General features: G+C 69.3%; 99 protein-coding genes and 2 tRNA genes. 69 read left to right on the forward strand and 32 right to left on the reverse strand.

Going from position 1 to position 105,918, the window contains the following annotated elements; all coding sequences use genetic code 11:
• Positions 1 to 98 precede the first annotated feature (98 nt).
• Genes ACFWQC_RS18915 through ACFWQC_RS18925 form a run of 3 tightly spaced genes read left to right on the forward strand, consistent with a single transcriptional unit; the run spans position 99 to position 1,086 of the window.
• Positions 99 to 416, forward strand: a complete 318-nt coding sequence (locus ACFWQC_RS18915) for an ArsR/SmtB family transcription factor (protein WP_378681200.1) — start codon at positions 99 to 101, stop codon at positions 414 to 416.
• On the forward strand, positions 413 to 892 hold the full coding sequence (locus ACFWQC_RS18920; RefSeq protein ID WP_378681203.1) for an SRPBCC family protein: 480 nt from the start codon (positions 413 to 415) through the stop codon (positions 890 to 892). The genes ACFWQC_RS18915 and ACFWQC_RS18920 overlap by 4 nt, the downstream gene beginning before the upstream one ends.
• Positions 893 to 897: 5 nt before the next feature.
• Positions 898 to 1,086: a maleylpyruvate isomerase family mycothiol-dependent enzyme gene (locus ACFWQC_RS18925; RefSeq protein WP_378681206.1), complete on the forward strand. Its 189-nt coding sequence runs from the start codon at positions 898 to 900 to the stop codon at positions 1,084 to 1,086.
• Here ACFWQC_RS18925 and ACFWQC_RS18930 read toward each other — a convergent pair.
• The gene (locus tag ACFWQC_RS18930) at positions 1,083 to 2,471 is read right to left on the reverse strand and encodes a GntP family permease (protein ID WP_378681209.1); all 1,389 of its coding nucleotides are present in this window, start codon (positions 2,469 to 2,471) and stop codon (positions 1,083 to 1,085) included. The two genes, ACFWQC_RS18925 and ACFWQC_RS18930, sit on opposite strands and share 4 nt — an antisense overlap.
• 67 nt (positions 2,472 to 2,538) lie before the next feature.
• On the opposite strand from ACFWQC_RS18930, the gene ACFWQC_RS18935 reads away from it, so the two are divergent.
• Both ACFWQC_RS18935 and ACFWQC_RS18940 read left to right on the forward strand, forming a co-directional pair.
• Entirely contained in the window at positions 2,539 to 3,471 is a 933-nt protein-coding gene (locus ACFWQC_RS18935) for a 2-hydroxyacid dehydrogenase (RefSeq protein ID WP_378681212.1), read from the forward strand.
• Positions 3,471 to 4,277 (forward strand): carbon-nitrogen hydrolase family protein, encoded by an 807-nt coding sequence (locus ACFWQC_RS18940; RefSeq protein WP_378681215.1) that lies wholly within the window; start codon positions 3,471 to 3,473, stop codon positions 4,275 to 4,277. The genes ACFWQC_RS18935 and ACFWQC_RS18940 overlap by 1 nt, the downstream gene beginning before the upstream one ends.
• A gap of 3 nt (positions 4,278 to 4,280) precedes the next feature.
• Here ACFWQC_RS18940 and ACFWQC_RS18945 read toward each other — a convergent pair whose 3' ends face one another.
• Positions 4,281 to 4,967, reverse strand: coding sequence for a class E sortase (locus tag ACFWQC_RS18945; RefSeq protein ID WP_378681218.1), 687 nt, complete (start codon positions 4,965 to 4,967; stop codon positions 4,281 to 4,283).
• Positions 4,968 to 5,015: 48 nt separating this feature from the next.
• On the opposite strand from ACFWQC_RS18945, the gene dnaG reads away from it, so the two are divergent.
• The 4 genes from dnaG (at position 5,016) to ACFWQC_RS18965 (ending at position 10,774) form a co-directional block, all read left to right on the forward strand.
• Positions 5,016 to 6,899: a DNA primase gene (gene dnaG, locus ACFWQC_RS18950; protein WP_378681221.1), complete on the forward strand. Its 1,884-nt coding sequence runs from the start codon at positions 5,016 to 5,018 to the stop codon at positions 6,897 to 6,899.
• A gap of 66 nt (positions 6,900 to 6,965) precedes the next feature.
• Positions 6,966 to 7,041: transfer RNA gene (locus tag ACFWQC_RS18955), tRNA-Asn, on the forward strand.
• 296 nt (positions 7,042 to 7,337) lie between these two features.
• On the forward strand, positions 7,338 to 8,240 hold the full coding sequence (gene purU / locus ACFWQC_RS18960) for a formyltetrahydrofolate deformylase (protein ID WP_378681223.1): 903 nt from the start codon (positions 7,338 to 7,340) through the stop codon (positions 8,238 to 8,240).
• Positions 8,241 to 8,269: 29 nt separating this feature from the next.
• Entirely contained in the window at positions 8,270 to 10,774 is a 2,505-nt protein-coding gene (locus ACFWQC_RS18965) for an FAD-dependent oxidoreductase (protein ID WP_378681226.1), read from the forward strand.
• 69 nt (positions 10,775 to 10,843) lie between these two features.
• On the opposite strand, the gene ACFWQC_RS18970 is transcribed toward ACFWQC_RS18965, so the two are convergent.
• Positions 10,844 to 11,518, reverse strand: coding sequence for a GntR family transcriptional regulator (locus ACFWQC_RS18970; RefSeq protein WP_378681229.1), 675 nt, complete (start codon positions 11,516 to 11,518; stop codon positions 10,844 to 10,846).
• Positions 11,519 to 11,627: 109 nt separating this feature from the next.
• Between ACFWQC_RS18970 and glyA the strand changes: the two genes are divergently transcribed.
• From glyA to ACFWQC_RS19020, 10 genes are all read left to right on the forward strand, one after another.
• Positions 11,628 to 12,923, forward strand: a complete 1,296-nt coding sequence (gene glyA, locus ACFWQC_RS18975; protein WP_378681232.1) for a serine hydroxymethyltransferase — start codon at positions 11,628 to 11,630, stop codon at positions 12,921 to 12,923.
• Positions 12,923 to 14,140, forward strand: a complete 1,218-nt coding sequence (locus ACFWQC_RS18980) for a sarcosine oxidase subunit beta family protein (protein ID WP_378681235.1) — start codon at positions 12,923 to 12,925, stop codon at positions 14,138 to 14,140. Before glyA ends, ACFWQC_RS18980 begins: the two co-directional genes overlap by 1 nt.
• A 12-nt stretch (positions 14,141 to 14,152) precedes the next feature.
• Positions 14,153 to 14,443 carry a sarcosine oxidase subunit delta gene (locus ACFWQC_RS18985; protein WP_378681238.1) on the forward strand — a complete coding sequence of 97 codons (291 nt, stop codon included), beginning with the start codon at positions 14,153 to 14,155 and terminating at the stop codon, positions 14,441 to 14,443.
• Positions 14,440 to 17,349 carry a 2Fe-2S iron-sulfur cluster-binding protein gene (locus ACFWQC_RS18990; RefSeq protein WP_378681241.1) on the forward strand — a complete coding sequence of 970 codons (2,910 nt, stop codon included), beginning with the start codon at positions 14,440 to 14,442 and terminating at the stop codon, positions 17,347 to 17,349. The genes ACFWQC_RS18985 and ACFWQC_RS18990 overlap by 4 nt, the downstream gene beginning before the upstream one ends.
• On the forward strand, positions 17,342 to 17,995 hold the full coding sequence (locus tag ACFWQC_RS18995) for a sarcosine oxidase subunit gamma (protein WP_378681244.1): 654 nt from the start codon (positions 17,342 to 17,344) through the stop codon (positions 17,993 to 17,995). The genes ACFWQC_RS18990 and ACFWQC_RS18995 overlap by 8 nt, the downstream gene beginning before the upstream one ends.
• Entirely contained in the window at positions 17,995 to 19,368 is a 1,374-nt protein-coding gene (locus tag ACFWQC_RS19000; protein ID WP_378681247.1) for an L-serine ammonia-lyase, read from the forward strand. The genes ACFWQC_RS18995 and ACFWQC_RS19000 overlap by 1 nt, the downstream gene beginning before the upstream one ends.
• A 24-nt stretch (positions 19,369 to 19,392) precedes the next feature.
• Complete coding sequence (locus tag ACFWQC_RS19005) at positions 19,393 to 20,277, forward strand: bifunctional methylenetetrahydrofolate dehydrogenase/methenyltetrahydrofolate cyclohydrolase (RefSeq protein ID WP_378681250.1); 885 nt, start codon at positions 19,393 to 19,395, stop codon at positions 20,275 to 20,277.
• A 76-nt stretch (positions 20,278 to 20,353) separates the two neighbouring features.
• Positions 20,354 to 21,238, forward strand: a complete 885-nt coding sequence (folP, locus tag ACFWQC_RS19010; RefSeq protein ID WP_378681253.1) for a dihydropteroate synthase — start codon at positions 20,354 to 20,356, stop codon at positions 21,236 to 21,238.
• Positions 21,235 to 22,089, forward strand: a complete 855-nt coding sequence (locus ACFWQC_RS19015) for a methylenetetrahydrofolate reductase (protein ID WP_378681256.1) — start codon at positions 21,235 to 21,237, stop codon at positions 22,087 to 22,089. The genes folP and ACFWQC_RS19015 overlap by 4 nt, the downstream gene beginning before the upstream one ends.
• Positions 22,086 to 23,417: a bifunctional folylpolyglutamate synthase/dihydrofolate synthase gene (locus ACFWQC_RS19020; protein ID WP_378681259.1), complete on the forward strand. Its 1,332-nt coding sequence runs from the start codon at positions 22,086 to 22,088 to the stop codon at positions 23,415 to 23,417. Before ACFWQC_RS19015 ends, ACFWQC_RS19020 begins: the two co-directional genes overlap by 4 nt.
• A 59-nt stretch (positions 23,418 to 23,476) precedes the next feature.
• Here the strand turns inward: ACFWQC_RS19020 and fdhA are convergent, their stop codons facing one another.
• A complete protein-coding gene (gene fdhA, locus ACFWQC_RS19025) occupies positions 23,477 to 24,688 on the reverse strand; it encodes a formaldehyde dehydrogenase, glutathione-independent (protein ID WP_378681262.1) in 1,212 nt (403 codons plus the stop codon).
• Between the two features lie 237 nt (positions 24,689 to 24,925).
• Between fdhA and ACFWQC_RS19030 the strand changes: the two genes are divergently transcribed.
• The 3 genes from ACFWQC_RS19030 to ACFWQC_RS19040 all read left to right on the forward strand — a co-directional run bounded on the left by ACFWQC_RS19030 (position 24,926) and on the right by ACFWQC_RS19040 (position 28,412).
• Positions 24,926 to 25,708, forward strand: a complete 783-nt coding sequence (locus tag ACFWQC_RS19030) for an IclR family transcriptional regulator (RefSeq protein ID WP_378681265.1) — start codon at positions 24,926 to 24,928, stop codon at positions 25,706 to 25,708.
• 267 nt (positions 25,709 to 25,975) lie between these two features.
• On the forward strand, positions 25,976 to 27,226 hold the full coding sequence (locus ACFWQC_RS19035; protein WP_378681268.1) for an SRPBCC family protein: 1,251 nt from the start codon (positions 25,976 to 25,978) through the stop codon (positions 27,224 to 27,226).
• A 19-nt stretch (positions 27,227 to 27,245) separates the two neighbouring features.
• Positions 27,246 to 28,412 carry an FAD-binding oxidoreductase gene (locus ACFWQC_RS19040; RefSeq protein WP_378681271.1) on the forward strand — a complete coding sequence of 389 codons (1,167 nt, stop codon included), beginning with the start codon at positions 27,246 to 27,248 and terminating at the stop codon, positions 28,410 to 28,412.
• Positions 28,413 to 28,419: 7 nt separating this feature from the next.
• Here ACFWQC_RS19040 and ACFWQC_RS19045 read toward each other — a convergent pair whose 3' ends face one another.
• Positions 28,420 to 29,094 (reverse strand): GntR family transcriptional regulator, encoded by a 675-nt coding sequence (locus ACFWQC_RS19045; RefSeq protein WP_378681274.1) that lies wholly within the window; start codon positions 29,092 to 29,094, stop codon positions 28,420 to 28,422.
• Positions 29,095 to 29,355: 261 nt separating this feature from the next.
• Here ACFWQC_RS19045 and ACFWQC_RS19050 point away from each other — a divergent pair, with 261 nt between their 5' ends.
• Both ACFWQC_RS19050 and ACFWQC_RS19055 read left to right on the forward strand, forming a co-directional pair.
• A complete protein-coding gene (locus ACFWQC_RS19050) occupies positions 29,356 to 31,146 on the forward strand; it encodes a BCCT family transporter (protein WP_378681277.1) in 1,791 nt (596 codons plus the stop codon).
• A 68-nt stretch (positions 31,147 to 31,214) separates the two neighbouring features.
• Positions 31,215 to 33,497: an FdhF/YdeP family oxidoreductase gene (locus tag ACFWQC_RS19055; RefSeq protein WP_378681280.1), complete on the forward strand. Its 2,283-nt coding sequence runs from the start codon at positions 31,215 to 31,217 to the stop codon at positions 33,495 to 33,497.
• A 17-nt stretch (positions 33,498 to 33,514) separates the two neighbouring features.
• Here ACFWQC_RS19055 and ACFWQC_RS19060 read toward each other — a convergent pair whose 3' ends face one another.
• Together ACFWQC_RS19060 and ACFWQC_RS19065 are read right to left on the reverse strand one after the other, a co-directional pair.
• Positions 33,515 to 35,014 carry an MFS transporter gene (locus ACFWQC_RS19060; RefSeq protein ID WP_378681283.1) on the reverse strand — a complete coding sequence of 500 codons (1,500 nt, stop codon included), beginning with the start codon at positions 35,012 to 35,014 and terminating at the stop codon, positions 33,515 to 33,517.
• A 145-nt stretch (positions 35,015 to 35,159) separates the two neighbouring features.
• Complete coding sequence (locus tag ACFWQC_RS19065) at positions 35,160 to 36,440, reverse strand: cation:proton antiporter (RefSeq protein WP_378681286.1); 1,281 nt, start codon at positions 36,438 to 36,440, stop codon at positions 35,160 to 35,162.
• Positions 36,441 to 36,563: 123 nt separating this feature from the next.
• Between ACFWQC_RS19065 and ACFWQC_RS19070 the strand changes: the two genes are divergently transcribed.
• Together ACFWQC_RS19070 and ACFWQC_RS19075 are read left to right on the forward strand one after the other, a co-directional pair.
• Positions 36,564 to 36,962, forward strand: coding sequence for a DUF5709 domain-containing protein (locus ACFWQC_RS19070; protein WP_378681289.1), 399 nt, complete (start codon positions 36,564 to 36,566; stop codon positions 36,960 to 36,962).
• Positions 36,963 to 37,030: 68 nt separating this feature from the next.
• On the forward strand, positions 37,031 to 37,585 hold the full coding sequence (locus ACFWQC_RS19075; RefSeq protein ID WP_378681292.1) for a hemerythrin domain-containing protein: 555 nt from the start codon (positions 37,031 to 37,033) through the stop codon (positions 37,583 to 37,585).
• A gap of 19 nt (positions 37,586 to 37,604) precedes the next feature.
• Here ACFWQC_RS19075 and ACFWQC_RS19080 read toward each other — a convergent pair whose 3' ends face one another.
• The 4 genes from ACFWQC_RS19080 to ACFWQC_RS19095 all read right to left on the reverse strand — a co-directional run bounded on the left by ACFWQC_RS19080 (position 37,605) and on the right by ACFWQC_RS19095 (position 40,894).
• On the reverse strand, positions 37,605 to 38,138 hold the full coding sequence (locus ACFWQC_RS19080; RefSeq protein WP_378681295.1) for a PaaI family thioesterase: 534 nt from the start codon (positions 38,136 to 38,138) through the stop codon (positions 37,605 to 37,607).
• A gap of 6 nt (positions 38,139 to 38,144) precedes the next feature.
• Positions 38,145 to 39,311, reverse strand: coding sequence for an acetyl-CoA C-acyltransferase (locus ACFWQC_RS19085; RefSeq protein WP_378681298.1), 1,167 nt, complete (start codon positions 39,309 to 39,311; stop codon positions 38,145 to 38,147).
• Positions 39,312 to 39,383: 72 nt separating this feature from the next.
• Positions 39,384 to 40,178, reverse strand: a complete 795-nt coding sequence (locus ACFWQC_RS19090; RefSeq protein WP_378681301.1) for a thioesterase family protein — start codon at positions 40,176 to 40,178, stop codon at positions 39,384 to 39,386.
• A 20-nt stretch (positions 40,179 to 40,198) separates the two neighbouring features.
• The gene (locus ACFWQC_RS19095) at positions 40,199 to 40,894 is read right to left on the reverse strand and encodes an SDR family oxidoreductase (RefSeq protein ID WP_378681304.1); all 696 of its coding nucleotides are present in this window, start codon (positions 40,892 to 40,894) and stop codon (positions 40,199 to 40,201) included.
• 101 nt (positions 40,895 to 40,995) lie between these two features.
• Between ACFWQC_RS19095 and ACFWQC_RS19100 the strand changes: the two genes are divergently transcribed.
• On the forward strand, positions 40,996 to 41,430 hold the full coding sequence (locus ACFWQC_RS19100) for a winged helix-turn-helix transcriptional regulator (protein WP_378681307.1): 435 nt from the start codon (positions 40,996 to 40,998) through the stop codon (positions 41,428 to 41,430).
• Between the two features lie 25 nt (positions 41,431 to 41,455).
• On the opposite strand, the gene ACFWQC_RS19105 is transcribed toward ACFWQC_RS19100, so the two are convergent.
• A complete protein-coding gene (locus ACFWQC_RS19105) occupies positions 41,456 to 41,917 on the reverse strand; it encodes a DUF3817 domain-containing protein (RefSeq protein WP_378681310.1) in 462 nt (153 codons plus the stop codon).
• Positions 41,918 to 41,982: 65 nt separating this feature from the next.
• On the opposite strand from ACFWQC_RS19105, the gene ACFWQC_RS19110 reads away from it, so the two are divergent.
• From ACFWQC_RS19110 to ACFWQC_RS19120, 3 genes are all read left to right on the forward strand, one after another.
• A complete protein-coding gene (locus ACFWQC_RS19110) occupies positions 41,983 to 42,537 on the forward strand; it encodes a Dps family protein (RefSeq protein ID WP_378681313.1) in 555 nt (184 codons plus the stop codon).
• A 10-nt stretch (positions 42,538 to 42,547) separates the two neighbouring features.
• Positions 42,548 to 42,943, forward strand: a complete 396-nt coding sequence (locus ACFWQC_RS19115) for a hypothetical protein (protein ID WP_378681316.1) — start codon at positions 42,548 to 42,550, stop codon at positions 42,941 to 42,943.
• 94 nt (positions 42,944 to 43,037) lie between these two features.
• On the forward strand, positions 43,038 to 43,712 hold the full coding sequence (locus ACFWQC_RS19120) for a DUF6766 family protein (protein ID WP_378681319.1): 675 nt from the start codon (positions 43,038 to 43,040) through the stop codon (positions 43,710 to 43,712).
• Between the two features lie 26 nt (positions 43,713 to 43,738).
• Here ACFWQC_RS19120 and ACFWQC_RS19125 read toward each other — a convergent pair whose 3' ends face one another.
• Genes ACFWQC_RS19125 through ACFWQC_RS19145 form a run of 5 tightly spaced genes read right to left on the reverse strand, consistent with a single transcriptional unit; the run spans position 43,739 to position 47,766 of the window.
• A complete protein-coding gene (locus ACFWQC_RS19125) occupies positions 43,739 to 44,758 on the reverse strand; it encodes a DNA topoisomerase IB (RefSeq protein WP_378681322.1) in 1,020 nt (339 codons plus the stop codon).
• Between the two features lie 12 nt (positions 44,759 to 44,770).
• The gene (locus tag ACFWQC_RS19130; protein ID WP_378681325.1) at positions 44,771 to 44,992 is read right to left on the reverse strand and encodes a CDGSH iron-sulfur domain-containing protein; all 222 of its coding nucleotides are present in this window, start codon (positions 44,990 to 44,992) and stop codon (positions 44,771 to 44,773) included.
• Positions 44,989 to 45,924 carry an iron-containing redox enzyme family protein gene (locus ACFWQC_RS19135; RefSeq protein ID WP_378681328.1) on the reverse strand — a complete coding sequence of 312 codons (936 nt, stop codon included), beginning with the start codon at positions 45,922 to 45,924 and terminating at the stop codon, positions 44,989 to 44,991. The genes ACFWQC_RS19130 and ACFWQC_RS19135 overlap by 4 nt, the downstream gene beginning before the upstream one ends.
• Before the next feature lie 17 nt (positions 45,925 to 45,941).
• Complete coding sequence (locus ACFWQC_RS19140; RefSeq protein ID WP_378681331.1) at positions 45,942 to 46,592, reverse strand: methyltransferase; 651 nt, start codon at positions 46,590 to 46,592, stop codon at positions 45,942 to 45,944.
• A 34-nt stretch (positions 46,593 to 46,626) separates the two neighbouring features.
• Positions 46,627 to 47,766: a glutamate--cysteine ligase gene (locus ACFWQC_RS19145; protein ID WP_378681333.1), complete on the reverse strand. Its 1,140-nt coding sequence runs from the start codon at positions 47,764 to 47,766 to the stop codon at positions 46,627 to 46,629.
• Between the two features lie 35 nt (positions 47,767 to 47,801).
• Between ACFWQC_RS19145 and ACFWQC_RS19150 the strand changes: the two genes are divergently transcribed.
• Together ACFWQC_RS19150 and ACFWQC_RS19155 are read left to right on the forward strand one after the other, a co-directional pair.
• Positions 47,802 to 48,626, forward strand: coding sequence for a class II glutamine amidotransferase (locus ACFWQC_RS19150; protein WP_378681336.1), 825 nt, complete (start codon positions 47,802 to 47,804; stop codon positions 48,624 to 48,626).
• Between the two features lie 177 nt (positions 48,627 to 48,803).
• Entirely contained in the window at positions 48,804 to 49,934 is a 1,131-nt protein-coding gene (locus tag ACFWQC_RS19155; protein ID WP_378681338.1) for a S1C family serine protease, read from the forward strand.
• 6 nt (positions 49,935 to 49,940) lie between these two features.
• Here ACFWQC_RS19155 and ACFWQC_RS19160 read toward each other — a convergent pair whose 3' ends face one another.
• Both ACFWQC_RS19160 and ACFWQC_RS19165 read right to left on the reverse strand, forming a co-directional pair.
• Positions 49,941 to 51,446: an amino acid permease gene (locus tag ACFWQC_RS19160; RefSeq protein ID WP_378681341.1), complete on the reverse strand. Its 1,506-nt coding sequence runs from the start codon at positions 51,444 to 51,446 to the stop codon at positions 49,941 to 49,943.
• Positions 51,443 to 51,667, reverse strand: a complete 225-nt coding sequence (locus ACFWQC_RS19165) for a hypothetical protein (protein WP_378681344.1) — start codon at positions 51,665 to 51,667, stop codon at positions 51,443 to 51,445. Before ACFWQC_RS19165 ends, ACFWQC_RS19160 begins: the two co-directional genes overlap by 4 nt.
• Before the next feature lie 160 nt (positions 51,668 to 51,827).
• Between ACFWQC_RS19165 and ACFWQC_RS19170 the strand changes: the two genes are divergently transcribed.
• Positions 51,828 to 52,697, forward strand: coding sequence for a family 16 glycosylhydrolase (locus tag ACFWQC_RS19170; protein WP_378681347.1), 870 nt, complete (start codon positions 51,828 to 51,830; stop codon positions 52,695 to 52,697).
• Between the two features lie 15 nt (positions 52,698 to 52,712).
• On the opposite strand, the gene ACFWQC_RS19175 is transcribed toward ACFWQC_RS19170, so the two are convergent.
• Together ACFWQC_RS19175 and ACFWQC_RS19180 are read right to left on the reverse strand one after the other, a co-directional pair.
• Positions 52,713 to 53,171 carry a hypothetical protein gene (locus ACFWQC_RS19175; RefSeq protein ID WP_378681350.1) on the reverse strand — a complete coding sequence of 153 codons (459 nt, stop codon included), beginning with the start codon at positions 53,169 to 53,171 and terminating at the stop codon, positions 52,713 to 52,715.
• Positions 53,172 to 53,478: 307 nt separating this feature from the next.
• Positions 53,479 to 54,177 (reverse strand): NAD(P)H-dependent oxidoreductase, encoded by a 699-nt coding sequence (locus ACFWQC_RS19180; protein ID WP_378681353.1) that lies wholly within the window; start codon positions 54,175 to 54,177, stop codon positions 53,479 to 53,481.
• Positions 54,178 to 54,355: 178 nt separating this feature from the next.
• Between ACFWQC_RS19180 and ACFWQC_RS19185 the strand changes: the two genes are divergently transcribed.
• Genes ACFWQC_RS19185 through rhaS form a run of 4 tightly spaced genes read left to right on the forward strand, consistent with a single transcriptional unit; the run spans position 54,356 to position 59,031 of the window.
• Entirely contained in the window at positions 54,356 to 55,882 is a 1,527-nt protein-coding gene (locus ACFWQC_RS19185; protein WP_378681356.1) for a sugar ABC transporter ATP-binding protein, read from the forward strand.
• Positions 55,879 to 56,922, forward strand: coding sequence for an ABC transporter permease (locus ACFWQC_RS19190; protein ID WP_378681359.1), 1,044 nt, complete (start codon positions 55,879 to 55,881; stop codon positions 56,920 to 56,922). Before ACFWQC_RS19185 ends, ACFWQC_RS19190 begins: the two co-directional genes overlap by 4 nt.
• A complete protein-coding gene (locus ACFWQC_RS19195; protein WP_378681362.1) occupies positions 56,919 to 57,980 on the forward strand; it encodes an ABC transporter permease in 1,062 nt (353 codons plus the stop codon). Before ACFWQC_RS19190 ends, ACFWQC_RS19195 begins: the two co-directional genes overlap by 4 nt.
• Before the next feature lie 19 nt (positions 57,981 to 57,999).
• Positions 58,000 to 59,031, forward strand: a complete 1,032-nt coding sequence (gene rhaS / locus ACFWQC_RS19200) for a rhamnose ABC transporter substrate-binding protein (protein WP_378681365.1) — start codon at positions 58,000 to 58,002, stop codon at positions 59,029 to 59,031.
• 194 nt (positions 59,032 to 59,225) lie between these two features.
• Here the strand turns inward: rhaS and ACFWQC_RS19205 are convergent, their stop codons facing one another.
• The 6 genes from ACFWQC_RS19205 to ACFWQC_RS19230 form a co-directional block, all read right to left on the reverse strand.
• Positions 59,226 to 60,347 (reverse strand): glycerate kinase, encoded by a 1,122-nt coding sequence (locus ACFWQC_RS19205; RefSeq protein WP_378681368.1) that lies wholly within the window; start codon positions 60,345 to 60,347, stop codon positions 59,226 to 59,228.
• Positions 60,347 to 61,198, reverse strand: a complete 852-nt coding sequence (locus ACFWQC_RS19210) for a sugar phosphate isomerase/epimerase family protein (RefSeq protein ID WP_378681371.1) — start codon at positions 61,196 to 61,198, stop codon at positions 60,347 to 60,349. Before ACFWQC_RS19210 ends, ACFWQC_RS19205 begins: the two co-directional genes overlap by 1 nt.
• Positions 61,195 to 62,379 carry a dihydrodipicolinate synthase family protein gene (locus ACFWQC_RS19215; protein ID WP_378681374.1) on the reverse strand — a complete coding sequence of 395 codons (1,185 nt, stop codon included), beginning with the start codon at positions 62,377 to 62,379 and terminating at the stop codon, positions 61,195 to 61,197. Before ACFWQC_RS19215 ends, ACFWQC_RS19210 begins: the two co-directional genes overlap by 4 nt.
• A complete protein-coding gene (locus ACFWQC_RS19220; RefSeq protein ID WP_378681377.1) occupies positions 62,376 to 63,527 on the reverse strand; it encodes a Gfo/Idh/MocA family protein in 1,152 nt (383 codons plus the stop codon). The genes ACFWQC_RS19215 and ACFWQC_RS19220 overlap by 4 nt, the downstream gene beginning before the upstream one ends.
• 111 nt (positions 63,528 to 63,638) lie before the next feature.
• Positions 63,639 to 64,673, reverse strand: coding sequence for a LacI family DNA-binding transcriptional regulator (locus tag ACFWQC_RS19225; RefSeq protein ID WP_378681380.1), 1,035 nt, complete (start codon positions 64,671 to 64,673; stop codon positions 63,639 to 63,641).
• Between the two features lie 84 nt (positions 64,674 to 64,757).
• Complete coding sequence (locus ACFWQC_RS19230; protein ID WP_378681383.1) at positions 64,758 to 65,801, reverse strand: LacI family DNA-binding transcriptional regulator; 1,044 nt, start codon at positions 65,799 to 65,801, stop codon at positions 64,758 to 64,760.
• A 137-nt stretch (positions 65,802 to 65,938) separates the two neighbouring features.
• On the opposite strand from ACFWQC_RS19230, the gene ACFWQC_RS19235 reads away from it, so the two are divergent.
• The 12 genes from ACFWQC_RS19235 (at position 65,939) to ACFWQC_RS19290 (ending at position 84,374) form a co-directional block, all read left to right on the forward strand.
• A complete protein-coding gene (locus ACFWQC_RS19235; protein WP_378681386.1) occupies positions 65,939 to 66,274 on the forward strand; it encodes an L-rhamnose mutarotase in 336 nt (111 codons plus the stop codon).
• Between the two features lie 239 nt (positions 66,275 to 66,513).
• Entirely contained in the window at positions 66,514 to 67,683 is a 1,170-nt protein-coding gene (gene rhaI, locus ACFWQC_RS19240) for an L-rhamnose isomerase (protein ID WP_378681389.1), read from the forward strand.
• 20 nt (positions 67,684 to 67,703) lie between these two features.
• The gene (locus tag ACFWQC_RS19245; RefSeq protein WP_378681392.1) at positions 67,704 to 69,734 is read left to right on the forward strand and encodes a bifunctional aldolase/short-chain dehydrogenase; all 2,031 of its coding nucleotides are present in this window, start codon (positions 67,704 to 67,706) and stop codon (positions 69,732 to 69,734) included.
• Positions 69,731 to 71,206, forward strand: a complete 1,476-nt coding sequence (locus tag ACFWQC_RS19250; RefSeq protein ID WP_378681395.1) for a rhamnulokinase family protein — start codon at positions 69,731 to 69,733, stop codon at positions 71,204 to 71,206. Before ACFWQC_RS19245 ends, ACFWQC_RS19250 begins: the two co-directional genes overlap by 4 nt.
• A 23-nt stretch (positions 71,207 to 71,229) precedes the next feature.
• Positions 71,230 to 74,307: a glycosyl hydrolase gene (locus tag ACFWQC_RS19255; protein ID WP_378681398.1), complete on the forward strand. Its 3,078-nt coding sequence runs from the start codon at positions 71,230 to 71,232 to the stop codon at positions 74,305 to 74,307.
• A 62-nt stretch (positions 74,308 to 74,369) separates the two neighbouring features.
• Positions 74,370 to 74,597: a helix-turn-helix domain-containing protein gene (locus tag ACFWQC_RS19260; RefSeq protein ID WP_355020528.1), complete on the forward strand. Its 228-nt coding sequence runs from the start codon at positions 74,370 to 74,372 to the stop codon at positions 74,595 to 74,597.
• Between the two features lie 41 nt (positions 74,598 to 74,638).
• Positions 74,639 to 75,379, forward strand: a complete 741-nt coding sequence (locus ACFWQC_RS19265) for a (Fe-S)-binding protein (protein WP_378681402.1) — start codon at positions 74,639 to 74,641, stop codon at positions 75,377 to 75,379.
• On the forward strand, positions 75,376 to 76,812 hold the full coding sequence (locus ACFWQC_RS19270; protein WP_378681405.1) for a lactate utilization protein B: 1,437 nt from the start codon (positions 75,376 to 75,378) through the stop codon (positions 76,810 to 76,812). Before ACFWQC_RS19265 ends, ACFWQC_RS19270 begins: the two co-directional genes overlap by 4 nt.
• Positions 76,809 to 77,417, forward strand: coding sequence for a lactate utilization protein C (locus ACFWQC_RS19275; RefSeq protein ID WP_378681408.1), 609 nt, complete (start codon positions 76,809 to 76,811; stop codon positions 77,415 to 77,417). Before ACFWQC_RS19270 ends, ACFWQC_RS19275 begins: the two co-directional genes overlap by 4 nt.
• A gap of 87 nt (positions 77,418 to 77,504) precedes the next feature.
• Positions 77,505 to 80,669, forward strand: a complete 3,165-nt coding sequence (locus ACFWQC_RS19280; RefSeq protein WP_378681411.1) for a family 78 glycoside hydrolase catalytic domain — start codon at positions 77,505 to 77,507, stop codon at positions 80,667 to 80,669.
• Between the two features lie 59 nt (positions 80,670 to 80,728).
• The gene (locus tag ACFWQC_RS19285; protein ID WP_378681414.1) at positions 80,729 to 83,500 is read left to right on the forward strand and encodes a family 78 glycoside hydrolase catalytic domain; all 2,772 of its coding nucleotides are present in this window, start codon (positions 80,729 to 80,731) and stop codon (positions 83,498 to 83,500) included.
• A gap of 31 nt (positions 83,501 to 83,531) precedes the next feature.
• The gene (locus ACFWQC_RS19290) at positions 83,532 to 84,374 is read left to right on the forward strand and encodes a hypothetical protein (protein WP_378681417.1); all 843 of its coding nucleotides are present in this window, start codon (positions 83,532 to 83,534) and stop codon (positions 84,372 to 84,374) included.
• A gap of 3 nt (positions 84,375 to 84,377) precedes the next feature.
• Here the strand turns inward: ACFWQC_RS19290 and ACFWQC_RS19295 are convergent, their stop codons facing one another.
• Complete coding sequence (locus ACFWQC_RS19295) at positions 84,378 to 85,130, reverse strand: GAP family protein (protein WP_378681420.1); 753 nt, start codon at positions 85,128 to 85,130, stop codon at positions 84,378 to 84,380.
• A gap of 118 nt (positions 85,131 to 85,248) precedes the next feature.
• Here ACFWQC_RS19295 and ACFWQC_RS19300 point away from each other — a divergent pair, with 118 nt between their 5' ends.
• From ACFWQC_RS19300 to ACFWQC_RS19320, 5 genes are all read left to right on the forward strand, one after another.
• The gene (locus ACFWQC_RS19300; RefSeq protein WP_378681423.1) at positions 85,249 to 86,532 is read left to right on the forward strand and encodes a sensor histidine kinase; all 1,284 of its coding nucleotides are present in this window, start codon (positions 85,249 to 85,251) and stop codon (positions 86,530 to 86,532) included.
• Complete coding sequence (locus ACFWQC_RS19305; protein ID WP_378681426.1) at positions 86,529 to 87,182, forward strand: response regulator; 654 nt, start codon at positions 86,529 to 86,531, stop codon at positions 87,180 to 87,182. Before ACFWQC_RS19300 ends, ACFWQC_RS19305 begins: the two co-directional genes overlap by 4 nt.
• Positions 87,183 to 87,292: 110 nt before the next feature.
• On the forward strand, positions 87,293 to 87,718 hold the full coding sequence (locus tag ACFWQC_RS19310) for a ribonuclease domain-containing protein (protein ID WP_160028510.1): 426 nt from the start codon (positions 87,293 to 87,295) through the stop codon (positions 87,716 to 87,718).
• Positions 87,719 to 87,914: 196 nt separating this feature from the next.
• The gene (locus tag ACFWQC_RS19315; protein ID WP_378681430.1) at positions 87,915 to 90,188 is read left to right on the forward strand and encodes a transglycosylase domain-containing protein; all 2,274 of its coding nucleotides are present in this window, start codon (positions 87,915 to 87,917) and stop codon (positions 90,186 to 90,188) included.
• 164 nt (positions 90,189 to 90,352) lie between these two features.
• A complete protein-coding gene (locus ACFWQC_RS19320) occupies positions 90,353 to 91,240 on the forward strand; it encodes a GNAT family N-acetyltransferase (RefSeq protein ID WP_378681433.1) in 888 nt (295 codons plus the stop codon).
• On the opposite strand, the gene ACFWQC_RS19325 is transcribed toward ACFWQC_RS19320, so the two are convergent.
• Positions 91,235 to 91,311: transfer RNA gene (locus tag ACFWQC_RS19325), tRNA-Ile, on the reverse strand. The two genes, ACFWQC_RS19320 and ACFWQC_RS19325, sit on opposite strands and share 6 nt — an antisense overlap.
• A 158-nt stretch (positions 91,312 to 91,469) precedes the next feature.
• Between ACFWQC_RS19325 and ACFWQC_RS19330 the strand changes: the two genes are divergently transcribed.
• Both ACFWQC_RS19330 and ACFWQC_RS19335 read left to right on the forward strand, forming a co-directional pair.
• Complete coding sequence (locus ACFWQC_RS19330) at positions 91,470 to 92,321, forward strand: esterase/lipase family protein (protein WP_378681436.1); 852 nt, start codon at positions 91,470 to 91,472, stop codon at positions 92,319 to 92,321.
• 33 nt (positions 92,322 to 92,354) lie between these two features.
• Positions 92,355 to 93,014 carry a TetR/AcrR family transcriptional regulator gene (locus ACFWQC_RS19335; RefSeq protein WP_378681439.1) on the forward strand — a complete coding sequence of 220 codons (660 nt, stop codon included), beginning with the start codon at positions 92,355 to 92,357 and terminating at the stop codon, positions 93,012 to 93,014.
• 21 nt (positions 93,015 to 93,035) lie between these two features.
• Here the strand turns inward: ACFWQC_RS19335 and ACFWQC_RS19340 are convergent, their stop codons facing one another.
• Together ACFWQC_RS19340 and ACFWQC_RS19345 are read right to left on the reverse strand one after the other, a co-directional pair.
• Complete coding sequence (locus tag ACFWQC_RS19340) at positions 93,036 to 95,039, reverse strand: fatty acid desaturase (protein ID WP_378681442.1); 2,004 nt, start codon at positions 95,037 to 95,039, stop codon at positions 93,036 to 93,038.
• Positions 95,040 to 95,127: 88 nt separating this feature from the next.
• A complete protein-coding gene (locus ACFWQC_RS19345; RefSeq protein ID WP_378681445.1) occupies positions 95,128 to 96,396 on the reverse strand; it encodes a helix-turn-helix domain-containing protein in 1,269 nt (422 codons plus the stop codon).
• 152 nt (positions 96,397 to 96,548) lie between these two features.
• Between ACFWQC_RS19345 and ACFWQC_RS19350 the strand changes: the two genes are divergently transcribed.
• The 12 genes from ACFWQC_RS19350 to ACFWQC_RS19405 are packed head-to-tail and all read left to right on the forward strand — an operon-like array spanning position 96,549 to position 102,630.
• Positions 96,549 to 97,163 carry a hypothetical protein gene (locus ACFWQC_RS19350; RefSeq protein WP_378681448.1) on the forward strand — a complete coding sequence of 205 codons (615 nt, stop codon included), beginning with the start codon at positions 96,549 to 96,551 and terminating at the stop codon, positions 97,161 to 97,163.
• A gap of 3 nt (positions 97,164 to 97,166) precedes the next feature.
• Positions 97,167 to 98,357 (forward strand): SRPBCC family protein, encoded by a 1,191-nt coding sequence (locus tag ACFWQC_RS19355; RefSeq protein ID WP_378681451.1) that lies wholly within the window; start codon positions 97,167 to 97,169, stop codon positions 98,355 to 98,357.
• Positions 98,358 to 98,359: 2 nt separating this feature from the next.
• Positions 98,360 to 98,614, forward strand: a complete 255-nt coding sequence (locus tag ACFWQC_RS19360) for a hypothetical protein (protein ID WP_378681454.1) — start codon at positions 98,360 to 98,362, stop codon at positions 98,612 to 98,614.
• A gap of 3 nt (positions 98,615 to 98,617) precedes the next feature.
• A complete protein-coding gene (gvpJ, locus tag ACFWQC_RS19365; protein WP_378681457.1) occupies positions 98,618 to 99,082 on the forward strand; it encodes a gas vesicle protein GvpJ in 465 nt (154 codons plus the stop codon).
• A gap of 2 nt (positions 99,083 to 99,084) precedes the next feature.
• Entirely contained in the window at positions 99,085 to 99,834 is a 750-nt protein-coding gene (locus tag ACFWQC_RS19370; RefSeq protein WP_378681460.1) for a GvpL/GvpF family gas vesicle protein, read from the forward strand.
• Positions 99,825 to 100,061, forward strand: coding sequence for a gas vesicle protein GvpG (locus tag ACFWQC_RS19375; protein WP_378681463.1), 237 nt, complete (start codon positions 99,825 to 99,827; stop codon positions 100,059 to 100,061). Before ACFWQC_RS19370 ends, ACFWQC_RS19375 begins: the two co-directional genes overlap by 10 nt.
• Positions 100,054 to 100,326 carry a gas vesicle protein gene (locus ACFWQC_RS19380; RefSeq protein WP_378681466.1) on the forward strand — a complete coding sequence of 91 codons (273 nt, stop codon included), beginning with the start codon at positions 100,054 to 100,056 and terminating at the stop codon, positions 100,324 to 100,326. Before ACFWQC_RS19375 ends, ACFWQC_RS19380 begins: the two co-directional genes overlap by 8 nt.
• A complete protein-coding gene (locus ACFWQC_RS19385) occupies positions 100,323 to 100,685 on the forward strand; it encodes a gas vesicle protein (protein WP_378681469.1) in 363 nt (120 codons plus the stop codon). Before ACFWQC_RS19380 ends, ACFWQC_RS19385 begins: the two co-directional genes overlap by 4 nt.
• Positions 100,672 to 101,475: a GvpL/GvpF family gas vesicle protein gene (locus tag ACFWQC_RS19390; RefSeq protein WP_378681472.1), complete on the forward strand. Its 804-nt coding sequence runs from the start codon at positions 100,672 to 100,674 to the stop codon at positions 101,473 to 101,475. Before ACFWQC_RS19385 ends, ACFWQC_RS19390 begins: the two co-directional genes overlap by 14 nt.
• Entirely contained in the window at positions 101,472 to 101,669 is a 198-nt protein-coding gene (gvpJ, locus tag ACFWQC_RS19395) for a gas vesicle protein GvpJ (protein WP_378681475.1), read from the forward strand. The genes ACFWQC_RS19390 and gvpJ (ACFWQC_RS19395) overlap by 4 nt, the downstream gene beginning before the upstream one ends.
• Positions 101,666 to 102,298, forward strand: a complete 633-nt coding sequence (locus tag ACFWQC_RS19400) for a GvpL/GvpF family gas vesicle protein (protein WP_378681478.1) — start codon at positions 101,666 to 101,668, stop codon at positions 102,296 to 102,298. Before gvpJ (ACFWQC_RS19395) ends, ACFWQC_RS19400 begins: the two co-directional genes overlap by 4 nt.
• A complete protein-coding gene (locus ACFWQC_RS19405) occupies positions 102,295 to 102,630 on the forward strand; it encodes a gas vesicle protein K (protein WP_378681481.1) in 336 nt (111 codons plus the stop codon). Before ACFWQC_RS19400 ends, ACFWQC_RS19405 begins: the two co-directional genes overlap by 4 nt.
• Positions 102,631 to 102,642: 12 nt before the next feature.
• Here the strand turns inward: ACFWQC_RS19405 and ACFWQC_RS19410 are convergent, their stop codons facing one another.
• Positions 102,643 to 104,103 carry a serine/threonine-protein kinase gene (locus tag ACFWQC_RS19410; RefSeq protein ID WP_378681484.1) on the reverse strand — a complete coding sequence of 487 codons (1,461 nt, stop codon included), beginning with the start codon at positions 104,101 to 104,103 and terminating at the stop codon, positions 102,643 to 102,645.
• A 134-nt stretch (positions 104,104 to 104,237) separates the two neighbouring features.
• On the opposite strand from ACFWQC_RS19410, the gene tyrS reads away from it, so the two are divergent.
• Entirely contained in the window at positions 104,238 to 105,509 is a 1,272-nt protein-coding gene (gene tyrS / locus ACFWQC_RS19415; protein ID WP_378681487.1) for a tyrosine--tRNA ligase, read from the forward strand.
• The last annotated feature ends 409 nt before the right edge of the window (positions 105,510 to 105,918 follow it).

The raw sequence follows: 105,918 nt of genomic DNA on the forward strand, positions 1-105,918 counted from the left end.
CCTCCGTGACCACTCGACCGACGTAGCTGACGCTTCGGCCGACGACGCTGACTTCTCGGCCATTGCGGGCACGATATTTAAGCGGTACCTTAAATGACGTGACCGATGTCTGGTACGCCGTCTCCGACTCCACCCGCCGCCAGATCCTGGCCCGGGTGGCCGCCGGGCCGTGCTCGGTGGGGGAGATCACCGATGCCCTGCCGGTGAGCATGGCCGCGGTGTCCCAGCACCTCAAGGTCCTGCGCGAGGCCGGGTTGGTGTCGATGACGCCGGCCGGTCGTCGCCGGATCTACCAGGCCCGGCTCGAGGGCCTGGCCGAGCTGCGCGCCGAGCTGGATACGTACTGGACCGAGGCGTTGCATTCGTTCAAGCAGGTGGCTGAGGACAGCTACCGGGCAGGGAAGGAGCAGCAATGAGCACCACCCGTGAGAAGACCTCCGTGGACCTGGAGATCACCGTCGACGTCCCGGTTGAGCACGCCTTCAAGGTGTTCACCGAGGACTTCGACCGCATCAAGCCGCGCGAGCACAACATGCTTCCCGTCGAGATCGCCGAGACGGTGCTGGAGCCTCGCGTCGGCGGTCGCGTCTACGACCGCGGCGTCGACGGCAGCACCTGTCAGTGGGCGCGCGTCCTTGCCGTCGAGCCGCCCCACCGGCTGGTGATCTCCTGGGACATCACCCCCGACTTCCAGCTCGAGCCGGATCCTTCGCGGTGCAGCGAGGTCGAGTTCACCTTCACCGCCGTGGGTGCGGAGCAGACCCACGTACGCCTCGAGCACCGTCATCTCGACCGGCACGGCGCCGGGTGGCAGGGCTGGCGTGACCGGGCCGCCGGGCCGGACGCCTGGGGGATCTACCTGGAACGCTTCCGGGCTCTCGCGCAGGCGTGATCGGGGTGGACCGCACCGCGCTCGCGACGGCCGAGCGGAAGGATCTCGCCGACTTCCTCGAGACGCTGGAGCCGGAGCACTGGGAGCGGCCCTCGCTGTGCAGCGGGTGGACGGTGCGGGACGTCGTCGCCCACCTGATCAGCTATGAGGAGATCGGGCTGGGCGAGTTCGCCGAGCCCTTCCTGCGAAGCTAGGGGACGATGATCCAGAGCGCCGACGCGATCACGAAGACCGAGAGGCCGAGGGTGGTCTCCAGGACCGTCCAGGTCTTCAGGGTGGTGATGACGTCCATCCCGAAGAAGCGGCTGACCAGCCAGAACCCGGAGTCGTTGACGTGGGAGAGGACGGTCGCGCCGGCCGCGATGGCGAAGACGAGCAGGGCGATGTCGAAGTTGCCCAGCCCCGCGGCGGCGACCTGCGCGGAGATCAGGCCGGCGGTGGTGGTCAGCGCGACGGTCGCGGAGCCCTGGGCGACCCGGAGCAGGGTCGCGATCAGGAACGCCTGCACGATGAGCGACATCCCGAGGCCGGAGAGCGAGGTGGACAGCGCCTCGCCGATCCCGCTGATGCGCAGGACGCCGCCGAACATTCCGCCGGCGCCGGTGATCAGGATGATCGCGCAGATCGGGCCGAGCGCCTTGTCGACGATGTCGCTCGCCCGACCGATGGGGAACCGGCCAGGCGCGAGCACGAAGATCGCGACGAGCACGGTGATGAGCAGCGCGATCGGGGTCTGGCCGATGAGGATCAGGGCGCTGGCCCAGGTGGCGTCTTCGCTGACCGTCCCGGCGGCGACCAGCGTGCTGGCGACCGTGTTGAGGCCGATCAGGACGAGGGGTAGAGCCAGGAGGAGCACGACGGTGGCGAAGGGCGGGGGAGTCGCGCCGCTCTCCAACACGTCGTCCGTCTCACCGGTCGCGAAGACGTTGGGTGGCTCCGGGTTGTATCGGGCGCCGAGCCTGGTGCCGACGAGGTAGGCGCCGGGGATCCAGGCGAGGACGGCGACCGGCACGCCGATCAGGAGGGTGAGGCCGATGTCGCCGCCGAGCTCCGTGGCGGCGGCGACCGGACCCGGGTGGGGTGGCACGACGGCGTGCATCGCCGCGAAGGCACCGGCGGTGGGCAGGGCGTAGATGAGGATCGAGCCGCCGAAGCGCCGCGCGACCGCGAAGATGATCGGCAGGAAGACGACCAGGCCCGCGTCGAAGAAGATCGGGAACCCGAAGATCAGTGCGGCGACGCCGAGCGCGAGCGGGGCACGTTTCTCGCCGAACGCGCCGATGAGCGTGTCTGCGAGCACCTGCGCGCCGCCGGTCACCTCCAGCAGTCGCCCTAGCATCACGCCGAACGCCACCAGCAGTGCAACCGAGCCGAGCGTGGTGCTGAAGCCGGCCAGCATCGCCGCGGGCACGTCGGCGACCGGGATGCCGGCCACGACCGCGGTGACCGCGCTGACCAGCACCAGCGAGATGAAGGCGTGCAGCTTCACCTTGGCGATCAGGACGAGGAGTACGGCGACGGCGACGGCGGCGATCAGGAGCATCACCCAGGTCGGGTGAGCGGGGGCCAGCGGATCCATGGCGGACACCCTAGCGACGAGCTGTGATTCAGGTCACCCCTACCGGGGTATGGGAGAGTCTCCCGGTGTGAGCGATCCCCTCGTCTGGCTGCCCTTCGACCCGTCCGAGCTGGGCGAGGTGCCCGCGGGCCTCCGCTTCGAGCTCTTCGACCACACCCGCTTCACCGGTGGCGAGGTGGAGGTGCCGGACTCGGTCGGTGAGGTGGCCTTCTACCTGCCGCCCTACATGCTCGGCTCGCGCATCTTCGACGTCGTCAGCCAGATGACCTCGCTCCAGGTGGTGCAGCTGCTCACCGCGGGGGTCGACGCCGCCCGCGGCCACATCCCGGAGGGCGTGACCCTCTGCAACGGCCGGGGCATCCACGACACCTCGACCGCCGAGCTCGCCGTCACGCTGGTCCTGTCGTCGCTGCGGGGCATCCCCGGCCACGTACGCCACCAGGACGAGCACGCCTGGCGGCCCGGCTGGTTTCCGTCGCTGGCGGACAAGAGGGTCCTGATCGTCGGGTACGGAGCGATCGGCCGGGCCATCGAGGCACGGCTGCTTCCGTTCGAGACCGAGGTGGTCGGGGTCGCGCGGACCGCGCGGGAGGGTGTGCGCGGCTTCGACGAGCTCGACACGCTCGTACCCGAGGCCGACGTGATCGTGCTCGCGACGCCGCTCACCGACGAGACCCGCGGCCTCGTCGACCGGAAGTTCCTGGGGCAGATGAAGGACGGCGCGCTGCTGGTCAATGTCGCCCGTGGCGGTGTCGTGGTCACCGCCGACCTGGTCGCCGAGCTCGCCACGAAGCGGATCCACGCGGCGCTCGACGTCGCCGAGACCGAGCCGCTCCCGGCGGAGAGTCCGCTGTGGAGCTCGCCCAACCTGCTCATCACCCCGCACGTCGGTGGCGCGTCGAGCGCGATGTGGCCCCGGGCCTATCGCGTCGTACGCGAGCAGCTCGAGCGGTTCGCCGCCGGCGAGCCGCTGGCCAACGTGATGTCGGGCGCCTACTGATGCTGCGGATCGCGGTCGTCCAGGAGACGGCGGTGCCGGGCGATGTGGCGGCCAACGTCGCGACGGCCGCGGACCGGGTCCGCGAGGCGGCGGCGAAGGGCGCCCGGTTGGTCGCGCTGCCGGAGACGTTCACGACCTCCTGGGACCTCGACGCCTTCGACGGCCCGCTGCCCTCGCTCGATGACACCGCCTGGCTCGCCCCGGCGCAGGCCGCCGTGGACGAGACCGGGGCGGTGCTCGTGCTCAACTCACCCCTCGCCCAGGCCGGACGGCGGGCGATCACCAGCCTGGTCATCGCGCCGGAGGAGGAGCCGGTCGCGGCGTACGACAAACAGCACCTCTACCCGCCCGAGGTCGAAGGTCTGAACGGAGTGGCCTTCCAGCCCGGCGAGCACGGCACGGCGATCGAGATCGACGGCGTCCGGGTGGCGCTGTCCGTCTGTTACGACGCCAACTTCCCCGAGCACGCCGCTGCCGCGGCCGCCGACGGCGCGATCCTCTACCTCAACACCGGCGCCTACTTCCCCGGCGGCGGTCACCGGCGCGACCTGCACTACGCCGCCCGGGCGCTGGACAACTCGATGTACGTCGCCTTCGCCGGTCTCGTCGGCGGGCCGCTGGGCCTCATCGGCGGGTCCGCGGTCTACGACCCGCTCGGCCGGCCGGTCGAGCGGCTCGACGACGCCACCCCTGGGATGGTCGTCGCCACGATTGACCCGGCCGAGGTCACGCGCGTCCGGGACGAGCAGCGGATGTGGGCCGACCACCGAGCCGACCTCGGCCCGCGGCGTACGCTCCGCCTCTAGCCGTCAGCCGGCCGGCTCCTCGGCGACGAGCCTGCCGAAGGCGATCATCCGGTTGTCGGTGTGGAAGAGCTCGGAGCAGGTGGTGAGGGTGATCAGGCGCTGGCCCTCGACCTGCTCGGGCTCCACCCCGCCACGGTCGGGGTTGTCGGGAAGCGGGTCGGTGACCCAGAGGGAGGTGAACGGCACGATCAGGTCGTCGCCGCCGCTGGTGAGGGCATAGACGTACGTCTTCTCCCTGGTCAGCACGCGGATCTCGTCGCCTTCACGGAGCTCAGGGAGGTCGCGCAGCGGCTCACCGTGGGTGATCCGGTGGCCGGCGAGCGCGAAGTTGCCGACCTCTCCGGGCCCGGCGGAGCCGGAGAAGTGGCCGAAACCGGCGCCCAGAGCCCGGTCCGAGGTGCCTTCGAGGACCGGGATCCGGTAGTCCTCGCCGAAGCGGGGGATCTCGATGAGCGCCTCGGCCGAACCGAACTCGGTCGTGGCCTCGGCCCGGCCCGAGTCCCACGCCTTCTCGATCGTCGAGGTCGCTTCCTGCTGGCGTTGCTTGCTGACGATCGTGGTGCCGTAGAGCTCCCAGGCGGCGTAACCGAGGAGCCCGAGACCGGCCAGGACCATCACGAGGCCGAGCCAGAAAGTCGCCCGGCGGGCCCGTGATCGGGCCGGCGGTCGGGCCCGTGTGGTGGTGGACATCAGGTCAAGCATCTCAGGCCGATCCGCAGCCCCGTAGGATCAGGCGTTGTGGCGGGCCGCATCAAGGAGACGAGCATCCAAGAGGTGCGCGAGAAGGCGCGCCTGGACGACATCGTCTCCCAGTACGTCACGCTGCGCCGCGCGGGCCCGGGGACCTACAAGGGCCTGTGCCCGTTCCACGACGAGAAGTCGCCGTCGTTCAACGTGAACCCGTCGCGGGGCTTCTTCAAGTGCTTCGGTTGCCAAGAGGGCGGCGACGTCATCGACTTCGTGATGAAGCTCGAGGGACTGAGCTTCTTCGAGGCGGTCGAGCGGCTCGGCGACAAGGTCGGGGTGCACGTCCAGCGCGAGGAGGGCGACGAGGCGCCGGTCCGGCGCGGACCCGGTCGCGGCAAGCTGGTCGAGGCCCACAAGGTCGCCGCCGAGTTCTACGCCGAGCAGCTGCTGACCCCGGACGCCGTCGTCGCTCGGCAGTTCCTCGCCGAGAAGGGCTTCGACCGCGACGCGGCGCTGCACTTCGGCGTCGGCTTCTCGCCGCGCGGGGGAGAGGACCTCTACCGCCACCTGCGTGCGCGCGGGTTCTCGGACGAGGAGGTCGTCACCGCAGGCCTGGTCGCGCACGGACGATCGCACTACGACCGGTTCCGCGGTCGGCTGATGTGGCCGATCCGCGAGTCGGGTGGTGACGTCATCGGCTTCGGCGCGCGACGGCTCTTCGACGATGACCGCATCGAGGCGAAGTACCTCAACACCTCCGAGACTCCTCTCTACAAGAAGTCGCACGTCCTCTACGGAATCGACCTGGCCCGCAAGGAGATGGCCCGCACCCGCGAGGCGGTCATCGTCGAGGGCTATACCGACGTGATGGCCTGCCATCTCGCCGGGATCACCACCGCCGTGGCGACCTGCGGCACCGCGTTCGGTGACGACCACGCGAAGGTGCTGCGCCGGTTCATCTCCGACGACCAGCAGCTGCGCGGCGCGGTCGTGTTCACCTTCGACGGCGACGCCGCCGGTCAGGCTGCGGCGCTGAAGGCGTTCAAGGGTGACGGCAACTTCACCTCGCAGACCTACGTCGCCGTCGAGCCCGACGGCCTCGACCCCAACGACCTGCGGATCAAGAAGGGCGACGAGGCGGTCCGCGAGCTGCTCGCCAACCGCGTCCCGCTCTACGAGTTCGTGCTGCGCAACGTCGCTTCGAAGTACGACCTGGACCGCGCCGACGGGCGGGTCGATGCCCTCCGTGAGGCGGCGCCGCTGGTCGCCTCCGTGCGGGACGAGTCCAAGAAGATGGGCTTCACCCGCGACCTGGCTCGCTTCCTCGGCGTCGACCCCGACGAGGCGGCCCGAGAGGTACGCCGCGCCGCGGGCCGTCCCGCTCCTTCGGCTGCCCCGTCGCGGCGCGAGGCCGTCGCCGCTCCCGAGGCTCCCGCCGCGCCGCAGCGCCCGCCGATGCCGCATCCGCGTGAGCCGCGCTTCACGGTCGAGCGCGAGACCCTGAAGCTCTTCGTGCAGCACCCCGTCGCCCTGGGGCGCACCACGGGCGAGATCACCCCCGAGGCTTTCACCCACCCCCTCTACCGGGCGCTGTGGGAGATCATCGCCGGCCTCGGCGGCCCCGGCGCCGGCACCGGCGACGCCGGCTGGGCCCAGAAGCTCGGTGCCGCCGCCTCGGACCCGCTCGTCAGCCGCATCCTCGCCGAGCTCGCCGTGGAGCCGATCCCGTCGGCGAAGGAGCCGGACTCGGCGTACGTCCTGCAATATGTCGTACGCCTCCTCGAGCTCCTCGACCAGCGCCGCATCGCCGAGGTGAAGAGCCGCCTGCAGCGCTCCGACGCGGCCGCCGACCCCGAGTCCTACAACCGTCTTTTCGCCCAGCTCGCCGCCCTCGAGCAGCACCGTCGCGGCCTCCGCAACCTCGTCGCCGAGTGACGGCCTGCCGATTTCCGCTCGCCGCTTCCGGGTTGCTAAGGTTTCACCCGCGCCGCAAGGTGCAATTCCCCTGTAGCTCAATTGGCAGAGCATTCGGCTGTTAACCGGAGGGTTGTTGGTTCGAGTCCAACCGGGGGAGCCACCAAAGAGCCTCTGACCAGGCAAAACGAACTGGTCAGAGGCTTTCTTCATTTCGACGGTGAGTCGTATCTCCCGCCTTTCACCCGGCATTGGTGTTCGCTGCGGATGCGTGAAGCCGGATCTCGGCCAGTCGCGGAGGGTTCCCACGACCCTGGCTGATGCCTGGCTCCGTGGCTCTCGCCCAACCGTTCAGGCCGATGCTCCAGGGCGCGAGGCCCTTGACGGCGATCTGAGAGCCGTTCTACGATCATTCTGATATATGAGTTGTGTATCATTACCGGCAACCAGGAGCACCGCATGACCATCAGCCCGCCAAGCTCGACCGCCGTTGCGTCCGTGGCGACCGCCTCCACTGCGACGGCCAACGTGCTGACGCTGTCCTGCCAGGAGCGCCCCGGGATCATGCAGGCGGTCACGAGCTTCCTCTACGACCGCGGGTTCGACATCCTCGAGCACCAGCAGCACGACGACCGGGTGGGGGAGCTGTTCTTCCTTCGGACCGCGTTCGCGTCCGTTGACGGGGCCGACGTCGACGAGCTCACCGCTGCGTTCGGGCCGATCGCGGACCGGTTCGGCATGTCGTACGCGTTCCACGACGAGCGTAAGCCGCGGCTGCTGGTGATGGTCTCCAAGTTCGGCCACTGTCTCAACGACCTCATCTTCCGGTGGCGCGGTGGGACGCTGGGGGCCGAGATCGCTGTCGTCGCGTCCAACCACGAGGATCTTCGGCCCATGGCGGAGGCGGCCGGGCTGGAGTTCATCCACATCCCGGTCACGCCCGAGACCAAGCCGCACGCCGAGCAGCGCATGCTCGACCTGGTCGAGGAGTACGACGTCGACCTGGTCGTGCTCGCCCGCTACATGCAGATCCTCACCGATGGCCTCTGCCGCCAGCTCGAGGGTCGCGCGATCAACATCCATCACTCGTTCCTGCCCGGCTTCAAGGGGGCCAAGCCCTATCACCAGGCGCACGAACGTGGGGTGAAGCTCGTCGGTGCCACCGCTCACTACGTCACCGCCGACCTCGATGAGGGGCCCATCATCGAGCAGGAGGTCAACCGGGTCGACCACACCTACACACCGCAGGCTCTGGCGACCGTCGGCCAGGACGCCGAGTGCCTCGCGCTCTCGCGTGCCGTCCGCTGGCACTGCGAGCACCGCGTCTTCATGCACGGCTCCAGCACCGTCGTCTTCCGCTGACCACCAACCCAGAACCTCAGGAGTTGCTCATGCCATCCTCCCGCAGCACCGTCTCGCCCCGCACAGTCATCATCGGCGCCGGCATCGTCGGCACGAACCTCGCGGACGAACTCGTGTCGCGCGGGTGGTCCGACATCACGGTCATCGAACAGGGTCCGCTCAGCCTGCCTGGTGGCTCGACCTCCCATGCCCCCGGTCTCGTCTTCCAGATCAACCCGTCGAAGACGATGACCCTGTTCGCCAAGTACACCGTGGAGAAGTTCCTGTCCCTGGAGAAGGACGGGGTGAGCTGCTTCAACCAGGTCGGTGGCCTTGAGGTCGCGACGACCGAGGCCCGCGTCGCTGAGCTCTACCGCAAGCTCGGCTACGCGAAGTCCTGGGGGATCGACGCCCGGGTGATCGGCCCCGCCGAGTGCCAGGACCTCTACCCGCACCTCGACGAGTCGCAGGTCCTCGCGGCGCTGCACATCCCCACCGACGGCCTGGCCCGGGCGGCGCGCGCCGTCGACCTGCTCATCGAGCGTACGCAGGCGGCCGGTGTCACCTACCTCGAGCACACCGCTGTGACCGGAGTCCTCCAGGAGGGCGGCCGCGTCACCGGTGTCGAGACCACCTGCGGCGTCGTCGAGGCAGACATCGTCGTCTCGTGTGCCGGGTTCTGGGGCGTCGAGGTCGGCGCGATGGCGGGCACCAAGGTGCCGCTCCTCCCGCTCGCCCACCAGTTCATCAAGACAACTCCCGTCCCGGTGCTGAGCGGTAAGCACGAGGCGCCCGACGGCGCGACCCTGCCGATCCTGCGACACCAGGACCAGGACCTCTACTTCCGCGAGTGGGGCGATGCCTACGGGATCGGCTCGTACGCCCACAAGCCGATGCCGTACGTCGCCTCCGATCTCGGCCCGACCCCGGAGCACGTCGACCACGACAACATGCCGTCGCGGCTCGACTTCACGCCCGAGGACTTCGAGGGCCCGTGGGACGAGTGCCGCAAGCTGCTCCCGTGCCTGCAGGAGGCGGAGATCGCGGAGTCGTCGTTCAACGGCATCTTCTCGTTCACCCCCGACGGCGGCTCGCTCGTCGGCGAGTCCCGCGACCTCGACGGCTTCTGGGTGGCCGAGGCGGTCTGGGTCACCCACTCCGCCGGCGTCGCCCGGGCGGTGGCCGAGGTGCTGACCACCGGACGCTCCCAGCACGACCTCGCCGACCTCGAGCTCAACCGCTTCGAGGAGACCCAGCTGGCTCCGGCGTACGTCAGCGAGACCTCGCAGCAGAACTTCGTCGAGATCTACGACATCCTGCACCCGCTGCAGCCCAAGGACTCGCCCCGCGACATCCGGGTCAGCCCGTTCCACGCCCGCCAGGTCGAGCTCGGTGCCTTCTTCCTCGAGGCCGGGACATGGGAGCGGCCGCACTGGTACGAGGCCAACGCGGCCCTGCTGGACGAGCTGCCTGAGGAGTGGAAGTCGCCGACGCGCGACGACTGGTCGGCCCGCTACCACTCTCCGATCGCGGCCGTCGAGGCGTGGAAGACCCGCACCGCGGTCGCCATGTACGACATGACGCCGCTGCGCCGCCTCGAGGTCTCCGGACCCGGCGCCGAGACCTTGCTGCAGCGGCTCACCACCGGAGACGTCACCAAGAAGCCGGGCGCGGTGACGTACACCCTGTTCCTCGACGAGCAGGGCGGGATCAAGAGCGACATCACCGTTGCCCGACTCGAGGACGAGCTCTACCAGGTCGGCGCCAACGGCACGGTCGACCTGGCGTACCTCCGCCGGGAGGCCCGCAAGCTGCGGGCCGAGGATCCCGCCCTGTCCGCTCACGTCCGAGACATCACCGGCGGCACCTGCTGCATCGGCCTGTGGGGGCCGCTGGCCAGGGACCTGATCGCCAAGGTCAGCGCGGACGACTTCACAAACGACGGTCTGAAGTACTTCCGCGGTAAGCGGGCGACCATCGGCGGGATCCCCGTCACCGCCCTGCGGCTTTCCTACGTCGGCGAGCTCGGCTGGGAGATCTACGCCTCCGCCGAGAACGGCCAGAAGCTGTGGGACGTGCTGTGGGAGGCCGGTCAGGAGCACGGCGTCATCGCTGCCGGCCGGGTCGCGTTCGGCGCGCTCCGCCTGGAGAAGGGATACCGGTCCTGGGGCGCCGACATGACCACCGAGCACGACCCGTACGAGGCGGGCGTCGGGTTCGCGGTGAAGTCCGCCAAGGAGGACTTCGTCGGCAAGGCGGCCCTCGAGGGTCGCTCGGTGGAGAACTCGGCCCGTCGCCTTCGCTGCCTCACCATCGACGACGGCAAGTCCATGGTGCTCGGCAAGGAGCCCGTGCTCTCGGGCGAGACCGCGGTCGGATACGTCACCAGCGCGGCGTACGGGTTCACGATCGGCAAGCCGATCGCCTACGCCTACCTCCCGGCGGAGATCGGCGAGGGCGACCAGGTCGAGATCGAGTACTTCGGCCAGCGAATCCCCGCGACGGTCACCCCTGAGCCGCTCTTCGACCCGGAGATGAGTCGCTTGCGCGGCTGACCCACTGGTCGAGATCGGGCGCCGGCGGGGTGGGCCGGCGCCCGATCTCACGTCTCGAGAAGAACGCAGTCAGAGAACGCGTCGGATCTCCGTCGCGAAGCTGTCGATGTGCTCGCGGGTCAGCCGCTCGGCGCGTTCGGCGTCGCCGTCGGCGATCGCCTCCAGGAGCGGGGCGTGCTCGGAGATGTGGGACGCCAGGTCCGGGAGCCTGTCCACGACCAGGCACCAGATCCGGGTCGCCAGGTTGTCGTAGCGGACCAGGACGTCCTCGAGGTGTCTGTTGCCCGTGGCGCGGTAGATCATCCGGTGCACCGACATGTCGAGCCGCATCAGGGTGGGCCGGTCGTCGCCCGACGGATCGAGACCGCGAACCTTCTCGGCCATGGCGTGCAGCTCGGCCCGCATCTGGTCGGTCGCGGCGGTCGACGCTCGGTGGGCGGCGAACGGCTCGAGCTGCTGGCGCAGGTCGGAGATGGCGCCCAGCTCGGTGACGTCGACAGGCGTCGCGAACGTGCCGCGGCGCGGGTAGGAGACGACCAGATGGTCGGTCTCAAGGCGTTTGAGGGCCTCTCGCACCGGAGTGCGGCCGAATCCGAGGGAGTCCGCGAGCCTGCCGTCGTTGATCGGCTCGCCCGGTCTGATGTCCAGCATGATCAGCCGATCCCGGATGCGCTCGTAGGCCGCGTGCGCCAGCGAGATCGTTGCGCCGATGGCCGGCGGGACGACTGCCTGAACGTCGGTCATACCAAGTCACCGCTTTCTGATCTGGGCCGTTGACAGGTCTTCGCTACCCAGCATACTGTTGATCCCGAACTGATATATCAATCGTACTTCAAGAGTTTGGGAGTTCATCGTGGTTGACGTCTTGACCGCCTCGCTCGCAGACCTCGATCCCGAGGTCAGCGAGCAGATCGACGCCGAGCTGAGCCGCCAGCAGACGACGCTGGAGATGATCGCCTCGGAGAACTTCGCTCCCGCCGCTGTGATGGAGGCTCAGGGTTCGGTCCTCACCAACAAGTACGCCGAGGGCTACCCCGGCCGCCGTTACTACGGCGGTTGTGAGCATGTCGACGTCATCGAGCAGCTCGCCATCGACCGCCTCAAGGCGCTGTTCTCCGCGGAGTACGCCAACGTGCAGCCGCACTCGGGCGCCCAAGCAAACGCCGCCGCGATGTTCGCCCTCCTCGAGCCCGGCGACACCATCCTCGGCCTCTCGCTCGCCCACGGTGGCCACCTCACCCACGGCATGAAGCTCAACTTCTCCGGGCGCCTCTACCAGGTCGTCCCGTACGAGGTCAGCCGCGAGGACTTCCTGATCGACATGGCCGAGGTCGAGCGCCTCGCCCTCGAGCACCGGCCCAAACTGATCGTCGCGGGCTGGTCGGCCTACCCGCGCCAGCTCGACTTCGCCGAGTTCCGCCGGATCGCGGACCTGGTCGGCGCGCGCCTCATGGTCGACATGGCCCACTTCGCAGGCCTGGTCGCGACCGGCCTGCACCCGAACCCGGTGCCGTTCGCCGACGTCGTCACCTCGACGACGCACAAGACCCTGGGCGGTCCGCGCGGGGGCGTCATCCTGACCAACGACCCGGCCATCGCCAAGAAGATCAATTCCTCGGTCTTCCCCGGCCAGCAGGGTGGGCCGCTCGAGCACGTCATCGCCGGCAAGGCGGTCGCCTTCAAGGTCGCCGCGGAGCCCGAGTTCCGCGAGCGCCAGGAGCGTACGCTGCGCGGTGCCCGCATCATCGCCGAGCGGCTGCTCGCCGACGACGTCGCGGCTGCGGGAGTCTCGGTGGTCAGCGGCGGCACCGACGTGCACCTCGTGCTCGTCGACCTGCGCGACTCCGAGCTCAACGGTCAGGACGGCGAGGACCGGCTCCACCGCATCGGCATCACGGTCAACCGCAACGCCGTCCCGTTCGACCCGCGCCCGCCGATGGTCTCCTCCGGCCTGCGGATCGGCACGCCCGCGCTGGCCACGCGCGGGTTCGGCGACTCCGACTTCAGCGAGGTGGCCGACATCGTCGCGGCCGCGTTGAAGGACGACTTCAGCGACGAGACGGCAGATGCGCTGCGCAGCCGGGTCACCGTCCTCGCCGAGAAGTACCCGCTCTACCCCCACCTCCTCGAGTCGAACGGAGCCGAGTGATGGCAGACCTGCTGCCCGAGCACCCCGACTTCCTCTGGCGCAACCCGGAGCCCAGGTCCTCCTACGACGTGGTCATCATCGGCGGCGGCGGACACGGCCTGGCGACGGCCTACTACCTGGCGAAGAACCACGGCATCACGAACGTCGCAGTCCTCGAGCGCGGCTGGCTCGCGGGCGGCAACATGGCGCGGAACACGACGATCATCCGGTCCAACTACCTGTGGGACGAGTCGGCGGCGATCTACGAGCACTCCCTCAAGCAGTGGGAGGTGCTCCCCGAGGAGCTCGACTACGACTTCCTCTTCAGCCAGCGCGGTGTGCTCAACCTCGCCCACACGCTGCAGGACGTACGCGACTCGGTGCGGCGCTGCGAGGCGAACCGCCTCAACGGGATCGACGCGGAGTGGCTCGACGCCGACCAGGTGAAGGAGGTCTGCCCGATCATCAACACCAGCGACAACATCCGCTACCCGGTGCTCGGCGCGACCTACCAGCCTCGTGCGGGCATCGCCAAGCACGACCACGTCGCCTGGGCGTTCGCGCGCAAGGCAGACGAGCTCGGCGTCGACCTCATCCAGGACTGCGAGGTGATCGGGTTCGTCAAGGACGGCAACCGGGTGGTCGGCGTGGAGACGAGCCGCGGCACGATCGCGGCCGGCAAGGTCGCGCTGTGCGCGGCCGGGCACTCCAGCGTCCTCGCCGAGATGGCCGGCTTCGACCTGCCGATCCAGTCCCACCCGCTCCAGGCGCTCGTCTCCGAGCTCCATCAGCCGGTCCACCCCACCGTGGTGATGTCGAACCACGTCCACGTCTACGTCTCCCAGGCCCACAAGGGCGAGCTGGTCATGGGTGCCGGCGTCGATACGTACAACGGCTACGGCCAGCGCGGCGGGTTCCACGTGATCGAGGAGCAGATGGCGGCCGCCGTCGAGCTGTTCCCGATCTTCGCCCGCGCACATCTGCTCAGGACCTGGGGTGGCATCGTCGACGTCACGCCGGACGCCTCGCCGGTCGTGAGCAAGACGCCGATCGACCAGCTCTACGTGAACTGTGGCTGGGGCACCGGCGGTTTCAAGGGCACGCCGGGTGCCGGCTGGACGATGGCGCACACGATCGCCCACGACGAGCCGCATGAGTACAACGCACCGTTCGCACTGGAGCGATTCAGCACCGGTGCCCTCATCGACGAGCACGGCGCAGCCGCCGTGGCCCACTGAAAGGAGCCGACGATGATTCTCATCAGCTGCCCCAACTGCGGGTCCCGCGACGAGACCGAGTTCCACTACGGCGGCCAGGCCCACGTCCCTTACCCGGAGGACCCGAACACTCTCAGTGACGAGGAATGGGGTCGCTACCTGTTCTACCGCGAGAACACCAAGGGCATCTTCGCCGAGCGCTGGGTCCACAGCTCCGGCTGCCGCAAGTGGTTCAACGTCCTTCGCGACACCGTCACCTACCGCATCGCCGCCGTCTACCGGGCCGGCGAACCGCGCCCCACTCTGGATGGAGACCCGCAGTGAGCACGACGTCGCACCGCCTCACGGACGGCGGCCGCATCGACCGATCGACCCGTCTCACCTTCAGCCTCGACGGCCAGGAGTACGCCGGCCACGCCGGTGACACCCTCGCCTCGGCACTGATCGCAAACGGCGTGCTCGAGTGCGGGCAGTCGCTGTACCGGCAGCGCCCGCGTGGAGTCATCGCCGCAGGGCTCGAGGAGTCGAACGCGCTGGTGAAGCTGAGGCGCCCGGGCGACTCGGTCACCGAGTCGATGATTCCCGCCACGACCGTCGAGCTCGTCGACGGTCTCGAGGCCGACTATCTCAGCGGTCTCGGCGAGCTCGACCCGGCCGACGACACCGCGATCTATGACAAGAAGTACGTCCATACCGACGTGCTCGTCATCGGCGCCGGTCCGACCGGGCTCACCGCGGCGCACACAGCGGCGGCATCCGGTGCCCGCGTGATCCTCGTAGACGACCAGCCCGAGCTCGGCGGGTCGCTGCTCTCCGCCCGCGACCTGAGCGTCGACGGCGTGGACACCGACACCTGGCTGCGCGGCGTCACCGAGGAGCTCGCCGCCGCTCCGGAGGTCACCGCCCTGACCCGGACCAACGCCTTCGGCAGCTACGACGCCAACTACGTGATCGCGCTCGAGAGCCGGCTGGACCACCTGGACGCCTCCGCCAAGGAGGCACTCACCGGTCTGTCGCGACAGCGCCTCTGGCACATCCGGGCACAGCAGGTCATCCTCGCCACCGGCGCGCACGAACGTCCCCTCGTGTTCGGCAACAACGACCGCCCCGGTGTGATGCTCGCCTCCGCGGTCCGCACCTACCTGAACCGGTACGGCGTGGCCGCAGGCGCGCGGGTCCTGCTCGCCACCACGAACGACAGCGCCTACGAGGTCGCTGCCGACCTGGCCGGCGCCGGAGTCGCCGTGGCGGCTGTCGTCGACGCTCGCACCGAGCAGTCGGAGGCAGCACGCCGCGCCGAAGCCGCCGGCATCCAGGTCGTCCTCGGCTCCGCCGTCCTCGACACCGACGGCGACCCGAGGGTCACGGCGGCCACGGTGTCGGCCGTCGACGCCGACGGCGTCGCGGTCGGAGAACGGCGCGACATCGCCTGCGACGTCGTTGCCGTCGCCGGCGGGTGGAGCCCTGTGGTGCACCTGCACAGCCAGCGGCAGGGCAAGGTCCGCTGGGACGAGAACCTGGCCGGCTTCGTCCCCGACGGCGAGGTCGCCGGCCAGCAGATCGTGGGATCGGCCCGAGGCAGCTACACCCTCGATGCGTGTCTCGCCGAGGGGCGGCATGCCGCGGCGACGGCACTCCTCGCCGCCGGTTTCATCGGCGAGGCCGAGGCCCCGACCGGGCCGCTTCCTGCGGCGACGGGTGACGGTACGACCCGGGCCCTGTGGCTCGCCGCCGAGGCGGGAGCTCCGCTCGACGATCTGGTCGACCACTTCGTCGACTTCCAGCGCGACCAGACCGTGCACGACGTACTGCGTGCGACCGGAGCCGGCATGCGCAGCGTCGAGCACATCAAGCGCTACACCTCCATCAGCACCGCCAACGACCAGGGCAAGACCTCCGGCGTCAACGCCATCGGAGTCATCGCGGCCGCGCTCAACGACGGTCGCAGCCCCGGTGAGATCGGCACGACCACGTACCGGGCTCCGTACGCTCCGGTCCCGTTCGTCGCGCTCGCGGGCCGCGAGCGGGGAGACCTGTTCGACCCGGCCCGGCTGACGTCGATCCACCCCTGGCACCTCGCGCACGGCGCCGAGATGGAGATCGTGGGGCAGTGGCTGCGGCCCTGGTACTACCCGCAGGACGACGAATCGATGGACGAGGCCGTGCTCCGCGAGTGTGCCGCGGTCCGCGAGTCCGTGGGCATGATGGACGCGACCACCCTGGGCAAGATCGAGGTGTGGGGGAGTGACGCCGGTGAGTTCCTCAACCGGATCTACACCAACGCCTTCAAGAAGCTCGCCCCCGGATCCGCGCGCTACGGCGTCATGTGCACGCCCGACGGGATGATCTTCGACGACGGCGTCACGCTCCGCATCGACGAGGGCCGCTACTTCATGACGACGACCACCGGAGGTGCCGCGAAGGTTTTCGACTGGCTCGAGGAGTGGCACCAGACCGAGTGGCCGACCCTGGATGTCAGCTTCACCTCGGTGACCGAGGAATGGGCCACCGTCGCCGTCGTCGGATCGAAGTCACGCGAGGTGATCGCCAAGATCGCTCCGGAGCTCGATGTCAGCAACGAGGCGTTCCCGTTCATGACGTTCCGCGAGACGACGCTCGCCTCGGGCATCCCGGCGCGGGTGTGCCGGATCTCGTTCTCCGGAGAGCTCGCCTTCGAGGTCAACGTCGAGACCTGGTTCGGACAGCAGGTGTGGGAGGAGATCCACGCCGCCGGCCAGGAGTGGACGATCACCCCGTACGGCACGGAGACCATGCACGTGCTCCGCGCGGAGAAGGGCTACCCGATCGTCGGCCAGGACACCGACGGCACGGTGACTCCCCAGGACGCGGGCATGGAGTGGATCGTCTCCAAGGCGAAGGACTTCGTCGGCAAGCGGTCCTACAACCGGGCCGACACCGCACGCACGGACCGCAAGCACCTCGTCTCGGTGCTGCCCGTCGACAAGTCCTTCAGGCTGCCCGAGGGCACCCAGCTGGTCGCATCCGGTACGCCGATCACCCCTGCCGATGGACCGGTGCCGATGCTCGGGCACGTGACCTCGAGCTACCACAGTGCCGCGCTCGGGCGCTCGTTCGCCCTGGCGCTCATCAAGGATGGCCGCAACCGCATAGGCCAGACCCTCGTCGCACCTGTCGGGGACCGACTGGTCGACGTCGTCGTCGCTGAAACCGTCCTCTATGACCCGGAAGGAAGCCGCCGCGATGGTTGAGACCACGATCGAGCCGCTCGACAAGTTGATATCCGCTCTGCGCGTCAGCCCGGCGCAGCACCTCCACGGCGACTTCGTCGACGCCGGCGTGTCGGGTGCCTTCGGGGTGCGGGTGCGTGAGGAGCAGTTCCTCACCATGGTGGGTCTGCGGGTGCCGATCGGCTCACCCGACCGGACGCTCCTGGCCCAGATCCTCGGCACCGAGCTCCCCGGACGATGCGGCGAGGTCGCCACCGGCCACGACGTCGTCGTCCTGTGGCTCTCGCCTGACGAGTACCTGGTGATCTCGCAGGGCGTCGCCGGCTCCACCCTGGTCTCCTACCTGCGCGCGGGCGTCTCCGAGGGCGCTGCGGTCGTCGACCTGTCGGCCAACCGCACCACCCTGCGGCTCGAAGGTCCCTCGGCGCGGGCGGTCCTCGAGAAGGGCTGTCCGCTCGACCTCTACCCGAGGGCGTTCACGACAGGCACGGCGGTCGCCAGCACCATCGGACGTGTACCGGTGATCCTCTGGAAGGTCGACACGGACTCCTACCGAATCCTGCCGCGTGCCTCGTACGCCGACCACCTGGGCCGCTGGCTGATCGACGCCATGGCCGAGTTCAAGGTCATCTCGACAAGCTCGATCCGGCGTCCGGGATCCGGCTGATGGCGCTGAGCGTGTTCGACATGTTCTCGGTCGGCATCGGACCGTCGTCCTCCCATACGGTCGGTCCGATGCGAGCGGCGGTGCAGTTCACCGATGCCCTGAAGGCGGGATCGTTGCTGGACGCCGTCGCCCGGGTAGAGGTGGAGCTGTTCGGTTCCCTTGGCGCCACCGGCCACGGCCACGGCTCCGACAAGGCGGTCATCCTCGGTCTCGAGGGAAACCGGCCCGAGAGCGTCGACACGGACAACGCCGACGCCCGTGTGGCCGAGGTCCGTGCCGCTCGACGCCTGCGGCTCTCCGGTGCCCGGGACATCGAGTTCGACGCCGACGACGTCGTCATGCACCGGACCCGCACCCTCCCCGCGCACCCGAACGGTATGAAGTTCCGGGCGTTCGACGCCACCACGGAGCTGCTGCTGGAGAGCACCTACTACTCGGTCGGCGGCGGCTTCGTCGTGGACGAGCAGGCGGCCGGCGCCGACCGGATCGTCGAGGACGCGACCCCGATCCCGTACCCGTTCACCACCGGAGCGGAGCTGCTCGCGGTGTGTGCCGAGTCGGGCAAGCGGATCAGCGACGTCATGCTGGCCAACGAGCTGGCGTGGCGTACGGAGGAGGAGGTGCGCGGTGAGCTGTTGCACATCTGGTCGGTCATGCAGGAGTGCGTGCACAACGGCTGCACCCGGGTCGAGCCCACCCTGCCCGGCGGGCTGAAGGTCCCGCGACGTGCTCCCGGCCTGTACGCCCACCTGCACTCCGTCACGGACGAGACCGACCCGCTCCGGGCGATGGACTGGGTCAATCTCTTCGCCCTGGCCGTCAACGAGGAGAACGCCTCGGGCGGACGGATCGTGACCGCGCCGACCAACGGGGCGGCGGGCATCGTCCCGGCCGTACTCCACTACTACGAGAAGTTCGCCCCCAGTGCCGACGAGGACGGGATCGTGCGGTTCCTCCTCGCCGCCGCCGCGATCGGGATCCTGTTCAAGATCAACGCGTCGATCTCCGGCGCCGAGGTCGGCTGTCAGGGCGAGGTCGGCTCGGCCTGCGCGATGGCGGCGGGTGCCCTGTGCGAAGTCCTCGGGGGCACCCCGGAGCAGGTCGAGAACGCGGCCGAGATCGGCATCGAGCACAACCTCGGGCTCACCTGCGACCCCGTCGGGGGCCTGGTGCAGATCCCGTGCATCGAGCGCAACGCCATCGCCAGCAACAAGGCCATCAATGCCGCCCGCATCGCCGCTCGCGGCGACGGCAGCCACCGGGTCTCCCTCGACGCCGCGATCAAGACCATGCGCGAGACCGGGGCCGACATGAAGATCAAGTACAAGGAGACCTCCCGCGGAGGCCTCGCCGTCAACGTCATCGAGTGCTGACGGGCCTCGCGAGAAGGAGAAGCCATGACCACCGCAGCAAAGATCGACGGCAAGCGCGTCGCTGCTGACCTGAAGTCCGGGCTCGCCGTGCGGGTGAAGGCACTGCACGAGGCCGGGATCGACCCGGGCCTCGGCACCATCCTCGTCGGTGACGACCCCGGCTCCCGTTCGTACGTCGCGGGCAAGCACCGCGACTGCGCGGAGGTGGGCATCGCCTCGATCCGGATCGAGCTCCCCGCCAGCGCATCGCAGGCCGAGATCGAGGCAGCGGTGCAACAGCTCAACGACGATCCGACGTGCACCGGTTTCATCGTCCAGCTGCCCCTGCCGCCCCACGTCGACACCCATCGGGTCCTGCAGCTCATCGACCCGGACAAGGATGCTGACGGGCTCCACCCCACGAACCTCGGCAAGCTGGTGCTCGGCACTCCTGCTCCGCTGCCGTGCACGCCGCGCGGGATCATCGAGCTCCTGAGGCAGCACGACGTACCGATCACCGGACAGCGGTTCTGCGTCATCGGCTGCGGCCTGACCGTCGGCCGGCCGCTCGGGCTCATGCTCACCCGCCCCACCGAGCACGCCACCGTCACGCTGTGCAACATCGAGACCCGTGACGTCGCCGCCCATGCCCGGGCCTCGGACGTCATCGTCGCGGCGGCGGGTGTGGCTCACCTGGTGAAGCCCGACTGGGTCAGCCCCGGCGCCACGGTCCTGTCCGTCGGGATCACCCGCACGATCGAAGGCATCCTGGGCGACGTCGATCCGAACGTGGACGTCGTCGCGGGCAAGCTGAGCGGTGCCACCGGCGGGGTCGGACCCATGACCCGTGCCATGCTGCTGACCAACATCGTCGAGATCGCCGAACAGCATCTGGCTGCCAGGGAGGCGATCGCCGGGGCGCTGACATGAGCGAGCGTCAGCGAGCGACCACAAGGCTCAGGCCGCCGCGCCCGTATGATGGCGCTTGCGCTACGGGCGTGGCGGCATGAGTGCCACGCAGCTGCTCACCGACGCAGATCGGCGTTGTCAGGTGATGGGCATCATCAACGTCACCCCCGACTCGTTCTCCGACGGCGGCCGGTTCCTCGACGTCGACGCCGCCGTACGCGGGGGCCTCGAGCTCATCCGCGACGGCGCCGATCTCCTCGATGTCGGCGGCGAGTCCACCCGGCCCGGTGCCCAGCGGGTCAGCGCGGCCGAGGAGATCGCCCGCGTGATCCCGGTGGTCGAGGCCCTGGCCCGGGAGGGGTTGCCGGTCTCGGTCGACACCATGCGCGCCTCGGTCGCCCAGCGAGCCGTGGAGGCCGGTGCCGTCATCGTGAACGACGTCTCCGGCGGGCTCGCCGATCCGAGGATGCTGCCGTTCCTGGCCGAGGCGGAGGTCACCTGCGTCCTGATGCACTGGCGCGCGCACTCCATGCGGATGGACGACTTCTGCTTCTACGACTCGGTCGTCGGCGACGTGTGCGCCGAGCTCCGCGGCCGGGTCGATGCCGCACTCGACGCCGGCGTACGTCCCGAGCGCATCATCCTCGATCCTGGTCTGGGGTTCGCGAAGAACAGCGCCCAGTCCTGGGAGCTGCTCTCGTCCCTCAGCACGCTGCGAGACCTCGGCTTCCCTCTCCTCGTCGGAGCCTCCCGCAAGCGGTTCCTCACCGAGGTGGCGACGTACGGCCGGCGTGACCCGGATGTCCCGGCCGACCGGGACGAGGCGTCGGACGCCGTGGCTGCCGTCGCTGCCGCGGGAGGCGCCTGGGGAGTGCGCGTGCACTCGGTGCCCGGTGCCGCTGCCGCCTCCAGGGTGGCCGCACGGCTGCATGGGTCCGCGGTCGCAGTCGACGTGGTCGGTGCCCGGGCAGGGCGGCGATGAGTCGTCGCTCGGCGGCCGTGACCGTACGGAGGCTGCTGCTCGGCGCCCGCTACGAGGTCCTGCCCACCGCGACGATCGAAGATGTCGTCACCAGGTCCCTCCCCGCCGGCCGAACCGTCACGGTGACCGCCTCCCCGGCCAAGGGGCTCGAGCGAACCGTGGATCTCTCCATCCGCCTTGCCGGACACGGCTACGAGGTCGTACCCCATCTCGCCGCACGCATGGTCTCGGGCCGGGGCGAGCTCGCCGACATCGTCGGCCGCCTGAAGGCGGCCGGCATCGGCAAGGTCTTCGTGCCCGCCGGCGACGCCGAGCGGCCCGGAGCGTTCCCCAGCGCGCTGGAGCTCCTCGAGGCGCTCGTCGATCTCGGCGACCCGTTCAGTCATGTCGGTGTCGCCGGCTATCCCGAGGACCATCCGACGATCATCCACGACCGGCTGGTCCAGGCAATGTGGGACAAGCGCCACCACGCCACCGAGATCGTCAGCAACCTCACCTTCGACCACAGGGCCCTGACCGACTGGGTACGCCGCGTCCGCGCCCGAGGGGTCACGACGCCGATCATCGTCGGGCTGCCCGGCCCGGTCGAGCGCGCCAAGCTCCTCACCATGGCGACCAAGATCGGGGTGGGGGAGTCGACGCGGTTCCTCGCCAAGAACAAGGGCATGCTCGCGCGCATCGCCGCGCCCGGCGGCTACTCGCCGGAGCGGTTCCTCACCCGTGCGGCGCCGGAGCTGGACGGGCCGGAGGCCGCTATCGCCGGCCTGCATCTGTTCACGTTCAACCAGGTCGCCGAGACCGAGGCCTGGCGACGCGACCTGCTGGCGCGCCTGGGCGGAGGACCGCAGTGACCGGCACCGGCCTCGACCTCGGCATCGAGGAGGTGGAGCGGCGGCTCCTCGCCCGCTGGCCCGAGGCCAGGATCGCCCCGTCCCTCGAGCGCATCCGGGCGGTGACGGACGCGCTCGGCCGGCCACAGCGTGACTACCGGTCGATCCACATCACCGGAACCAACGGCAAGACGAGCACCGCGCGGATGGTGGAGGCGATCCTGCTCGAGCTGGGATCGAGGGTCGGCCGGTTCACCAGCCCCCATCTCGCCGACATCCGGGAACGGATCAGCATCGGCGGCCGGCCGATCGCGCAGGACGGCTTCGTCCGGGCCTACCGCGACGTCCTTCCCGCGGCCGAGGCCGTGGACCGTGAGAGTCCCACTCCGCTGTCGTTCTTCGAGATGACGGTCGCCATGGCCTACCAGGCGTTCTCAACCGCGGCCATCGACGTCGCCGCGGTGGAGGTCGGGATGGGCGGCATGTGGGATGCGACCAACGTCATCGACGCTCCGGTCGCCGCGATCCTCCCCATCGGCCTCGACCATGTCGATCACCTGGGGCCGACGACGCTTGACATCGCGGCCGAGAAGGCCGGGATCATCAAGCCGGGTTCGCTGGCCGTCACGGCCCGGCAGACCCCGAATGTCGAGCAGCTCCTCCGGGCCCATGCCGACGCGCATCTCGCGAGGCTCATGGTCGAAGGCCGCCACTTCCGCCTGAGCGGCAGACGAGCGTTCGGTGATGGCCAGATCATCTCGGTCGACGGCCTCGCCGGTCACTATCCCGAGGTCCCGCTGTCACTTCACGGCCGCCACCAGGCGCACAACGCGGTGCTCGCCATCGCGAGCGTCGAAGCCCTCCTGGAAGACGTGATCCCGTTGGACGCACTGCGACGGGCGCTGGGCTCGGCCCGGTCGCCCGGGCGGCTGGAGGTGCTGCCCGGCACGCCCGCGGTGATCCTCGACGCGGCCCACAACCCCGACGGCGCCCGGGCCCTGGCCAGCGGTCTGTCCGACCTGGGCCGCCGGCCGACGGTCGCCGTGGTCGCCGCGATGGGCGACAAGGACTTCGACGGCATGCTTGCCGAGCTCGAGCCCGTGGTGTCGACGATGATCTGCACCCGGAACACCAGCCCGAGGTCGCTGTCGTCCCGCGACACGGCCGCCGCGGCCCGCGGGATTCTCGGGGCGGATCGGGTCGTCGAGATCGACGACCTCGCCGACGCCCTCCTCGAGGCCGCCAGAACGGCCTCGGCTCTCTCCGAGGAGGGTGGAGACCCGGCTCAGGTGCTGGTCACGGGCTCTGTCGTCACCGTGGGGGAAGCGCGCCGCCTGTTGGGCATGTGAGGCGGTCCTGCCCCTGGCCGATGTGGCCAGGGGCAGGACCGTCCGGCCGCCCGGTGGCGTCAGTGCACCATGCCGTGCGGGTCGATGACGTACTTGGTGGCCGCGCCCTGATCGAACGCGGCGTAGCTCTCCGGCGCCTCGTCGAGGCTGATGGCCTTCGCATTGACGGCGTCGGCGATGTGAGCCTTGTCGGCGAGGATCAGGTTCATCAGCTGGCGGTTGTACTGCTTGACGGGGCACTGGCCGGTCACGAAGGTGTGCGACTTGGCCCAGCCCAGTCCGAGCCGGACGCCGATCTGCCCCTGCTTGGCCGCATCGTCGACGGCGCCGGGGTCGCCGGTGACGTACAGACCGGGGATGCCGAGGGAGGCGCCGGCGCGCGCCACGTCCATGATGTCGTTGAGGACGGTGGCGGGCTGCTCGGCGGCATCTCGGCCGTGGCCGCGGGCCTCGAACCCGACCGCGTCGATCGCCGCATCCACCTCCGGCTCGCCGAGGATGTCCGCGATGATGTCCGCCAGCGCGTCGCCGGAGGACAGGTCCGCGGTCGCGCAGCCGAAGCTGGCGGCCTGCTCGAGCCGGTCCGCGTTCATGTCGCCGACGATGACAGTGGCGGCACCGAGCAGCTGCGCCGAGTACGCCGCGGCGAGCCCGACCGGGCCTGCGCCGGCCACGTACACCGTCGACCCGGTGGTGACGCCTGCGGTGTAGGCACCGTGGTAGCCGGTCGGGAAGATGTCGGAGAGCATCGTCAGGTCGAGGATCTTCTCCAGGGCCTGGTCCCGGTCGGGGAACTTCAGCAGGTTGAAGTCGGCGAACGGGACCATGACGTACTCCGCCTGGCCACCGATCCAGCCACCCATGTCCACATAGCCGTACGCCGCGCCGGCCCGCGCCGGGTTCACGTTGAGGCAGATGCCGGTCTTGCCCTCGTTGCACATACGACAACGACCGCACGCGATGTTGAACGGGACCGAGCAGATGTCGCCCACCTCGTGGAAGAGGACGTCGTCGCCGATCTCGACGATCTCGCCGGTGATCTCGTGGCCGAGCGTCTGACCCACGGCGGCGGTCGTCCGGCCGCGCACCATGTGCTGGTCGCTGCCGCAGATGTTGCTGGTCACGAGCTTGAGGATCACCGCGTGCGGCGCGGCGCGCTTGATGCCCAGGCCGCTGACGACGTCCTCGGGGAGCTCCAGCTTCGGGTACTCGATGGACTCGACGGCCACCTCGCCCGGCCCCTTGTAGACGACGACTCTGTTGTCTGCCATGGCGTCTCTTCTTCCTGCCCCGGATGGGGGCGTCCGGCATGCTCGGTTGCGGGGATGTTTCTCATAGCGAAACAAGAGCGCTATATGAAACAAACTAGACCGTTGACGGTGTCGGCATCAAGACCCTGTTTCGACCGATTTCGGGGCTCGTGCGGAGGCGTCTGATCGCTCGCCCCGCGGCTACCCGGCAGTAGGGGGCAAGGAGGCGGACCTGACGAGGAGGCATACTGTTTCAGCATGAGCAACACGAGCGAAACACGGAGTACGACCGTTCACTCGGTTGACCGAGCGATCTCCATCCTCCAGGTGCTCGCCCGTCGGGGGGCTGTCGGAGTCACGCCGATCTCCGAGGAACTGGGGGTGCACAAGTCCACGGTCTTCCGTTTGCTGGCCACCCTCGAGGCGCGCGGGCTCGTGGAGCAGAACGCGAGTCGGGGGCACTATCAGCTCGGCTATGGCGTCATCCAGCTGGCCGCCGGCGCGACCCGCAAGCACGACATCTCGGTCACGAGTCGCCCTATCTGCATGGCGCTGGCCGACGCGGTCGGCGAGACCGTCAACATCGTCATCAACGACGGAGAGGAGGCCATCACGATCGACCAGGTGATCGGGACTGCCGAGATCACGTCGGTGAACTGGGTCGGCCAGCGCAGCCCCCTGCACACCACTGCTTCCGGCAAGGTCTTCCTGGCGACCATGTCGCCGGAGGACCGTCGGGAGATTCTCGAAGGTGGGCTGGAGCGCTACACCGAGGAGACCGTGATCGAACCGGCCGAGCTCGAGGAGCAGCTCGCCGAGGTCAGGAAGCTGGGCTACGCCTACTCCGTCGACGAGCACGAGATCGGCCTCGCCGGGGTGGCTGCGCCGATCCGTTCCCTGGGTGGTGGGGTGATCGCCGCGGTGGTGGCCTCGGGCCCGTCGTTCCGCATCACGTCCGAGAAGGTGCCCGAGCTGGCCGAGCATGTGCTTGCCGCCGCCGCGGCCATCTCTGAGCGGAACGGCTTCCCCAAGGCCGAGTGATCCGCGCCTGCCGAGGCGACGTATCGGCACCCTCGAAGTGGCCCGCATGCCTCGTGCATGCGGGCCACTTCGCGTACGTCGTGAAGCCCGTGTAAATCCTGCGGGCGAATCCAGATCGACCCGTTGACAGCGTCTTCTTTGGCGCGGCAGAATCGTTTCACGCTACGCAGTAGTTGTGCAGAGTGAAACAACCGTCGTCTGACGGACCGCCGTATCTGAACCCGGAATCTGCCCGGTTTGAGCGTGGGAGACATCAACGTGACGCGTATGAGCATCGAAACGACGCCGCTGGAGCTGGCGTCCCTGGCGGACAGGCGAGCAACCGGCTACGGCCTGGAGGCGCCGTTCTACACCAGCTCGGAGATCTACGAGCAGGATCTCGACGTCATCTTCGGTCGGCACTGGATCTTCGCCGTCGCCGAGGCGGAGATCCCGGACCCGGGTGACTACGTCACCATCGATGTGGGCGCCCACTCGGTGATCGTCGTTCGTGACGACGACGAGAACGTTCGCGCCTTCAGGAACGTGTGCCGGCATCGTGGCTCACGACTGCTCGAGTCCGCGTGCGGCTCGATCGGCAACATCGTGTGTCCCTACCACCAGTGGACCTACCGGGTCGACGGCAGCCTCATCTTCGCCGAGTCGCAGGCAGGCACCTTCGAGTACGACAAGTTCGGGCTCAAGCCGGTGAACGTCCGTGCGGTCGGCGGCCTGGTCTTCCTCTGCCTGTCGGACGAGCCGCCGACCGACTTCGACGAGGTCAGCGAGTTCATCGAGCCCTACCTGAAGCCATACTCGCTCGCCTCGGCGAAGGTCGCCCACCAGACCGACATCGTCGAGGAGGGCAACTGGAAGCTGGTGATGGAGAACAACCGGGAGTGCCACCACTGCGACGCCTCCCACCCGGAGCTGGTGACGGCGTACTTCCCGATCAGCCGCTACGAAGCCGCAGACGTGCCACCGCGCATGCAGTCGGTCTTCGAGCGCTATCAGGAGGCGCAGACGGAGCTGGAGAAGGCCCGCGACGCGATCGGCTTCCCGTACGAGGAACGCTGCGAGCTCGAAGGTCGTGCGACGGCGTTCCAGCTCTCGCACCTGCCGCTCGACGGCGCCGGGGCCTCGTTCGGTCCTGACGGGCAGCAGCTCTGCGCGAAGCTGATGGGCTCCATCGAGGACCCCAGGTTCGGAGACCTGTCGCTGCACATGCAGCCCAACTCGTGGTTCCACTTCCTCGGTGACCACGCCGTCGTCTTCTCGGTGATCCCGCTGGCGGTCGACCGGACGCTGGTCCGGACGACCTGGTTGGTGAACCCGGAGGCTGTCGAAGGAGTCGACTACTCGGTCGAGTCGCTCACCTCCGTCTGGCGTGCCACCAACGACCAGGACCGCGCCCTGGTCGAGGGCACGCAGCGAGGAGTGGCGGACCCGGGCTACGTACCTGGTCCGTACTCCGAGGTCGAGGGTGAAGTCGACGCCTTCGTCACCTGGTACGTCCAACGCATCCAAGCCAGTGCCTAGCCGGAGCTCGGGAGGAAATATGACCATCATGGAGACCGACATCCCCAAGGTGTCGGAGCCCAACTCGTTCGGTCTGCAGAACGGCCGCCCGGCGCCCGTGCGCAGTCGGCGGATGCTGGAGCCCTGCTGGGCCGAGAGCGACGTGATGGACCTGGTGTGCAGCCAGGTTCTGGCGGTCACCCATGACGTGAAGACCTTCGTCTTCACGACCCCCGAGCGACGCCCCTTCGACTTCGAGGCGGGCCAGTTCATCACCATCCGGGTCGAGATCGACGGCGAGCTGCTGACCCGTTGCTACACGATCGCCTCGCCGCCGACCAGGCCCGACCGGCTGGCCATCACGGTCAAGCGGGTCCCCGACGGTGTGGTCTCGAACTGGCTCCACGACAACCTCGAGCCCGGGGCCTGGATCTCGATGCACGCCCCGGCGGGTGCGTTCGTCCTGCCGGAGGAGGACGCGCCGAAGTACCTCTTCCTCTCGGCCGGCAGCGGCATCACCCCCGTGCTGTCGATGACGAGGACGCTGTACGACCTCGGCTCCGAGGCGGACATCCTCTTCGTGCACAGTGCGCGTACGCCGGCAGACATCATCTACCGCGGCGAGCTCGAGGCGATGGCACGCCTGATGCCCAACCTGCGAGTGGTGGAGATCTGCGAGGGCGATGCCCCCGCCGAGCGCTGGATGGGGCTGCAGGGACGCATCTCCAAGCCTGTCCTCGAGATCCTGGCCCCGGACCTCAACGAGCGTGAGACGTTCATCTGCGGTCCGGCGGGCTACATGGCGGCGGCGAAGTCGCTGCTCGAAGAGCTCGACTACGACATGGAGAAGTACCACGAGGAGAGCTTCGACTTCGGTGCTCCCGCGGTCCCTGCTCCGGCGACGGCACCGCCCGTCGAGCAGGATTCCGAGGCGGAGGCCGGAGCCGGGTTCTCGGTCGAGTTCGCGCGCAGCGGCCGGATGATCACCTGTGGCCCGGACGAGACGATCCTGGAGGCCGCGACGGCGGCCGGCATGCGGCCGATGGCGGCCTGCGGTCAGGGTATGTGCGGGACCTGCAAGGTGTCGATGCTCTCCGGGGAGGTCGACATGCAGCACAACGGCGGCATCCGGCCCAAGGAGATCGCCAACCAGAAGGTGCTGATCTGCTGCTCGAAGCCTCTGGGTGACATCCAGCTGGACTGTTGAGGAGGCGTCAGAGAACCTGGCGGATCTCGCGCTCGAAGCTGCCGATGTGCTCGAGGGTGAGCTTCTCGGCGCGGTCGGCATCACCGTCTGCGACCGCGTTGAGGAGCTGTGCCTGCTCGAGGACGTGGTGGGCCAGGTCGGGCAGACGATCGATCACCATCCACCAGATCCTGAGGGCGAGGTTGTCGTACCTGATCAGGATGTCCTCGAGGTGGGCGTTGCCGCTCGACTGGTAGATCAGGCCGTGCGCCGCCTTGTCGACGCGCATCAGGGAGGTGCGATCTCCGTCGCCCAGCTTGCCCTCGCCGATCTGGGCCGCGAGGTCGCGCATCTGCTCGCGTTGCTGTGTCGTCGCGCGTTCCGCGGCCGCGCGGGCGGCGTACGGGGCGAGCTGGCGGCGGATCTCGGTGATCGCGCTGAGCTCGGTCGCGTCGATGGTCGTGGCGAAGGTGCCGCGGCGCGGAAAGGAGTGGACCAGATGGTCGGCCTCGAGCCGTTTGATCGCTTCCCGGACAGGAGTACGCCCCATGCCGATCGCTTCTGCGATCTGGCCGTCGTTGATCGGCGCCCCCGGGCGGATGTCGAGCATCACCAGGCGCTCGCGGATGTAGCGGTAGGCCTGGTCGGCGAGCGAGGTGGCGGGGGGATTCGCCGTTGCCGCCAGAATCTCGTCAACTGTCATTGAGTTCTTTCCCCACTTGTCGGCTCTGGCTCGGTGGCGTCAGATCGTCTGCCGCTTTTACCATCTTAGTCTGATACATCAGTTACATCGCAACGGCGTGCCGCGGTGATCATCGACCCTTGCTAGTGTGATGCATCACAGATAGGCTAACTAGTATATCAGCGTCTGGCCGCGTAGCGCCCCACTGTCGTGCCGCCACCCGGAGCCTCTCTGGCACCGACAGATGCTGCTCATCCCAAGAGCTCTTGATCGGAGTGCGTCATGAGATCCTCTGCACGTCGCGGAGACCTTTCCCCGGTAGCGCCGCGCCACAGATCCGTCGGCCAGAACGGAAGCCCGACCCATCCGGCCCTCGACTGTCCTCCCGAGGAGCCCGCCAAGGATGCCGGTGGCCTCGATCGCGTCGTCTTCGGGGTGACCGCGGTCATCGCGATCGGCTTCCTGGTGTGGGGATTCGTCAGCACGGAGTCGCTGGCTTCGGTCTCAGGGAAGTCGTTGTCCTGGGTGATGGCCAACCTGGGCTGGCTCTTCGTCACCGCGGCATCGACTTTCGTCGGCTTCGTACTGTGGCTTGCCTTCGGCAAGTTCGGGAACATCCCGCTCGGCAGGGACGGCGAGGAACCCGAGTTCCGTACGGTCTCGTGGATCACGATGATGTTCAGCGCCGGAATGGGGATCGGCCTGATCTTCTACGGCGTCAGCGAGCCGGTCAGCCACTTCGTCGCACCTCCGCCGGGCGCTGTCGGCGATGGTCAGTCCGAGAGGATCCAGACGGCCATGGCCACCACCCTCTTCCACTGGGGAATCCACCCCTGGGCGATCTACGCCCTGGTGGGGCTGGCGATCGCCTACAGCGTCTTCCGCAAGGGCCGCGGCCTGCTCATCAGCTCGGTGTTCGAGCCCATTCTCGGGCGTCACGCCCATGGCGCCGGCGGCAAGGTCATCGACATGCTCGCGATCTTCGCGACGCTCTTCGGGTCGGCCGCGTCGCTGGGCCTGGGGGCGCTCCAGATCCGCAGCGGCCTGGAGATCGTCGGCGGCCTCGGCCCGACGGGCAACGGGATCCTGGTCGCGATCATCGCCGTCCTCACGGTCGGGTTCGTCTTCTCCGCGGTCTCCGGCGTCGCCAAGGGCATCCAGTGGCTCTCGAACATCAACATGGTGCTCGCCGTCGGGCTGGCCCTGTTCGTCTTCGTCGCCGGTCCGACCGTGTTCATCCTCAGCCTGGTCCCGACAACTGTCGGAAGCTACTTCCAAGAGGTTGCGATGATGTCGGCGCGAACCTCGGCCGAAGGGTCTGAGACCGCCACCTGGTTGTCGGGCTGGACGGTCTTCTACTGGGCCTGGTGGCTCTCGTGGACGCCGTTCGTCGGGATGTTCATCGCGCGGATCTCGCGGGGCCGCACCATTCGTCAGTTCGTGACGGGCGTGCTCCTCGTCCCGTCCCTGGTCAGCCTGGCCTGGTTCGCGATCTTCGGAGGGGCGGCTCTCGACCTGCAGCTGGGTGGCGTGGACATCGCGGGCGCGGGCGGCGTCGAGACCCAGCTGTTCACGACCCTGGAGTCGTTCCCGCTCGCGACGGTGGCAAGCGTCGTGGTCATGATCCTGGTCGCGCTCTTCTTCATCTCGGGAGCGGACGCCGCATCGATCGTCATGGCCACGCTCTCCGAGCGCGGATCCATCGAACCGAGCAGGCCGACGGTGATCTTCTGGGGTGTCGCCACCGGCGCGGTCGCTGCCGTGATGCTGCTGGTCGGCGGTTCCGACGCGTTGAGCGGACTGCAGACCATCACCATCGTCGCGGCGGTCCCGTTCGTCGTCGTCATGGTCGGGCTGTGCGTATCGCTGGTGAAGGACCTTCGAGAGGACCCACTCGTGGTGCGTGCCCAGTACGCCTCCAAAGCCGTCGAGCAGGCCGTTGTCTACGGGGTCTCGGAGCACGGTGACGACTTCGTCATCCGGGTCTCCCGTGATCCCGAGGCGCCTGCCGACGAATCGGCTGACGAATCGGCCGATGACGAGGAGGCCGAGCTGCCCAGGTCGGCCAGCTAGCTCGAGTCGGGAAGGGAACGGGTGTGGTGAAGCGAGACGCGGACGGCGCGTACTCCGTGGAAGGGCCGGTGGAGGCACTCAGTGTCACCGAGCCGAAGACCTGGGCAGCCGGCATACCGGCGGTGCGGAAGGCGATCGAGTATTCGCTGACTCAGACATCGGTGCGGCGTACGGCGTTGACACTGTTGAACCTCAACCAGGCCGACGGGATGGACTGCCCGGGGTGTGCGTGGCCCGAGCCGGGTCACCGGCACCGGAACGAGTACTGCGAGAACGGTGCGAAGCACATCGCCGACGAGGCGACCTCGCGCCGGGTGACGCGCGAGTTCTTCGCGCGTCACCCGGTCTCGGAGCTGGACGGGAAGTCGGACTACTGGCTCAACCAGCAGGGCCGGCTGACGGAGCCGATGGTCAAGCGGCCAGGTGCGACGCACTATGAGCCGATCACCTGGGAGGATGCGTTCCACACCATCGCTCAGGAGCTCACCGGTCTGGACTCTCCCGACGAGGCGATGTTCTACGTCTCGGGCAGGCTCAACAACGAGGCCGCGTTCCTGCTCCAGCTCTTCGCCCGCGCGTTCGGCACGAACAACCTGCCCGACTGCTCGAACATGTGTCATGAGTCGAGCGGCTCGGCGCTCAGCGAGACGCTGGGGATCGGCAAGGGCAGCGTCCAGCTCGAGGACATCTACAACGCGGACCTGGTGTTCGTGGTCGGCCAGAACCCGGGCACGAACCATCCGCGGATGCTCTCCGCGCTGGAGGAGACGAAACAGCGGGGCGGCAAGGTGATCGCGGTCAACACCCTTCCCGAGGCGGGACTGATGCGGTTCAAGAACCCGCAGAAGGCCCGCGGAGTGGTGGGCCGGGGCACCCAGATCGCGGATCGGTTCCTGCAGATCCGCCCCGGCGGCGACCTCGCGCTGTTCCAGATGCTCAACCGTCGCCTGCTCGAGACCGACCGGGCCGAGGGTGGCGGAGTGCTGGACTGGGAGTACATCGCGGAGTACACGACCGGGTTCTATGCCTTCGCCGAGCACGCCCGCACGATCACCTGGGAGGCGGCGCTCGAGGCGACCGGCCTGACCCGCGAGGAGATCGAGGCGGTCCACGAGCAGGTGCTGGCCAGTCGCTCGGTCATCGTCTGCTGGGCGATGGGGCTGACCCAGCACAAGCACGGCGTGCCGACGATCCGCGAGGTGGTCAACTTCCTCATGCTGCGGGGCAACATCGGTAAGCCCGGGGCCGGGGTCTGCCCGGTCCGCGGTCACTCCAATGTGCAGGGCGACCGGACGATGGGGATCTGGGAGAAGATGCCCGACTCCTTCCTGGACGCACTGGGTGCCGAGTTCAGGTTCGACCCACCGCGCAGGCACGGGTACGACTCGGTGGACGGCGTCCGGGCGATGCGGGACGGGAAGGCGAAGGTCTTCGTCGGTGTCGCCGGCAACTTCGTCCGGGCGATCTCGGACAGCGACGTCGCCGAGGCCGCGTTGAGGAACTGCCGCTTGACGGTCCAGGTCTCCACCAAGCTGAACCGCTCGCACACGGTGGTCGGGGAGACCGCGCTGATCCTGCCCACGCTGGGCCGCAGCGACATCGACGTCCAGTCGAGTGGTGAGCAGTTCGTCACCGTCGAGGACTCGATGAGCTCCGTGCACGCCACCCGCGGCAAGCTCCAGCCCGCCTCGGAGCATCTCTTCAGCGAGGTCGCGATCATCTCGCGCCTGGCCCACGCCACGATCGGCAGCCGGTACGGCATCCGCTGGGCGGGCTTCGAGGCCGACTACGGCCGGATCCGCGATCGGATCGCACGAGTGGTGCCCGGGTTCGAGGACTTCAACGAGCGGATCAAGGATCCGACCGGGTTCGTTCTCCCGAACCCGGTCAACTCCGGTGTCTATCGCACGCCGAGCGGCAAGGCCGTCTTCACGCGCAACGATCTGACGTGGTTGCAGGCCCCGCCGGGCCATCTGATCCTGCAGACGCTGCGCTCGCACGATCAGTGGAACACCGTCCCGTACGCCATGGACGACCGTTACCGCGGCATCCACAACGCCCGCCGCATCGTGATGGTCCACCCGGCCGACATCGCCGAGCTCGGTCTGGCCGACCGTGACCGCGTCGACATCGTCGGCGTCTGGGAGGACGGTGTCGAGCGCCGAGCCCCGGGGTTCACCCTGGTCGCCTATCCGGCGAGCCGGGGTTCGGCGGCTGCGTACTATCCGGAGACCAACGTGCTCGTACCGCTCGACAGCGTCGCCGAGGGCAGCAACACCCCGACCTCCAAGGGCGTCGTGGTGCGCTTGGAGATCGCCGCATCGGCAGAGGGGGAGAACCACCTGCGGTAGGAGGTGCCGTCGCGGAGTCACGGTGTCCTCTCGGCTGACGTGGGAGTGGCCGAAGTCGGCAGGGTGTGCGTGTGTGCCGCGGCCGCAGCGCCCGCGTCGGCCAGGGTGCCCCGGGCGACCCGGTGGCGCCCCATGATCACGGCCATCGCGACGCCGGCGAGACTGAACACCGCCATCACCCAGGACGCGGCGGCAAGGCCGGAGGACAGGGCATCGACGTTGGACCGGCCCTCTGCGGTCTGGCTGGCGATGACGTTGCCATAGATCGTCGCAGCCAGGGCCGTGGCCACGGCCGCGCCGACATAGCGTGCCATGTTGGAGACACCCGAGGCCGCCCCGACCTGGGCTGCCGAGACGCACGCAGTCGAGGCCGACGTCGCGGGCCCGTTGGACAGGCCCATCCCGACCGCCGCCGCGACGAGCGGCAGCACGAACGCGCCGTACCCCCACGAGCCCTCGACGAAGCCGATCCAACCGAAGCCGATCGCCGTGATCGCAAAGCCGGCTCCGACCACTGGGCGACCGCCGAACCGTGCCGCAACACGTGGCACCAGGGGAGCGACCGCGACGAGGCCGACGGTGGCCGGAAGGGTCGCCAGGCCTGCTTGCAGCGAGCTGAGCCCGAGCGTGCTCGGGTCTTGGAAGTAGAGGCTCACCAGGTACATCAGCGCGTTGATGGTGCCGGCGCCGATGAGGATGGCGATCGTGGATGCGACCAGGACCCTGTTGCGAAGCAGGGCCAGATCGAGCATGGGGACGGCGACCCGCTTCTCCACCGCGACGAAGGCGAATCCCGATACCACGGCCACTGCCAGGCACCCGAGCGTGGCCAACGACGTCCACCCCCAGTCACTGCCCTCACTGAGCGCCAGGATGATCGGGGTGAGGGTGGCAGCGACCAGCACGCTGCCGGCGACGTCGATCGAACGCGGCCGGTCCTCGTCGCGGGACTCGGTCACCATGCGTGCGATCATCGCCATGCACACCGCCGCGACGCCGGCGTCGAGCCAGAACAGTCCCTGCCAGCTCGTCAGCTCGACCAGGACACCGCCGAGCAGCGGCCCGGCCGCAGCACCCACGCCTGCCGCCGCGCCCCAGAGCGAGACCGCCCGTAGCTTGCCGTCTTCAGGTGTGCCGACCGTCAGCAGGCTGAGGCCACAGGCCAGGATCGTCGCGCCGGATGCTCCCTGGATGCACCGCCCGGCGATGACGGCTGCACCCGAGTCGGAGATGGCGATCAGCACGCACGAGGCGATGAACAGCAGCAGACCGAGCTGGAAGATGCGCTTCCTGCCGAACACGTCGCCCAGCGAGCCGGAGGTCACGATGGTCGCGGCACCCACCAGCGAGTAGCCCGTGACGGCCCACTGCAGCGTGGTGACATCCATGCCGGTATCTGCGCTGATGGCGGGGAGCAGGATGCTCACCGCCGACGTATTGGCGTTGACCACCAGAGTCGACAGACAGGTGACGACGAGGACACCACCTGCTCGGTTTGCCACCTCGGTGCTGCTCATCGGAACCCCTCACCTTCGTCAGGACGACTGCGGGACGCCATGCGTCAACCACAGGAACCACGGTGGCCGCCTCTGTGGGCCGAGTCCTCCCCCAGTAGGGATGATCCCGACCCGGCCGGCCCTGCCTGACGTACGAAGCTCGTCGTCATCCCCGAGCGGGATCGACGCGTGCCATGACCGGGGTGGCGAGGACTCCGTGGATCAGCACCGAGGCGACGATGGTGAAGGCGACCGTCGACCACAGCCAGTCCTGCGCCAGCGCATCGTCCTGCCCGGCGGCGTAGGCGAGGTAGTAGACGGAACCGACCCCGCGGACGCCGAAGAACGCCGTGGCCCAGCGTTGGTGCCGGGTCAGAGGCGAGGTGCGATCTCCTCGGCCCGGCCACGGCGCCAGGGCAAGGATCCCCGCCGCTGGACGGACCACCAGGATCAGCGCGAGCCCGATGGTGATCCCGCGCCAGTCGAGAGCCTCGAGCAGGCCTCGCGTGAGCGCGATCCCGAGAACGAGGAGTACGAAGAGGGTCAGCAGGCGCTCGAGCCGCTCGGCGACCTCGTGCATGGCTGCGTGGTAGTCGTGTGAGCGCTCGGCCGAACGGAAGGCCATGGCGCAGACGAAGACGGACAGGAACCCGTAGCCGCCGAGAGCCTCGCCGACGCCGTACGACCCGATCAGTGCCGCAAGCGCGAGCAGCGACTCGCCCCGTTCGGCCACGCGCAGGGACCGGCTGCTGGACCGGAACGCGATGTAGGCGAGGACCTTCCCCACCACCAGCCCGGCGAGGACACCGATCACGATCTTGCCCACGAGGTAGAAGCCGACCCATTCCAGGGCCCAGTTCGAGACGGCTCCTTCGGTGGCGAGCAGGATCGCGACGTACACGAACGGGAAGGCGAGGCCGTCGTTCAAACCCGCCTCCGAGGTGAGGGTGAACCGGAGCTCGTCGCGCTCGTCGACCTCGTGGTCCCCGGTCTGCGGGCCGGCCACCTGGACGTCGGAGGCGAGCACCGGGTCGGTGGGCGCCAGCGCCGCGCCCAGGAGTATCGCCACGGCCGGTGCCAGTCCGGCTGCCCACCCGAGAACCGCGATGGCGGCGATGGTGATCGGCATCCCGATGGCCAGCAGCCGCCAGGTGGACGACCACCGGCGCCAGGTCCTCGGACTTCGGAGCTCGAGCGGCCGGTCCAGCGCCAGGCCGACCCCCATCAGCGCCACGATGATGACCAGCTCGGTGGCGTGCTCGATCGCGACCCGGTTGGCCTGCGGGTCCAGCGGCAGGCCGTCGGGGAGCGGCGTGAGCCCGATCAGCATCCCGACCCCGACCAGCACCATCGGCGCCGAGATCGCCCACCGGTTGAGGAGGTCGGGAAGCACGATGGCCAGCAGCAGGCTGGCGCCGATCACCATGTAGGCAAGGTCGGCAGTCATAGCTACGTCGCCCCGATTCGTCGCATTGCAGGTCCAGCACGGCCAGCTCCCTGAACCAGGTTACGTTCGAACCAACCGACTCGCAGAGCATGCGAGGTCGCGTCGGGGGTTACCGGTCGAGCCATGAGTGAAGAGCAGCTTCAGCCGGAGGACACCCTCGACGACCGCGGTGTCGACGATGTCCTGGACGAGGGCTATTCGCCGCCCGAGCGGCCGCGGGGTGTCACCGCGAAGGGTGTGACGCCGCGGGAGGAGATCGAGGGGGAGACCATCGACGAACGACGCGCTCAGGAGGAGCCGGAGGTCTGGGAGGAGGCCGAGGCGGAGGCTGACGCGGACATCTTGGACGGCCCCGTGACCGGCGAGGTGGGCGAGGCACGCGCCGGTCGGCTCACCAGTCCCGACGAGGGTGTGCGTGAGGACGACGAGGGGAAGCTCATCGGACACGACGAAGGGATCGACGGTGCCGGCGCCTCGGCTGAGGAAGCGGCCGTGCACATCGTCGAGGAGCCTCCTGACTGAGACTGAGTCCGCGCGTTCGGGGGTACCGGTGAGTGGCCGGATCCCTTTCAGCGCAGAGGAGAGCTGCCGTGTCCGAAGACGTGACCGACCTGATCATGCAGGACCACCGTGAGGTGGAGAGCCTGTTCGAGAAGCTTCAGCGAGATCCAGAGGTACGAGCCGGGCTGACCCCGATCTTGGTGACGCTCCTGGCCGCACACAGCCGCGCCGAGGAGGCCGAGGTCTACCCGGTCGCCCGGGACGAGGCGGGTGAGGCGGAGGACGTCGCGCACAGTCAGGAGGAGCACCTGCTGGCGGACCGCCTCCTTGCCGAGCTCAGCGAGTGCGACCCCTACTCGGCGGAGTACGGCGACAAGCTGGCAGAGGTGGTGGAGGCGGTCTCCCATCACATCGAGGAGGAGGAGAGCACCGTGCTGCCCGGCATTCGCGACCGTCTCGACGACGCCCGCCGCGCCGAGCTGGGCAAGGCCTTCCTGAAGAGCCGGCAGGAGCACCTCGGCGACATGCCCCAGGACATCACCCGGGACGAGCTGCGCCGCCAGGCCGCCAACGCCGACATCCCCGTCGGGGACAAGGGCAAGGAAGACCTGCGGCGTACGCTCGATCAGCACGCCGACAGTTGACGCGCAACCGCCGAAGCCGTCAGGTCCCCGCCATGATCAGGCAGGACGCGATCGCGTGACCGATGACGCGGCCGGTCTGGTCGGTGATCTCGGCTTCGGCGGTCGCGGCGCGGCGTCCGATGGTAACGACGCGTCCCACGCAGGTGAGGGTGCCGCTGTCGAGCGTGGCCGCGCGGGTGAACTTGATGGTCAGGTCGAGCGAGGTGTAGCCGGTGCCGGCCTTCAGCTTGGTGTGGACCGCGCACCCCAGAGCCGAGTCGGCGAGGGTCGCCAGGATGCCGCCGTGCACGGTGCCGATCGGGTTGTAGTGCCATTCCTCGGGCGTGAGCTCGAAGACGGCCCGACCGTCGCTGACCTCGACCAAGGCCATGCCGAGGGTCGCGTTGATCGGTGGCGGCGGTAGCTCGCTGTCGCCCAGCTGCTTGAAGAAGTCGAGCCCGTCGAGCTCCCTGGCCGCGGTGGCGAAGAGCTGTGGGTCGGCCCATGAGTAGGTGCGTTCGCGCACCGCTCGGGACTGCTCGGAGGTCGTGCTCTGGGTCGTGTTCTGGGTCATGGCGGCTCAGATCCGCTCGATGATCGTGGCGTTCGCCAGACCGCCGGCCTCGCACATGACCTGCAGCCCGTAGCGGCCGCCGGTCTGCTCGAGGTTGTTCAGGAGCGTGGTCATCAGCCGGGCGCCGGACCCGCCCAGCGGGTGCCCGATGGCGATGGCGCCGCCGTTGATGTTGACCTTGGCGAGGTCGGCACCGGTCTCCTTCTGCCAGGCGAGCACGACGGAGGCGAATGCCTCGTTGACCTCGAAGGCGTCGATGTCATCGATCGAGAGTCCGGCGCGGGCCAGCACCTTCTGGGTGGCCGGGATGATGCCGGTGAGCATGAAGATCGGGTCGTCGCCCGCGACCGCGAAGGAGTGGACCCGCGCCCTCGGGGTCAGGCCGAGGCGTGCGGCGGCCTCCTCGGAGGCGACCAGGAGCGCGGCTGAGCCGTCGTTGATGGGGGAGCTGTTGCCGGCCGTGACTCGCCAGTCGATCTCGGGGAACCTGGCCACGGAGGCCTCGTCCTTGAAGGCGAGTCGAAGGCCCGCGAGCGAGTCGGCCGTGGAGGAGGGCCGGATCGTCTCGTCGACGCGCAGGTCGTTCACGTAGGTGACCTGCGAGTCGAAGTGTCCGTCCTTCCACGCCGCCGCGGCACGCTGGTGCGACTCTGCCGCGAACTCGTCCAGCTCGTTGCGGGAGAGGTCCCACTTGTTGGCGATCAGCTCGGCCGAGATGCCCTGGAGGACCAGGCCGCCGTCGTAGCGAGCGTTCACCTTGCTGCCGTAGAAGTCCTTGCCCGCGAACTGCGACCCCATCGGGACGCGGCTCATCGACTCCACGCCGGAGGCGATGGCCACGTCGTACGCCCCGGCGATCACGCCCTGTGCGGCGAAGTGGAGCGCCTGCTGCGAGCTGCCGCACTGCCGGTCGACGGTGACGCCGGGGACCGACTCCGGGAACCCGGCGCCGAGCAGGGCCCAGCGGGCGGTGTTGCCCGACTGCTCGCCGACCTGCCCGACCGCGCCGCTGATCACGTCGTCGACGACGGCCGGGTCGATGCCGGTGCGTTCGACGAGCGCGGCGAGCGTGTGCGCATGGAGGTCGACGGCGTGGATCTCGGAGTAGGCGCCGCCGGGCTTGCCCTTGGCCACGGGCGTACGGACGGCGTCGACGATGAAGGCGTTCGGCATGGTTGGTCCTCTTTCTCGTTCAAGCGGTGGTGTGCGAGTCGGGTCGGAACAGCGAACGTGCTGGAGCGTGGCTCAGCGGGGCGCGACCATCAGCGGCTGCGCGACCATGGCGAAGGTGCCGTGCTCGTCGGCCATGTCGCCCTGGGCCAGGCCGATACCGTCCGGGCCGATGGTGCTGCGGGCGTCGAGCAGCATCCACTCGCTCGTGGGCGGTCGCTCGATGGTGACCGTCACGGTCGGCGGGATGAAGTACCACGAGCTCATCGGCAGGGAGCCGGACAGACCGTTGGTGGAGTCGGCCAGGGTGAGGAGGCGCTGCACCGGGGAGGCCCGCTCGCCGGCGACCAGCGGGACACGCAGGCGCGCCCACACCGTCGCCGGGCCGGGTTCGTAACCCCCGCTGACGAACCGCCAGTCGATGGCGCGGCCGTAGCCCCAGTCCGGGCTGACCCCGTCGAAGAACCGCTCGGAGGAGGCCGGCGGGATGGCGGGCGCTTTCTCCTCCGGACGCCAGTGCTCGCGGGTCGATCCCGGCGTGGCCCGGATCAGCCAGGCGCTCGCCTTGACGGCGAGCCGGTCACCGGCCCACAGGGAGGCCTCGATGAGCTCGACCCGACGGCCCGGCCGGACCACGTTCGCCTCGACGCGCATGGTTCCCTGAGGAATGCCGCCGAGCATGTCGGCCGTGAAGCGGGCGATGGACAGGGCCGGGTCGGAGCGTACGGACTCGATCGCCCTGGCCAGCAGGGCAGCGGGAGGGCCGCCATGCTGCAACGAGTGGTCCCATGGGCTGGCCGTCGCCGGGGTCGACTCGAACGTTCCGTCCTCGTCGGTCGGGAGGTAGAAGGCGTCGAACTCGAGGGTCATCAGCGTCTCCTGTGCGTGGGTCAGCGGGCCAGTTGCGGGTAGAGCGCCTCGATCGGCTGGGCGAGACCGGCCTTGACGTCGGCGCTCACCTGGTCGGCGAGGATCTCGTACGCGTCCGCCTCGAGGCCTTCGTAGGCACTGCGGACCACGTCGGCCGGGTCGTTCTTCGGGTCGGTGATTCCGACCGTCATCGGGGTGTCGGTGTAGCCCAGGTGCAGTGAGGCGACGTGGATGCCGTCGTCCGCGAGCGCGAGGCGCTGGGTGTTGGTCGCAGACCACAGCGCGGCCTTGGTGGCGCTGTAGGCGTCGCCGATGCCATACCAGCTCAGGACCGAGAGCACGTTGAGCACGACTCCCTTGCTCGCGCGCAGCGACGGCAGGAAGGTGGTCGTGACGTCGAGCGCTCCCCAGAAGTTGGTCTCGAACAGGTCGCGCGCGGCGCTCAGGTCACCGGTCACGCTGGCGCCGTTGGAGCCGCCGGCGTTGTTGATGACGACCGTGACGTCTCCGGCCGCCGCGGCCGCCTCGGCGACCGAGTCGTGGTCGGTCACATCGAGCCTCAGCGGCACGATGCGCGGGTCGTTCCACTCGCGGGGCCTGCGGGCCGCGGCGTAGACCTTGGCGGCGCCGCGCTCGAGCGCCTGGCTGACGAAGTGGGTGCCGAGTCCGCCGTTCGCTCCGGTCACCAGGACGACCGCGTTCGCGAGAGTGGGCATGTGGTTCTCCTGTTCGAGGGCGCGGGCGCCGCTCCGTGATGAGTTGGTTTTTCCAACGTACTCGGGTTGGTTTGGTTTTCCAACTCGATTAGGATCGAACCATGATGACGCAGGTACGTGAGTGCTCGGTGGCGCGGACGCTCGAGCTCGTCGGCTCCAAATGGACCCTGCTCGTCGTTCGCGAGCTGTTTCTCGGGAGTCGCCGGTTCGAGGAGATCGCCCGGTTCACGGGCGGGCCGCGCGACATCCTCACCGACCGGCTACGCAGGCTCGAGGCCCATGGGCTGGTGACTCGGGTCCAGTACGAACAGCGCCCGCCGAGGTTCGAATACCACCTGACCGATCTCGGGCGATCGCTCGCGCCGATCATCGAGACGATGCGCGAGTTCGGTGACCGTCATCTGGCAGGCGAGGATGGCCCGCCGGCCAGGTTCGAGCACTCCTGTGGCGCGGAGTTCCACCCGGTGCTGGCCTGCAAGGCCTGCGGGGAGGTCGTACGCCGCGGCGAGGTCCAGATCGCAGACACCGCGACGTGATCGGGCCGCGCGGTGCGGCCGGGGCTCAGCCGACCGGCGGCCCGGCGACGAGGGCGACGACGGTCAGCGCGGCGACGCTCGCGAGGCCGGCGGCCAGGCCGCGTACCGGGTTGCGGAGGAGCCAGGACAGCGGACGCTCGAGCGGGCGGGTGGGGGACTCGTCGATCAGTCGCCACGTCGGGGCGAGCAGGCCGCGGCGCTCGGCGTAGCTCTCGAACCAGAGGGTGAGGAACGGCGGGATCGAGGAGGCGAGTCCGGCGACGAGGCGGCCGAAGGACCAGCGCTGGTCGGCCGCGATCGCGACCGTGGTCACGCAGTAGGTGATGAACACGATCCCGTGCAGCATCCCGAAGATGCTCACTCCCAGCTCGGTCGTCTCGGTGACGTACTTCAGGAACATGCCGCTGAGCAGCCCGGCCCAGGTCACCGCCTCGGCGGTGGCGACGATCCGGTAGAGACGGGACGGCGAGCTCAGGAGTGCGGACACGCGGAGAAGTTTATTCGCACCCGTGTCCTTGTATGAATCGGGCGGCGATGGGTACCGGTCTCAGCATGACGACCGACAAGCTGCACTACACGATCCCGGGCCTCGATGAGGATGCTGCGCGGACGACCATCGGCCTGCTCCAGTCACGCCTCCACGCCACGAACGACCTCCAGCTCACCCTCAAGCACGTGCACTGGAACGTGGTCGGACCGCACTTCATCGCGGTCCACCAGATGATCGACCCGCAGGTCGACGCGGTGCGCGCGATGGCCGATGCGCTCGCCGAGCGCATCGCGACCCTGGGCGGGGCCCCGCGAGGCACCCCGGGCGCACTGGTCGAGGAGCGGGAGTGGAACGACTACAGCATCGGCCGAGCCACCACCCAGGAGCACCTCGCGGCGCTCGACGTCACCTATCAGGGCGTGATCGGCTCCTACCGTGAGGCGATCAAGACCCTCGACGACATCGACCTGGTGACCCAGGACATCCTGATCGGCCAGACCGAGCAACTCGAGCTCTTCCACTGGTTCGTCCGAGCCCACCTGGAGGACCAGGGCGGTCAGCTGCAGACCAGCGGTGAGGCCACCGAGGCGGGAGCGGCACGAGCCGCCCACGGCTGAGGGGGTTCGCATGCGGTGGTGGTTCACGGCGTTGGCGCTGCTCCTCCCGATGATCCTCACCGGATGCGGCCCTGGACAGGACGAGGCGGTGCGTGACAGCGCCGCCGCCTTCCAGGACGCTGTCGCGGCCCAGGACTGGGACGCGGCATGCGCGCTGCTGGCTCCGGAGACGCGATCCGAGCTGGAGTCCGCCGCCAAGTCGCCCTGCGGCGGCGCGCTGGCCGAGGAGGACCTCCCCGCTCCGGGAGCCCCGGACGGCGTGGACGTCTTCGGAACGATGGCCGAGGTGCGCTACCAGGGCGAGACCATGTTCCTGACCCGGTTCGCCGACGGCTGGCGGTTGCACGCGGCCGGTTGTACACCGCAGCCCCCCAAGCCCTACGACTGCGCCCTGCACGGAGGCTGAGATGCGGGTCATGTACGTCGCCTACCTGGCGGTCATCGGCATCGGACTGCTCTACACGTTCGTCCTCGCACTGAGGCACGGGTGAGGAGCCCCGATGCGCCGGTTCCTCAGGGAGAACTCACTGAGCCTCGCTTTCGGGGCGCTCTTCCTGGCCAGCCTCGTCGGCCAGGCGTTCGCCGGCTGGCACCAGCTCAACGACGAGCTGTTCGCCGACGGCCTCCATCAGCTCTCGCTGGGCGCCTACCTCACCTCGGCGAGCTTCGCCGTGGACGTGACGGAGAACTGGCAGAGCGAGTATCTCCAGTTCCTGCTCTACGTCGTGCTGACCGTCTGGCTGGTGCAACGAGGTTCCCCGGAGTCCAAGCCGCTGAAGGACGCGGGTCAGGAGTCCGACGAGAAGCAGAAGGTCGGGGCGTACGCCCGGCCTGACTCGCCCAAGCTGGCCCGGGCCGGCGGCCTGCGGACGTTGTTCTACTCCCGCTCCCTGGGCATCGTCATGGGCTCCATCTTCCTGATGTCCTGGCTGGTCCAGTCGGTGGCGGGGTGGGCGACGTACAACGAGACCAGGCTGCGTCAGCTCCGCGACCCGATCCCGTGGATCTCCTATCTGACGAACTCGGACTTCTGGGCGCGCACCCTCCAGAACTGGCAGTCGGAGTTCCTGGCGGTCGGCTCGATGGCCGTCCTCGCGATCTACCTCAGGCAGCGCGGGTCACCCGAGAGCAAGCCGGTCGGCTCCTCGCACGAGGCCACCGGGATCGAGGGCTGAGGGCACGTACGCCGCGGCCCGATCCCTCAGCCGTCGTCCTGCGTCAGCAGGCGCAGGACCGCGCGCTCGGCCGCGGCCTGGCGCGCCTGCGGATCCTTGCTCAGGCCGTTGCGTACGCGGATCGTGCGGCCCTGCTCGTGCAGCTCGAGCACCCGCGGGTCGACGTAGGAGCTGCGGGCGATCGCCGGCGTGTTCCCGAGGTACTCCGCGACCTCCTTGATCGCGGCGACCTGCTGCCTGCGGCGGGATCTGGCGGTCGGGGTCGAGCGCCCCGCGGCGTGCGGATCCTCAGCCAGCGCGAGCGCCGCGAGCACGGTTGCGTGCCAGGTCCGGAAGTCCTTCGCCGACACCTCGAGGCCGCTCAGCTCGCGCATGTAGTCGTTGACCATGGCCGGGGTCAGCCGCTGCCACCGCCGGCCCTGCCGGTAGGCGAGAAGCTCCTCGAAGCCGGCGCGGCGGCGACGCAGCCGCGCGATCGCCTCCACCGAGAGCGGGTCGTCGATGCTGATGGAGTGGTGGACGCCGGACTTCCCGGTGAAGTCGAAGACGTAGGCCTCACCCCGCTTGCGTACGTGGCGACGCTCCAGCGTCGTCAGCCCGAAGCCGCCGTTCTCGTCGGCGTAGGCGTCGCTGCCGATCCTGAAGCACCCGAGATCGAGCAGGCGCACCGCGAGTGCTGATGCCCGGGCAGCGCTCATCCCGGTGGTGGTGAGATCACGCTCCGTCCGCTCGCGTACGCGGGGCAGGACCGCCCCGAGCTCCAGCACCCGCTCGAACTTCTTCTGGTCGCGCTTCGCCCGCCAGCCGGGGTGGTAGAGGTACTGGCGTCGGCCGGCGTCATCGGTTCCGACGGCCTGGAGATGCCCATTTTCACGGGGGCAGATCCAGACGTCCTTCCAGGCGGGAGGGATGGCCAGAGCGCGGATCCGCTCGGCCGCGTCGTCCGGCAACCGGTCACCGGAGTCCTCGAGGTACACGAAGCCACGACCCGCGCGGCGGCGGGTCCACCCCGGCTCCTCCGTCGAGACCCGACGAAGCCGAACCACCAGGGGCTCCTCTCACCCGCTGGTCTCGTCGCTGTCGCGCGCCTTCGCGGACAGCAGCCGATGCGTACCGTCGCACCATGGCTTGATCGCGGACCCGCCGCACATGCACACCGCGCTGACCGGGCGAACCGTGTGATGGATCTTCCCGTCGGAGTCCTGGATCTCGTGCTTCCCGCGCAGCAGCATCGGCCCGGCCGGGCACAGCACGATCGAGGGGTGCTCGAAGTCCGTCATGAGGCACCCCACTGGTCGAGCACTGTCCGGGCGTAGCGAGCCTCCAGGTCGAGGCAGGTGAAGGCGCCGAGGAGCACCTGGTCGCGCTCGCTCGGGTTCTCCTCCACGAACGCGCCGCACACGTCGCGTACGGCCACCTGCTCGTGGACGGAGTCGGCCTCGACGTGCTCGTCGTAGTAGGCCGCCATCTCCTCGGGGAAGTCCAGGCGACGCAGCCCTTGGGCGAGCTGGCGCGACGGCACCGAGCTGGTCGACTCGAACGCGGCGAAGTGGCCGAGCGCCGCTCCGCGGAGCCGGCGGTGGAGTCCGAACAGCGACAGCGCGTTGTTCATCTCGAGGATCTCGGCCGGCGCCTCGTCGACGTAGCAGGCGTGGTCGGTACGCAGCCCGGCCGCTTCGATGCCGCGGCGGAACAGGTGGTGATGCAGCCGGTTCGGGTCGCCGTCGCCGTACTCGTCGAAGAGGATCTCCATCAGCGCGGCCTTGGGCCGGGTGTCGAGCCGGGGAACGACCCAGCTGGTCGGGTCGGCCTCCTTGAGGTGGTAGAGCGAGCGGTGCTCGAGGATCTCGAGCACCTGCTCGCGGTCGGCCCGGCGCTGCACGAACCGTGCCAGCGACGGCCCGTCGTGCCGGGCGACCAGACCCGGCAGGTCCAGCTCGCGATCCTCCTGGAAGCCGCTGTGCTCCCAGCGCCGACGCAGCTCGGACTCGAACGACCTCTCCAGGCCGCGGCGCAGGCGCAGCAGGTCCGCGTCCCACTCGAGGTCGGGATCGACCTCGTCGAAGCCCCGATAGTGGAGCTCGTAGAGCGCCCACAGAGCGATCTGGGCGTCCTCGGCTGACTCCGGAGCCGGCTCCAGGTCAGCGGTGGCGCCGCTCTGCAGCGCGGTGAACACAGTTGCACTCAGGGTGCCACGCGACTTCGGCAGCATCTACCCCCACCTTTCCCTCACGCCGTCCGGTACCCGGCGGCCGGGTCCGACATGCTCGGCCGCGGTGCCCGGGCGATGTGCACGAGCACTCCTTCGCCCGGCGAGTCGCGGACCTCCTCGATCGTCAGGTCGCTGCCCTCGACCATCTCCAGCACGCGATCGGACTGCCCGGTCGTGCCGAGCTGGAGAACGGCCGCGCCGCCGGGGGAGAGGTGCCGGGCGGTCGTCGCCAGGCACCTCTCGGCGACCAGCATCCCGTCGTCCCCGCCGTCGATGGCAGTCCGTGGATCCTCGGGATACCGCTCGACCTGGGCCGTGGGCACCCACGGTGGGTCCGCGATCACCAACGAGTAGCGCTCGTCCGGGTCCAGCGCGTGCTCCATGCTGCCCTCGCGTACCTTGACCAGGTGCGCCAGCCCGGCGCGCTCCGCGTTGGCACGTGCGAACGCACAGGCGACCGGATCTGCGTCGACGCACACCAGGCTGCGGCCGGTCAGCGCGGCCGCGAGCAGGCCGATCTGACCGGCGCCGGAGCACAGCTCGAGCATCGGCCCGTCCGGCAGCTCCGCGGCCAGCTTGGCTGCCCACTCGGACTGGCGGACGGTCCAGGTACGCGGCGTGAGCACGCGGTCGTCGAAGTCGATGTCGAGATGACCGAAGCGGATCATGACAGCAGGTGCCTCCTGTTCAGGGGGTGGAAGTTCAGGTGAGCTCGGCCAGCCGGACCACTGCTCGGTCCAGTCGACCCTCCTCATCGTGGATCCGGCGCTGGGTCGTGGATCCGGTGCCGGCGGTGAAGATCCGGCCGATTCCCTTCTCGACGCGCACCAGGTCTCCGGTGTCACGCAACGCCTGGCCGATGTGTTCGAGCAGGCATTCCAGCACCTCAGGAGCCGGCCTCGGTCGATGGGTCCGCGGGTCGAGCAGATCGCCGGTGATCCCGTGCCGTCCCGCCTGCCACATGGCGAGCCGGAGCACGGCCACCGACACCGGGTCGGGCGGTCGGCCCTCGGCCCACTCCCGGGCGCCGGTCTCGACCAGCGCCCGCGCCAGCGCGGCGACGAGCACGGCGTCGCGGGGATCGAGGCAGACGTCGGCGACCCGGATCTCGAGCGTCGGGTAGTTGCGGGACGGCCGGGCGTCGAAGTACGCCATGCCCTCATCGAGCGGCACCCCGGTGTCGACGAGCATGCGCACGTGGTCGGCGTACGCCTGGGCACTGCCGAAGATCTCGGTCGGACCGTTCGTCGGCCACCGGGTCATCGCCTGGGACCGGTAGCTCGCGTAGCCCGAGTCACCGCCCTGCCAGAAGGGCGAGTTTGCGCTCACCGCGAGCAGCACCGGCAGCCAGGTGCGGATCCGGTCGAGCGCCCCGACGGCCTCGTCGTCGGAGTCGACCGAGACGTGCACGTGGCAGCCGCAGGTGAGCTGCTCGGTGGCGGTCAGCCCGAACTGCTCGCTGATCGCCACATAGCGCTCGCTGTCGAAGGTCTGGGGACGTACCGGCAGCGGGGTCGTGCCGCTGGCCAGGATCAGCGCGCCCGCCTCGGTCGCGGCCGCACGCGCCTTGTCGCGCCACCTCCTCAGGTCCTGCTCGAGGATCCCGAGGTACTCCTCTGCCGGCGTGTCGGTCTCGACCTGCTGCTCCTGCAGCTCCGGCCCCACCGAGCCACCGGCCTCGCCGGCCTCGACCTCGGTGTCGCCGTGCCGACGCGCCACCCGCAGTACCTCGCTGGCCACCGATCGAGGCGCGCCGGTCTCGGCGTCGACGAGGAGCAGCTCCTCCTCGACGCCGACTGTCCTGACCTGGTGATGGGTACTGCACGAATAGTGGCTCTTCACTGCTCACACCTGCCTCTGGAAGGAGCAACTCGACGATGTGTCGCCTGTTCGGATACGTGACCGAGTCCCCGTGTGCCGTAGCCGACCTTCTCGGGGAGGAGGGGCTGGCCGCGTTCACCTCGCTCACGTCCGTGCACTCCGACGGCTGGGGGATGTCCTGGCACACCCCCGAGGGCACCTGCACGACGAGCTCGCCGCGGTCGGCGGACATCGACGACACCTATCGCCGCCTCGTCGAGGCCCCGCTCTCCCACGCCGGGTTCGTGCATCTTCGCTGGGCGACGGGTGGGCTCGACGTACGTCCGGAGAACACCCATCCATTCCTGACCGACGGCGCCGCGTTCGCGCACAACGGCCACATCTCGCCGATCGCCGATCTCGAGGCGCTGCTGACTCCGGAGTCGCGTGCGCGGCTGCGCGGTGACACCGACAGCGAGCGCTACTTCCACTTCGTGCACCAGAACGTCGAGAAGTTCGGCGACGAGGCCGAGGGCGTCACCCGAGCACTGGCCACGCTCGTCCAGAAGTTCCCGCGATGCAGCCTGAACGCGCTGATGCTCACCCGGACGCACATGTTCGCGATCCACATCAACTCGCGTGCCGACTCGCCCCTGCGCGCGCTGCGCGAGCTCTTCGACGACGAGGGCGACATCCCGCCGCGGCACACCACGGAGTACTTCGCGATGGACTACCGCCGGACCGAGCACGGCCTCGAGAGCGTCTCCAGCGGTCTGGGACAGCCGGGCTGGACCCCGGTTCCCGCCGACACCGCAGTGATGGTCGACCTGGCCACCCGGGAGGTCACCCGGCTGGATCCGATCGCCCAGCTCGGCGCCGACGCGTTGCGGGCCCGCGACTGATGACGGGGTACCGCCGACATGCTGTGGGGTGCGTTCGGGCATGCCCAGAGGTACCCCATCGGGCACCGCTTCATTCCGGGCCGCGCTGAGATTCCCAGCCAGTCCGTGCCTTCCTCACAGGAAGCCCACAGCAGGCGAGCGGAATCTTGAGGCATCAACCGCCTCAAGGAGGACCCGATGTCCCGCTCCCGCCGCCTTCGTCAGTCTCTCGTCGCCGCCCTGGCGATCCCGCTCGTCGCGATCCCGCTCGCCACCCCGGCCCTCGCGGTGGCCGCGGTCGGCGCCACCAAGACGTACGCGGCCGAGTCCGGGCCCGGATACGGCTACGGCGGTTCCGTCGAGAGCTACGGCGGCGGGATCGTGGACCCCTACCGGCAGAGCCTCGGCTCCTCGACCGCGACCGTCGACTCCGAACCGGCGACCGACGCCGAGTCGACCGGCGTCGTGCTGATCAACACCACGGTCGGCTACGGCAGCGGGCAGGGCGCGGGCACGGGGCTCACGATCACCGGCGACGGGATCGTGGTGACCAACCACCACGTCGTCGAGGGCGCCACCTCGATCACGGTGACCGACCCGAGCACGGGGGAGTCGTACGCCGCGACGGTCCTCGGCTACGACGACGTCCATGACGTCGCGGTGCTGCAGCTCGAGGACGCCTCGGGGCTCTCGACGGTCGCGACGGACCGGGATGCCGCGGCCCAGGGCGAGGAGGTCACCGCAGTCGGCAACGCCGAGGGCCAGGGCTCGCTCTCGGCCGCCGACGGTACGGTCACCGACCCGAGCACCGCGATCACCGTCAGCAACGAGGACGGCACCGCCTCCGACCTCAGCGGCCTGATCCAGACCGACGCCGATGTCGTCTCCGGCGACTCCGGCGGCGCGCTGCTCGACGAGGACGGCGAGGTGATCGGGATGAACGTCGCCGCGACCTCGGGGTCAGCGGAGATCTCGGGTTACGCCATCCCGATCGACACCGTGCTCGACATCGCCGCCCAGATCCTCGCCGGGGAGGAGTCCGGCGACGTCGAGATCGGTGGCTCGGCCGCCGCGCTCGGGGTGCAGGTCGACACGACCAGGTCGACGCTGGTCGTCGGTGTCGTCGAGAACGGTGCCGCCGAGGCCGGCGGGATCACCGAGGGCAGCACGATCACCTCCGTCGACGGGACCGCGGTGGCGAGCATCGACGACATCACCTCGGTCCTCGGCGGCCACGAGCCCGACGACGAGATCTCGGTCAGCTGGACCGATGCCGCCGGCGAAGCCCACACCGCCACCGTGACCCTCGGCGAGGGTCCGGTCACCTGAGCAGAATCAGCTCGGTCCGTCCTCGTCGGAGCGCGGACGCTCCGCCCTGATCGGGATCGCGCCGGTGTAGCCCTCGCGTTCGAGGGCGATCTGCTCGACACGGTCACGGACGAGCCGCCAGCCGATCATCAGCGCCGGGATGATGATCACCAGGGTGGCGAGCGTCCAGGTCCCGATCGGGTAGTCGAAGCCCATCAGCACGAGCACGGTCGCGAGGAACACGAGGGTCGCGTAGCCGGTCCACGGTGATCCCCACAGCCGGAACTCGGGCCGGTACATCAAGCCCTTCTTCCAGCGCCGGTAGAGCTGGATCTGGCAGATCACGATGGTCGCCCAGGACGCGATGATGCCGAGAGCCGACATGTTCAGCACGATCTCGAACGCCTGCCCCGGCACGATCGCGTTGAGGCCGACGCCGAGCAGCGTGATGCTGCCGGTGAGCAGGATCCCGCCGAACGGCACCCCGTTCCGCGACATCCGCGCGGTGAAGGTCGGCGCGCTCCCGCTCATGGCCATGGACCGCAGGATGCGCCCGGTCGAGTAGAGACCGGCGTTGAGCGAGGAGAGCGCCGCGGTCAGCACCACGAGGTTCATGATCGTGCCGGAGTTCGCGATCCCGAGCTGGTCGAAGAACGTCACGAACGGGCTCTCGTCGGCCCGGTAGGTCGTGTAGGGCAGCAGCAGCGCGAGCAGCACCAGCGAGCCCACGTAGAAGACCGCGATCCGGGCGATCACGGAGTTGATCGCCCGGGGCATGATCTTGGCCGGCTCGGCGGTCTCACCGGCGGCGGTGCCGACGAGCTCGACCGCTGCGTACGCGAAGACGACCCCGGAGATCACGATGACGAGCGGAAGCGCGCCGACCGGGAACAGCCCGCCGTTGTCGATGACCATGCCGATCCCGGTCTCCTGGCCGTTGAGCTCCTCACCGCTGGCGAGCACGATCATCCCGAGCACGAGGAACCCCAGCAGCGCGACCACCTTGATGAGCGCGGCCCAGAACTCCAGCTCGCCGAAGAGCTTGACCGAGATCAGGTTCATCGAGAGCACGACCGCGAGCGCGACGAGCGCGATCACCCACTGCGGGACGACCTCGAACGTGCCCCAGAAGTGCATGTACGTCGCGATCGCCGTGACGTCGACGATCGAGGTCATCGCCCAGTTCAGGAAGTACATCCAGCCGGCGGCGAACGCGGCCGGCTCGCCCAGGAACTCCCGGGCGTAGGAGACGAACGATCCTGACGAGGGTCGGTGCAGCACGAGCTCGCCGAGCGCGCGGAGGATGAGGAAGACGAACACGCCGCAGAGGGCGTAGACGAGGAACAGGCCCGGTCCGGCCTCGTGGAGGCGGCCGCCCGCTCCCAGGAACAGCCCGGTGCCGATGGCGCCGCCGATCGCGATCATCTGCAGCTGCCGCGGGCTGAGGCTCTTGTTGTAGCCCTCGTCCTCGTCGGTCAGGCCGCTGACCTGATTGCTGACCGGGCCGCCGGCCTGGTCTTCGGTGTCGGTCATCGGCTCGCTCCCGATCCGGAGTGAGGTGGCTCGGGCACGTCCTTGAACAGCAGCCATCCGCCGACCACGGCGACGACCGCCGCCGCGGCGTAGCCGATCAGCGACCACCAGCCGAGATGCAGGTACGCCGTCACCCCGACGATCGCCAACGCGAGGAACACCATCGTCATGCCGATGATCGGCGTCCGTGGCCTGTATGGATCCCGTGCCAATGCGATCACCTTCACCTGGCAGGGCCCCCGATGGCCCCGCTCCGGGGACCAATTAGAGCGCATCGAGCTGGTTCTCGCGGTGACCGGACGTCGCCCGGCGTTTCCGTTCCACCGGACGGCAAATAACAGTAAGGTCGCCTTACAGTTAACCCCCATGAAGGAGCGTTCGATGCGTAGCTCGAGGATCCGCACCATCCGCACCACACTCACGGCGACCGCCGCTCTGGCTCTCGTCCTGGTCGCCCCGCTGGCCGCGCCGGCCGCCGTGCCCGGCCCCGATGCCGACGGCGCAGCGAGCCGCACCGGAGACGTCGAGGCGGCCGCCCTGACCTGGTCCGACGAGTTCGACGGGCCCGCCGGCAGTGCCCCGAACGGCGCCAACTGGAACTTCGAGACCGGAGGCGGGGGCTGGGGCAACAACGAGCTCCAGACCTACACCGACTCCCGCGACAACTCCGCCCTCGACGGCAACGGCAACCTGGTCATCACCGCTCGCCGGAGCGGGAGCGGCTACACCTCTGCCCGGCTCACCACGAAGGGCAAGGTGCAGCCGAAGTTCGGCCGTCTGGAGGCGCGGATCCAGATCCCGCGCGGCCAGGGGATCTGGCCGGCTTTCTGGATGCTGGGTGGCCAGTTCCCGAACACGCCATGGCCGAACGCCGGCGAGATCGACATCATGGAGAACGTCGGCTACGAGCCCCACCTGGTCCACGGCACCCTGCACGGTCCGGGATACTCCGGCGGCAACGGCATCACCGGTCAGTACATGCACCCCCAGGGCTGGTCCTTCGCCGACACCTTCCACACCTTCGCCATCGACTGGCGGCCCGGCTCGATCACCTGGTCAGTCGACGGGGTGGCCTACCAGACCTTCACCACGGCCAACACCGGCGCCAACCCCTGGGTCTTCGACCAGCCGTTCTTCTTCATCCTCAACGTCGCGGTCGGCGGCAACTGGCCCGGCAACCCCGACGGCACGACCCAGTTCCCGCAGAGCATGGTCGTGGACTACGTACGCGTCTACGACTCCCAGCTCTGAGCGAACCGGTTCCGCTCAAGCGCCGGACCAGTTGAGCGACAGCACGGCCTGCTCCTCGGAGGCGTCGAGAATCTTCGCGGTCATGCCGTTGAGGTAGTAGGCCTTGCTGTCGCCGACCGGCAGGATGGTGGCCATCCCCCCGGTGCTGGAGGCGTCCGCGGCAGAGAGCGTCAACCCGACGCCGCCCTCGCTGAGGTCCGTGACGGTGAGCAGCGACCAGCCGCTCGCACCGTGGCCTGGGCTGCCTTCCCAGCCCAGGTCCGGGTCGAGCTCGATCTCGGTGCCCTTCTCGACGATGACCTCGCAGGCGGCGTCGAAGCACTCGTCGTACGCCGCCCCGTCCGTCGCGCTGAGGCTGCCGCCGTCGGACGAGTCGCGGTCGGCCTTACCTCCGTCGTCGTCATCACTGCCGCCGCACGCGGTCGCGAAGAGCGCGACAGTGGTCATCACAGCGGCGATACGGGTTGTCTTCACGGGTTCTCCGTCCGAGAACTACGGGTTTGGTACGGGCGCGAGATCTCGTCCGGCCCTGCCAGCCCGAGCCGTCCGATCGATCTTGATCACAGGAGGAACGGTGTTCGGCACATTGAACCAGAGATTCGCTTTCGCGCTTGCCGGAGTGGCTGCGGCCGGTGCGAGCCTCGTCGCCAGCTTCCAGTGGGTCTGGGTCTGATGCGGGGAAAGGGTATGCGCCGGACGATGGCGGCCGTCCTGCCCAAGCGTTTCGGGTTCACAGGGGCGATGTCGATGGGGTGTTCGGCCCGGCCGACGGGCAACGACCTCAGCCCTCGCGGTGGGCGCTGAGCCCGTCCTCCCCGGGCGCGACGGAGTCGTGGAGTCTGATCGTGTGGTCGTAGTGCTCTTCGACCATCGGCCGGTAGTCGATCCGCGGCTCGGTCATCACGCCCTCGAGACGTACGCGCAGGTCGGCCTCGATCCGCGCCATGACCTGGGTGTCGATGGTGTCGGTGTCGGTGATCAGGTGCGGCCGCAGCGGGTCCATCCCGGTGTACCAGAACGTGCCGTGCAGCAGGGGCCACAGGACGTCCTCGATGTCGCCGCTGATCCCGCGCGGGCCCAGCGTCGCGGCCCGGTCGCCGGCGGTGACGATCGTCAGCGCGCGCTTGCCGATCAGGCCGCCCTTGCCGTACTTGAGCGGCTTGCCGGTCTCCGGGTCCGGTACGTCGAAGGCGAACCCCGACTCGAAGACCCGGTCGATCCAGCCCTTGAGGATGGCCGGCACCGAGTACCACCACAGCGGGAACTGCACGACCAGCAGATCGGCCTCCCGCAGCCGGTCCTGGTGGCGGCGTACGTCGGCCTCACCCCGCTCCACCAGAAGTGGATTGAAACCTTCTCGATAGAGGTCGATCTCGTCGACGCTCCAGCCGGCCGCGCCGAGCGCGTTCATGCCGACTTCGCGCAGCTGTCCGTTGAGTGACGACGCGTGCGGATGTGCCCATACCCAGAGTGCGTGCATGGGGCCCTGAACGCCGTCTGACGCGGCGGGATTCCCGGCTGGATCCGGGCGGGCGCCGACACGGTCTGATGACAAAGTCCGGATCTCGCTCAAATTAGCGGCCTCAGAGTGTTGACGTATGTGATTGCCATCACTAGCGTAAACCAGGCTTGAAACCTTTCAATTCGAGGAGCTGCCCATGCCGGACACACCCGCCGCACTGGAGCTGCGGGACGTGGCCAAGTCCTTCGGCCCCGTACGCGCTCTCCGGACCGGTTGCCTCCGGGTCGAGGCCGGATCCATCCACGCGCTCGTGGGGGAGAACGGTGCCGGGAAGTCGACCCTGGTCAAGATCGTCGCGGGGCTCTACCGCCGCGACGCCGGCGACTACCTGCTCTCCGGGGAACAGGTCGACTTCCGCAACACCGCTGACGCCAAGCAGGCCGGGGTCGCGGTCATCTACCAGGAGCCGACCCTCTTCCCCGACCTCTCGGTCACCGAGAACATCTTCATGGGACGCCAGCCGACCAACCGCTGGGGCAGGATCGACCGCGCCGCGATGCGCACCGAGGTCGTCGAGCTCTTCGCCAGGCTCGGCGTCCCGATCGAGCCCGACCGTCCGACCGAGGGCCTCTCGATCGCCGACCAGCAGCTGATCGAGATCGCCAAGGCGCTCTCGCTCGACGCCAAGGTCCTGATCATGGACGAGCCGACCGCGGCCCTGTCGGGCAACGAGGTCGAGCGGCTGATGAGCGTGGCGCGCACGCTGCGCGACCAGGGCTGTGCTGTCGTCTTCATCTCGCACCGCTTCGACGAGGTGTTCGCGCTCTGCGACACGATCACGGTGATGCGCGACGGCGCCTACATCTCCACCGACCCCATCTCGGCGGTCACCGAGGACGAGATCGTCCAGCGGCTCGTCGGGCGCGAGGTCTCCGACCTCTACCCGAAGCTCGAGGCCACCGTCGGCAAGCCGCTGCTCGAGGTCAAGGGCCTCACCCGCACCGGCCTGTTCCAGGACATCAGCCTCACCGTCCGCGAGGGCGAGATCGTCGGCCTGGCCGGCCTCGTCGGAGCCGGGCGCAGCGAGGTCGCGCAGGCGATCTTCGGCGTCGACCCCTACGAGAGCGGCGAGGTCACCCTCGAGGGCCGGCCGGTCCCGCCGGGTGACCCGCGACGGGCGATCGAGATGGGGCTGGCTTTCGTCCCCGAGGACCGCCGCCAGCACGGTCTCGTCCTGGACGCGCCGATCTCGCGCAACATCACCCTCCCGACGAGCGGCAGGCTCGCCCGCACCGGGCTGATCAGCACCGGCATCGAGAACCGCTCGGCCGCCGACTGGGCCGCCCGGCTCGAGGTCAAGGCCGCGACGCTCGACACCCTGGCCGGCACGCTCTCGGGCGGCAACCAGCAGAAGGTCGTGCTGGCCAAGTGGCTCTCGACCCGGCCCAAGGTGCTGATCATCGACGAGCCCACCCGAGGCATCGACGTCGGCACCAAGTCCGAGGTCCACCGCCTGCTCTCGGCCCTCGCGCAGGAGGGTCTCGGGATCCTGATGATCTCCTCCGAGCTCCCCGAGGTGCTCGGTATGGCCGACCGCGTCATCGTCCTCAGCGAGGGTCACCAGACGGCCGAGCTGAGCCGCGCGGAGGCGACCCCCGAGGCCGTCATGCGCGCAGCGACGGCCCACCACTCCACCACCCTGAACGTCAGCGAGGCATCATGACCACCACGCTCGACGCGCCCGCCCCGGCCGCGCCGCAGCCACGCCACCGAGCAGCCAGCCGGCTGACCTGGCTCCTGAAGCAGCGTGAGACCGGCATCGCCGTCGCCTTCATCGCGCTGCTCGTGGTGACCACGGCGGTGAACCCCAACTTCCTGTTCAGCACGGACGGTTGGCGCGACCTCACCCTGACGCCCGCGATCCTCGTGTGCCTGGCGATCGGCCAGGCGATGGTGATCGTCACCCGCAACGTCGACCTCAGCGTCGGCTCGACGCTCGGGCTCACGGCCTACCTGGCCGGGCGGCTCTTCCTCGACACCGGGCTCCCGGTGATCCTGGTCGTCCTCATCGCCGTCGCCGCGGGCGCCGTGCTCGGCCTGATCAACGGGGCGCTGGTCGCCTTCGCCAAGGTGCCGGCGCTGGTCATCACCCTCGGCACGCTCTACGTCTACCGCGGGATCATGCTCGAGTGGGCCGGCAGCGACCGGATCAACGCCTCCGACATCCCGCCCGGGCTGCTCGACTTCGGCACCGGATCGTTCCTGTTCATCCCCAACCTCGCCTGGATCTCGTTCGCGCTGCTGGCCGTCGCCATCTACCTGATGCGCTCCACCCGTGTCGGCCGCGAGTTCTACGCGATCGGCTCCGACCCCGACGCCGCCACCCTCTACGGGCTGCGCGACAAGCGCCGGGTCCTGCAGGCGTTCGCCACCTCGGGTGCGCTCGCCGGCCTCGCCGGGATCCTGTACGTCTCCCGCTACGGCACCATCAGCTCCGGTGTCGGCCAGGGCATCGAGCTCGAGGCTGTCGGGGCCGCGGTCGTGGGTGGCGTGGCCATCTTCGGCGGCAGCGGCACCGTCCTCGGGGCAGCCCTGGGGGCGTACCTCCTCACCACCATCAACCGGGCGCTCCCGGTCCTGGGCATCCCCGACTTCTGGCAGCAGGCCGTCGTCGGTGCGCTGATCATCGGCGCGATCGTCCTGGACCGCTACTTCGCCCGCCGTCAGCACGACAAGCTTCTCGCAGAGAGGGAAGAAGCATGAGCCTCCTTGCCGAGAAGGCGCAGCCGAGGACGTACGCAGCCCACGCCAGGCCGTGGTGGCAGCGCACCCTGATGACCAGGGACTCGGCGATCATCGCCCTGCTCGTGGTCGTGTGGCTGTACGCCTCGATCGCGATCCTCAACTTCTCCGACCCGATCACGGTCTACTTCCTGGTCCTCGACATCACGCCGATCCTGCTGATCGCGCTGCCGATGACGCTGATCATCATCACCGGCGAGATCGACCTGTCGGTCGCGAGCGTCGTGGGGCTCTCCAGCGTGCTGTTCGGGGTGCTGCACCGTGAGGGCCTCCCGATGGTCGCCGCGATGGTGATCGCCCTGCTCGCCTGTGCGGTCGCCGGAGCGCTCAACGGGGTGCTCGTCACCCGCTTCGGACTGCCGTCCCTGGCCGTCACGATCGGCACCATGGCGCTCTTCCGCGGCATCGCGGTCGGCGCGCTCGGCACCACCGCGATCACCGACTGGCCCGACGCCTGGGGCGACGCCGTACAAGCCCGGATCGGCGGCTCCCAGATCCCGCTGATGACGATCCCGCTGGTCGTCCTGATCCTGATCTTCGCCGTGATCCTGCACTTCACGCCCTTCGGGCGCGGCATCTTCGCGGCCGGCCTCAGCAAGGACGCGGCCCGCTTCTCCGGCGTCAACGTGGACCGTACGAAGCTGATCCTGTTCACCCTCAGCGGCCTGGTCTCGGGGCTGGCGGGCATCTACTTCACGCTGCGCTACGGCAGCGCCCGTGGCGACAACGCCACCGGCCTGGAGCTCCAGGTCGTGGCCGCGGTGCTGCTCGGCGGGGTCTCGATCTTCGGCGGCCGCGGGGCCATCCCCGGGGTCATCGCCGGCGTCGTCCTGATCGGGACGATCGGCAGCGCGCTGCGCCTGGACGGACTCAGCGCCAACATCATCCAGATCATCACCGGCGTACTTCTCATCGCAGCGGTCATCGCGGCCAGCGTTCTCGGTTGGACCGGTCGCATCGTCGGCACCTATCGCCGGCAACACAGCTCGGACGAACCATCCTCAAAGCAGTCTCCTTAAAGAAAGCGGAGTGAGAGACATGACCAGCAAGTTCCGACGCGCAGGCAGTGCCGTCGCCATCGTTGCGGCCCTCGGCCTCGCCCTGTCCGCCTGCGGCGGCGGGAGCGACAGCGGCAGCGATGGAGAGGGTGGCGGCGACACCAGCAGCATCACCTTCATCCCGAAGAACCTCGGCAACCCCTACTTCGACGCCTCCGACACGGGTGGCAAGAAGGCCGCCGACGAGATCGGCACCAAATGGACGCAGGTCGGCCCGACCGAGTCGACCCCCGACTCCCAGGTCAGCTTCATCAACACTGCGACCCAGCAGCGTGCCGGGGCGCTCGTCGTCTCGGCCAACGACCCGACCGCCATCGGCGACGCCCTCGACGAGGCCCGCAACGCCGGCACCAAGGTCGTCACGATGGACTCCGACACCGAGCCGCAGTTCCGCGACGTCTTCGTCAGCCAGGCCGACGCCGCCGGCATCGCCAAGAGCCAGGTCGACCTGATCGCTGAGCAGATCGGCGATTCGGGCGAGGTGGCCATCCTCTCCGCGGCCGCCAACGCCACCAACCAGAACGAGTGGATCAAGCTGATGGAGGAGGAACTGGCCGCGAACCACCCGAACATCAAGCTCGTCCAGACCGTCTACGGTGACGACGACGACCAGAAGTCGTTCGACAAGACCGCCGGCCTGCTGCAGTCCCACCCGAACCTCAAGGGCATCATCAGCCCGACCACGGTCGGCATCGCCGCGGCCGCGCGCTACCTGTCCGACTCGGAGTACAAGGGCAAGGTCGCGCTGACCGGTCTCGGCACCCCGAACCAGATGCGGGAGTACGTCAAGGACGGCACCGTCAAGGCCTTCGCGCTGTGGGACCCCGAGCAGCTCGGCTACCTCGCCGCGTACACCGCCGACGCTCTCGCCGCCGGTGACATCGAGGGCAAGGAGGGCGACACCTTCGAGGCCGGTGACCTGGGTGAATACACCGTAGGCGCCGACGGCGTAGTCGTGTTGGGTGAGCCCACAGTCTTCGACGAGTCGAACATCGACGACTTCGACTTCTGAGCCTGTGACCCTGCGACCGAGTCGCAGGGTCACAACGCGAAGAGATCGAGCGAGCCCCGTTCCGGCGAGCTTGCTCGCCCGGAACGACGGGCGGGTCGAGATCTACGCCTCCCCGGCGCTCATCCCCGTGTAACACGCTGTTCGTAGGACTACTCGCCCTATGGGAACGACCGGATAGACCTACGAACGACGTGTTACCCGAGTTCGCCGCCGAGTTGTGAGAGCAGCTCGGCGGCGTTCGTCATGCAGAGCTCAGGGTCGGGCTCGAGGTCGGTGAGCGCGCGCACCTGCGCGGCCCCCGCCTGCTCCGCCTCGGTGGGGGAGAGGGTGGTGCGGCCGCAGACGACGACGGCGCGGATGCCCGCCTCGCGAGCAGCCTGGAGCACGCCCATCGGCGCCTTCCCGGACAGGGTCTGGTGGTCGAAGGAGCCCTCACCGGTGACGACCAGGTCGGCGCCGGCCAGCGCCTCGGCGAAGCCCACGAGGCCGAGCAGCAGCTCGACGCCGCGCTCGACGCGTCCGCCGAGCACCGCGAGGGCGGCGAACCCGACGCCGCCGGCCGCACCTGCGCCGGGTGCCTCCACGATCTCGGCGTGATCGCGACCGTTGGTCTCGGCGACTGTGGCTGCGTACGTCGCCAGGGCTGTCTCGAGCAGCTCCTGGTCCGCGGGACCGGCGCCCTTCTGCGCGGAGAAGGTGGCGACCGCGCCGCGGGGGCCGAGCAGCGGGTTGTCGACGTCGCAGGCGACCACGATCTCGGTCTCCTGTAGACGACGGTCGAGGTCGGAGAGATCGATCGTCGAGAGGCTTCCGAGCGAGCCGCCGCCCTCGGGGAGATCGGACCCGGCTGCGTCGAGGAGCCGTGCGCCGAGGGCGCGGAGCATTCCCGCTCCGCCGTCGTTGCTGGCACTACCGCCGAGGCCGATGACGACCGTGCGGGCACCACCGTCGACGGCGGCGAGCACGGCCTCACCGAGACCGCGGGATGACGAGGTCAGCGGGGCGAGTCGGCCACCGGGCAGCCGCAACAGCCCGCAGGTGTCGGCGAGCTCGACGACCGCCAGGTCGCCGCGTACTGCGTAGTGCGCCGACACCGGCTCGAGGGTCGGGCCGGCGACCTCGACCGGCACCAGGTCGAAGCCGGCGCCGGCCAGCGCCGCCACGGTGCCGTCGCCGCCGTCGGCGATCGGCGCGATGCGTACCTCGGTCTCGGGGTTCGCCGCGAGGACCCCGGCGGCCACCGCATCGTCGACCTCGTGTGCGGTCAGGGAGCCCTTGAACTTGTCGCAGGCGATGACGACCCGACGAGCCGGCATCACAGGTGGGGGAGGACGAGGTCGCGGTAGCGCTGCGCCATGGTGGCGAGCACGTCGTCGGGGTCGCTGGCCCAGACCGCCTCGTTGAAGATCTCGACCTCGACGTCGCCGGTGTAGCCGGTCGCGGCGACCATCCGCGTGGTCGACGTGAAGTCGATGACCCCGTCGCCCATCATCCCGCGAGCCAGCAGCGCGTCGGCGGGGATCGGCAGGTTGAAGTCGCAGACCTGGTACGACGCGATCCGGCCCTCCGCGCCGGCCCGCTCGATCTGGGCCGCGATGTCCGGGTCCCAGAAGACGTGGAAGGTGTCCACGACGACCGCGACCGCGTCGACCGGGTGTGGCGCCGCCAGATCGAGCGCCTGGCCGAGGGTCGAGATGACCGCGCGGTCGGCGACGTACATCGGGTGCAGCGGCTCCAGGACGAGCTTCACGCCGCGGTCACCGGCGTACGGGGCCAGCTCACCGAGCCGCTCGGCGACCCGCTCGCGGGCGCCGGCCAGGTCCACGTCGCCCTCGGGGAGACCGCCGACGACCATCACCAGCGCGTCGGTGCCGAGCGTCGCGGCCTCGTCGATCGCCCGCTTGTTGTCCTCGAGTGCGCCGGCGATCCCAGCCTCGTCGGATGCCGTCAGGAAGCCGCCGCGGCAGAGCGAGGAGACGCGCAGCCCGGCGTCGCGTACGAGCTTGGCGGCCTTCTCCAGCCCCGCCTCGTGCACGCGGTCGCGCCACAGGCCCAGGGCGGGGATGCCGGCGCGAGCGGCTCCGTCGACGGCCTCGGCGAGGGTCCAGGAGTTGGTGGTCTTGGTGTTGAGGGAGAGGCGTTCCAGCCCGGTGCTGCTGTCGGTCACTGGTCGACTCCTTGCACGGTGAGGAAGGCGCGCATGCGTGCGGCCGCGAGGTCGGGGCTGGTGAGCAGGCCGGCCCCGTCGGCCAGCCGGAACACCTCGGCCAGATGGGGCACCGAGCGGCCGGCGTGCAGGCCGCCCGCCATCGAGAAGCCCGGCTGGTGGCCGTTGAGCCAGGAGAGGAACGCGATCCCGGTCTTGTAGTAGTAGGTCGGTGCCTCGAAGATCTTGCGGCCGAGCGCCTGGGTGCTCTCCAGCAGCTGCTTGGCCGTCTCGGGATCGCCGTCGTCGAGCGCCTGCAGTGCGGCCGAGGCGGCCGGATAGATCGCGGCGAAGATGCCGAGCAGCGCGTCCGAGAACTCGCCCTCCTCGGTCCCCTCGCCGACGATCAGCTCGGGGTAGTTGAAGTCGTCACCCGTGTAGAGCCGTACGCCGCCGGGCAGCGCCCGGCGCAGCCCGACCTCGTGCTCGGCGTCGAGCAGCGAGACCTTGACCCCGTCGACCTTGCCGGGACGGGCCCGGATGACGTCGAGGAAGGTCTCGGTCGCCTCCGCGACCGAGGAGGAGCCCCAATAGCCCGTCAGCGCGGGGTCGAACATGTCGCCCAGCCAGTGCAGGATCACCGGGCTCTCGGCCTCGTCGAGGAGGGTCGCGTAGACCTCGGCGTAGTCCTCGGCATGCCGGGCGACCCGGGCGAGCGCGCGCGAGGCCATCACGATCGTGGTCGCGCCGGTGTCGGCGACGACCTTCATCTGCTCGCGATAGGCGTCGATGACGGTGGCCAGGCCGGCCCTGCCCTCGGGGACGGCGTCGAGGGCGAGCTGGTCGGTGCCGGCGCCGCAGGCGATCGACCCGCCCACGGTGGCCGCCTCGGCGGCGGAGCGGCGGATCAGCTCGGCTGCGGCGGTCCAGTCGACGCCCATGCCGCGCTGGGCGGTGTCCATCGCCTCGGCGACGCCGAGACCGTAGGACCACAGCTCGTGCCGGTAGGCCAAGGTGCGGTCCCAGTCGATGTCGGCGGGGGCGCCGGGCACGTTCTCGGCGAGCACGCGGGGGACGACGTGGGCGGCGGCGTACGCGGTGCGGGAGGTGAACGGCGCACTCGGCTTCGTCCACTCCCTGGGGGCCGCGAGCGTGTGGAGCTCGGTGCCGCCGTCGGGCAGCGGGAGGCGTACTGAGGTCACAGCTGGATCTCTCCGAGCTCGATCCGACGGCCCTCGGTCGAAGACTCGAGCCCGGCCTCGGCGAGCCTGACGCCCCGGACGCCCGCCATGAAGTCGTAGGGGTGGTCGCCGTCGCCCTCGACGTAGCGGATGAACTGCTCCCACTGGGCCTTGAAGCCGTTGTCGAAGGGCTGGTTGTCGGGCACCTCGGACCACTGCTCGCGGAACCGGATGCTCTCGACCAGGTCGGGGTTCCAGACCGGCTTCGGAGTCAGGTTGCGGTCCTGGGCGACGCAGTGGTGCAGGCCGGCGACGGCCGAGCCGTGGGTGCCGTCGACGTGGAACTCGACCAGCTCGCCGCGGTTGACCCGGGTGGCCCATGAGGAGTTGATCTGCGCGACGATTCCGCCCTTGAGCTCGAAGATGCCGTAGGCGGAGTCGTCGGCGGTGGCGGCGTAGGCGTCGCCCTTCTCGTCCCAGCGCTCGGGGATGTGTGTGACGACCTTGGCGGTGACGGCCTCGACCTTGCCGAAGAGGTTCTCCAGGACGTAGTTCCAGTGGGGGAACATGTCAGTGGTGATGCCGCCGCCGTCCTCCTTGCGGTAGTTCCAGCTCGGCCGCTGGGCGGGCTGCAGGTCGCCCTCGAAGACCCAGTAGCCGAACTCGCCGCGCACGCTGAGGATGCGGCCGAAGAAGCCGGAGTCGACGAGCCGCTTCAGCTTGAGGAGACCCGGTAGGTAGAGCTTGTCGTGGACGACGCCGCTCTTCACGCCCGCGTCGGCCGCCAGGCGCGCCAGGCGCAGCGAGCCCTCGACGTCGTCGGCGATCGGCTTCTCGGTGTAGACGTGCTTGCCGGCGGCGACCGCCTTGGTGATGGCGACCTCGCGGACGTTGGTCAGCTGGGCGTCGAAGTAGACCGTGTCCTCGGCGTTGGCGAGGGCCTCGTCGAGGTCGGTGGTCCAACGGTCCAGGCGATGCTCCTTGGCGATGTCCTGGAGCTTCTCGGCATTGCGTCCTACCAGGATCGGGTCGGGCAGGATCCGGGTGCCGTCGGAGAGCTCGACACCGCCCTGCTCCTGGATCGCCAGGATGCTGCGCACCAGGTGCTGGCGGTAGCCCATGCGTCCGGTGACGCCGTTCATGATGATGCCGAGCCGTCGTGTGGCCATGTGATCGTTCCTCGTCTGCTGGAAGTACGGGAGAGCGATGGGGAAAGCGCTTTCCAATACGGTATGGCAAATGTGATGGCCGTCGCAAGAGGGTGTTCCGCCGAGCCGGACTCAGGAGCGCGGGGGAGTGCTCTCCCGCAGCACGACCTCGCCGTGGACGGACCGCTTGCGAAGCTCCGCCGACGGCTTGCCGAGGACGAGCTCGAGCGCCAGCCGGCCGATGTCGGCCAGGGGCAGACGTACGGTGGTCAGCCCGGGTGTCACGTCGCGCAGCGTGGCGATGTCGTCGAAGCCGGCGACGGCCAGATCGGGCCCCACCTCGACGCCGGCATGCCGGCAGGCGGCCAGGGCGCCGACGGCCATCAGGTCGTTGACCGCGAAGACGCAGTCCACCTCTGAGCCGTTGCTCCGGCCGTCCTCGAGCAGCCGGGTCATCGCCCGGCGCCCGCCGTCGCGGCTGAACTCGTCGGAGACGCACGCCGGCTCCGAGCCGGTCGCCTCCAGCCATCCCTCCGCGAAGCCGGCGTGACGCTCGGCCGAGACCAGCAGGTTCTCGGGGCCGGTGAGCACCGCGGCACGGCGGTAGCCGAGTCCGACCAGCTGCTGAGCCAGCGCCTTGGCGCCGCCGTGGTTGTCGATCACGACGGTGTCGACCGGCAGGCGCGGCTGGCTGATCGCGGCCGCCCGGCCACCGCCGTCCAGGTAGGAGGTCAGCAGGTCAGCGACCTCGCTGGTGTGGCGTACGTCGGCCGTGTCGCTTCCCGCCAGCACGATCGCCCGACTGCGCTGGCGCCGGAGCGCGGCCAGGAACTTCTGCTCGCGCTCGGGCTGGCCGCCGGTGTTGCACAGCATCACCAGCAGGCCGTGCTTCTCGGCCTCGTCGGCCAGACCGCCGGCGATGGTGGAGAAGTAGGGGTCGGAGATGTCCTTCACCAGGAGCCCGACCGTCTCGGTCGAGCCGCGCGCCATCGCCTGGGCGTTGGCGTTGGGCGTGTAGCCGAGCTTGTTCGCAGCGGCCAGGACCCGCTCCTGCAGCTCGGGGCGCACCACCCGGTCGCTCCCGTTCAACGCGCGCGAGGCGGTGGCCAGCGAGACCCCTGCCTCGCGGGCGACATCGCTCAGCGTCGCTGCGCGTTCTCCGGCCAACTGACTCTCCTTCGGCTTCCGATCCTGGAGCCTAAGGCATCCGCTGAAGACGTACGCCCGCTCCTGCTCCGGCCGACTCGGCGGTCAGGGGCGTCCGAGGGTGGAGGCGCGGGCGACGAGCTCGGGGGTGAAGACGACCTGCTCGTGCTGGTGGGTGGGGTCGCCGACCTCGTCGAGGAGCAGCTCGGCGGCGCGGCGGCCGAGGTCCTGGCGGGGCTGGCGCACGGAGGTGAGCGGCACGGCCGCGGCGGCGGCGAACTCGATGTCGTCGTAGCCGACGATCGCGAGGTCGCCGGGTACGGTCCGGCCGCTGGAGATCGTCTGCTGGAGCAGTCCGAGCGCGAGGAGGTCGTTGGCGCAGAACGCGGCGGTGGGGCGGCGCCGGGCGGACAGCCCGACGAGCCGCTCGCCGGCGGCGCGGCCACAGGCGACGGTCGGGGCCTCGCAGGAGAGAACCACGAGGTCCTCGGGCGGCAGCCCGGCCTCGGCCCAGGCCTGCCGGGCGCCCTCGCCACGGTCACGGACCTGTCCGATCGACTCCGGCCCACCGACGTACGCCACCCGCTCGTGGCCGGCGTCGATGAGGTGCTCCACGGCCAGCCGCCCGCCCAGAACGTCGTCGACGGCGACGGAGCAGAACGACGATCCGGCCCGGGTGCGGTCGACGATGACGACCGGGGTGCCCCGCTCGATCAGCTGGTCGAGCTGCGGGTCGTCAGGGTCGACCGGGGTGATCAGGATGCCCTGGACCCGCTGCTGCTGCAGGTGGGCCAGGTGGGCGCCCTCGCGGGCCGAGCGGCCGTCGCTGTTGCACAGGAACAGCGAGAGCCCGGCCGCCTCGGCGGCCAGCTCGATGCCGCGGGCCACGTCGGTGAAGAACGGGTTTCCGGCGTCGAGCATGACGTAGGCCAGCGACTGGGTGCTGCCGGTGCGCAGCGAGCGCGCGGACTCGTTGCGTACGAAGCCGAGGTCGGCCATCGCGCGCTCCACCCGCTCGCGTGTCGTCCGGCTGACCCGGTCGGGGCGGTTGAGCACGTTGGACACCGTGCCGAGGGAGACGCCTGCGGTCGCCGCGACGTCCTTGACCGAGGCGCTGCGCGGTGTGCCCGCACCTGGGGTGATCGCCACCTGGGCTCCTTCCTGAAACGTTCAATCGCAGCATAGGCCGTGGGCGGCGCTGTGACGAGGAAGGACGCTACCGGGATTGACCGATGTCGGACATGCTCATTAGCGTCCGTGTCTAAATCGTTTCATCGGAGGTCGTCATGGAGCGCGTCTGCTTCCAGCTGCAGGTCAAGCCCGAGCGCGTCGAGGAGTACAAGCGACGCCACGCCGCCGTCTGGCCCGACATGCTCCAGGCGCTCGCGGAGACCGGGTGGCACAACTACTCCCTGTTCCTCCGCCCCGACGGCCTGCTCATCGGCTACGTCGAGACCCCCTCCATCGAGGCTGCTCAGGCAGGGATGGCCGCCACCGAGGTCAACGCCCGCTGGCAGGCCGAGATGGCGGAGTTCTTCGAGGATCTCGACGGTGTCGCGCCCGACGAGGGCTTCCTCCGCCTCGAGGAGGTCTTCCACCTCGAGGACCAGCTCGGTCGCTGATTCGCCCCGAGAAGTCCGTTCTTGACGCCGAGGGTCAGTTTCTGACCTCGAGGCGTCGATCTTTGTACGCGGAATGGGTCCGAGGACAGGAACTGACTTCTCGCGGCCAGGAAACTGACCGCTCGCGGTGGGTGCTGAAACGCGACGAAGTTCGCGCTGCTCTTGACGCACGTGACGTGCGCCACTAACGTCGGATGCGCGCTTTGAAACCTTTCAACCGCACACAGAGAGGCTCTCCGATGACGACGTTCGACCAGATCTCGGGCGACCTGGCCGCCCTCGAGATCGAGGTCCCCTCGTGGGCCTACGGAAACTCGGGGACCCGGTTCAAGGTCTTCGGCACCCCGGGCACACCGCGCACCCCCGAGGAGAAGGTCGCCGACGCGGCCACCGTCCACCGCTTCACCGGCCTTGCGCCGAGCGTCGCGCTGCACATCCCGTGGGACAGGGTCGAGGACTACGCGGCCCTGCGCAGCTACGCCGAGGACCAGGGGATCGCGCTCGGCACGATCAACTCCAACACCTTCCAGGACGACGACTACAAGCTCGGTGCGCTCACCCACACCGACGCGAAGATCCGGCAGAAGGCGATCGACCACCACTTCGAGTGCATCGAGGTGATGAACGCGACCGGCTCGCGCGACCTGAAGATCTGGCTCGCCGAGGGGTCCAACTATCCCGGCCAGGCCGACATGCGCGGCCGCCAGGACCGGCTCGCCGAATCGCTCGCGACCATCTACGAGCGCATCGGTGACGAGCAGCGCCTGGTGCTGGAGTACAAGTTCTTCGAGCCGGCGTTCTACCACACCGACGTTCCCGACTGGGGCACCTCGTTCGCCCAGGTCAGCGCCCTCGGTGACCGGGCCGTCGTGTGCCTCGACACCGGGCATCACGCGCCCGGCACCAACATCGAGTTCATCGTGATGCAGCTGCTCCGGCTGGGGAAGCTCGGCTCCTTCGACTTCAACAGCCGCTTCTACGCCGACGACGACCTGATCGTCGGTGCGGCCGACCCGTTCCAGCTCTTCCGGATCATCGTCGAGGTGGTCCGTGGCGGCGGGTTCAAGCCCGTGGCAGAGGGCGGGGTCGCCTTCATGCTCGACCAGTGCCACAACATCGAGAAGAAGATCCCGGGCCAGATCCGGTCCGTGCTCAACGTCCAGGAGATGTCCGCGCGGGCGCTGCTGCTCGACACCGATGCTCTCGCCGCGGCGCAGGAGGACGGCGACGTACTCCTGGCCAACGACATCTTCATGGACGCCTTCTACACCGACGTACGCGCCGACCTCGGCGGGTGGCGTGAGGACCGTGGCCTGGCCGCGGACCCGATGCGCGCCTACCTCGCCAGCGGCTACCAGGACCAGATCGAAGCCGCCCGTGTCGGCGGCACCCAGGCCGGATGGCTGTGAACCACATGGACGGGAACCAGATGACCACTGCAGAAGACCTGATCGCGCGCTCGAACCGTCTCGGCGCCGATCCGAAGAACACCAACTACGCCGGCGGCAACACCTCCGCCAAGGGCACCGCGACCGACCCGGTGACCGGCCAGGACGTCGAGCTGCTCTGGGTGAAGGGCTCCGGCGGCGACCTCGGCACCCTGAAGGAGAGCGGGCTCGCGGTCCTTCGCCTCGACCGGATGCGCGCGCTCGTCGACGTCTACCCGGGCGTCGAGCGCGAGGACGAGATGGTCGCCGCGTTCGACTACTGCCTGCACGGCAAGGGCGGCGCGGCCCCCTCGATCGACACCGCGATGCACGGCCTCGTCGACGCGGCTCACGTCGACCACCTCCACCCCGACTCCGGCATCGCGATCGCGACGGCCGCCGACGGCGAGAACCTCACCAAGGAGATCTTCGGCGACCAGGTCGTCTGGGTGCCGTGGCGCCGCCCCGGCTTCCAGCTCGGTCTCGACATCGCCGATATCAAGGCGAAGAACCCGCAGGCGGTCGGCTGCATCCTCGGCGGCCACGGCATCACCGCCTGGGGCGACACGTCCGAGGAGGCCGAGAAGAACTCGCTGTGGATCATCGACACGGCCGCCACCTACATCGAAGAGCACAGCAAGGCGGAGCCGTTCGGGCCCGCGCTCGAGGGCTACGCGGCGCTGCCGGAGGAGAAGCGGCGTACGAAGGCCGCTGCTCTCGCCCCCACGATCCGTGGCATCGCCTCGGCGGACCAGCCGATGGTCGGCCACTTCAACGACTCCGAGGTAGTCCTCGACTTCCTGGCCAGCGAGGCCCACCCGCGCCTGACCGAGCTCGGCACCTCGTGCCCCGACCACTTCCTGCGCACCAAGGTCAAGCCGCTCGTCCTCGACCTCCCGGCCGATGCCTCGGTGGAGGACAGCATCGCCCGTCTCAAGGAGCTCGCGGTCGGCTACCGCGAGGACTACCAGGGCTACTACGACCGGCACGCCGACGCGAACAGCCCGGCCATCCGCGGCAAGGACCCGCTCATCGTCCTGGTCCCCGGCGTCGGCATGTTCTCCTTCGGCAAGAACAAGCAGACCGCCCGGGTGGCGGGGGAGTTCTACGTCAACGCGATCAACGTGATGCGCGGTGCCGAGGGGCTCTCGACGTACGCCCCGATCGACGAGTCGGAGAAGTTCCGGATCGAGTACTGGGCGCTGGAGGAGGCCAAGCTCCAGCGGATGCCCGCCCCCAAGCCCCTCGCGACCAGAGTGGCGCTGGTCACCGGTGCGGCCTCCGGCATCGGCAAGGCCACCGCGAAGCGGCTCGCCGCCGAGGGTGCCTGCGTCGTGATCGCCGACCTCGACCTCGTCAAGGCGCAGGCCGCAGCGGAGGAGATCGGCGGCCCAGACGTGGCCGTGGGTCTCGCCGCCGACGTCTCCGACGAGGCCGCCGTGCAGGCGATGTTCGACGCCGCGGTGCTCGCCTTCGGGGGTGTCGACCTCGTCGTCAACAACGCCGGCCTGTCGCTGTCGAAGTCGCTGCTGGAGACCACCGAGCGCGACTGGGACCTCCAGCACGACGTGATGGCCAAGGGTTCGTTCCTGGTCTCCAAGGCTGCCGCGAGGGTGCTGATCGAGCAGGAGATGGGCGGCGACATCGTCTACATCTCCTCGAAGAACTCGCTCTTCGCCGGGCCCAACAACGTCGCGTACGGCGCGGCCAAGGCCGACCAGGCCCACCAAGTCCGGCTGCTGGCCGCCGAGCTCGGTGAGCACGGGATCAAGGTCAACGGCATCAACCCCGACGGTGTGGTCCAGGGCTCCGGCATCTTCGCCGGCGGCTGGGGCGCCAAGCGTGCCGAGGTCTACGGGGTCAAGGAGGAGGAGCTCGGCAAGTTCTACGCCCAGCGCACCCTGCTCAAGCGCGAGGTGCTGCCGGAGAACATCGCCAACGCCGTCTTCGTGCTCTGCGGCCCCGACCTGTCCCACACCACCGGTCTGCACGTGCCCGTCGACGCCGGCGTCGCCGCAGCGTTCTTGCGATGAGGCCACACGTCAGGGTCGCGGCGGTCGACCTGGGTGCCACCTCCGGCCGGGTCATGTCCGGCCGGATCGGTGGCGACCGGGTCGAGATCGACCAGCTGCACCGCTTCCCGAACGGGGCGGTACGCGTCCGCGGCTCGCTCTTCTGGGACGTGCTCGGCATCCATCGCGAGGTGCTCACCGGCATCCGCGAGGTGGCCCGAACCGGACCGCTGCACGGCATCGGCATCGACTCCTGGGCCATCGACCACGGGCTGCTGGACCACGACGGCCAGCTCCTCGGCCAGGTCTTCAGCCACCGCGACGCCCGCGTCGAGGGGATCGCCGAGAAGGTGGTCGCCCAGATCGGCGCGGCGACGCTCTACGGCACCACCGGCATCCAGCAGCTCCCGTTCAACACGATCTACCAGCTGGTGGCGGCCCGCGGCACCACCGCCCTCGACGCCGCCGAGACGATGCTGCTGCTGCCGGACCTGCTCGGCTTCTGGCTCACCGGTGCGATCGGCGCGGAGCGCACCAACGCCTCGACCACCCAGCTCTACGACGTACGTCGGGGCGCCTGGGCGGTCGACCTGTGCCGGGAGCTCGGGATCCCCGAAGGGGTCCTCCCGCCCCTTCGGGACCCGGGCTCTCTCCTCGGCACGCTGCTGCCCGAGGTCGCTGACGAGCTGGGTGTCACCACCGACGTACCGGTGGTCGCGGTGGGCTCGCACGACACCGCCTCGGCGGTCGTCGGGGTCCCCGCGGAGGTCGGTGACTTCGCCTACATCTCCTCGGGCACCTGGTCGCTGGTCGGCCTCGAGCTCGACCAGGCAGTGCTGACCGAGGAGGCCCGGCTCGCCGACTTCACCAACGAGGTCGGCGTCGACGGCACCATCCGTTTCCTCAAGAACGTGATGGGCCTGTGGGTCCTGTCGGAGTCGCTGCGCTCGTGGGGCGAGCGGCGCTACCAGAGCGCCGAGCTTCGCTCGCTGCTCGCGGCCGCGGCGGAGCTCGAGCCGCTGCGTACGGTGGTCGACATCAACGACCCGCGACTGCTCTTCCCGAGCACGTCGGCCGACCCGATGCCGGAGCGGATCGCCACGCTGGCCGCGGAGTCCGACGAGGCGATCCCACACTCGCCGGCCGCGATCACCCGCTGCATCCTCGACAGCCTCGCTGTCGCCTACCGACGTCACGTACGCACCGCCGCCGCCCTCGCGGGCACCTCGCCCGAGGTCGTCCACGTCGTCGGCGGCGGCTCTCAGAACGAGCTGCTCTGCCAGCTCACCGCGGACGCCTGCGGCCTGCCGGTTCTCGCCGGTCCGGTCGAGGCGGCCGCACTCGGAAACGTCCTGGTCCAGGGCAGGGCTCTCGGGGCCGACCTGCCTGACCTCCCCGCGATGCGGGACCTGGTCCGCCGCTCCTACGACGTACGCCGCTTCGAGCCGCGCGACGGCCTCGACTGGGCCGCCGCAGAGGCCCGCATCTCCTGACCCTGCTCCCCGAAGGCACCCCCATGACCGACTTCCTCTCCTCCGCCCGGCTCAGCCGCCGCGCGCTCTTCGGCACCGCGGCCGCCACAGTCGGCACGGCCGCCATCGCCGGCACGCTCGGAAGCACGCCCGCGCAGGCCGCCGGCGCACCCGCCGGCCTCCCGGACGACCTCACCAAGGCGTTCCGCAAGCCCGGCACCGCCTCGGCGGCGGGCTTCCGCTGGTGGTGGCCCTACGGCCTGGTCGACCCGGCCGAGGTCGCCCGCGAGGTCGACACCGTCGCCGACGCCGGCTTCGGTGTGCTCGAGGTCGCGGTGGTCACCCACAGCCTGCGCGCCCGCGGCATCGAGGTCGACGTGGCGAAGTACGGCTGGGGCAGCCCGTCCTGGGTCGCCGGTGTGAAGGCGGCGCTGGCGCGGGGCGCGAAGCGGGACGTACGCATCGACCTGACTGTTGGCCCGTCCTGGCCGGCCGCGGTCTCCACGATCACCCCCGACGACGACGCGGCCTGCAGCGAGCTCGCCTACGGTCGGGTCGACGTCGCCGCCGGCCAGACCTTCGACGACGTGCTCCCGGCTCCGCAGGGGGAGTCCCACGGCGACCGGGTCGAGCTGGTCACCGTCCAGGCGCACCGGATCACGGCCAGCACCTCCTCGATCACCACGATCGACCCCGACTCCTACCTCGACCTCTCCGCCCAGGTGAGCCAGAACCGGCTGACCTGGACCGCACCGGCCGACCCGGCCGGCTCCTGGGTCGTCCTCGCCACCTGGCGCCGCGGGAGCGGGCAGGAGCCCGAGGCCGGTCCGCACACCTCGCCGCGCTCCTACGTCGTCGACCACTTCAGCGACGCCGGCACCCGCGCCGTCGTCGACCTGTGGCAGGACACGATCCTCGACAAGCAGATGCGCAGCCTGCTGAAGGCCGCGGGCGGCTACCTCTTCGAGGACTCCCTCGAGATCGAGTCGGACGCCACGATCTGGACGCCGAAGCTGCTCGAGGAGTTCCGGGCCCGGGCCGGCTACGACCTCGAACCGTTCCTCCCGGTGGTGCTCGAGGTCGACGAGGCCTACCGCTTCGCCCTCGGCACCCCCGGCGCTCCCGCGACGACCGACTCGCTGCGTACGAACCAGGTGCGCGACGACTTCAACCAGGTCCTCTCCGACCTCTACCGCGACCACCACCTGCTGCCGATGCAGCGGTTCGCACGATCGCTCGGGATGGGTCTGCGGATCCAGGCGTACGGCCTGGAGACCGACGCCACCGAGCACTCCGCGCTGCTCGACATCGCCGAGACCGAGTCCCTGGGCTTCAAGAACCTCGACGACTACCGGGTCATGGCCGGCGGCCGCGACATCGCCGGCAAGCAGGTGCTCTCCTGCGAGGCGATCTGCTACAACGGCGGCGCCTACAACACGACCTGGGGCGCCAACAGCACCAGTCCCACGGCGCAGAACCAGGCGCTCTTCACGATCAACAGCATCTTCGCGGCGGGCGTCAACCACGCGATGATCCACGGCTTCCCCTACGCCGCCGCCCCGGACGTCACCTGGCCCGGCTTCGCCGCGTTCTCGCCGTACTACAACGGCGCGATCGGCTACGGCGAGGCGTGGGGACCGCGGACGCCGCAGTGGGAGCACATCCCCGGGATCGCGCGCTACCTCGCCCGCACCCAGCTGGTCCTGCGGACCGGCCGCCCGACGTACGACATCGTCTTCCTGCGCCAGAAGGCCGGCGCCTCCACCGGCATCGGCCCGTTCTGGGTCACCAACGACGGCACCAAGCTCGGCTGGTCGCACTCCTTCATCACCTCGGCGCTGCTCACCCGCGACGACGTCCGGTTCAGGGACGGGCGGCTGGCGCCCGACGGGCCGGCCTACAAGGTGCTCGTCATCGGCCCCGACAAGATCCGCAGCCGCGAGGTCACCATCGACCTGGCGGCCGCCCGCAAGGCGCTCGCCCTGGGACGCGCGGGTCTGCCGATCATCCTGGTCAACGACGCCGGCAAGGACTGGGGCCGCGACGCCACCCCGATCGGCCGTACCGACGAGGCCTCGGTCACCGAGGTCCGCGAGGTGATGACGAAGATCGCCGCGCTGCCGACGACCCGCAGCGTCTTGGAGGCCGGCGTCGGTGGCGCGCTGGCCGCGCTCGGTGTCGTACGCGACGTCGAGCACGCCGACTCGACGGTGATGCACGTCCGGCGCGTCACCGGCAAGGTCGACCTCTACTACCTCGCCAACGCCCGGCACGCCGAGAACCGGCGGCTCAACCCGGTTCAGCAGGACGTCTGGCTGGCCGCCACCGACCGCACCGCGGTGCCGTGGCTGCTGGACGCGTGGACCGGTGAGGTCACCCGGATCGCCGCCTACGAGCGCGCCGGTGACCGGGTCCGGGTGCGGGTCGACCTCGTTCCTGGGCAGTCCACCGTGGTCGCTCTCGCGGCCCCGGGCGCGGGCGTCGCCCGCTCTGTTCTCCCCGTCGCCACCGCTGGCCAGGCCGTGTTGGCGCGGGGCGCCAACGTCGCGCTGCGCACGACGACCGCCGGCACCTTCGAGCTCACCAAGGCCGACGGCCGGACGGTGAAGGTGACCGTCGGCCGGGTCCGTGAGCCGGTGACGCCGCAGTCCTGGACCCTCTCGCTCGAGGACTGGAAGCCGGCGAACCCGACCGACCCCAAGGATCTCGCCACGACGAAGGAGGTCGTGACCAGCGACCTCGCGTCGCCGCAGTCCTGGTCGAAGGTCGCCGGTCTCGAGGACGCCTCCGGCATCGGCCGCTACCGCACGGGCGTCGACCTGGGCACGGACTGGACCGCGGAGGACGGCGCCTACCTCGAGCTCGGCGAGGTCAACGACACCTTCCGGGTGCGCGTCAACGGCGGGCTGCTGGCGCCGTGCGACCCGATGGACCCAGTGGTCGACCTGGGCCACGCCCTGGTCGCCGGCTCCAACACGATCGAGATCGAGGTGGCCTCGACGCTGCTCAACCGCCTGCGCACGGTCACCCCGTCGGTCTACGGCGTGGCGACCAGGCAGAGCTACGGGCTCGCCGGGCCGGTGCGTCTGGTGCCCTACGTCGAGAAGGTGGTGGCCCGATGAGCTCGGTGTCCCGGTCGCGAGCCCATTCATCGATCAGCGTCATGCTGAGACAGGAGTGAACCGTGGCGGCCTCGGGCGGCGTACGACCTTCCTCTTCGACCGATCTTCCCGCGGACGAGGTGGAGGTGCTGGCGTTGTTCGCGCGGGGCTACACGATCGAGCGGATCGCGCGGGCGCTGGGCATCTCCGAGCGCACCGTGCGGCGCCGTCTCCGGGCGGCCGCGGATGCGCTGGGAGCGGGGACGAGTGTGGAGGCTGTCGTGCGGGCCGTACGCACCGGACTCATCTGAACTGATTTGATGGCAACTAGACAGACGAAGGAGGCTGCTCGATGCGAGTCGCACTGATGGTCACCTGCATCAACGACGCGCTCTACCCGAGCACCGGGAAGGCCGTCGTACGCCTCCTGCGCCGGCTCGGCGTCGAGGTCGACTTCCCGCAGGCGCAGACGTGCTGCGGGCAGCCGATGGTCAACACCGGCTACCTGGATGAGGCGGTTCCGGTGGTGCGTACGTTCGTGGACGCCTTCGCCGGCTACGACGTGGTGGTGACGCCGTCGGGGTCGTGCGCGGGCTCGGCACGGCACCAGCACTCGATCGTGGCCCGCCGCTCCGGCGACGAGGCCCTGGAGCGGGCGGTCGCGGAGGTCGCCCCGAAGGTCTATGAGCTCTCCGAGTTCCTCGTCGATGTGCTCGGGGTGACGGACGTGGGCGCCTACTACCCGCACCGGGTGACCTACCACCCGACCTGTCACTCACTGCGGATGCTGGGCGTGGGGGACCGGCCGCGACGGCTGCTGGAGTCGGTGCGCGGGATCAGGCTGGTCGACCTGCCCGGCGCCGACCAGTGCTGCGGCTTCGGCGGCACCTTCGCGGTCAAGAACGCCGACACCTCGATCGCGATGGGCGCCGACAAGGCCCGCCACATCCGCGAGACCGGCGCCGAGATCGTGGTCGCCGGTGACAACTCCTGCCTGACCCACATCGGCGGCGTGCTCTCCCGGCAGCGCTCGGGCGTGCGCACCGTCCATCTCGCCGAGATCCTCGCCTCGACCGAGGGGGCTCTGCGATGAGCGGCACGTTCGTCGGTATGCCGGCCTTCCCGGAGGCCGCCCGCGGGGCCCTCGCCGACTCCCAGCTGCGCCACAACCTCGCCCACGCGACCGGCACCATCCGCGCCAAGCGGGCCAAGGTCGTCGCCGAGGTGCCCGACTGGGAGGAGCTGCGCCTGGCCGGTGCAGCGGTCAAGGAGCGCGCGCTGCTCGACCTCGACAGCCAGCTCGTACGCCTCGAGGAGACCCTCACCGCCAACGGCGCGACCGTCCACTGGGCCCGTGGCGCCGCCGAGGCGAACGCGATCGTCGCTGCGATCGCGAAGGCCCACGACGCGGAGGAGGTCGTGAAGGTCAAGTCGATGGTGACCCAGGAGATCGGGCTCAACGAGGCGCTCGCCGAGGAGGGCATCGCGGCCTGGGAGACCGACCTGGCCGAGCTCATCGTGCAGCTCGGCGACGACCTGCCTTCCCACATTCTCGTGCCGGCCATCCACCGCAACCGGGCCGAGATCCGCGAGATCTTCCGGTCGAAGATGGGGGCCGCGGGCCGTCCGGCGCCCGCCGACCTCACCGACGAGCCGGCCGTGCTCGCCGCTGCTGCGCGGGAGCACCTGCGCGAGAAGTTCCTGCGTGCGAAGGTCGGGATCTCGGGCGCCAACTTCGCGGTCGCCGAGACCGGCACGCTGGTCGTGGTCGAGTCCGAGGGCAACGGCCGGATGTGCCTGACCCTGCCCGACGTGCTCGTCTCGGTCGTCGGCATCGAGAAGGTCGTCTCCCGCTGGGAGGACCTCGACCCGATGCTCAGGCTCCTGCCGAGATCCTCCACCGGCGAGCGGATGAACCCCTACACCTCGACCTGGAGCGGGATCACCCCCGGCGACGGCCCGCAGGAGGTGCACGTGGTGCTCCTCGACAACGGCCGCACCCGCGCCCTCGCCGACGAGGTGGGTCGGCAGGCGCTGCGCTGCATCCGCTGCTCGGCGTGCCTCAACGTCTGCCCGGTCTACGAGCGCACCGGCGGCCATGCGTACGGCTCGGTCTACCCGGGTCCGATCGGCGCCATCCTCAACCCGCTGCTGAAGGGCGTCGGGCACGACGACCAGACCGACTCGCTGCCCTACGCCTCCTCGCTGTGCGGTGCCTGCTTCGAAGTCTGTCCGGTACGCATCGACATCCCCTCCGTCCTGGTCGACCAGCGCGCCCAGGTGGTCGACGCCCACCGAGGTGGCGTGCCGAAGCCGGAGGCCGTGGCGATGAAGGGCGCGGCGTACGTCCTGGGGCGTTCGCACCGCCTCTCCGCGCTCGAGCGCCTCACCGGCCTCGGCATGCGCTTCGCGCGCCGCTTCGGACCCGCCGCCTGGATCGGAGCGCGAGATCTGCCGGACGCTCCGGGGGAGAGCTTCCGGGCCTGGTGGCACCGCACGAACGGTGGACGGAAGGACGACGCATGACCGACGCACGCACCGAGATACTCGCCCGAGTCCGCGAGGCACTGGCCGGCTCGGCGCTCGAACCCGCCGAACCGTCTGTGCCGCGCGACCTCGCGCCCGTCGCGACCCCCGAGGTAGTCGACCTCTTCGCCGAGCGCGTGGCCGACTACCGCGCCGTGGTCGAGCGCTGCGGAGCCGAGGACCTCGAGGACCGCATCGCCGCCGCGCTGCCCGCCGGCCAGGTGGTCGTACCGCCCGGCCTGTCGGTCCACGTCCCCGACGCGATCGTCGACGACGGCACCCTCACCGCCGCCGAGCTGGACCGGATCGCCGCGGTCGTCACCGAGGCCCGCGTCGGCATCGCCGAGACCGGCACGATCGTCCTCGACCACGCCCCCGACCAGGGCCGCCGAGCCATCTCGCTCGTCCCCGACACCCACATCTGCGTCGTACGCGAGGACCAGGTGGTCCCCGACGTCCCCGACGCCATCGGCGTCCTGGACCCCGCCCGCCCCCAGACCTGGATCAGCGGCCCCTCGGCCACCAGCGACATCGAGCTCGACCGCGTAGAAGGCGTCCACGGCCCCCGCACCCTCCATGTCCTGGTGGTCGCCGCCAATCCGTGACCGGATCCGGCCACAGCCCTTCCTGTCCGTGTGACGGCCGTCATAGTCTTCGGAGTGCTCTGAAACGTATCAATCCGGAGGATCCCCATGAAGCTCCGCCTGGCCGCGATCGTGATCAGTGCGCTCGTCATCGCGGTGCCGGTCCCGGCTGTCGCTGTCGACGGCGCGGCAGCCACCCACCTCACCGTCTCGCAGCTGTCCTCGCCGCGCGATGTGGAGGACCTCCGCTCGCCGCTGCTGGCCTGGCACGTCCCCTTCGCCGAGCAGAGCGCCTACCGCGTACAGGTCGCCCGGATCAGCGAGGGCATCGGAGCCGCCGGAGTCTGGGACTCCGGTCGCGTCACGTCATCGGCGAGCACCAACGTGCCCTACGCCGGTCCGGCGCTCGAGCCCGAACAGACCTACCAGTGGCGAGTACGCACCTGGGACGGCCGTGGAAAGGGCTCGGACTGGTCGAGCGTCTCCACCTTCACCACCGGTCCCGGTCAGGAGTGGGGCCAGGCCCAGCCCATCTGGCTCGCCCAGGCCCGCACGATCTCCTGGGGTGACGTCACCATCGACACCACCTTCCGGATCACGTCCCAGAACGCCACCATCGCCTTCCGGGCCGCGGACGCCAGCAACTACTACATGTGGCAGTTCCGCGGCGACGGGGTGAACACCTTCGCTCCCCACAAGCGCGTGAGTGGGACCTTCACCCAGCTCGACTCGGTGCCGCTGGCCAAGCCCCTCGTCCGCGACACGTCCTACCGGCTGCGCATCGAGGCAGAGGGCACCACGATCCGCACGTGGCTCGACGACACCCTCGTCGACACCCGCACCCTCAACGACTTCGCCGCCGGCTCGGTCGGCTTCCGCACGGGCGGGTCCGAGCGCAACGCGTGGGACGACCTGACAGTCACCTCCGCCACCGGCGAGGTCCTCTACACCAACGACTTCTCCGCCAGCAGCGACTTCGCCTGCGGCGCCGCGGTGGGCGGCTGGCTCGAGGTCGGCACGAACGCCAACTGCGTCTACGGTGTCGAATCGCAGGACTGGGCCTTCCTCCGGCACGAGTTCACGCTGCCCGACAAGCCGATCGCGGCCGCCACCCTCTATGCGACCGCATCCTCGACCGCGCCGGGCCGGCAGTACGTCTACAAGGCATGGCTCAACGGCGAGTTCGTCGGCCTCGGGCCGACGCAGCCGATCCGCGGCGAGGCCCGATACGACGGCTTCGACGTGACCGCCGCGCTGCGGCCGGGAGCCGAGAATGCGATCGGGGTGCTCGGCTGGACGAGCAGTGACCGGCGCTTTCTCGGGCGGCTCGTCGTGGAGTACGCCGACGGCACGCGTGACGCGGTCGTGAGCGGTCCGCAGTGGCGGAGTCGCTCCGGCGGCCTCGTCTTCCCCTCCGCCGGCAGCATCGGAACCTCGTTCTTCTCGGCACCGAAGGAGAACCTGCAGTCGGCCCACTGGCCCGAGGGCTTCGCCGAGCCGGGCTTCGACGACTCCGGCTGGAGCGACGCCGCGGTGCGCCCGGCTTTCGGCGACCTCCGCGCAGCCCCCACGGCGAAGGTGGAGCAGCAGCTGAGGACGCCGGTCAGTGTGGTGGAGAAGGCGCCCGGCCACTACTTCATCGACTACGGCCGGACGTGGATCGGCGGTCTCTCCCTGGACATCGACGGCACGGCGGGCCAGGTGCTCGACCTCCGGTTCGGCGAGGAGCTGTCCGCGCCCCAGACGGTGCGGTACGCCATGCGGACCGGCAACACGTACCAGGACAAGTGGACGCTGCGTCCCGACGAGCAGCACCTGGAGACCTGGGGGATGCGGGTCTTCCGCTACGCCGAGGTCATCGGCGCTCCCTCCGGCCTGGGCGCCGCCGACTTCCCCGCCCTGGCGCAGGTCTATCCCTTCGATACCGACGAGGCGATCTTCGACTCAGCCGACGACGACCTCGACCGCGTGTGGGCCCTGTCGCGCAACACGATCGAGGCCACCAACCACGACCTCTACGTCGACTCCTGGAGCCGCGAGCGCGGTGCCTATGAGGCCGACAGCTACCTGCAGATGATGGCCAACTTCTTCGTCTCCAGCGACCCGACCCTGGGCAACTACTCCTTGGAGTACCTGCTCACCCGCAGGACGTGGCCGACCGAGTGGCCGATGTACACGATCCTGGCCTTCCACGACTCGTGGCAGCAGACCGGTGACACCGACGCCCTGACCCGCAACTACACCGCCCTGCAGGAGAAGCTGCCGCTCAAGTGGGTCGAGCCGTCCACGGGACTCATCCGCAAGAACACCGGATCCAACGGTGGCAACTCCTGTACCGACTGCGACATCGTCGACTGGCCGGCATCGGAGCGCGACGGCTACGTCTTCCGCCCCTACAACACGGTCATCAACGCGATCGGTCACCGGTCGTTCCGCGACATGGCGGAGATCGCGACGGCCCTGGGCCACGACGACGACGCGGCGACGTACACCGCCATCGCCGACCGACTCCGGAACGCGGCCAACGACAGGCTGTGGGACTCGGCCAAGGGTGCCTACCGAGACGGTCTCAATGCCGACGGCACCCCGATCCAGCACTGGGCGATCCAGGCGAGCGTCTTCGCCACGGCGTTCGGACTCGCCCGAGGTGACGTCGCGCAGCAGGCCGCGGACTACATCGGAACCCGTGGCATGGCCTGCAGCGTCTACTGCGCCGCCTTCGTCCTCGAGGCCCTCTACGACGGCGACCGCGGAGACGTCGCGCACCAGCTGCTGACGAGCACGGGGCTCCGCAGCTGGCTCAACATGATCGCGAAGGGAGCCGGTGCCACCGCCGAGGCCTGGGACACCTCCCTGAAGCCCAACATGACGTGGTCGCACCCCTGGGCCGCATCACCCGCCTACAACGTGCCCCAAGGCATGTTCGGCATCGAGCCCCTGATGCCTGGCTACGAGGAGTTCCGTGTCCGGCCACAGCCCGCCGGGGTCCCGTGGGCACACGTCACGCTGCCCACCCTCCGCGGACGCATCGGCGCGGCGTACGCCACGACCGACGGCGGCATCGACGTCGGCGTGAGTGTTCCGGGCAACTCCCGGGCCGAGGTTCTCGTCCCGTCGCCGTCCGGGGAGCAGGTCTTCCTCGATGGGCGTCCGGTGCCCGCGACGCGCGAGGGCTCCTACCTGGTGATCCAGGACGTGCCCTCCGGCTGCCATGTCATCAGTACCAGTCCGGGTGTGAGCCCGGAGGTCGAGCGGCTTCGCGCCGTCTGCTGAACCCGAAGGCTGGGGCCGGATCCGGCCCCAGCAACGTATCAACTCGCTCGGAGGAACCCATGAAGCTCCGCCTGGCCGCGATCGTCACCAGCGCCCTGGTCGTCACCAGCCTCGCGGCGGCCGTGACACCGACCGGTGCCGCGCCCGCCAACACCGCGCCCGGCGCACCCGCCGGTCTGACCGTCGACGACATCACCCGACCGCTCAACACCGACCTGACCCCACGGTTCGGCTGGCTGCCCCAGGACAGCGACGCCAACGAGGTGCAGAGCGCCTACAAGATCGAGGTACGCGACGCCGACGGCGAGATCGTCTGGGACTCGCGCAAGGTCACCTCCGCGCAGCAGTCCTACGTCGACTACGTCGGCGAGACCCTCGAGCCCAGCAGCCGCTACACCTGGCGGGTCATGACCTGGGACCGCCGCAAGCACCCCTCGCGGTGGTCGGCGAAGGCGGCATTCGAGACCGGGCTCGGCGACACCGACTGGGCCGGTGCGAGCTGGATCAGGAGACCGCCGGGCACCGCGGACAACCCCGCCCAGGAGCGCGACGAGTGGACCCTGGCCCGCACCGAGGTCGAGGTCCCGGAAGGCAGGATCGTCAGCGCCCGCAGCTACCTGGCCGCCAGCCACACCGCCGAGCTCTATCTCGGCGGCGAGCAGGCCGACCGGATGAGCAACTTCGGCTATCCGAGCGAGGGCTACTACCAGGCCGCGGACGTGACCGACCTGGTCACGCCCGGCGAGACCCTCGCCCTGGGCGTCAAGCTGCACTGGTTCAGCGGTGGCCAGGGCCGCGCCGCGGGCATCCCCGGCGTTCTCCTGAAGCTCGAGCTGACCTACGCCGATGGTGAGACGACCACGATCGTCACCGACGGCTCCTGGAAGGTCCGCCGCGGTCCGTACGTCATGGTCGGGACCCGCAACGGCGAGGGCCTGTGGATCGAGCACCTCGACGGCCAGACTGCCCAACAGATCGGCGACTGGACCGAGCCCGGCTACGACGACTCGCAGTGGTCCGACGCCGTGGTGACCGGCGCACACCCCACAGCGCCGTTCACCCACCTGGAGGGCCAGCAGACCCGGCTCGAGGAGACCGTCGTCCACCCCGAGCGCATCCTCGAGGCCGCCGACGGCACCCCGGTCGCCGACTTCGGCACGATCATCCCGGCCCGGCCCGGCGTGCACTTCGACGACGGAGTGGCCGGGCGACAGGTCCCGATCCGGGCCGGCTACGAGCTCGCCGACACCGGCCGGGTCTCGACCACCGGCCTCTCGACGCAGAGCACCAACATGTCCTTCCCCTACACCCAGGCCGCCGGCGCGCAGGACTACCTGGCGGTCGGACACCTCGGCTTCCGTTACCTCGAGATCCCGGCCGCGGGGGAGGAGATCACCGCCGAGGACGTGACCGCGACCGTCGTCCACACCGCGTACGACGAGGACGGCGCAGCCACCTTCGAGAGCTCCGACGAGACCCTCGACGACGTGTGGGACCTGATGGACCGCTCGCTGCGCTACTCCGTCCAGGAGACCTTCGTCGACACCCCGACGCGCGAGCAGGGCCAGTTCCTGCACGACACCGCCAACATCTCGATCGGCCTGATGTCCTCCCAGCGTGAGCGGGTCGCCTCCCGCCAGGCGATCCGGGAGTTCCTGCTCAGCCAGGAGCGCTACTGGACCACCGGCAACGACGCCGGCCGCTACAACGCGGTCTACCCCAACGGCGACGGCAAGCGCGACATCCCCGACTTCACCGAGGTCGTCCCCGACTGGATCTGGCGCTACTACCTCGAGACCGGTGACAAGGCAGTCCTCGAGGACGCCTACGACAACCTCACCGCCACCGCCGGCTACATCCGTCGCCACATCGCCACCAGCGGCCCGACCCAGGGTCTGGTCACCAACCTGTCCGGCGGCTCCGGCCAGTACCTGTACGGCATCGTCGACTGGCCCGCTCATGGCCGCTTCGGCTACGACATGACGACCGCCGCCAGGACCACGGTCAACGCGCTCGGCGTCGACGTCCTCCGCAAGGTCGCGCTGGTCGGTGAGGAGCTGGACCGCCCCGACGGTGAGGTCGCCGCGCTCCGCTCGGACGCCGACGCACTCGCGACGCGGATGAACCAGACGCTGCGCAAGGCCGACGGGACCTACGTCGACGGCCTGCTCGCCGACGGCACCCAGTCCGCCCATGCCGGACAGCACGCGACCTCGTACGCCATCGCCTTCGGCGTCGCACCGCAGCAGGACGTGCCGGCGCTCGGTGAGCAGATCGCCTCCCAGGGGATGAAGCAGGGCCCGATGACCGCCCATGTGCTGCTCGAGGCTCTCGCTGACGCCGGTGCCGGCGCAGGCGTCCTGAAGCTGCTGACCAACGAGGACGACTACGGCTGGGCCGGCTGGCTCGCCGACGGGGGCACCTTCACTCCCGAGGCCTGGGAGCTGAGCGGCTCGGCCAACAGCGCCTCCCACGGCTGGGGCTCGCGCGGCATCGTCGACCTCACCGAGTCGGTGCTCGGCATCCGCACCACCGCCCCGGGGGCCGCCGAGGTCGAGCTCACCGTGCCGGCCACCGGCCTGACTCACGCCAAGGGCTCCGTGGCGACCCAGCGCGGTCGCGTCGCCTCCGCCTGGACCCGCAGCGACTCCGGCGCCGTCGCCCTCCGTGCCACGATCCCGGTCAACGTCACCGCGGTCGTACGCCTCCCCGAAGGCTCCTACCTGGCCACCGGCCCCGGCAGGACCGCCCCTGAGCGCCTCGGCACCGAGAACGGCATCACCTCCTACCGGATCGGCTCCGGCGCCTGGACCTTCAAGAAAGGGGCATGACCAGGTGTCCTGACTCCGCTAACCTGCGGCAGTGCGCCGAATCGCCGTGCTCGCCGCGGCACTCCTGATCGGGGCGACCCTGGTTGCCTGCGGCGCGAGCGAGCCGCGCGAGACGGCCTGGCCCGACGGACTGACCGCCTACCTCGACCAGACCAGGCTTCAGCGCAACACCGGTGAGGCGTTCGTACGCCTCGTCAACGACACCGGCGCCTCGATCGAGGTCTCGCGCCTCGAGGTGGGCAGCGACCGATTCCGGGCCCGATGGACGGGCTCGGAACCGGTCGACCCCGAGATGGACTTCGACTTCGACATGCCGCGCGGGAGGTGCGGCGAGGGCGGCGACGCCGACGTGACCATCACCTGGCGCGAGATGGGCGAAGAGGGGGAGTGGCGCACCAGCACCGGCACCGCCGAGGACAGGTACGCCAACGTCGACCGCCTCCTCGACCGTGACTGCGCCGAGCGCACCCTGACCGAGGCCGCCGACATCACCGTCGGCGAGCCCCGGGTCGAGGGCGAGGACAAGCAGAGCGTCTTCGTCCTCCCGGTCACGTTCGCCCCGACCGAGGCTCTCCCGGACGTCACCTTCGACGGCTGGGAGGGCACGGTGCTCTTCCAGCTCGCGGCCGAGACACCGACCTGGCCGCGAGCGACCCCGGTTCCGATGACGGGCGAGCCGACCACGCTGGAGCTGCGGGTCCTGCCCGCTCGCTGCGACCCGCACGCCCTCGCCGACGACAAGGTCGGCAGCCTCTTCCGCGTCCACGTCGGCGGCCCCGACGTTCCGGACGGCGCCAGCTACTTCCTCCTGCTCAGCAAGGCGCAGAAGACCGCCCTCTACGACTTCCTGCCCGGCTACTGCGGCTGGGAATGAGGCTCAGCCGAAGAGCGGCCCGAGCGCGGCCCGAGCGAGCAGGAACCCGACGATCCCTACGGCCCACGCCGTCGCGCTCGCGGCGTGCTTGACCAGCCAGCCGTCGAGGAGGGCCAGCGGCCGCGCCACCAGAGGAGCGGCGAAGACGCGCGCGGCGGTGAGCAGGAGCGCCGGAGCGATCATCACGGCGCAGTAGCCGAGGACCCACAGCCCCGACACCGGCCAGTCCGGCCCCTGGGTCCCGATCACCCCGATCGCGGCGAGGTAGGGGAGCATCGAGGCGGCCTCGACCAGCCCGGCGAGCACCGCCATCGCGGCGAGGGCCGAGGCCGAGCCGGACTCGGAGGCGACCGCCCGCTCGCGCCAGCGGAGCAGGCGGCGCGGCGGCTCAGGGGCATCGGCTCGACCTTTCCGCGATCCTGGTGGGTCCAGCTTGAAGCTCCACGCAAACAGACCGACGCCGACGAGCAGCTGTCCCCACAGGAACGGGCGCGAGTCGCGCAGCCCGGTGAGCGCTTCGGCCACCGCCGATCCACCCAGCAGGATCGCGATGCCGAGCAGCGCGTAGAACCCGGCGATCGCGCCCAGGTAGACCAGGATCCGTCCGGGCCGCACCCGGCCCGGCGCCATCAGCAGCCACACCGGGATCAGCAGGGTGCCGAAGCTGGTCGAGTCGATCAGGGCCAGCACCGCCAGTGCGACGTACGTCGCGGTGCCGCCCAGATCGCCGGTGAGTGGGCCGAGGTCGATGTCCATGCCCCGAGGCTCGCGCGCGGCCCGCCCCGCGCGCGTCGGCCGAACCGGTGATCCTTTCGCGCGCAGATACATCCTTCGGATGACCCCGAGGAGACGGCGTACGTGCTGAGATGGTGTCGTGGACCGCCCGACCCTGCTGCAGCAGCTGCCCGCGGCGCTTCTCGGCGGTGGCACGAGCCTGCGCGCCGCGGACCGTCGGCTGGCCTGGCTCGACGCCGTGGTCGTCCTCGCCGCCGGTCTCGCGCTGCACGCACTCGGTCAGGTCGGCGGCGTACGCGGTCTGCACCCGTTCGGCATCGACCTGGACAGTGTGCCGACCTGGTGGCATCTCGTCCCGCTCACCCTCGCGGCCGGGGCGCTCGTGCTCAAGCGGCGCCGGCCGCTCGCGGTGCAGACCGTCGTCGCCCTCTGCTTCGGGGCAGATCTGCTGATCGGGAGCAGCATCGCGATGGTGGTGGTGCTCTGGGACGCGCTCTTCGCCGGCCAGCTGCACGGATCGCCGCTGGCGCGACGCATCGCCACCATCGCCGTCGGGGTGGGCATCGCGGCTGCGGTCGTCGCCTCCGCCGCAGCCACTTCGGACCCGCGCACCCCCGTCGTGCTCGCGCTCACCCTCTTCGCGATCGTCGTGACCCCGATGTGGTGGGGCAGCAACGTACGTCAGGGCAGCGAGCTCGCGGATGCCGCCGACGACCGGGCCCGGCTCGAGCGGGAACGCAGCGCCGCGCTGCTGCGGCTGGCCGACGCCGAACGGCACGACGCGGTCCGGGCCGAGCGCTCCGCGGTGGCCCGGGACCTGCACGACGTCGTCGCCTCCCACCTGTCCGCCATCGCGCTGACCTCGGGGGCGGCGCTGGCCGGTGAGCACGACCCGGAACGGGACCGGGCGGCGCTGCGGTCGGTGCGGGCCGAGAGCCTGGCCTCGCTGGACGACATGCGCGCGATGATCCGCGTCCTGCGCTCCGACGGCGGCCCCGGCGACGCCGAGGACCTCACCGCCGCCTCCCGCGCCGCCAACCTCGGCCCCGTCCTGGAGCAGGCGCGACTGGCCGGCCTGCCGCTGCGGGTCGACGACCCCGGCGGGCTCCTGGACGGTGCCGACCTCGCGCTGCCGGTCGCGGTCGACCACGCCGTCTACCGGATCGTTCGCGAGTCCCTGACCAACGTGCTCAAGCACGGCGGCGGCACCACTCAGCTGCGTCTGATCCCCGGCGACGCCCTCGAGATCGAGGTGACCGATACCGGCGCCGCGAAGGAGCCCGCGGCCGAGGCCGGCACCGGCACCGGACTGGTGTCGATGCGCGAGCGCGCCGAAGCCCTCGGCGGAACCTTCGAGGCCGGACCTGATGGCACCGGCTGGCGGGTCCGGTCGACCCTGCCGCTCCCAGGAGTGAGCGCATGATCCGCGTCCTGCTCGCCGACGACCACGCCGCCATCCGCGCCGGTCTGCGCATGCTGCTCGCCACCGCCGGTGACATCGAGGTGGTGGGGGAGGCCGCCGACGGCGCGACCGCGGTCGCCAACGCGCGCGCTCTGCGCCCCGACGTCGTGCTGATGGACGTACGCATGCCCGGCACCGACGGCGTGACGGCGACCCGCCAGGTCGTCGAGGAGGGGCTCGCCGACGTACTCGTGCTGACCACCTTCGACCTGGACGAGTACGTCTTCGGTGCCCTCCGCGCCGGCGCGGCCGGCTTCCTGCTCAAGTCGGCGGAGGCGTCCGACTTGGTCGACGCGGTCCGGCACGTCGCCGCCGGCGACGGCGTGGTCGCCCCGGAGGTGACCCGCCGGGTGCTCGCCGAGCTCGCCGGCGCGCCGGACCGATCCGTCCCGGCGTCCACGGCCGTCGTACCACTTCCCGAAGACCTCACACCCCGGGAGAGGGACGTACTCGCGGCCCTGGGGCAGGGCCTGTCCAACGCCGAGATCGCCCAGCGGCTGGTGATCTCCGAGGCGACCACGAAGACCCACGTCTCCCGCGTCCTGGCGAAGCTCGGGGTCGCCTCACGGGTCCAGGCGGCGATCGTCGCCCGCGAGGCGGGCATCGTCTGAAGACGCGCCCACACCCCAGAGTTCACCGGTTCGTGACCTTCGGAGCCCCCATCCGGACGAGTCAGGTAGCAGAATTACCAACCGTCCGTAACGCACACACTGGAGGATTCATGTCCGGGAAGAACCGCTCCGTGCTCACGATGATCAAGCTGCTCCTCGCAGGTCTCGTCGCCACCACCAGCCTGCTCGGGGGAAGCGTCGCGCTCGCCCCCGCCGCCCAGGCCGACTGGATCGAGAGCTGCACCCACAAGGGCTGCGCCGAGGCCCTCGACTCCAACGAGGTCTGGGCCTCGCTGGGCTACCCGTCCAACCGTGGCTGGCACGACTGGCCGCCGACCGGCACCTGCAACTTCTCCGGTGGCACCTACAACAATTACGAGGGCGAGCTGCCCTCGGGCCACTCCTACCTCGAGTTCGACGTGACCCCGCGTGAATGCGGTGCGCAGCGCCAGTCCTACCGGCTCGTGGTCGACACCACAACGGGTGATGTCTACTTCACTCCCGACCACTACAGCACCTTCTACTTCCTGGTCTGAGCGTTCCGGAAACGGGCCTCTGACCTGGGCAGACACGGCATCGCCGGCCCAGGTCGGAGGCCCGTTCGTATGCTTGGAGATCCCTGAGGCCTCGCTGAGACGCCGCTGAGACGCCGCAAACACGGGTCCGAGGATCACGAAGCGCGTGGGAGCCCGCCGTAGTCTAGGGACGTTTGTGACCGCGGGAGGGGACAACTTGAGCTGGCAGGGCAATCCGCCTTACATACCCACGCCGACGCCGAAGAAGAAGCGGGGAAAGAAGGTCCTGAAGGCCTTCTTCATCGTGATTCTGGTGGGCGCGCTGATCGGTTCTCTGGGTGTGATCGTGGCCTACAACGCCATTCCGATCCCCAACGCCAACGCCGCGTACGAGAAGGAGACCTCCTTCGTCTACTACCGCGGCGGCAAGGACGAGCTCGGGCGCTACATCGCCGACTCCCAGGACCGCGACTCGCTGCCCTATGACGAGATCCCGCAGCTGATGAAGGACGCCGCGGTCGCCGCGGAGGACCGCACCTTCTGGACCAACAGCGGCATCGACATCAAGGGCATCCTGCGCGCGGTGGTCAACAACAACACCGGCGGCGCCCAGTCCGGCGCCTCGACGATCACCCAGCAGTACGTCAAGAACCTCTACCTCACCCAGGAGCGCACCTACACCCGCAAGGTGAAGGAAGCGGTCATCTCGCTGAAGATCAGCCGGCAGAAGTCCAAGGAGGACATCCTCGCCGGATACCTCAACACCATCTACTTCGGCCGCGGCGCCTACGGCGTCGAGGCTGCGTCGAACGCCTACTTCAACAAACCGGCCGCGAAGCTCACCCTCCAGGAGGCCGCCGCACTCGCCGCGATCCTCAACGACCCCAACGACCTCGACCCGAGCAACGGCGAGGAGTCGATCACCGAGCTCGAGGGACGCTACCGCTACGTCATCAACTCGATGGTCAAGATGGAGATGGTCGACGCCGCCGAGGGGGAGAAGGCCAAGGAGTCGCTGCCGAAGTTCAAGAAGCCGCGCTCCGACAGCCGCTACGGCGGCCAGAAGGGTCACGCGCTCAAGCTGGTCCGCGACGAGCTCCTCAAGCTCGAGGACGAGCAGGGCAACCCGCTGGTCACCGAGGACGAGATCAACGGCGGCGGCCTGCGGATCACGACCACGCTGACCAAGAAGACGATGAAGACCGCGGAGGATGCGGTCAACGACGTACGTCCTGAGGACAAGAAGGCGTACATCGAGGGCGATGTCTCCGACGAGCTCCACGTGGGCGCGGCCACCGTCGACGTCAAGACCGGTGCCCTGCGTGGCTTCTACGGTGGCCAGGACTATCTCGACTCCCAGATCAACTGGGCGTCGAGCAGCGCCACGATGGCCGGGTCGACGATGAAGCCGTTCACCCTCGCCGCCGCGCTGAAGTCGGGCTACTCGCTCAAGGACACCTGGAACGGCAACTCGCCGATGGAGTTCCCCGGCGGCGTGAACGTACGCAACTCCGGCCAGAGCGCCGCCGACCCGAACGGCCACAGCTACGGCTCCAACGTCAGCAGCCTCCAGGCGATGGAGGACTCGATCAACACCGCCTTCGTCGAGATGTCCGACTCGCTGCCCAACGGCAGCAAGGACGTCTACGACATGGCCGTACGCTCCGGCATCCCGCGCGGCGACCGCAGCGACCCCGCCTACCCGGGTATCCCGATGAAGTCCGGCGGCGACATGCAGCCCGAGAACTTCCTGCTCACGCTGGGCAACTCGACGGTCAGCCCGATCAACATGGCCAACTCCTATGCGACGATCGCCAACGGCGGAGTGCACAACGACGTCTTCGTCGTCTCCAAGGTGGTCGACGCCGACGGCACCGTCATCTACGAGCACGACGACACCGAGGGCAGCAAGCGGGCGATGGACGAGGACGTCGCCGCCGACACCTCCTACTCGCTCCAGCAGGTCGTCTCCAGCGGCACGGGCCAGGCCGCCAGCGCGGTCGTTCAGCCGGCCGCTGGCAAGACCGGCACCGCGACCAACGACAAGGACGAGGTCTCCTCGGCCTGGTTCGTCGGCTACACCCCGCAGCTCTCCACCGCTGTCGCCTACAGCCGCGGCCAGGGCAGCGGCGCCCTCGACGGCTGGCTCGACACCTTCTTCGGCGCCGACTACCCGGCCGACACCTGGGTCGAGATCATGGGACAGCTGACCGACGAGCTCGACTACGAGGAGTTCCCGCCGCCGGCCTGGCTCGACGGTGACGCCCCGGAGTCCGGCCACGCGCCGTACGTCCCGCCGAGCCCGGATCCCGAGCCGACCGAGGAGCCGGAGCCGTCGAACACGCCGCCGCCGTCCCAGGAGCCGACGCCGTCGCCCACGCCGACGCCCACCCCGACGCCGACCCCGACGCCGACTCCGACGCCGACCAAGACGCCCGGGCCTCCGGACCCCGACCCCGACGAACCCCCGACCGAGCCCGGGCCCATCTGAGGCGGATCCGGTCCGAACAGATGACGTGTCAACGCTTGCTGGGGGACCTCAGTTCCCATGACCTTGCTCGACACGGTTAGATGGTGCCCGTGTCTGTGATCGCCCCCGTTGACGTCCACGATGACACCGCTCTGAAGGCTTGGTACGCCGTGGAGGCGGCATCGATGGCCTTCGATCGACCCTACGCGTCGCATCGCACCTTCGAGGCGCTCGCAAACTCCGTGCGCACCCCGCACGACCACGGCCGCCGCGTACTCCTCGCCGCGAAGGAGCAGGGCGAGACGATCGGCATCGCCGAGCTCGATCTCCCGGAGGAGGAGCGGAGCCACGTCGTCGAGCTGGGCATCCACGTCCTCCCCGTGCACCGCTGGCGCGGGGTCGGCACCGAGCTGTGGCGAGCCGCCGATGACGTACGCCGAACCAGCGGCCGCACCCTGACGACTGCCGAGGTGACCATCCCCCCGAAGTCGTCCCTTGCCTTCGCGCGGGCGCTCGGCTTCAAGTCCGTACGCCGCGAGGATCACCTCGCCGCCGACCTCCCGCTGCCGCACAAGCCCTTCAACGTGCTCGGCTACGAGCTCCTGATGTGGGAGGACCGCACCCCGGAGGACCTGCTCGCCCAATTCGTCGGCCTCCGCAACCAGATGGGCAAGGAGATGCCGGGCAAGACCGAGCAGGACCTGGTCGCCCACACTGCCGACCGCATCCGCTCGGCCGAGAAGAGCACCGCCCGCTCCTACGACCGCATCACCGCCGCCGCCCGCGAGATCCTCACCGGCGAGCTCGTCGGCTACTCGGTCATCTTCCTGGCCCACGGAAGCGACGAGGCCATCCAGGACGACACCTTCGTCAAGACCGCCCACCGGGGCCACAAGCTCGGCCTCGCCCTCAAGGTCGCCACCCTCGCCGCCGTCCAGCGCGACCACCCCGAGCGCACCAGCATCCACACCTGGACCGACCCGTCCAACGACGTGATGCAGCGCATCAACAAGCAGTTCGGCTTTCGCAAGATCGAGCTCATGCACGAGGTCCAGCGCACCGATCGTTGGTAGGCCGTGCGGGGCTCGAACCCGCGACCCAAGGATTATGAGTCCTCTGCTCTAACCGACTGAGCTAACGGCCCGCGCAGATCCTAGCGGGCGCCGCGTCGATACCACGCAGGCGCCGGCCGACATCCCTTGCGCCGACCCCTTTTGGAAAAGGTCTCTTGTTTCGAAGCAGCAACCGTGTTCCAATTCGGGTGACCACCGTCACATTCCGGCGTCCGCGAAAGGGACCCCCATGAAGAGACTCGTCGCTTGTCTAGGAACCGCGCTCGTCACGTTTCTGGCCACCCTCGTGGTGGCCGCGCCGGCCACCGCCGCGCCCACATCGGGCATCAACGACTGGACCTGCCAGCCCAGTGCCGCACACCCGGAGCCGGTCGTGCTGTGGCACGGCCTGGGCAGCAGCGGCGACGTCGGGATGGCGCTGCTGTCTCAGCACCTCAAGGGCAAGGGCTACTGCGTCTACTACAAGACCTACGGCACCACCCACTGGGGCCCGTTCACCGGCGGCCTCGCCTCGATGCGCGAGAGCGCGGGCGAGCTCGACGCGTTCGTGGAGAAGGTCCGAGTCTCGACTGGTGCGGCGAAGGTCAGCATCGCCGGGCATTCCGAAGGAACGACCGTGCCGGCGTACTACCTGAAGTTCCTCGGTGGCGACACGGTGGTCAAGCACTTCGTCGGCTTCGGCTCGAACTTCAAGGGAACCAGCTTGCAGGGTCTCCAGGAGCTCGCCGACCTGCTCGGCTTTCGTCCGATCCTGGACGCCGGTGGCTGCACGGCCTGCAACGAGTTCGCGCCGAGTTCGGAGTTCATGAAAGACCTCAACGCGGGTGGCGTGAGCGTCCCCGGACCGCGCTACACCAGCATCGTCACCAAGTACGACGAGGTCGTCACGCCCTACACCAGCGGCGTCCTCGCCCCGGCGAGCAACGTGAGGAACGTCGTCCTCCAGGACGTCTGCGCGCTCGACTTCAGCGGCCACGTCGGCCTGGCCTGGGACCCGAACGTGTTCGCGCTCGTGGCCAACGCGCTCGACCCGGCCAACGCCAGGCCGGTCAGCTGCGTCCCCATGCCCTGGCTCTCCTGAGCACGTCGAGGAGGGTGCTCTAACCTCGGTGAGGTGACGCCACCCAACAGCACGAGCGGCAAGGCCACGGGCAAGCAACAGCGGGTGATCCGTGGCCTTGACGCCGATCAGCGCCGCGAGCAGCGCCGGCAGGCGCTGCTCGACGCGGCGCTCGAGCTGTTCGCCGCTCAGGGCTTCGTGAGCACCTCGATCGAGCAGCTGTGCCAGCACGCCTACGTCGCCACCAAGTCCTTCTACGAGTCCTTCGAGAGCCGCGACGACCTCTATGCCGCCCTGCTGCGCCAGATCACCGACGGAGCCTTCGCGCGGCTCGCGACCGTGGCCGCCGAGGCACCCGACGAGGAGACCGGCACCCGCTTGATGCTCGCCGAGCTGGCGCACGCCTTCGTCGACGACGTTCGGGTCGCGCAGGTCACCTTCGGCCAGGGCAGCGCCATCACACCGGTGGCCGAACGACAGCGCCGCGAGAACCGCCGCGCGGCTGCGGCGTTCGTCGAGGAGCTGTGGGTCGGGTACGGCACCGTCCTGACCGAGCGCTATCACGGGATCGCGATCGGCCTGATCGGCGGCCTGTTCGACATCATCGCGGACTGGGTCCTCGACGTACCGGCCGCAGGACCCAGTCCGGCCTCGGTGGAAGAGCTGATCACTCGGCTGAGCGACTTCTACGGGGCCGTACGCAACGGCAGCTAGCCGCAGGCCGAGGTGTCGGGCTCAGTCGTCGTAGTCGACGGTGACCGTCGGCGTGGTCGGGCGGGACTGGCAGGTGAGCACATGTCCGGTCTCGACCTCGGCCGAGGACAGGGCGAAGTTCTGCTCCATGGCGACCGACCCCAGCGTCACCTTGGCCGTGCAGGTGCCGCAGGCTCCGCCGAGGCAGGCGTACGGCGCCTCGAGCCCGGCCTTCAGCGCGGCCTCGAGAACGGTGTCGCCGGCCGCCAGGGAGACCTCCTGCTGTCGGCCGCGGAGGCCGACGGTGACGGTGGCCGGGGCGAAGCCGTCGGCGACGCGGGGCTTCTGATAGCCGTGGAAGAGCTCGACGTGGACGCGATCCGGCTCGGCGCCGCGTTCGAGGAGCAGGTCGCGTAGGTCGGCGACCATCTCGACCGGTCCGCACAGGAACCACTCGTCCACCGAGGCCGCGGTCAGGTGCGGCCCGAGCCACCGATCGACCTTGGCCCGGTCGATCCGACCGCGCAGATGTTCCGGGTGCCGGGGGTCGCGGGAGCGTACGTGGATGATCCGGAGGCGGTCGGCGTACCGCGCTTCGAGGTCATCGAGCTCGTCGCGGAACATCGTCCCGTCCGCGTCCTGGTTGCCGTAGATCAGGGTGAATCGGCTCTCGGTCTCGACGGCGAGGGTTGTCTGCAGGATCGAGAGGACCGGGGTGATGCCGCTGCCGGCGGCGATCGCCACGTAGCTCTTGGTGGTGAGCGGGTCGACCGAGGTGCCGAACGACCCGGTTGGTGTCATCAGGTCGAGAGTGTCGCCGGCTCGGAGCTGCTCCATCGCGAAGGTGGAGAAGGCCCCGCCGGGGATGTGCTTGACGGCGATCGCCAAGGTGTCGGAGGTGGCCGAGGAGCAGATGGAGTAGTTGCGACGTACGCCCTCGCCGCCGAGGTCGGTGCGGATGGTGACGTGCTGTCCGGGTTCAAAGGCGAACTTCTCCCGCAGTTCGTCGGGCACGTCGAAGCGGATCAGCACGCTGTTCTGGGTCAGCCGCTCGACGCCGGCGACCGGGACCGGATGGAACTCCGCGGCACGAGCCGAAGACCGCCTCGGCATCCGCACCGGGAGGAGCCGGGCCATCTTGCCGTTCAGCGTCTTCCACTCGCGGTACTCCTCCGCGTCGAGGTGATGACCGAAGACGGTGCCGATCGCTGCCTCCCGCTCGAGGTAGGCCTCCTCGTTGCGGCGCCAGGCCGCGACGTAGCGGTAGAACGGGATCGAGGGATGCAGGTGGTGGACGAGGTGGTAGTTCTGCGAGAGGAGCAGGGGAGTCAGGACCCATTCGGAGCCGACCCGGTTACGGGTGGCGCGGTAGCGGTTCTCCTGCTGGGTGTCCTCGAGGTCGTGGTGGGGCAGCCAGTCGAACCACCAGGCCAGCACGAATATCGCGACTCGCTCGGGGATCAGAAACACCACCGCCAGCGTCCACAGATGTCCGGTGAAGCCCGCGGCGACGATCACGGCGATCGTCGTGCTCATCAGGAAGACCGTCTCGAGCACCTCTGCCCGCGGTCGCCGCCGAACATTGCGCACCAGGAAGGACAGGTACGGCACGTCCATCAGCGGGAACCGGAACGGAACCTGCCACCACGGAGCGCCGCTGACGAAGTGGTCGGGGTCGTTGTCGTCGTCGTTGGTGTTGCGGTGGTGCTCGATGTGAATGAACGCGAACGACCTGAACGAGATCAGCGGCGAGACGAAGAGCATCGCGACCCGGCCGAAGGCCACGTTGACCCAGCGGTGGGTGCTGATCGAGTAGTGCGCGGCATCGTGCAAGACGGTGAACAGCACGAAGATCGCCGCCGCACTGAGCAGGACCGTCACCGGGAGGGGAAGGCGCTCGGCCAACGCCGCCCAGGTAGAGACCGCGAAGACCGCGATCGCGCCGGAGAAGATGCCCACGATGGGCCAGGAGATCGCCGGGACCTTCTCGCCCGGGTCGGGGAGCGCATGGCGGGAGGCTGAGGGTTGCTCCGTCGTAGTTGACATGCTCGAAACGTACGAACCGCGAGCAGCACCCCGCGAGAGGTGCCGAGCCCATGTCGATGTGCGCGCAGCACATCGGGCACAAACCCGGTCAGGTCTGGTCAGGCTCCGGTGCGAGCACGAGCGGCCCCAGGACACCCACCAGACGCAACGCGGCATGCAGCTCGGCAACCCGCTCGGTCGCGGGACGCCCGCGTCGTTCCTCGGCCCGGCGTACGCGCTGCAGCACGGTGTTGCGGTGTACGCCGAGCTCGTCGGCCGCGGCCGCCAGGCCACCCTGTGCGTCGAGCACCGCGAGCAGCGCCCGCCGTTCTTCCTCCTCCCGGCGCCCGGCCACCGCCAGGCCGCCCAGCTCGGTTGCGACGAAGGCACGGGTCAGGTCGAGGTCGCCGCTCATCGTATCCACGAGCGCCAAGTCGATGTACGGAGTGACCGTTGCTCCGCGCCCCGCGAGCTCGATGATCCGACGGCCGCGCTGGGCCTGGACATGCGAGCCCCGGAAGCCAACGGCGCCTTGCGCGGGCGTGCCTAGCGTGACTCGGACCGTTTCCGGGACTCTCCCTGCCAGAGGCCTGAGGTCCGTCGGTGCGACGCCAGGAGCACCTGTCGTGGAGACCCAGCCCCACAGCGCCCGAGCGCCGTCCGGGACGAGCAGCGGATGGGGTGAGCCGAAGTGGGCTCCAACGGTCTCACCCACCCGCGCCAGATCGACGTCGTCGCTGTCGGTCCAGCAGACGAAGCCCGTCTGCCATCCGGTGAGCCGGTGGGACAAGGTGCGCTCCGCGCGGCGGAGATCGATCCGTCCACCCGCGATCAGGGTGCGGACCGCATCCGTCCGCGCAGCGCGCGCCTGGGTCTGGATCCGGTCGAGCTCTGCGACGTACTCGGCGGCGACCTCGCTGGAGATGCGGTCGACGTAGGCGAACGCGTAGTGCTGCAGGTGTGCCACCACCGCCAGGGCGAGGGCCGGGTCAGGCATCGAGTCGTTGACCCCGGTGAGGATCCGTTCGCTGAAGTAGGCGTGGCCGATCCGGTAGAAGCGCAGCATCACATCGACGCTGTAGCCGCGTCCGGCCATGGCACGTGCATGCTCGAGCGCGGTGACCGGCGCCGATGCGGCACTCACGTCGATACCGTGCCGCACCATCGACAGCGCGGCCTCGAGGTTCGACGAGCACGACCCCAGCGTCAGGCCACGGAGCTCGTCATCGGCGCTCGCCTCCGGGATCTGCTCGAGGATGTAGGCGAGCATGTCATCGGCGTACGACGCCACGTGCCCCAACAGCTCGGCAGCAGTACGGCGCAGCTCGACCACCACCGACTCGGGCAGGTTCTGCTGTTGTCCCGCGCTGACACCCATGTCCGGAGACTACCGAGCGTTCCGGGGATCAATCCTCGCCGTTCATGGACACTGCGCGCGTCCACTTCCAGGACCAACGTATGGCGCGCGTCACATCGGGTACCGCCCGGGGTAATGGATGGTGGAGGGCCACCCCAGGAGGGAGCACGAACATGTCTGTCACCACGCGCGTAGGAGCCGCTGTAGCGGCTGGCTATGTGCTCGGGCGATTCAAGAAGCTTCGAATGGCTGTGGTCGTTGCGTCGGCGCTCAGCAACAGCGCCGTTCGCGACCGCAGTCTCGAGCTGCTGAAGATCGGTACTCAGAGCCTTGGCGGCTCGTCGGACGTACAGAAGCTCGGGCAGCAGGTCAGCGGAAAGCTCGTCACGGCTGGTAAGGCGGCCGCGGTCGCCGCGGCCGCGAGCCAGATCGACAAGCTCAGCGATCGGATGCACGAGCGGAGCACGCTCTTGAGCGCGTCGTCATCCGATGAGGACGCCGACGAGGACGCCGACGAGGTTCCGGAGGACGAGGAGCCCGAGGACGAGTACGAAGACGAAGCCGAAGACGAGGCCGAGGGTGAGGAGCCTGAGGACGAGTACGAGGAAGAGCCCGAGGACGAGTACGAAGACGAGGCTGAGGAAGAGCCCGAGGACGAGTACGAAGACGAGGACGAGCCCGAAGACGAGGCGGACCAGCAGGACGAGGACGAGGGAGAGGAGAAGCCGCGCCGGCGCGCGCGGAGCTCCCGTCGTCAGCGCGCAGGTGCGCCGACAGGAGGTGCCTGAGTCATGACGGAGCAGACACGCAAGAAAGCGGCTGCCGACACGGAGGACTCGGGCCTTCTGTCGCAGCTACCCGTCGATCGGCTGCGTAAGGAGGTCCTGGTCCTCAGCCGCGCCTTCGGGAAGCGGAGCCTGAGCAAGCTGGGCAGCGGCGTCGAGGGGCTCACTGACCGACTGACCGGCTTCGCCGACGGTGTCCCTTCGATGAAAGAGGCGAAGGAGTCCACCGGCTCGACCGTGAAAGCGGGCGCGAAGGCGGCCGTCGACAAAGTCACGGCTCCGGTCGGCAAGGTGAAGAACACCGCCGCCCAGGTCAAGGACACGGCGACTCAGGTCAAGGACACCGTTGACAAGGTCTCGGGCGGTCTCAACAAGAGCGAGCAGCCCACCGGCAAGAAGCTCAAGGTGACCAACATCGTCGAGACGGTCGACGTACCCGTCAGCCGGGACGTCGCCTACGAGCAGTGGACCCAGTTCGAGGAATTCCCGTCGTTCATGAAGAAGGTCGAGAACGTCAAGCAGGAGGACGACGAGGTCGTCACCTGGCAGGCCCAGGTGTTCTGGTCCCACCGCACGTGGAAGGCCACCATCCTCGACCAGGTCCCGAACGAGCACATCGTGTGGAAGAGCGAGAGCGAGAAGGGACGCGTCGACGGTGCGGTCACCTTCCACGAGCTCGCACCGAACCTGACCCGGATCCTCGTCTCGCTCGAGTACCACCCGAAGGGCCTCTTCGAGCACACCGGGAACCTTTGGCGGGCCCAGGGGCGTCGAGTTCGCCTCGAGATGAAGCACTTCCGGCGTCATGTGGCCAACCACACGCTTCTCCACCGTGACGAGATCGAGGGGTGGACGGGCGAGATCCACGACAAGGAGGTCGTGGACGACGGTTCCGGCGAGGGCTCGGAGAACAGGCAGAAGAACAGCAAGTCGGGCAACGGGTCTTCCAACAACAGGTCTTCCGGGAACGGGTCGTCCGGGAGCGGGTCGTCCGGTGACAAACCGCAGGCGAAGAGGACCACCGCCAAGACCGCAGCCAAGAAGCCGGCGGCCAAGAAGACCGCTGCCAAGAAGACCGCTGCCAAGAAGCCGGCGGCCAAGAAGACCACGAGCAAGCGGAGCCCGAGCAAGCAGAGCGCCAGCAAGCAGAGCACGAGCAGGCGTACGTCCTCCGGCTCCTCCACGAAGGCATCCTGACCATGGCCGAGAACGACGAACGCCGTGTCCAGGAGCTCGAGCGCGACGTCGAGGAGCTCATGGTGGAGGTCGATCGCTATCGGACTGCCACCGAGGACGCCTTGCAGCAGCTCGACTGGTGCATCGGGTACTTCGTCGGGTCCGGGAAATCCGGCCTGGCGAGGTCGCTCGGTGCCAACCGGGCATACATCCGCAGGCACGTACTGAAGCGGGCCGAGCAACCCGTGCCCGCCGGCACTCCGGCAGAAAGCGACTGAGTCATGACCATCACCCAGCAGAACCGGTATCTCGACCGCCCGGCGCCGAGCAGTCTCGCCGACGTCATCGACACGATCCTCGACAAGGGTCTGGTGATCGACATCTACGTGCGCGTCTCGCTCGTCGGCATCGAGCTGCTGACGATCGACGCACGCATCGTGATCGCCAGCGTCGACACCTACCTACGCTTCGCCGAGGCGGTGAATCGGCTGGACCTCACCGACACCCAGGTGCACGGCATCCCGGAGTTGATCGAGGGGGTGACCGAGTCCGGGGCCAAGGGGAAGACATCCGGCGCGATCGAAGGAGCCAAGGAGAAGCTCGGGAGCATTCTCGGCAGCGACGATGAGGACTCCGACAAGAACGACGACAAGGACGACGACGAGCACGAAGGTCAGGGTCGCAAGCAGCCGGCTCGACGCACTCGGAAGAGCACGTCAAGGCAGACCAAGGAGAAGGAGGACTGACCGTGCCTGTCCACGTCTACGGAGTCACGGACACCTCGGTCACGATCCCCACGGACCGGACGGGGCGGTCGAAACGTCCGCTGCGCCATATCGACGGCGGCGGCCTTCGGGTGCTCGTCAGCGATGTGGACGACGACTCGCGCGTGCTGCGCGAGGACCTGATGGCACACGCTCATACGCTCGAGGCGGTGGCCGCGCTCGGGACCGTGCTGCCCATGCAGTTCGGCGTCGAGATGCCGGACGACGACACCGTGCGCCACGAGCTGATCGAGAGTCGCGGTGACGAGGTCCGCCCGCTCCTGGAACGGTTCGAAGGCCTGCTGCAGCTCACCGTCTCGGTCGACCTGATCGAGCAGGAAGCGCTCAAAGAGGTGCTGCGGCGGGACCCCGATCTCGTCGCGCTGCGCGACCACGTACAGCGAGCCGCCCCGCAGGACCGGCACTCGGCGGAGGTACGCCTGGGCGAGGCCATCGCGGCCGCGCTCGAAGCGCTGCGGGCCGAGGTCGGCGACGGCGTCGTCGACCGGATCGCCCCGACTGCCCGTGCCGTCTCCCTCGGCGAGGTCCGTGGAGCTCTGCAGGCCGCCGAGGTGTTCCTGCTGCTCGAGCGCGACCGGCAGAGCGAGCTCGACGCCACGGTCACCACGCTGCGCGATGACCTGGCGCCGCTGGCGTCGCTTCGCTACGTCGGTCCGCAGCCGCCGTACGCGTTTCTCGACGCTGCCTCGTCGGGAGAGCTCTCATGGGCCTGATCACGCAGCTGTTGACCCTGCCCATCGCGCCTGTACGCGGCGTGGTCTGGGTGGCCGAGCAGATCCGGGACGAGGCCGAGAGCCAGTACTTCGACCCGGCCACGATCCAAGCCGCGCTCGAGGACGTCGACGCCCGCCGGGAGGCGGGTCTGTTGACCGAGGAGGAGGCCGCCGATCTCGAGGAAGACCTGGTGCAGCGCCTGATGGCCGGGGGCTGGCATGAATGAGCCCAGCAAACCCACCCTGTCCTCGATCGCCGAGCACGTGCTCGAAGAGCTCGAGGCGCTCGTGGGATGTCCCGCCGAGGGCGTGACGGCAATCCGTCGCGACGACGACGGCTGGGTCGTCAATGCCGACATCCTCGAGCTGGAACGAGTCCCGGAGACGACTGATGTCCTTGCCTCCTACGAGGTGACCGTCGACCCGGGCGGCGAGATCACGGGCTATCGCCGTGTCCACCGCTACGTCCGAGCCCAAGTGGAGGAGCGATGACCGAGACTCAGCGCTCACCGATGTTCGTGAGCAACCGGCCCCAGTCCTCACCCGAGAGCCTCGCCGACGTGCTCGAGCGTGTCCTCGACAAGGGCATCGTCATCGTCGGTGACATCCAGGTCCGGCTGCTCGACATCGAGCTGCTCACCATCAAGGTGCGGCTCATGGTGGCCTCCGTCGACAAGGCCCGCGAGATGGGTATCAACTGGTGGGAGGGCGACCCGTTCGTCAGCAACCTCGAGGACCAGCAGAAGCAGGACGAGGAGCTCGACCTCCGTCGGCGGCTCGAGGCGCTCGAGCGCAGCATCGGCGGTGGGAGCGACATCTTGGAAGGTGAGACGAGTCGTGAGCGCCGCTGACGCGACCGCAGTTGTTCATGCGTACGGACTCATCCAGGGTGACGAGCCCCGGCCCATGCCTGTCCACGGGATCATGAACGCGGACATTCGCACCGTCGCGTTCCACGACCTCGAGGTGGTCGTCAGCGATCTGGCGGCCGCATCCTTCGGCGAGGCCGCGTGGGCTGAGCACGGCGAGGACACGCGTTGGGTCACTCCCGTCGCCGCTGCTCACCACGAGGTGCTCCAGCATCTGGTCGAGCATGGTGACGTACTGCCGCTGCAGCTGCCCGGCATCTACCCGAGCGACGAGGCCTTGAGAGCTGCGCTGGACTCGAGTCGCCTGATCCTCGAACGCGCCTGGCGGTTCGTCGCCGGACACGTCGAGTGGTCCGTTCAGATCTTCCCCACCTCGTCTCCACGCCCGACCGAGGCGCCCACCCCGCGCAGTGGCCGTGAATACCTCGAACGACGCCGGTCGCAACAGGACGCCCGCGACACCGAACGCGGACGGCGCGAGGTCGCCGTCACGCAGACCCACGAGGCGCTGGGTCGCGGCACGGCCGCGAGCGCCGTACGCGCCCCGCTCGACGCTGCCGTCACCGGACGAGACGAGCCGATGCTGCTCAACAGCGCCTACCTCGTGGCGCGGGACGAGGAGCAGCGATTCCTCGGCCTCGCCGAAGAGCTCCACGACCATCTGGTCGCCACCGCCGGCTTGCGTATAGAGGTGACCGGGCCGTGGCCGCCCTACAGCTTCGTCGGTGCGGAAGAACCTCACGACGACGACCTGACCGGGATGGTGTCATGACGCTCGAGCGTTCCCCCGCATTCGACGAGACCTCGCTCGTCGACCTCGTCGACCGCCTGATCGACGGCGGTGTCGTGGTGGGCGGCGACATCGTCCTCTCGCTCGCCGGAGTCGACCTCGTCTACCTCGGCCTGCGCCTGGTTCTCGCCCCAGCCCACAGGGTTTCGCTACCTGGGTCCGGGAAACAGCCATGATGCTCCTCTACGCCGTGGCAGCCACGGACAGCGCAGGCGAAACGGTCGACACCCCGCTGCAAGCACACCGCTCCCGTGGGCTCACCGTCTTCGTCGAATCGAGAACCCAGCCACCCGAGCGATCGATGCACGAGCTGCTCGGGTTCGGTCGAGCGCTCCACCAGCTCTGGTCGTACGTCCCGGTGCTGCCGATGCGCTTCGGGACGGTCGTGAGCGACAGCGATGAGCTGGACGAGCTCGTCGCGGAGCGCGAGAGCGAGTGGACCGACCGGATCGCCGCCGTCACCGGATGCAGCGAGTGCATCGTCCACCTCCCGCTGCCCGAGCGTGTCCCCGAACGTGTCAAGGACGAGCAGACGGGCTCGGACTATCTCCGCCGGCGCGCGAAGGAGCTGAAGCAGCATGATGCCGAGGCCGCGGAGCTGCGGGCGTTGCTCGCTCCCTACGCCTCCGAGATCACGAAGCTCACGGCGATCCGTCCGCAGGAGGCACGGCTCTCGGTCCTGCTACCCGACGAGCACGTGGAAGCGGCCCGGACAGCCATCCGAGACTGGGGCGAGAACCGGCCCGGAGTGACGGTCACCGGCCCGTGGCCGCCGTTCAGCTTCTGTCAGGAGGACAGCCCGTGACGCGTCCCGACAAGGCGGATCCATGGCCCTTGGACCTGGACGGGGAAACCGACCTGCCCTCCGCCTTGAGCAGACGGATCGATGCGGATCCGGAATCCGTCGAGAAGGGCCTCGTACAACTCGTGCTCACCCTCGTGGAGCTGCTCCGGCAGCTGATGGAGCGCCAGGCGATCCGCCGGATGGATGCGGGAGGCCTGAGCGAGGAGGACATCGAGCGGCTGGGTCAGACCCTGATGCTGCTGGACGAGAAGATGACGGAGCTGCGTGACCACTTCGGGCTCACTGTGGAGGACCTCAATATCGACCTGGGCCCGCTGGGAAAGCTCCTCTGAGGAGCTGGGCGCTCAACCCTCGTTTGCGATGAGGTATTTCCCGTCGGCGTAGACGAGACCCAACGTCACCGTGCCGCCGTCCTGGCGCCCGTCCTTCATCGTGTACTTGTACGTGTAGGTCACCTTGAGCGGGTCGACACTGGGGGAGACCGAGACGACGCTGGTGCTCGCGACGCTGCCCCACCAGTCGCGGTAGCCCTCGATCCCGCCGCTGCTGGCCTGGAACGCGGGAGTCAGCATCGAGCTGAAGGCACTGTCGGGGTTCGCGGGCGCGGTGGAGAGATAGCTGCGAATGAAGGCGTCGATCCCTTCGGCGGTCGCGCCGGCGGTCTCGCTGGCCGAGGGGCTCTCGCTCGGAGACTCGCTGGCCGTCTCGCTGGGCGACGGCTTCTCGGAGGCCTCCTCCGACTTCTCGTCGGCTGCGTCCTCGGTGGCCTTGTCGGTCGCCTCCGACAGCGGCGATCCGGACGCGACCGGCTTCGGCTTCGCGCTCGGCTCCTCGCCGCGGTTGGCCCACAGCGCTCCACCGACCACCAGCACCAACGCCGCGGCGACGACGAGCGCGATCGGCCACCAGCGCCGCCGGGTCGGAGTGCTCGTCGCCTGTGCCAGTCCTGAAGGCGCGGCCGGCGCAGGCGCAGGAGCCGCGACCGCGGCGAGCGTCTGCGTACGCATCGCCACCGGCTCCAGCTTCTCGGCCGCCAACCGCCCTGCGAGGAAGTCGACGACGTCCTCGGCCGACCACCGCTCGGCGGGGTCGTAGGCCATCGTGTGCTCCAGCAGCGGAGCGAGCCGACCGGCCAGCGGCGTACGCGGCGGGTCCTCGTGCACCACCCGATACAGCGTCGCCAGCGCGTTGTCGCCGATCCCGTAGGGAGGCTCACCGGTCAGCGCCTGGAAGAGCGTGGCCCCCAGGGACCACATGTCACTGGCCGGGTTGGCCCGCCCACCGGTGGCGATCTCTGGAGCCAGGTACGCCGGCGACCCGGTGACCTGCCCGGTCTGTGTCGTCTGGGAGTCGACTCCGCGCGCGATCCCGAAGTCGGTCAGCTTGGCGCGGTCGGCACGGCCGACCACGATGTTGGCGGGCTTCACGTCGCGGTGGACGATGCCGGCGGCATGTGCCGAGCGCAGCGCCGAGGCGATCTGGCCGATCAGCCTCGCGGCGTCCTCGACGGGCAGCGGGCCGTCGTCGCGAACCATGTGAGCGAGGGTCTTCCCCTCGACGTACTCCATCACCAGCCAGGGCTTGTCGTCGTCGCGCACCAGGTCGAAGACGGCGACCACGTTGGGGTGGACAAGGCGAGCGGCGAGCTGCGCCTCGCGTTCGACGGCAGCATCAGATACGCCGTCGAGTGCGATCAGCTGTTTGAGCGCGACCGAACGCCCGAGAACTTCGTCGGTCGCGAGCCAGACGGCCCCCATCGCTCCCCGGCCGAGCTCCCTCTCGAGCCGGTACCTCCCTGCGATCACCCAGGTCCCCTCAAATCTCGAACGCGTTCGCCAGTGGTCAACTCTAGGGGGTATCGCCTACTACCCTTGCTTCCGGGACAGCCCGTTCCGGGCCCCGGAAACACCATCTGAGAACGACCTGAGAAAGGCACCACGTGTCCATCGATCCCACACTCCTCGACGACCTCGAGTGGCGAGGCCTCATCGCCGACTCGACGGACCGCGACGCGCTCCGAGAAGCGCTCGCCGGCGGGAGTGTGAAGTTCTATATCGGGTTCGACCCCACCGCGCCGAGCCTGCACATGGGCAACCTTCTCCAGATCACCATGGCGATGCGCCTGCAGCGGTCCGGCCACACGCCCTATGTACTGGTCGGCGGGGCCACCGGCATGATCGGTGACCCGCGCGACTCGGGCGAGCGCACCCTCAACTCGCCCGAGACCGTCAAGGAATGGGTCGGGAGGGTGCGCAGCCAGATCGAGCGGTTCGTCTCCTTCGAGGGCGAGACCGCCGCGACGATGGTCAACAACGCCGACTGGACGGCGTCGTTGTCGGTGATCGACTTCCTGCGTGACATCGGCAAGCACTTCCCGGTCAACCGGATGCTCGCCCGCGACACGGTGAAGAAGCGTCTCGAGGACGGCATCTCCTACACCGAGTTCTCCTACATCCTCCTGCAGTCCATGGACTACCTGAACCTCTTCCGTACGCACGGGGTGAGCCTCCAGTTCGGCGGCTCGGACCAGTGGGGCAACATCACCGGCGGTGTCGAGCTGGTCCGCCGGGTCACCGGCGAGACCGTCCACGCCTTCACCACGCCGCTGATCACCAAGGCCGACGGCACCAAGTACGGCAAGACCGAGGGCGGCGCCCTCTGGCTCGACCCGACGATGATGTCGCCCTATGCCTTCCACCAGTTCTGGCTCAACGTCGAGGACGCCAAGGTGGGGGAGATGCTCCGTGTCTTCACCTTCTTGTCCCACGAGGAGATCGAGACCCTGGAGGTGCAGCACGCGGAGAAGCCGTTCCTGCGGGTGGCCCAGAAGGCACTCGCCGATCACATGACGACTCTCGTCCATGGAGCAGGGGAGACCGAGCAGGCCAAGCAGGCCGCGGCCGCGCTCTTCGGCGGTGGCGATCTGGCCACCCTGAGCAGTACGACGCTGGCGGCCGCGATCACGGAGGCCGGTGCCGTCGAGCTGGAGCGTGGCGAGGAGCTGCCGACGTACGTCGACCTCTTCATCGCCGCCGGCCTCGTCTCCTCCAAGGGGGAGGCTCGCCGGACGATCTCCGAGGGTGGGGCGTACGTCAACAACGTCCGCGTCGAGGACGCCGAGGGCGCGCTCGGGGAAAAAGAGTTGCTCGGTGACGGCTGGGTCGTCCTGCGCAGGGGCAAGAAGAAGTTCGCCGGCGTGCGCTTCAAGTAGCCTCTGACCTGCGAGAACGCCCCGCGGAAGGTGACCGCCTTCCCTGGGGCGTTCCTCGATTTGGCAAGCGCGTCACTGAGGCGTAATGTTCATCTGGTCGCCGGGGCGCGGCGGGAAGCAAGTTCGAGTCTTCGAGCGGGTTTCCGGCCCCTGAGTCGGCCGCCAACATTCTCGAGCTTCAGCTCGGTTCAGAGTCTCAGTCAGGTCTTCGGATCAGGCATCACGACCGTGACGAACCGTAGTTTGATTGTCTTGTGCTGTGTGGCGTGGATATCGTGTTTATCCGATAAGAGCGAGAATTCGCCGAGTTGGAGAACAAAGCGAGATCCGATAAAGTCCTCCAAGACAGAGGCGGTAAGGCTTCAAACTTTCGGCAGGAAAGCGCGGAATGCGCCGAATTGCGAAAGCG

The sequence above is a fragment of the Nocardioides sp. NPDC058538 genome, assembly GCF_042719275.1.
Lineage (GTDB): Bacteria > Actinomycetota > Actinomycetes > Propionibacteriales > Nocardioidaceae > Nocardioides.

Bases quoted from the DNA above. Each gene is read 5' to 3' on its own strand.
- ACFWQC_RS18920 (WP_378681203.1), top strand. From the start codon at position 413: ATGAGCACCACCCGTGAGAAGACCTCCGTGGACCTGGAGATCACCGTC.
- ACFWQC_RS18930 (WP_378681209.1), bottom strand. From the start codon at position 2,471: ATGGATCCGCTGGCCCCCGCTCACCCGACCTGGGTGATGCTCCTGATC.
- ACFWQC_RS18940 (WP_378681215.1), top strand. From the start codon at position 3,471: ATGCTGCGGATCGCGGTCGTCCAGGAGACGGCGGTGCCGGGCGATGTG.
- ACFWQC_RS18945 (WP_378681218.1), bottom strand. From the start codon at position 4,967: ATGTCCACCACCACACGGGCCCGACCGCCGGCCCGATCACGGGCCCGC.
- purU (WP_378681223.1), top strand. From the start codon at position 7,338: ATGACCATCAGCCCGCCAAGCTCGACCGCCGTTGCGTCCGTGGCGACC.
- ACFWQC_RS18965 (WP_378681226.1), top strand. From the start codon at position 8,270: ATGCCATCCTCCCGCAGCACCGTCTCGCCCCGCACAGTCATCATCGGC.
- ACFWQC_RS18970 (WP_378681229.1), bottom strand. From the start codon at position 11,518: ATGACCGACGTTCAGGCAGTCGTCCCGCCGGCCATCGGCGCAACGATC.
- ACFWQC_RS18980 (WP_378681235.1), top strand. From the start codon at position 12,923: ATGGCAGACCTGCTGCCCGAGCACCCCGACTTCCTCTGGCGCAACCCG.
- ACFWQC_RS18985 (WP_378681238.1), top strand. From the start codon at position 14,153: ATGATTCTCATCAGCTGCCCCAACTGCGGGTCCCGCGACGAGACCGAG.
- ACFWQC_RS18995 (WP_378681244.1), top strand. From the start codon at position 17,342: ATGGTTGAGACCACGATCGAGCCGCTCGACAAGTTGATATCCGCTCTG.
- ACFWQC_RS19000 (WP_378681247.1), top strand. From the start codon at position 17,995: ATGGCGCTGAGCGTGTTCGACATGTTCTCGGTCGGCATCGGACCGTCG.
- ACFWQC_RS19005 (WP_378681250.1), top strand. From the start codon at position 19,393: ATGACCACCGCAGCAAAGATCGACGGCAAGCGCGTCGCTGCTGACCTG.
- folP (WP_378681253.1), top strand. From the start codon at position 20,354: ATGAGTGCCACGCAGCTGCTCACCGACGCAGATCGGCGTTGTCAGGTG.
- ACFWQC_RS19015 (WP_378681256.1), top strand. From the start codon at position 21,235: ATGAGTCGTCGCTCGGCGGCCGTGACCGTACGGAGGCTGCTGCTCGGC.
- fdhA (WP_378681262.1), bottom strand. From the start codon at position 24,688: ATGGCAGACAACAGAGTCGTCGTCTACAAGGGGCCGGGCGAGGTGGCC.
- ACFWQC_RS19030 (WP_378681265.1), top strand. From the start codon at position 24,926: ATGAGCAACACGAGCGAAACACGGAGTACGACCGTTCACTCGGTTGAC.
- ACFWQC_RS19035 (WP_378681268.1), top strand. From the start codon at position 25,976: ATGAGCATCGAAACGACGCCGCTGGAGCTGGCGTCCCTGGCGGACAGG.
- ACFWQC_RS19040 (WP_378681271.1), top strand. From the start codon at position 27,246: ATGACCATCATGGAGACCGACATCCCCAAGGTGTCGGAGCCCAACTCG.
- ACFWQC_RS19045 (WP_378681274.1), bottom strand. From the start codon at position 29,094: ATGACAGTTGACGAGATTCTGGCGGCAACGGCGAATCCCCCCGCCACC.
- ACFWQC_RS19050 (WP_378681277.1), top strand. From the start codon at position 29,356: ATGAGATCCTCTGCACGTCGCGGAGACCTTTCCCCGGTAGCGCCGCGC.
- ACFWQC_RS19060 (WP_378681283.1), bottom strand. From the start codon at position 35,014: ATGAGCAGCACCGAGGTGGCAAACCGAGCAGGTGGTGTCCTCGTCGTC.
- ACFWQC_RS19065 (WP_378681286.1), bottom strand. From the start codon at position 36,440: ATGACTGCCGACCTTGCCTACATGGTGATCGGCGCCAGCCTGCTGCTG.
- ACFWQC_RS19070 (WP_378681289.1), top strand. From the start codon at position 36,564: ATGAGTGAAGAGCAGCTTCAGCCGGAGGACACCCTCGACGACCGCGGT.
- ACFWQC_RS19080 (WP_378681295.1), bottom strand. From the start codon at position 38,138: ATGACCCAGAACACGACCCAGAGCACGACCTCCGAGCAGTCCCGAGCG.
- ACFWQC_RS19085 (WP_378681298.1), bottom strand. From the start codon at position 39,311: ATGCCGAACGCCTTCATCGTCGACGCCGTCCGTACGCCCGTGGCCAAG.
- ACFWQC_RS19090 (WP_378681301.1), bottom strand. From the start codon at position 40,178: ATGACCCTCGAGTTCGACGCCTTCTACCTCCCGACCGACGAGGACGGA.
- ACFWQC_RS19095 (WP_378681304.1), bottom strand. From the start codon at position 40,894: ATGCCCACTCTCGCGAACGCGGTCGTCCTGGTGACCGGAGCGAACGGC.
- ACFWQC_RS19100 (WP_378681307.1), top strand. From the start codon at position 40,996: ATGATGACGCAGGTACGTGAGTGCTCGGTGGCGCGGACGCTCGAGCTC.
- ACFWQC_RS19110 (WP_378681313.1), top strand. From the start codon at position 41,983: ATGACGACCGACAAGCTGCACTACACGATCCCGGGCCTCGATGAGGAT.
- ACFWQC_RS19115 (WP_378681316.1), top strand. From the start codon at position 42,548: ATGCGGTGGTGGTTCACGGCGTTGGCGCTGCTCCTCCCGATGATCCTC.
- ACFWQC_RS19120 (WP_378681319.1), top strand. From the start codon at position 43,038: ATGCGCCGGTTCCTCAGGGAGAACTCACTGAGCCTCGCTTTCGGGGCG.
- ACFWQC_RS19130 (WP_378681325.1), bottom strand. From the start codon at position 44,992: ATGACGGACTTCGAGCACCCCTCGATCGTGCTGTGCCCGGCCGGGCCG.
- ACFWQC_RS19135 (WP_378681328.1), bottom strand. From the start codon at position 45,924: ATGCTGCCGAAGTCGCGTGGCACCCTGAGTGCAACTGTGTTCACCGCG.
- ACFWQC_RS19140 (WP_378681331.1), bottom strand. From the start codon at position 46,592: ATGATCCGCTTCGGTCATCTCGACATCGACTTCGACGACCGCGTGCTC.
- ACFWQC_RS19150 (WP_378681336.1), top strand. From the start codon at position 47,802: ATGTGTCGCCTGTTCGGATACGTGACCGAGTCCCCGTGTGCCGTAGCC.
- ACFWQC_RS19155 (WP_378681338.1), top strand. From the start codon at position 48,804: ATGTCCCGCTCCCGCCGCCTTCGTCAGTCTCTCGTCGCCGCCCTGGCG.
- ACFWQC_RS19160 (WP_378681341.1), bottom strand. From the start codon at position 51,446: ATGACCGACACCGAAGACCAGGCCGGCGGCCCGGTCAGCAATCAGGTC.
- ACFWQC_RS19170 (WP_378681347.1), top strand. From the start codon at position 51,828: ATGCGTAGCTCGAGGATCCGCACCATCCGCACCACACTCACGGCGACC.
- ACFWQC_RS19180 (WP_378681353.1), bottom strand. From the start codon at position 54,177: ATGCACGCACTCTGGGTATGGGCACATCCGCACGCGTCGTCACTCAAC.
- ACFWQC_RS19185 (WP_378681356.1), top strand. From the start codon at position 54,356: ATGCCGGACACACCCGCCGCACTGGAGCTGCGGGACGTGGCCAAGTCC.
- ACFWQC_RS19190 (WP_378681359.1), top strand. From the start codon at position 55,879: ATGACCACCACGCTCGACGCGCCCGCCCCGGCCGCGCCGCAGCCACGC.
- ACFWQC_RS19195 (WP_378681362.1), top strand. From the start codon at position 56,919: ATGAGCCTCCTTGCCGAGAAGGCGCAGCCGAGGACGTACGCAGCCCAC.
- rhaS (WP_378681365.1), top strand. From the start codon at position 58,000: ATGACCAGCAAGTTCCGACGCGCAGGCAGTGCCGTCGCCATCGTTGCG.
- ACFWQC_RS19205 (WP_378681368.1), bottom strand. From the start codon at position 60,347: ATGCCGGCTCGTCGGGTCGTCATCGCCTGCGACAAGTTCAAGGGCTCC.
- ACFWQC_RS19220 (WP_378681377.1), bottom strand. From the start codon at position 63,527: ATGGCCACACGACGGCTCGGCATCATCATGAACGGCGTCACCGGACGC.
- ACFWQC_RS19235 (WP_378681386.1), top strand. From the start codon at position 65,939: ATGGAGCGCGTCTGCTTCCAGCTGCAGGTCAAGCCCGAGCGCGTCGAG.
- rhaI (WP_378681389.1), top strand. From the start codon at position 66,514: ATGACGACGTTCGACCAGATCTCGGGCGACCTGGCCGCCCTCGAGATC.
- ACFWQC_RS19245 (WP_378681392.1), top strand. From the start codon at position 67,704: ATGACCACTGCAGAAGACCTGATCGCGCGCTCGAACCGTCTCGGCGCC.
- ACFWQC_RS19250 (WP_378681395.1), top strand. From the start codon at position 69,731: ATGAGGCCACACGTCAGGGTCGCGGCGGTCGACCTGGGTGCCACCTCC.
- ACFWQC_RS19255 (WP_378681398.1), top strand. From the start codon at position 71,230: ATGACCGACTTCCTCTCCTCCGCCCGGCTCAGCCGCCGCGCGCTCTTC.
- ACFWQC_RS19265 (WP_378681402.1), top strand. From the start codon at position 74,639: ATGCGAGTCGCACTGATGGTCACCTGCATCAACGACGCGCTCTACCCG.
- ACFWQC_RS19270 (WP_378681405.1), top strand. From the start codon at position 75,376: ATGAGCGGCACGTTCGTCGGTATGCCGGCCTTCCCGGAGGCCGCCCGC.
- ACFWQC_RS19275 (WP_378681408.1), top strand. From the start codon at position 76,809: ATGACCGACGCACGCACCGAGATACTCGCCCGAGTCCGCGAGGCACTG.
- ACFWQC_RS19280 (WP_378681411.1), top strand. From the start codon at position 77,505: ATGAAGCTCCGCCTGGCCGCGATCGTGATCAGTGCGCTCGTCATCGCG.
- ACFWQC_RS19285 (WP_378681414.1), top strand. From the start codon at position 80,729: ATGAAGCTCCGCCTGGCCGCGATCGTCACCAGCGCCCTGGTCGTCACC.
- ACFWQC_RS19295 (WP_378681420.1), bottom strand. From the start codon at position 85,130: ATGGACATCGACCTCGGCCCACTCACCGGCGATCTGGGCGGCACCGCG.
- ACFWQC_RS19305 (WP_378681426.1), top strand. From the start codon at position 86,529: ATGATCCGCGTCCTGCTCGCCGACGACCACGCCGCCATCCGCGCCGGT.
- ACFWQC_RS19310 (WP_160028510.1), top strand. From the start codon at position 87,293: ATGTCCGGGAAGAACCGCTCCGTGCTCACGATGATCAAGCTGCTCCTC.
- ACFWQC_RS19320 (WP_378681433.1), top strand. From the start codon at position 90,353: ATGGCCTTCGATCGACCCTACGCGTCGCATCGCACCTTCGAGGCGCTC.
- ACFWQC_RS19330 (WP_378681436.1), top strand. From the start codon at position 91,470: ATGAAGAGACTCGTCGCTTGTCTAGGAACCGCGCTCGTCACGTTTCTG.
- ACFWQC_RS19340 (WP_378681442.1), bottom strand. From the start codon at position 95,039: ATGTCAACTACGACGGAGCAACCCTCAGCCTCCCGCCATGCGCTCCCC.
- ACFWQC_RS19345 (WP_378681445.1), bottom strand. From the start codon at position 96,396: ATGGGTGTCAGCGCGGGACAACAGCAGAACCTGCCCGAGTCGGTGGTG.
- ACFWQC_RS19350 (WP_378681448.1), top strand. From the start codon at position 96,549: ATGTCTGTCACCACGCGCGTAGGAGCCGCTGTAGCGGCTGGCTATGTG.
- ACFWQC_RS19355 (WP_378681451.1), top strand. From the start codon at position 97,167: ATGACGGAGCAGACACGCAAGAAAGCGGCTGCCGACACGGAGGACTCG.
- ACFWQC_RS19360 (WP_378681454.1), top strand. From the start codon at position 98,360: ATGGCCGAGAACGACGAACGCCGTGTCCAGGAGCTCGAGCGCGACGTC.
- gvpJ (WP_378681457.1), top strand. From the start codon at position 98,618: ATGACCATCACCCAGCAGAACCGGTATCTCGACCGCCCGGCGCCGAGC.
- ACFWQC_RS19375 (WP_378681463.1), top strand. From the start codon at position 99,825: ATGGGCCTGATCACGCAGCTGTTGACCCTGCCCATCGCGCCTGTACGC.
- ACFWQC_RS19380 (WP_378681466.1), top strand. From the start codon at position 100,054: ATGAATGAGCCCAGCAAACCCACCCTGTCCTCGATCGCCGAGCACGTG.
- ACFWQC_RS19385 (WP_378681469.1), top strand. From the start codon at position 100,323: ATGACCGAGACTCAGCGCTCACCGATGTTCGTGAGCAACCGGCCCCAG.
- gvpJ (WP_378681475.1), top strand. From the start codon at position 101,472: ATGACGCTCGAGCGTTCCCCCGCATTCGACGAGACCTCGCTCGTCGAC.
- ACFWQC_RS19400 (WP_378681478.1), top strand. From the start codon at position 101,666: ATGATGCTCCTCTACGCCGTGGCAGCCACGGACAGCGCAGGCGAAACG.